This is a genomic window from Limosilactobacillus balticus (genome assembly GCF_014145615.1).
Classification (GTDB): Bacteria; Bacillota; Bacilli; order Lactobacillales; family Lactobacillaceae; genus Limosilactobacillus; species Limosilactobacillus balticus.
In genome coordinates this window covers 230,686-346,028 of the sequence record NZ_JACIVH010000042.1, presented here as the reverse complement: position 1 = coordinate 346,028, position 115,343 = coordinate 230,686, and the positions used below count along the sequence as shown (strand labels likewise).

General features: G+C 37.6%; 118 protein-coding genes, 1 riboswitch and 1 other annotated feature (2 of these 120 only partly in view). Of the genes, 52 read left to right on the top strand and 66 right to left on the bottom strand.

Features of this window, described 5'->3' with window-relative positions; genetic code table 11:
- From H5S10_RS02515 to H5S10_RS02480, 8 genes are all read right to left on the bottom strand, one after another.
- On the bottom strand, window positions 1-324 hold the 5' portion of the coding sequence (locus H5S10_RS02515; RefSeq protein ID WP_182588615.1) for a BMC domain-containing protein. Its footprint begins 252 nt before the window's first position; only the first 324 of its 576 coding nucleotides appear in the window; it begins with the start codon at window positions 322-324; its stop codon lies off the left edge, out of view.
- 7 nt (window positions 325-331) lie between these two features.
- Entirely contained in the window at window positions 332-715 is a 384-nt protein-coding gene (locus H5S10_RS02510) for a glycerol dehydratase reactivase beta/small subunit family protein (protein WP_182587127.1), read from the bottom strand.
- Window positions 678-2,528, bottom strand: a complete 1,851-nt coding sequence (locus H5S10_RS02505) for a diol dehydratase reactivase subunit alpha (RefSeq protein ID WP_182588614.1) — start codon at window positions 2,526-2,528, stop codon at window positions 678-680. The genes H5S10_RS02510 and H5S10_RS02505 overlap by 38 nt, the downstream gene beginning before the upstream one ends.
- A 30-nt stretch (window positions 2,529-2,558) precedes the next feature.
- Window positions 2,559-3,074 carry a diol dehydratase small subunit gene (locus tag H5S10_RS02500; protein WP_182587165.1) on the bottom strand — a complete coding sequence of 172 codons (516 nt, stop codon included), beginning with the start codon at window positions 3,072-3,074 and terminating at the stop codon, window positions 2,559-2,561.
- 12 nt (window positions 3,075-3,086) lie between these two features.
- On the bottom strand, window positions 3,087-3,797 hold the full coding sequence (locus H5S10_RS02495) for a propanediol/glycerol family dehydratase medium subunit (protein WP_003669197.1): 711 nt from the start codon (window positions 3,795-3,797) through the stop codon (window positions 3,087-3,089).
- Between the two features lie 17 nt (window positions 3,798-3,814).
- A complete protein-coding gene (locus H5S10_RS02490) occupies window positions 3,815-5,491 on the bottom strand; it encodes a propanediol/glycerol family dehydratase large subunit (protein ID WP_182587129.1) in 1,677 nt (558 codons plus the stop codon).
- 24 nt (window positions 5,492-5,515) lie between these two features.
- Window positions 5,516-6,232 (bottom strand): propanediol utilization microcompartment protein PduB, encoded by a 717-nt coding sequence (gene pduB, locus H5S10_RS02485; RefSeq protein ID WP_182588613.1) that lies wholly within the window; start codon window positions 6,230-6,232, stop codon window positions 5,516-5,518.
- 96 nt (window positions 6,233-6,328) lie between these two features.
- Window positions 6,329-6,610 (bottom strand): BMC domain-containing protein, encoded by a 282-nt coding sequence (locus tag H5S10_RS02480; RefSeq protein ID WP_003669201.1) that lies wholly within the window; start codon window positions 6,608-6,610, stop codon window positions 6,329-6,331.
- Between the two features lie 253 nt (window positions 6,611-6,863).
- Here H5S10_RS02480 and H5S10_RS02475 point away from each other — a divergent pair, with 253 nt between their 5' ends.
- Entirely contained in the window at window positions 6,864-7,943 is a 1,080-nt protein-coding gene (locus H5S10_RS02475) for a helix-turn-helix domain-containing protein (protein WP_182587131.1), read from the top strand.
- A gap of 174 nt (window positions 7,944-8,117) precedes the next feature.
- On the opposite strand, the gene eutJ is transcribed toward H5S10_RS02475, so the two are convergent.
- The 3 genes from eutJ to H5S10_RS02460 all read right to left on the bottom strand — a co-directional run bounded on the left by eutJ (window position 8,118) and on the right by H5S10_RS02460 (window position 10,825).
- The gene (eutJ, locus tag H5S10_RS02470) at window positions 8,118-8,951 is read right to left on the bottom strand and encodes an ethanolamine utilization protein EutJ (RefSeq protein WP_182588612.1); all 834 of its coding nucleotides are present in this window, start codon (window positions 8,949-8,951) and stop codon (window positions 8,118-8,120) included.
- An 84-nt stretch (window positions 8,952-9,035) separates the two neighbouring features.
- Window positions 9,036-9,743 carry an MIP/aquaporin family protein gene (locus H5S10_RS02465; protein WP_182587133.1) on the bottom strand — a complete coding sequence of 236 codons (708 nt, stop codon included), beginning with the start codon at window positions 9,741-9,743 and terminating at the stop codon, window positions 9,036-9,038.
- 173 nt (window positions 9,744-9,916) lie between these two features.
- Window positions 9,917-10,825: a hypothetical protein gene (locus tag H5S10_RS02460; protein WP_231795575.1), complete on the bottom strand. Its 909-nt coding sequence runs from the start codon at window positions 10,823-10,825 to the stop codon at window positions 9,917-9,919.
- Between the two features lie 94 nt (window positions 10,826-10,919).
- On the opposite strand from H5S10_RS02460, the gene H5S10_RS02455 reads away from it, so the two are divergent.
- Window positions 10,920-11,750: a sugar phosphate isomerase/epimerase family protein gene (locus H5S10_RS02455; RefSeq protein ID WP_182588611.1), complete on the top strand. Its 831-nt coding sequence runs from the start codon at window positions 10,920-10,922 to the stop codon at window positions 11,748-11,750.
- 12 nt (window positions 11,751-11,762) lie between these two features.
- Window positions 11,763-12,878, top strand: coding sequence for an AI-2E family transporter (locus H5S10_RS02450; protein ID WP_182588610.1), 1,116 nt, complete (start codon window positions 11,763-11,765; stop codon window positions 12,876-12,878).
- Between the two features lie 32 nt (window positions 12,879-12,910).
- Here H5S10_RS02450 and H5S10_RS02445 read toward each other — a convergent pair whose 3' ends face one another.
- The 5 genes from H5S10_RS02445 to H5S10_RS02425 all read right to left on the bottom strand — a co-directional run bounded on the left by H5S10_RS02445 (window position 12,911) and on the right by H5S10_RS02425 (window position 16,129).
- Window positions 12,911-13,636: a B3/B4 domain-containing protein gene (locus tag H5S10_RS02445; RefSeq protein WP_182587137.1), complete on the bottom strand. Its 726-nt coding sequence runs from the start codon at window positions 13,634-13,636 to the stop codon at window positions 12,911-12,913.
- 23 nt (window positions 13,637-13,659) lie between these two features.
- Window positions 13,660-14,112, bottom strand: coding sequence for a MarR family winged helix-turn-helix transcriptional regulator (locus H5S10_RS02440; protein ID WP_182587138.1), 453 nt, complete (start codon window positions 14,110-14,112; stop codon window positions 13,660-13,662).
- Between the two features lie 67 nt (window positions 14,113-14,179).
- Window positions 14,180-14,761, bottom strand: coding sequence for a DUF1836 domain-containing protein (locus H5S10_RS02435; protein ID WP_003669215.1), 582 nt, complete (start codon window positions 14,759-14,761; stop codon window positions 14,180-14,182).
- Entirely contained in the window at window positions 14,724-15,248 is a 525-nt protein-coding gene (locus H5S10_RS02430; protein ID WP_182588609.1) for an NAD(P)H-binding protein, read from the bottom strand. Before H5S10_RS02430 ends, H5S10_RS02435 begins: the two co-directional genes overlap by 38 nt.
- A gap of 17 nt (window positions 15,249-15,265) precedes the next feature.
- Window positions 15,266-16,129 (bottom strand): P-loop NTPase family protein, encoded by an 864-nt coding sequence (locus tag H5S10_RS02425; RefSeq protein ID WP_182588608.1) that lies wholly within the window; start codon window positions 16,127-16,129, stop codon window positions 15,266-15,268.
- Window positions 16,130-16,286: 157 nt separating this feature from the next.
- On the opposite strand from H5S10_RS02425, the gene H5S10_RS02420 reads away from it, so the two are divergent.
- Together H5S10_RS02420 and nrdI are read left to right on the top strand one after the other, a co-directional pair.
- The gene (locus H5S10_RS02420; protein ID WP_182588607.1) at window positions 16,287-17,630 is read left to right on the top strand and encodes a hemolysin family protein; all 1,344 of its coding nucleotides are present in this window, start codon (window positions 16,287-16,289) and stop codon (window positions 17,628-17,630) included.
- A 111-nt stretch (window positions 17,631-17,741) separates the two neighbouring features.
- A complete protein-coding gene (nrdI, locus tag H5S10_RS02415) occupies window positions 17,742-18,209 on the top strand; it encodes a class Ib ribonucleoside-diphosphate reductase assembly flavoprotein NrdI (protein WP_182587141.1) in 468 nt (155 codons plus the stop codon).
- Between the two features lie 48 nt (window positions 18,210-18,257).
- On the opposite strand, the gene H5S10_RS02410 is transcribed toward nrdI, so the two are convergent.
- Entirely contained in the window at window positions 18,258-18,683 is a 426-nt protein-coding gene (locus tag H5S10_RS02410) for a VOC family protein (RefSeq protein ID WP_182587142.1), read from the bottom strand.
- A gap of 166 nt (window positions 18,684-18,849) precedes the next feature.
- On the opposite strand from H5S10_RS02410, the gene H5S10_RS02405 reads away from it, so the two are divergent.
- The 5 genes from H5S10_RS02405 to H5S10_RS02385 all read left to right on the top strand — a co-directional run bounded on the left by H5S10_RS02405 (window position 18,850) and on the right by H5S10_RS02385 (window position 25,822).
- Window positions 18,850-20,028 carry a CynX/NimT family MFS transporter gene (locus H5S10_RS02405; RefSeq protein ID WP_182588606.1) on the top strand — a complete coding sequence of 393 codons (1,179 nt, stop codon included), beginning with the start codon at window positions 18,850-18,852 and terminating at the stop codon, window positions 20,026-20,028.
- Between the two features lie 288 nt (window positions 20,029-20,316).
- Window positions 20,317-21,798 carry a glucose-6-phosphate dehydrogenase gene (zwf, locus tag H5S10_RS02400; RefSeq protein WP_182588605.1) on the top strand — a complete coding sequence of 494 codons (1,482 nt, stop codon included), beginning with the start codon at window positions 20,317-20,319 and terminating at the stop codon, window positions 21,796-21,798.
- Window positions 21,799-21,941: 143 nt separating this feature from the next.
- Complete coding sequence (gndA, locus tag H5S10_RS02395) at window positions 21,942-23,378, top strand: NADP-dependent phosphogluconate dehydrogenase (protein WP_003675213.1); 1,437 nt, start codon at window positions 21,942-21,944, stop codon at window positions 23,376-23,378.
- A 108-nt stretch (window positions 23,379-23,486) separates the two neighbouring features.
- Complete coding sequence (locus tag H5S10_RS02390; protein ID WP_182587145.1) at window positions 23,487-23,750, top strand: hypothetical protein; 264 nt, start codon at window positions 23,487-23,489, stop codon at window positions 23,748-23,750.
- A gap of 125 nt (window positions 23,751-23,875) precedes the next feature.
- Complete coding sequence (locus H5S10_RS02385) at window positions 23,876-25,822, top strand: glycoside-pentoside-hexuronide (GPH):cation symporter (protein WP_182588604.1); 1,947 nt, start codon at window positions 23,876-23,878, stop codon at window positions 25,820-25,822.
- Window positions 25,823-25,876: 54 nt separating this feature from the next.
- Here the strand turns inward: H5S10_RS02385 and H5S10_RS02380 are convergent, their stop codons facing one another.
- Together H5S10_RS02380 and H5S10_RS02375 are read right to left on the bottom strand one after the other, a co-directional pair.
- A complete protein-coding gene (locus H5S10_RS02380; protein ID WP_231795577.1) occupies window positions 25,877-26,800 on the bottom strand; it encodes a low temperature requirement protein A in 924 nt (307 codons plus the stop codon).
- Window positions 26,801-27,050: 250 nt separating this feature from the next.
- Window positions 27,051-27,515, bottom strand: a complete 465-nt coding sequence (locus H5S10_RS02375) for a universal stress protein (RefSeq protein WP_182587148.1) — start codon at window positions 27,513-27,515, stop codon at window positions 27,051-27,053.
- A 213-nt stretch (window positions 27,516-27,728) separates the two neighbouring features.
- Between H5S10_RS02375 and H5S10_RS02370 the strand changes: the two genes are divergently transcribed.
- Window positions 27,729-28,199 (top strand): Lrp/AsnC family transcriptional regulator, encoded by a 471-nt coding sequence (locus H5S10_RS02370; protein ID WP_182587149.1) that lies wholly within the window; start codon window positions 27,729-27,731, stop codon window positions 28,197-28,199.
- Between the two features lie 47 nt (window positions 28,200-28,246).
- Here H5S10_RS02370 and H5S10_RS02365 read toward each other — a convergent pair whose 3' ends face one another.
- On the bottom strand, window positions 28,247-29,560 hold the full coding sequence (locus H5S10_RS02365; protein WP_182588603.1) for a cation:dicarboxylate symporter family transporter: 1,314 nt from the start codon (window positions 29,558-29,560) through the stop codon (window positions 28,247-28,249).
- Between the two features lie 249 nt (window positions 29,561-29,809).
- On the opposite strand from H5S10_RS02365, the gene H5S10_RS02360 reads away from it, so the two are divergent.
- Entirely contained in the window at window positions 29,810-30,421 is a 612-nt protein-coding gene (locus H5S10_RS02360) for a DedA family protein (protein WP_182588602.1), read from the top strand.
- 68 nt (window positions 30,422-30,489) lie between these two features.
- On the opposite strand, the gene H5S10_RS02355 is transcribed toward H5S10_RS02360, so the two are convergent.
- From H5S10_RS02355 to H5S10_RS02345, 3 genes are read right to left on the bottom strand one after another with little or no spacing between them, the layout of a single operon-like run.
- Window positions 30,490-31,482 carry a LacI family DNA-binding transcriptional regulator gene (locus H5S10_RS02355; RefSeq protein WP_182588601.1) on the bottom strand — a complete coding sequence of 331 codons (993 nt, stop codon included), beginning with the start codon at window positions 31,480-31,482 and terminating at the stop codon, window positions 30,490-30,492.
- A 37-nt stretch (window positions 31,483-31,519) separates the two neighbouring features.
- Window positions 31,520-32,971, bottom strand: a complete 1,452-nt coding sequence (locus tag H5S10_RS02350; protein ID WP_182588600.1) for a UDP-glucose--hexose-1-phosphate uridylyltransferase — start codon at window positions 32,969-32,971, stop codon at window positions 31,520-31,522.
- Window positions 32,972-32,997: 26 nt separating this feature from the next.
- Window positions 32,998-34,176 (bottom strand): galactokinase, encoded by a 1,179-nt coding sequence (locus H5S10_RS02345; RefSeq protein WP_182588599.1) that lies wholly within the window; start codon window positions 34,174-34,176, stop codon window positions 32,998-33,000.
- Window positions 34,177-34,370: 194 nt separating this feature from the next.
- Here H5S10_RS02345 and H5S10_RS02340 point away from each other — a divergent pair, with 194 nt between their 5' ends.
- Genes H5S10_RS02340 through H5S10_RS02325 form a run of 4 tightly spaced genes read left to right on the top strand, consistent with a single transcriptional unit; the run spans window position 34,371 to window position 36,931 of the window.
- Window positions 34,371-35,339 (top strand): SGNH/GDSL hydrolase family protein, encoded by a 969-nt coding sequence (locus H5S10_RS02340; RefSeq protein WP_182588598.1) that lies wholly within the window; start codon window positions 34,371-34,373, stop codon window positions 35,337-35,339.
- A 29-nt stretch (window positions 35,340-35,368) separates the two neighbouring features.
- Window positions 35,369-36,151, top strand: coding sequence for a tyrosine-protein phosphatase (locus tag H5S10_RS02335; RefSeq protein WP_182588597.1), 783 nt, complete (start codon window positions 35,369-35,371; stop codon window positions 36,149-36,151).
- A 35-nt stretch (window positions 36,152-36,186) separates the two neighbouring features.
- Window positions 36,187-36,693, top strand: a complete 507-nt coding sequence (locus tag H5S10_RS02330; protein WP_182588596.1) for a YbhB/YbcL family Raf kinase inhibitor-like protein — start codon at window positions 36,187-36,189, stop codon at window positions 36,691-36,693.
- A gap of 13 nt (window positions 36,694-36,706) precedes the next feature.
- A complete protein-coding gene (locus H5S10_RS02325; protein ID WP_182587158.1) occupies window positions 36,707-36,931 on the top strand; it encodes a hypothetical protein in 225 nt (74 codons plus the stop codon).
- A gap of 56 nt (window positions 36,932-36,987) precedes the next feature.
- Here the strand turns inward: H5S10_RS02325 and H5S10_RS02320 are convergent, their stop codons facing one another.
- Both H5S10_RS02320 and H5S10_RS02315 read right to left on the bottom strand, forming a co-directional pair.
- On the bottom strand, window positions 36,988-37,314 hold the full coding sequence (locus H5S10_RS02320; RefSeq protein WP_182588595.1) for a hypothetical protein: 327 nt from the start codon (window positions 37,312-37,314) through the stop codon (window positions 36,988-36,990).
- Window positions 37,315-37,337: 23 nt separating this feature from the next.
- Window positions 37,338-38,459, bottom strand: a complete 1,122-nt coding sequence (locus H5S10_RS02315) for a hypothetical protein (protein ID WP_182587160.1) — start codon at window positions 38,457-38,459, stop codon at window positions 37,338-37,340.
- A gap of 107 nt (window positions 38,460-38,566) precedes the next feature.
- On the opposite strand from H5S10_RS02315, the gene greA reads away from it, so the two are divergent.
- Together greA and pnuC are read left to right on the top strand one after the other, a co-directional pair.
- The gene (gene greA, locus H5S10_RS02310; protein WP_182587161.1) at window positions 38,567-39,064 is read left to right on the top strand and encodes a transcription elongation factor GreA; all 498 of its coding nucleotides are present in this window, start codon (window positions 38,567-38,569) and stop codon (window positions 39,062-39,064) included.
- A gap of 250 nt (window positions 39,065-39,314) precedes the next feature.
- Window positions 39,315-40,067, top strand: coding sequence for a nicotinamide riboside transporter PnuC (gene pnuC, locus H5S10_RS02305; RefSeq protein WP_182588594.1), 753 nt, complete (start codon window positions 39,315-39,317; stop codon window positions 40,065-40,067).
- Window positions 40,068-40,121: 54 nt separating this feature from the next.
- Here pnuC and H5S10_RS02300 read toward each other — a convergent pair whose 3' ends face one another.
- Window positions 40,122-40,964 (bottom strand): aldo/keto reductase, encoded by an 843-nt coding sequence (locus H5S10_RS02300; protein ID WP_182588593.1) that lies wholly within the window; start codon window positions 40,962-40,964, stop codon window positions 40,122-40,124.
- A 79-nt stretch (window positions 40,965-41,043) separates the two neighbouring features.
- On the opposite strand from H5S10_RS02300, the gene H5S10_RS02295 reads away from it, so the two are divergent.
- From H5S10_RS02295 to H5S10_RS02265, 7 genes are all read left to right on the top strand, one after another.
- Window positions 41,044-41,763 (top strand): response regulator transcription factor, encoded by a 720-nt coding sequence (locus tag H5S10_RS02295; RefSeq protein ID WP_182588638.1) that lies wholly within the window; start codon window positions 41,044-41,046, stop codon window positions 41,761-41,763.
- Entirely contained in the window at window positions 41,756-42,736 is a 981-nt protein-coding gene (locus tag H5S10_RS02290; RefSeq protein WP_182588592.1) for a sensor histidine kinase, read from the top strand. Before H5S10_RS02295 ends, H5S10_RS02290 begins: the two co-directional genes overlap by 8 nt.
- 112 nt (window positions 42,737-42,848) lie before the next feature.
- Window positions 42,849-43,604 carry an ABC transporter ATP-binding protein gene (locus H5S10_RS02285; protein ID WP_182588591.1) on the top strand — a complete coding sequence of 252 codons (756 nt, stop codon included), beginning with the start codon at window positions 42,849-42,851 and terminating at the stop codon, window positions 43,602-43,604.
- Window positions 43,604-45,532, top strand: coding sequence for an ABC transporter permease (locus H5S10_RS02280; RefSeq protein WP_182588590.1), 1,929 nt, complete (start codon window positions 43,604-43,606; stop codon window positions 45,530-45,532). Before H5S10_RS02285 ends, H5S10_RS02280 begins: the two co-directional genes overlap by 1 nt.
- 235 nt (window positions 45,533-45,767) lie before the next feature.
- Complete coding sequence (locus H5S10_RS02275; RefSeq protein WP_182588589.1) at window positions 45,768-46,595, top strand: homoserine O-acetyltransferase/O-succinyltransferase family protein; 828 nt, start codon at window positions 45,768-45,770, stop codon at window positions 46,593-46,595.
- Window positions 46,596-46,600: 5 nt separating this feature from the next.
- Window positions 46,601-47,524 (top strand): cysteine synthase A, encoded by a 924-nt coding sequence (gene cysK / locus H5S10_RS02270; protein ID WP_182588588.1) that lies wholly within the window; start codon window positions 46,601-46,603, stop codon window positions 47,522-47,524.
- A gap of 272 nt (window positions 47,525-47,796) precedes the next feature.
- Window positions 47,797-48,501: a MerR family transcriptional regulator gene (locus H5S10_RS02265; RefSeq protein ID WP_231795579.1), complete on the top strand. Its 705-nt coding sequence runs from the start codon at window positions 47,797-47,799 to the stop codon at window positions 48,499-48,501.
- A gap of 44 nt (window positions 48,502-48,545) precedes the next feature.
- Here the strand turns inward: H5S10_RS02265 and cls are convergent, their stop codons facing one another.
- From cls to H5S10_RS02220, 9 genes are all read right to left on the bottom strand, one after another.
- On the bottom strand, window positions 48,546-50,039 hold the full coding sequence (gene cls / locus H5S10_RS02260) for a cardiolipin synthase (RefSeq protein WP_182588587.1): 1,494 nt from the start codon (window positions 50,037-50,039) through the stop codon (window positions 48,546-48,548).
- Window positions 50,040-50,114: 75 nt separating this feature from the next.
- Window positions 50,115-51,275 (bottom strand): MFS transporter, encoded by a 1,161-nt coding sequence (locus tag H5S10_RS02255; protein WP_182588586.1) that lies wholly within the window; start codon window positions 51,273-51,275, stop codon window positions 50,115-50,117.
- Window positions 51,276-51,375: 100 nt separating this feature from the next.
- Window positions 51,376-51,879 (bottom strand): O-acetyl-ADP-ribose deacetylase, encoded by a 504-nt coding sequence (locus H5S10_RS02250; RefSeq protein ID WP_182588585.1) that lies wholly within the window; start codon window positions 51,877-51,879, stop codon window positions 51,376-51,378.
- Window positions 51,880-51,884: 5 nt separating this feature from the next.
- Complete coding sequence (locus H5S10_RS02245) at window positions 51,885-52,520, bottom strand: helix-turn-helix domain-containing protein (RefSeq protein WP_182588584.1); 636 nt, start codon at window positions 52,518-52,520, stop codon at window positions 51,885-51,887.
- A gap of 143 nt (window positions 52,521-52,663) precedes the next feature.
- The gene (locus tag H5S10_RS02240) at window positions 52,664-54,568 is read right to left on the bottom strand and encodes a M13 family metallopeptidase (RefSeq protein WP_182588583.1); all 1,905 of its coding nucleotides are present in this window, start codon (window positions 54,566-54,568) and stop codon (window positions 52,664-52,666) included.
- Window positions 54,569-54,641: 73 nt separating this feature from the next.
- The gene (locus H5S10_RS02235) at window positions 54,642-54,935 is read right to left on the bottom strand and encodes a hypothetical protein (RefSeq protein WP_182587177.1); all 294 of its coding nucleotides are present in this window, start codon (window positions 54,933-54,935) and stop codon (window positions 54,642-54,644) included.
- A 3-nt stretch (window positions 54,936-54,938) separates the two neighbouring features.
- Window positions 54,939-56,231: a vWA domain-containing protein gene (locus H5S10_RS02230; RefSeq protein WP_182588582.1), complete on the bottom strand. Its 1,293-nt coding sequence runs from the start codon at window positions 56,229-56,231 to the stop codon at window positions 54,939-54,941.
- Complete coding sequence (locus H5S10_RS02225) at window positions 56,228-57,373, bottom strand: ATP-binding protein (RefSeq protein ID WP_182588581.1); 1,146 nt, start codon at window positions 57,371-57,373, stop codon at window positions 56,228-56,230. The genes H5S10_RS02230 and H5S10_RS02225 overlap by 4 nt, the downstream gene beginning before the upstream one ends.
- Window positions 57,374-57,376: 3 nt before the next feature.
- A complete protein-coding gene (locus H5S10_RS02220; protein ID WP_029507864.1) occupies window positions 57,377-58,009 on the bottom strand; it encodes a DNA-3-methyladenine glycosylase in 633 nt (210 codons plus the stop codon).
- Between the two features lie 61 nt (window positions 58,010-58,070).
- Here H5S10_RS02220 and H5S10_RS02215 point away from each other — a divergent pair, with 61 nt between their 5' ends.
- Window positions 58,071-58,448: a DUF488 domain-containing protein gene (locus tag H5S10_RS02215; protein ID WP_182587181.1), complete on the top strand. Its 378-nt coding sequence runs from the start codon at window positions 58,071-58,073 to the stop codon at window positions 58,446-58,448.
- A 281-nt stretch (window positions 58,449-58,729) separates the two neighbouring features.
- On the opposite strand, the gene H5S10_RS02210 is transcribed toward H5S10_RS02215, so the two are convergent.
- The 5 genes from H5S10_RS02210 to H5S10_RS02190 form a co-directional block, all read right to left on the bottom strand.
- Window positions 58,730-58,903, bottom strand: coding sequence for a hypothetical protein (locus tag H5S10_RS02210; protein ID WP_003665006.1), 174 nt, complete (start codon window positions 58,901-58,903; stop codon window positions 58,730-58,732).
- A gap of 1 nt (window position 58,904) precedes the next feature.
- Window positions 58,905-59,588 (bottom strand): NAD(P)H-dependent oxidoreductase, encoded by a 684-nt coding sequence (locus tag H5S10_RS02205; RefSeq protein ID WP_182588580.1) that lies wholly within the window; start codon window positions 59,586-59,588, stop codon window positions 58,905-58,907.
- A 5-nt stretch (window positions 59,589-59,593) separates the two neighbouring features.
- A complete protein-coding gene (locus H5S10_RS02200; RefSeq protein WP_182587184.1) occupies window positions 59,594-59,914 on the bottom strand; it encodes a DUF7671 family protein in 321 nt (106 codons plus the stop codon).
- Window positions 59,915-59,944: 30 nt separating this feature from the next.
- Complete coding sequence (locus tag H5S10_RS02195; RefSeq protein ID WP_182588579.1) at window positions 59,945-60,904, bottom strand: Lreu_0056 family protein; 960 nt, start codon at window positions 60,902-60,904, stop codon at window positions 59,945-59,947.
- Between the two features lie 101 nt (window positions 60,905-61,005).
- Entirely contained in the window at window positions 61,006-61,977 is a 972-nt protein-coding gene (locus H5S10_RS02190; protein ID WP_182588578.1) for an Rpn family recombination-promoting nuclease/putative transposase, read from the bottom strand.
- Between the two features lie 227 nt (window positions 61,978-62,204).
- Here H5S10_RS02190 and H5S10_RS02185 point away from each other — a divergent pair, with 227 nt between their 5' ends.
- Window positions 62,205-62,489 carry a hypothetical protein gene (locus H5S10_RS02185; RefSeq protein WP_134906779.1) on the top strand — a complete coding sequence of 95 codons (285 nt, stop codon included), beginning with the start codon at window positions 62,205-62,207 and terminating at the stop codon, window positions 62,487-62,489.
- A gap of 239 nt (window positions 62,490-62,728) precedes the next feature.
- On the opposite strand, the gene H5S10_RS02180 is transcribed toward H5S10_RS02185, so the two are convergent.
- Together H5S10_RS02180 and H5S10_RS02175 are read right to left on the bottom strand one after the other, a co-directional pair.
- Window positions 62,729-62,881, bottom strand: coding sequence for a hypothetical protein (locus H5S10_RS02180; protein WP_182587187.1), 153 nt, complete (start codon window positions 62,879-62,881; stop codon window positions 62,729-62,731).
- A gap of 67 nt (window positions 62,882-62,948) precedes the next feature.
- Complete coding sequence (locus tag H5S10_RS02175) at window positions 62,949-64,028, bottom strand: DHHA1 domain-containing protein (protein WP_182588577.1); 1,080 nt, start codon at window positions 64,026-64,028, stop codon at window positions 62,949-62,951.
- A gap of 136 nt (window positions 64,029-64,164) precedes the next feature.
- On the opposite strand from H5S10_RS02175, the gene H5S10_RS02170 reads away from it, so the two are divergent.
- Together H5S10_RS02170 and brnQ are read left to right on the top strand one after the other, a co-directional pair.
- Window positions 64,165-65,400, top strand: coding sequence for a DUF2325 domain-containing protein (locus H5S10_RS02170; protein ID WP_182588576.1), 1,236 nt, complete (start codon window positions 64,165-64,167; stop codon window positions 65,398-65,400).
- 63 nt (window positions 65,401-65,463) lie between these two features.
- Window positions 65,464-65,703 (top strand) — a binding site (T-box leader).
- Between the two features lie 51 nt (window positions 65,704-65,754).
- Window positions 65,755-67,140, top strand: coding sequence for a branched-chain amino acid transport system II carrier protein (brnQ, locus tag H5S10_RS02165; RefSeq protein ID WP_066035860.1), 1,386 nt, complete (start codon window positions 65,755-65,757; stop codon window positions 67,138-67,140).
- 72 nt (window positions 67,141-67,212) lie between these two features.
- On the opposite strand, the gene H5S10_RS02160 is transcribed toward brnQ, so the two are convergent.
- The 3 genes from H5S10_RS02160 to H5S10_RS02150 form a co-directional block, all read right to left on the bottom strand.
- Window positions 67,213-67,806 carry a glycoside hydrolase family 73 protein gene (locus H5S10_RS02160; protein ID WP_066035859.1) on the bottom strand — a complete coding sequence of 198 codons (594 nt, stop codon included), beginning with the start codon at window positions 67,804-67,806 and terminating at the stop codon, window positions 67,213-67,215.
- A 76-nt stretch (window positions 67,807-67,882) separates the two neighbouring features.
- A complete protein-coding gene (locus H5S10_RS02155) occupies window positions 67,883-68,662 on the bottom strand; it encodes a putative ABC transporter permease (RefSeq protein ID WP_182588575.1) in 780 nt (259 codons plus the stop codon).
- A gap of 40 nt (window positions 68,663-68,702) precedes the next feature.
- On the bottom strand, window positions 68,703-70,244 hold the full coding sequence (locus tag H5S10_RS02150) for an ABC-F family ATP-binding cassette domain-containing protein (RefSeq protein WP_182588574.1): 1,542 nt from the start codon (window positions 70,242-70,244) through the stop codon (window positions 68,703-68,705).
- A gap of 999 nt (window positions 70,245-71,243) precedes the next feature.
- Here H5S10_RS02150 and H5S10_RS02145 point away from each other — a divergent pair.
- Entirely contained in the window at window positions 71,244-71,468 is a 225-nt protein-coding gene (locus H5S10_RS02145; RefSeq protein WP_019251947.1) for a helix-turn-helix transcriptional regulator, read from the top strand.
- Window positions 71,437-72,060 carry a DUF3278 domain-containing protein gene (locus H5S10_RS02140; protein ID WP_182588573.1) on the top strand — a complete coding sequence of 208 codons (624 nt, stop codon included), beginning with the start codon at window positions 71,437-71,439 and terminating at the stop codon, window positions 72,058-72,060. Before H5S10_RS02145 ends, H5S10_RS02140 begins: the two co-directional genes overlap by 32 nt.
- A gap of 277 nt (window positions 72,061-72,337) precedes the next feature.
- Here H5S10_RS02140 and H5S10_RS02135 read toward each other — a convergent pair whose 3' ends face one another.
- The 3 genes from H5S10_RS02135 to H5S10_RS02125 form a co-directional block, all read right to left on the bottom strand.
- Window positions 72,338-72,562 carry a patatin family protein gene (locus H5S10_RS02135; protein WP_182588572.1) on the bottom strand — a complete coding sequence of 75 codons (225 nt, stop codon included), beginning with the start codon at window positions 72,560-72,562 and terminating at the stop codon, window positions 72,338-72,340.
- 137 nt (window positions 72,563-72,699) lie between these two features.
- Window positions 72,700-73,155 carry a class Ib ribonucleoside-diphosphate reductase assembly flavoprotein NrdI gene (locus H5S10_RS02130; RefSeq protein ID WP_182587194.1) on the bottom strand — a complete coding sequence of 152 codons (456 nt, stop codon included), beginning with the start codon at window positions 73,153-73,155 and terminating at the stop codon, window positions 72,700-72,702.
- A 45-nt stretch (window positions 73,156-73,200) separates the two neighbouring features.
- Window positions 73,201-73,803, bottom strand: a complete 603-nt coding sequence (locus H5S10_RS02125; protein ID WP_182588571.1) for a sortase — start codon at window positions 73,801-73,803, stop codon at window positions 73,201-73,203.
- Between the two features lie 569 nt (window positions 73,804-74,372).
- Between H5S10_RS02125 and H5S10_RS02120 the strand changes: the two genes are divergently transcribed.
- The 8 genes from H5S10_RS02120 to H5S10_RS02085 all read left to right on the top strand — a co-directional run bounded on the left by H5S10_RS02120 (window position 74,373) and on the right by H5S10_RS02085 (window position 81,731).
- A complete protein-coding gene (locus tag H5S10_RS02120; RefSeq protein WP_182588570.1) occupies window positions 74,373-75,005 on the top strand; it encodes a TetR/AcrR family transcriptional regulator in 633 nt (210 codons plus the stop codon).
- 275 nt (window positions 75,006-75,280) lie between these two features.
- A complete protein-coding gene (locus H5S10_RS02115; RefSeq protein WP_182588569.1) occupies window positions 75,281-76,312 on the top strand; it encodes a C40 family peptidase in 1,032 nt (343 codons plus the stop codon).
- Between the two features lie 373 nt (window positions 76,313-76,685).
- Window positions 76,686-77,681 carry a tryptophan ABC transporter substrate-binding protein gene (gene trpX, locus H5S10_RS02110; RefSeq protein WP_182587198.1) on the top strand — a complete coding sequence of 332 codons (996 nt, stop codon included), beginning with the start codon at window positions 76,686-76,688 and terminating at the stop codon, window positions 77,679-77,681.
- Window positions 77,678-78,577, top strand: a complete 900-nt coding sequence (locus H5S10_RS02105) for an ABC transporter permease (protein WP_182588568.1) — start codon at window positions 77,678-77,680, stop codon at window positions 78,575-78,577. The genes trpX and H5S10_RS02105 overlap by 4 nt, the downstream gene beginning before the upstream one ends.
- Window positions 78,570-79,334, top strand: coding sequence for an ABC transporter ATP-binding protein (locus H5S10_RS02100; protein WP_003665035.1), 765 nt, complete (start codon window positions 78,570-78,572; stop codon window positions 79,332-79,334). The genes H5S10_RS02105 and H5S10_RS02100 overlap by 8 nt, the downstream gene beginning before the upstream one ends.
- A gap of 65 nt (window positions 79,335-79,399) precedes the next feature.
- Entirely contained in the window at window positions 79,400-79,963 is a 564-nt protein-coding gene (locus H5S10_RS02095) for a cadmium resistance transporter (protein ID WP_182587200.1), read from the top strand.
- 47 nt (window positions 79,964-80,010) lie between these two features.
- A complete protein-coding gene (locus tag H5S10_RS02090) occupies window positions 80,011-80,343 on the top strand; it encodes an ArsR/SmtB family transcription factor (RefSeq protein WP_003675296.1) in 333 nt (110 codons plus the stop codon).
- A 65-nt stretch (window positions 80,344-80,408) separates the two neighbouring features.
- Window positions 80,409-81,731: an MATE family efflux transporter gene (locus H5S10_RS02085; RefSeq protein ID WP_182588567.1), complete on the top strand. Its 1,323-nt coding sequence runs from the start codon at window positions 80,409-80,411 to the stop codon at window positions 81,729-81,731.
- Between the two features lie 70 nt (window positions 81,732-81,801).
- Here the strand turns inward: H5S10_RS02085 and trxA are convergent, their stop codons facing one another.
- Genes trxA through H5S10_RS02070 form a run of 3 tightly spaced genes read right to left on the bottom strand, consistent with a single transcriptional unit; the run spans window position 81,802 to window position 83,815 of the window.
- The gene (gene trxA / locus H5S10_RS02080; RefSeq protein WP_182588566.1) at window positions 81,802-82,119 is read right to left on the bottom strand and encodes a thioredoxin; all 318 of its coding nucleotides are present in this window, start codon (window positions 82,117-82,119) and stop codon (window positions 81,802-81,804) included.
- Window position 82,120: 1 nt separating this feature from the next.
- Complete coding sequence (locus H5S10_RS02075; protein WP_094508868.1) at window positions 82,121-82,876, bottom strand: TerC family protein; 756 nt, start codon at window positions 82,874-82,876, stop codon at window positions 82,121-82,123.
- Window positions 82,877-82,894: 18 nt separating this feature from the next.
- Complete coding sequence (locus tag H5S10_RS02070; RefSeq protein ID WP_182588565.1) at window positions 82,895-83,815, bottom strand: RluA family pseudouridine synthase; 921 nt, start codon at window positions 83,813-83,815, stop codon at window positions 82,895-82,897.
- Between the two features lie 146 nt (window positions 83,816-83,961).
- On the opposite strand from H5S10_RS02070, the gene H5S10_RS02065 reads away from it, so the two are divergent.
- On the top strand, window positions 83,962-84,879 hold the full coding sequence (locus H5S10_RS02065; RefSeq protein ID WP_003665048.1) for a magnesium transporter CorA family protein: 918 nt from the start codon (window positions 83,962-83,964) through the stop codon (window positions 84,877-84,879).
- 41 nt (window positions 84,880-84,920) lie between these two features.
- Here H5S10_RS02065 and H5S10_RS02060 read toward each other — a convergent pair whose 3' ends face one another.
- Window positions 84,921-86,354 carry a C69 family dipeptidase gene (locus tag H5S10_RS02060; protein ID WP_182588564.1) on the bottom strand — a complete coding sequence of 478 codons (1,434 nt, stop codon included), beginning with the start codon at window positions 86,352-86,354 and terminating at the stop codon, window positions 84,921-84,923.
- 164 nt (window positions 86,355-86,518) lie between these two features.
- Window positions 86,519-86,617: riboswitch (purine riboswitch) on the top strand.
- A 104-nt stretch (window positions 86,618-86,721) separates the two neighbouring features.
- On the opposite strand from H5S10_RS02060, the gene H5S10_RS02055 reads away from it, so the two are divergent.
- Together H5S10_RS02055 and nhaC are read left to right on the top strand one after the other, a co-directional pair.
- Window positions 86,722-88,050 (top strand): nucleobase:cation symporter-2 family protein, encoded by a 1,329-nt coding sequence (locus H5S10_RS02055; RefSeq protein ID WP_182587206.1) that lies wholly within the window; start codon window positions 86,722-86,724, stop codon window positions 88,048-88,050.
- A 311-nt stretch (window positions 88,051-88,361) separates the two neighbouring features.
- The gene (gene nhaC, locus H5S10_RS02050) at window positions 88,362-89,771 is read left to right on the top strand and encodes a Na+/H+ antiporter NhaC (RefSeq protein ID WP_182588563.1); all 1,410 of its coding nucleotides are present in this window, start codon (window positions 88,362-88,364) and stop codon (window positions 89,769-89,771) included.
- A gap of 42 nt (window positions 89,772-89,813) precedes the next feature.
- On the opposite strand, the gene H5S10_RS02045 is transcribed toward nhaC, so the two are convergent.
- Together H5S10_RS02045 and H5S10_RS02040 are read right to left on the bottom strand one after the other, a co-directional pair.
- Window positions 89,814-91,367, bottom strand: coding sequence for a YfcC family protein (locus H5S10_RS02045; RefSeq protein WP_182588562.1), 1,554 nt, complete (start codon window positions 91,365-91,367; stop codon window positions 89,814-89,816).
- 169 nt (window positions 91,368-91,536) lie between these two features.
- Window positions 91,537-92,190, bottom strand: coding sequence for a histidine phosphatase family protein (locus H5S10_RS02040; protein WP_182588561.1), 654 nt, complete (start codon window positions 92,188-92,190; stop codon window positions 91,537-91,539).
- A gap of 131 nt (window positions 92,191-92,321) precedes the next feature.
- Between H5S10_RS02040 and H5S10_RS02035 the strand changes: the two genes are divergently transcribed.
- From H5S10_RS02035 to H5S10_RS02025, 3 genes are all read left to right on the top strand, one after another.
- Window positions 92,322-92,585 (top strand): hypothetical protein, encoded by a 264-nt coding sequence (locus H5S10_RS02035; RefSeq protein ID WP_134907863.1) that lies wholly within the window; start codon window positions 92,322-92,324, stop codon window positions 92,583-92,585.
- A gap of 125 nt (window positions 92,586-92,710) precedes the next feature.
- The gene (locus H5S10_RS02030) at window positions 92,711-94,840 is read left to right on the top strand and encodes an LTA synthase family protein (RefSeq protein ID WP_182588560.1); all 2,130 of its coding nucleotides are present in this window, start codon (window positions 92,711-92,713) and stop codon (window positions 94,838-94,840) included.
- Between the two features lie 157 nt (window positions 94,841-94,997).
- Window positions 94,998-96,119, top strand: a complete 1,122-nt coding sequence (locus H5S10_RS02025; protein ID WP_182588559.1) for a glycerol dehydrogenase — start codon at window positions 94,998-95,000, stop codon at window positions 96,117-96,119.
- 42 nt (window positions 96,120-96,161) lie between these two features.
- Here H5S10_RS02025 and H5S10_RS02020 read toward each other — a convergent pair whose 3' ends face one another.
- Both H5S10_RS02020 and H5S10_RS02015 read right to left on the bottom strand, forming a co-directional pair.
- Window positions 96,162-97,016, bottom strand: a complete 855-nt coding sequence (locus H5S10_RS02020) for an alpha/beta hydrolase (protein WP_134907654.1) — start codon at window positions 97,014-97,016, stop codon at window positions 96,162-96,164.
- Between the two features lie 67 nt (window positions 97,017-97,083).
- Complete coding sequence (locus H5S10_RS02015) at window positions 97,084-98,295, bottom strand: D-alanyl-D-alanine carboxypeptidase family protein (RefSeq protein WP_182588558.1); 1,212 nt, start codon at window positions 98,293-98,295, stop codon at window positions 97,084-97,086.
- Window positions 98,296-98,365: 70 nt separating this feature from the next.
- Between H5S10_RS02015 and H5S10_RS02010 the strand changes: the two genes are divergently transcribed.
- Window positions 98,366-98,947: a hypothetical protein gene (locus H5S10_RS02010; RefSeq protein WP_182587213.1), complete on the top strand. Its 582-nt coding sequence runs from the start codon at window positions 98,366-98,368 to the stop codon at window positions 98,945-98,947.
- A gap of 198 nt (window positions 98,948-99,145) precedes the next feature.
- Here the strand turns inward: H5S10_RS02010 and H5S10_RS02005 are convergent, their stop codons facing one another.
- On the bottom strand, window positions 99,146-99,802 hold the full coding sequence (locus H5S10_RS02005; protein WP_182587214.1) for a L,D-transpeptidase: 657 nt from the start codon (window positions 99,800-99,802) through the stop codon (window positions 99,146-99,148).
- 520 nt (window positions 99,803-100,322) lie between these two features.
- On the opposite strand from H5S10_RS02005, the gene H5S10_RS02000 reads away from it, so the two are divergent.
- The 3 genes from H5S10_RS02000 to H5S10_RS01990 all read left to right on the top strand — a co-directional run bounded on the left by H5S10_RS02000 (window position 100,323) and on the right by H5S10_RS01990 (window position 103,144).
- The gene (locus tag H5S10_RS02000; protein WP_182588557.1) at window positions 100,323-101,708 is read left to right on the top strand and encodes a L,D-transpeptidase family protein; all 1,386 of its coding nucleotides are present in this window, start codon (window positions 100,323-100,325) and stop codon (window positions 101,706-101,708) included.
- A gap of 199 nt (window positions 101,709-101,907) precedes the next feature.
- Window positions 101,908-102,546, top strand: a complete 639-nt coding sequence (locus H5S10_RS01995; protein WP_182588556.1) for an NAD(P)H-hydrate epimerase — start codon at window positions 101,908-101,910, stop codon at window positions 102,544-102,546.
- Window positions 102,547-102,649: 103 nt separating this feature from the next.
- Window positions 102,650-103,144, top strand: a complete 495-nt coding sequence (locus tag H5S10_RS01990; RefSeq protein ID WP_182588555.1) for a helix-turn-helix domain-containing protein — start codon at window positions 102,650-102,652, stop codon at window positions 103,142-103,144.
- 121 nt (window positions 103,145-103,265) lie between these two features.
- On the opposite strand, the gene hisS is transcribed toward H5S10_RS01990, so the two are convergent.
- The 3 genes from hisS to H5S10_RS01975 form a co-directional block, all read right to left on the bottom strand.
- Window positions 103,266-104,543, bottom strand: coding sequence for a histidine--tRNA ligase (gene hisS, locus H5S10_RS01985; RefSeq protein ID WP_182587218.1), 1,278 nt, complete (start codon window positions 104,541-104,543; stop codon window positions 103,266-103,268).
- Window positions 104,544-104,877: 334 nt separating this feature from the next.
- Entirely contained in the window at window positions 104,878-106,065 is a 1,188-nt protein-coding gene (locus H5S10_RS01980; protein ID WP_182588554.1) for an MDR family MFS transporter, read from the bottom strand.
- Between the two features lies 1 nt (window position 106,066).
- A complete protein-coding gene (locus H5S10_RS01975; protein ID WP_182588553.1) occupies window positions 106,067-106,687 on the bottom strand; it encodes an LVIS_2131 family protein in 621 nt (206 codons plus the stop codon).
- Between the two features lie 225 nt (window positions 106,688-106,912).
- On the opposite strand from H5S10_RS01975, the gene H5S10_RS01970 reads away from it, so the two are divergent.
- Window positions 106,913-107,098 (top strand): LBP_cg2779 family protein, encoded by a 186-nt coding sequence (locus tag H5S10_RS01970; RefSeq protein WP_003675345.1) that lies wholly within the window; start codon window positions 106,913-106,915, stop codon window positions 107,096-107,098.
- A 131-nt stretch (window positions 107,099-107,229) separates the two neighbouring features.
- Here the strand turns inward: H5S10_RS01970 and H5S10_RS01965 are convergent, their stop codons facing one another.
- The gene (locus tag H5S10_RS01965; RefSeq protein ID WP_182587221.1) at window positions 107,230-108,174 is read right to left on the bottom strand and encodes a LacI family DNA-binding transcriptional regulator; all 945 of its coding nucleotides are present in this window, start codon (window positions 108,172-108,174) and stop codon (window positions 107,230-107,232) included.
- 427 nt (window positions 108,175-108,601) lie between these two features.
- Between H5S10_RS01965 and H5S10_RS01960 the strand changes: the two genes are divergently transcribed.
- Both H5S10_RS01960 and H5S10_RS01955 read left to right on the top strand, forming a co-directional pair.
- Window positions 108,602-110,302: a LysM peptidoglycan-binding domain-containing protein gene (locus H5S10_RS01960; protein ID WP_182588552.1), complete on the top strand. Its 1,701-nt coding sequence runs from the start codon at window positions 108,602-108,604 to the stop codon at window positions 110,300-110,302.
- A gap of 163 nt (window positions 110,303-110,465) precedes the next feature.
- Window positions 110,466-110,783, top strand: coding sequence for an ArsR/SmtB family transcription factor (locus H5S10_RS01955; protein WP_182587223.1), 318 nt, complete (start codon window positions 110,466-110,468; stop codon window positions 110,781-110,783).
- A gap of 102 nt (window positions 110,784-110,885) precedes the next feature.
- Here H5S10_RS01955 and H5S10_RS01950 read toward each other — a convergent pair whose 3' ends face one another.
- The 5 genes from H5S10_RS01950 to H5S10_RS01930 all read right to left on the bottom strand — a co-directional run.
- On the bottom strand, window positions 110,886-111,122 hold the full coding sequence (locus H5S10_RS01950; protein ID WP_003675355.1) for a hypothetical protein: 237 nt from the start codon (window positions 111,120-111,122) through the stop codon (window positions 110,886-110,888).
- A gap of 108 nt (window positions 111,123-111,230) precedes the next feature.
- Complete coding sequence (locus H5S10_RS01945; RefSeq protein ID WP_182588551.1) at window positions 111,231-113,213, bottom strand: ABC transporter ATP-binding protein/permease; 1,983 nt, start codon at window positions 113,211-113,213, stop codon at window positions 111,231-111,233.
- 99 nt (window positions 113,214-113,312) lie between these two features.
- Entirely contained in the window at window positions 113,313-113,999 is a 687-nt protein-coding gene (locus H5S10_RS01940; protein WP_182588550.1) for an ABC transporter ATP-binding protein, read from the bottom strand.
- Window positions 114,000-114,016: 17 nt separating this feature from the next.
- Window positions 114,017-115,075, bottom strand: a complete 1,059-nt coding sequence (locus H5S10_RS01935; protein WP_182588549.1) for an ABC transporter permease — start codon at window positions 115,073-115,075, stop codon at window positions 114,017-114,019.
- A 10-nt stretch (window positions 115,076-115,085) separates the two neighbouring features.
- Window positions 115,086-115,343, bottom strand: partial view of a TetR/AcrR family transcriptional regulator gene (locus H5S10_RS01930; RefSeq protein ID WP_182588548.1) — the 3' portion only. It continues 255 nt past the right edge of the window; 258 of the gene's 513 nt are visible here — the last part of the coding sequence; its start codon lies off the right edge, out of view; its stop codon occupies window positions 115,086-115,088.

The window sequence follows — 115,343 nt, the reverse complement described above, 5'->3', positions numbered from 1 at the left end:
AACCGTTTTCTTCTCAGTAAGATCATTATTTTGTTTCTTTTCTGGATTTGGTTGCAATAAATCCGTTTTACCCAAGAAGTTCAACCCTGTTGCTGGACGACCTATTACCGCTGATGTTACATATACATCAGGTAAATAGTTTTTTACAGCTTGAACTGCAACTGTTATTGCTGAAAGTTCACCAGAAACTTGTAAGGTGACCCATCCATTACCTTTTGTATTTTGAATACTACTAAGCTCAACATCTGCAGTCTTGAGCATCCGGTCAGCAGCAACAATAGCGCCAGATAATCCATTACATTCTACATAGCCTAAAGACTTCATAGTTAAATCACCTGTTTGCTATTTCCTTAAAAGGAATTCCTTTTACTAATCTCGCCGCATTTGCTCCTAAAATCCGTAATTGCTTTCTATCATCAACTGTCATGTCGAATAAAGGATGCTCTTCCTTCAAGTTCTTATAGTGAACGATAAAATGATCTCCTTCAAAAGCAATTCCGACAGATAGTCGTGACGCAAGAGCTGATTGATATGCTCTTTCAATAGCACCATCTATATTGATTTTGCGAACTGAGACTGGGATCTGTTCTTCTTCAATTCCATAGAAAAGTGGCTTAGCACTATCTGGAATCGTTGTTCCATTTTTTAGTCCGACGACAATCGAGGGACGTTGTGAATCATCGTTGTTCATAACGCTTCCTTCTTTCTTCGCCATATCTTAAAATTAATCCAGTTGCAACGGCATTTCGTGGCCCTTCAATTCCACGAACGTTTCCACGACCAGCAACTAAATTGAAGTGTGCTAATTCATCGGTAACAAGTTGTGGAATTTCAAAATCTAAGGCTGACCCACCGACAATTACAACAAACGGAATATCCCGAATATTTCCTGTTGGACTAACATACTTAAGTGCTCGTACTGCATTAGTAACGAAGACTCGTTTCTTTGCGTTCTGACGAACTAGCTTAATTTTTTCAATACTTGGATTTCCTGTTACTGGCTCATATCCATCTGGTTTAATTACTACAACTTTTGCAAATAACGAAGATGGTAATGGATCTTCAAAAAATTGAACAGAACCATCTTCATGCCGGATCTGGAAAAGATTTTCTACTTTGGCTAATGGATAACGTTTAATATCTTCTGCAAGGTGAATATCATTCAACCCCAGTTCAGAATTAATAATCATCGTTACCATATCACCAGCACCGGCTAAATGTATTGCAACAGTCTCATCTTCTTTATTAATAATGGAAGCATCTGTTGAACCCGCTCCTAGATCAAGAATTGCAATAGGTTTATCTGTTCCCGGTGTCGTAAGTGCTCCGCGAATAGCAGATTCAACTTCAGCACCACCAATTTCAACCTTAGTATTAAATTCTTTTTCAATAAGCTTGGCAATGACTTCCATTTGAAGATGATCTGACTTAACCATCGCTGCAATTCCAACTGCTGACTCGTTTGAAAATTCACCAGCTAGACCACCTCGGACCTCAACCGGTACTTGAGTATCAACCGCAAGTAAATCTTGAATCGCAATCTCGTTATTTTTCTTTCCCGTAAGGTCTGCCATTGTTTGACGAACATTTTCCAACATTCCTCCAACATTGGTTCCAGACTCACCAGTTATATTGTTAATATGGCGAAAACTAGAAACCTTTTTCATAATAGCGTCAGCACCTTCAGAAACTCCGACTTCTTCTTTTCCGGTATCGCCATTAATTATGATCTTACCTGCCGGAATTACACGCGCTTTAACATCCCCAGCTGGAGTTTTAATAACAACAGCTGATCGATTCCCAATAAGGGCCCGTGAAACCGGAACAATATTCTTAGTCTCTTCTGGAGTTAGTCCAAATAAGGTAGCGATGCCATATGGGTTTGAAAGTTGTGAAATTACTTGTCCAGGGCCAGCAACTTCTACAGCTGCCAGCATATTTAACGGAACTTTGTCAATCATAGCAACTTCATCGACAATCGGAATTTTATGATTTAACCGATTATCAACTAAAACACCATCATCGTTTCTTAGAATTGCTGCTGTTATTTTATAACCAGAGGCGACATAAGCATTGATAAGTTTAGCAACGTCTTCAAAATCAATATCCTTAGGAACTACAACAATATAGTTTTTGCTTTTATCAGTTTTCTTTAAGAGATCAAGCAAACGAACTGTTATCCCAGCCCCTGTTCCTATACCACCTGGTGTATCAGGATTATGCCCAATCATTGTTGATTCTGTTACAACGGTTTCTGTAATAGTTTCCATTGCAACATCACCAATTACTGGTGTGGCTTCATTGATTCGAATTAAATCAATATCATCGATTGTCAGATTAGACTTATTCAGAACTTGAGTAATTGAATCTCTAATTCCAACTAGATTCTGCTTAGTACCTTTAATCCCAGTAGTAGGAGCAATACCAGAGTTAATAAAGTGAACTTGTCCACTATCGCTTACATCTGCTAATGCAACTTCAGTGGAAGAATTCCCAATATCAACACCAATTACTTTTTCAGTTGCCATATATAAAACTCCCTACTCTGACTAAAAAGCTTAGTTATCGCCTTTTAGCTTCTTACGACTTTCATAATAATCTGCAGCTTCTTCAAACCATGCTGCGCAAACATTAGCGTCATACTTGTCCCGTAATTCCTTTGCAATATCCAATAATTCTTGCTTAGTTGAACGGAAAGGACGCAATGCATCATACATTTCAAGAACACGTTCGTCAGGTACTCGTGTTAATTCTGCAGCTCGTTGAAGATTCTTTTGAATAGCTGGACGGCCAGCATTAGCTGCAATTTCACCTTGAAGTTTTAAGGCTTCTGGTGTAATACGCAATTCTTTAGGATCAACCTGGTTATTTACAACTTTTTGTAAAGTAATTTCATTAAGATTGTGTCCTTTCGGTGTTTTTACTAAATCACGATGCTTTTGATAAAGCGGATAATCATCTGCTGTCATTTCTTTATCAGCACTTGTAGTAGAAGTACCTGTAGAACTATCAGAAGATGAACCATTTCCCATTTGAGCCATGATCTTTGCTACTAAATCATCAACTTCACTCATCATTATGCCTCCTTAGTCAAACGTAACTTTAATTTCTTCTTCAGGCTTCCCAACAACAACTTGGTGAGTTTCACGAATGTGCATAATTGCTGAAATAGCTTGATAGTGAATACGAGCAAGTTGATCGTTTTTAGCTGGAACTGGTTCTGGAGATTCACCTTTAGCATACATAGCAGCATTCTTACCAATTGCACGATAAGTTTCGGGAGTAAGCACTGGAGCTTGTGGGAATAATTCGAGGTTACCAAGAGGATCTTGATCCTTTTGGTGAATAACTGTCGTACCCTTTGATTGGATACCAATAGCAATTCCTGAACCAGAAAGGTGATCACCCTGGACAGCACAGAATGCTACATCTGAACTCCGGTACACTTTAACTACCCGAGCCTTAAGTCCTTCTTCTTCAATACCAGCAATAACTTGACGAAGCACTTCTTTATGAGGAATACCAGTCTCTGTCTTATCAAGAACTGTTGCGAATGCAGGTCCGACTGCAATTACAACTTCATCCTTAGAATATCCAGGCTTTGCTTCTCCAACTGGTTGGAACCAGTCAAGTTTCTTTTCTGGAACAGCTTTACTATTTGGCTGTTGAACCTCTTGAGTTGCTGTTGCAGTGCTGTCATTACTTTTATCAAAGTCAATCTTAGTATCGATTTGATTAGTTTCACTTAAAACTTCTTTAACGATTTTCCGTAATAAGTTTTCATCAATATCAGCCATAACAGATTACCCCCTCTCTACAGTTCCAAGTGTTCTGGATCAAGGGCGAATGGTAAGTCTTTAATCCGATCCCATTCTTCCTTGTCTTCATATAGACGATATCCAGTACCTGGTCCTTGGTAATCATTTCCGTCGTTAACAGCAGAAGTGATGTTCCAATCTTTATCAAAAATAGAAGATGTTTGAAGGTAATCACCAACAACTTTTTGTTTTTGAAGGTTCAAGATTGCTTCAGCAACATCCTTAAATCCATGGTTGTACAATGCCTTGATAATATCAATAGCAGTAATTCCACGATCCATCATATCTTGAGCAGCCTTCATATCTGCAACCATGTCACGCTTTGGCATGTCATCATGAGTGTTAGCATATGTTGCTGCTTCTACTTCTTCATCAGTAATCTTTGGTAATCCAAGATCTTCAAATACTGCTTGAAGGGCTTTAGCAGCCTTATTACGAGCCTTAATAATTGTTTCTTCTTGAACTGGATGAATACCATAGTATTGACCTAAGTCACGTTCCATAACATACATGTCGTCGTAGTCCATTGCATCAGTGTTTGAACCAGCGAATGTATTATCGTAGTTAGGAGTTGATGAGTAACCAGAGTTAATGTAATCAGTACCGGCAATAAATTGACCAATAAACCGTTCAGTCCGCCGCATATCTGAGTGTGAGTATGCTTGGTCACAACCAGAAGCACATTCAATATCACACATCATACATAATAGGTTTTCACCAAGAACTTCCCGGATACCGTTAGGAACAGCACCTGGAATTTCAATACAACTTACGGCACCATTTTGAAGCCCTTGAACACCTGAAGCCTTGGTAAGTAAAATACAACGTGCTTCAAGATATAACATTGACTTCCCTTCTGGGTAACCCATCAAAACTTCTGAACCGGCACCTGAAGTAAACCGCATCTTCAAACCACGTGATGCATAACATGATGCAAGGAATCCTTTAGACCATGGAGTATCGTCACCATCGGTAAATACACGGTCAGTACCGTAAACTGAAATGGTTTCGGCATATGCGGTAAAACCACGCATACCTAATTGCAATTCAGTAGCTTCTTCAACAGAGCATTGTGTCAATACACCAGGACGACCTGTCTGTGCCCCAATTAAAATTGAAATAGCATTAAATGGTGCATAACGTGCCACAGCTGTCGTGGTTTCTTGTTCTGGGAATCCACGAAGAGCAGCATCGGCAGCATCAGCAGCAATTTGAACTGGATTATCAACAGTGTTGGTAACGTGACATTGGTTATCAGGCTTACGGCGTGGACGCATCTTCTTGATAGCCATAATCATTTCACCAAAATCAAGTTTACTGATGATCTCTTCAGCCTTAGCAGGAGTCAAAGCTGATGTAATTTCAATAATTTCATCACGAGAAACATTAGGATCAACAAGCATCCGTGCAATCTTTGTAGAATCCATATTCATAACTTTTTCAACGTTATCAACATTGATTCCATACTTAGCAATGTACAAGTCAATCAAGTCAAAATCTTCGAGCTTTTTACCATCCATCTCTACGATCTTGCCATTTTCAACTTTTACACTAGGCTTAGGGTCATTTGGGCCCATCATTGCAACGAAACCTTCTTCTGGCCATTCTTTAACAAATGTATCTTGATGAATTGGCCGTTTTTCTAGTTCTTCAAATCGTTTTTGACGTTTCATAATAAAGTAGTCCTCCTTTTAGATCTACTTAATGTATGATGGGAAATCATTAACTGGTTCTTCACCAAACTGTGACAATAACTTTAATCCTACTTCACGTCCAGCCATAACAGCTTGACGAACAGCCCCTGAGTCACCGGTAATAGTTAGGCAACCTTCGTTAGAGAAACTTGTACCATGACTTGGTGAAGTAAAGTTAAGCGGTTCAACACCAGCAGTCTTTAAAGCCTTATCTCCCATTACAACGCCAATTCCGGAAGGACAACCACAAATCAAACCAAATGCTTTCCCTTCAACTGCACCTAATCCAAGATGTGCAGCACCTGCAGCACGAGCTGTAAATTGTAATTCAAGGTGACCTGTTTTGGCGTTATAAACATCACCAAATGTACGATGAAGATTATCAAGTGCAACCCGAATAGCTTGGCGGGCATCTGCCGGATCATCACCACCAATGATAATTAAACATCCATGGCCTCCTCCACCTTTAGTATCACGTGGCCATTCAACATCAATACATTCCATGTTAGTGGCCTTAATTCCTTCATCCATTGCCATAATTTGTGGGCCAGCACCAGTACGATCACTCAAAATACCTAAAGTCTTGTACTGTTTTGTAACATGTAATTTATCTAATAGCTGTTGGTCAACTCTCGGAATTACCATTCCAATTGTATCTCCAATTTCGCTAGCACCAACAAACTCTGGAACAGTACTAGTAGAATTCAGAAAATCATGCATTATTTTTCCTCCTGACTATAAAAGCTCTTAACAATAAAGCTCTTAATACAGATTCCTGTACCTAGCCGTCTGTATAAGGGCTTTAATTTTTATAAATTATTCTCCATGATGTGGTAAGAGCTTATCAACTTCAGATTGAGGACGAGGAATTACGTAACTCGAAACGACTTCTCCAATATTTTCGGCAGCTTGTACTCCGGCGTCAACAGAAGCCTTAACAGCTCCAACATCTCCACGAACCATTACTGTTACTAATCCATGACCAATCTTTTCTTGACCAATTAATTTAACATTAGCAGCTTTTACCATTGCGTCAGCAGCTTCGATTGAAGCTACAAGTCCTTCGGTTTCAATTAAACCAAGTGCTTCTTGTCCCATAAGAATGCCTCCTAAGTATAAAAACAAATAGCGATAATTAGAAATCGCTTACAATTCGGTACATGTTAATTTTATAACATGAGATTTATGATATATTATCTTAAAAATTGTATGATACTTAAAAAGAACAATAATTTATTATTATGTATCACAAAATTTACAAGAAAGCATTTTCATGTGTAAATGTATGCTAATATATAGAGGTAAACGGCATTAATCCTTAAAAAATGGTAAAAAAGTAGGCGAAATTCAAATGTACGAATATTCTTCAAAATTCTTAAATGACATTCAAAAGGTAACAAAAACATTTCAAGAAATAACTAATAATAATATAATTTTCACAAGCATTACTGGAGCAATTGTTGACTGCAATACCCTTCTTTTTGACCCAAATATTTCCCTTGAACATTTACGAAAACTTGATTTTAAAAATTACTTTGTTTTTCCATTAGTTATAAATTCATCTTTAAGTGGTTTCTTCGTTCTTGATGAATCACACATAGAATCTGATGCTATTGATTTATGTAGCAAATATATTGAAATTTCTTGCAAAAAGTTTATTGACAGTTCTAATGACCGCATAATTGTTCTTACTCCATTTGAGGCCCCTAAACTAAGTTCACTAATCAAAGTTCTTAATGGGATTCTGAATATTTCCGAAGATGATTCAATAACTAATATTGCTAATCCTCCTATTTTCAATAACAGAAATGATGGTGCTCTAAGTGATATTGAAAAAAATATAACCATGGCGCTTAAATACATTAATTCCAATTTAGAAAAATCGCTTACTTTAGAAAACGTTTCTCAGAGGATCTATCTCTCACCATCATACTTAAGTCGAATCTTTAAAAATTATTTTAATGACAATTTTATTAACTATATAAATCTCCAAAAAATTGCACTTGCTCAAGAAAAATTAATTTTTTCAAATACACCAATTAATAAATTGGCTCATCAAGTTGGTTTCTCGCAGACAAGTTACTTCACTAAAATTTTCAAGCAAAAAGTAGGAATGACACCATCAAAATATCGAAAATATAATTCCGCAATAAAAAAAATCTATACTATTCCGAGAGATTTACAATGGCGCTCAAATAAATCCGTTTACGAAATCTCAAAAGATTTTTTCAATAAAAACGATATTTCCTTTAAGGCCCGTGATTTGAATGGATATCCATATATCTATTCAATAAATGATCTGAATGATGTTAGTAATAAAGCAGGCTGGGTTTATACAGTAGATTGTTCTCAACCTATTATTCCAGCTAGTGAAATTAATGTATTTGATCGTTCAGTAATTCAATGGATTTATACTGAAAAAATTATTTAAAATTAAAGGGAGTAGGACTAAAAAACACGCAAGCAAGCTTTTTAGTCCCACTCCCTCAAGGATCTCTGGATTCTGAACGCTGATAAATCAACGCCCAGAATCCAGACGTCGACTGCGTTTTGGCAGTTTACACTTAAACAACAAAGGGGTTGGTTTCTCAGCCTCTTATTTATTTTAATTATCAAACATTGCAATCCCTAATGGCGTTACAAATTGAGGATAAAGTGGTTTATAAACTTTACGCTTTAAATCTTTACTAAAAGTTGTTGTGAATTCAGTAAAGTTAGTCGCACCTCCCACAACTATAACTGGATCAATAATTTCAGATCCCATATTCTGAACAATTGCTGCCATCTTCTCCACTACTGGTTTAATAACAGCGTATACTTCAGATTCTTTGTCCTTATTACGCTTTAATTTCTCCGCCTCATCATTTTTTATTTTATACCTTCCCCCAAGAACAAGCGTCATATGAAATCCACCGGTTGCCTCATCAACAACATGAATTAGCTTGCTATCCCTAAAAACACTTATACCGGTCGTTCCTCCTCCAATATCCACAACAGTTCCATTTGATAAGCTTAAGAACTTGGCAGCTGCTGTTGGTTCATCTTCAATACCGGTACAAATCAAACCAGTTTCTTCGATAACATTGGCAACTACTTTGGCACTCTTCTCTCCTGTCTTTGGCGGAATTGCACCACAAGCTGTTTTAAGTTCACGTCCTAATACTTTCTCAGTTTTTTCTTTTAAGTGTCTTAAAATATTAACTGACTCTATAAAATTAACTACAATACCATCTTGAACTGCATGATCATATTCATATGCCCCATATACAATTCTGTCTTTAGAATCAAGTACCGTTAAAACAATTGATGAAGTCCCTAAATCTACACCGACCTTTAGCTTTTCATCCACCGAAATTTTACGTAAAGGCTTATCGCCATTAACAATCTTGGCAAATTTTTTTAATTGTTCATTACTACTTTTTAAAAATGCTTTTCTCATTAATTTTCTCCTATGAGGTATTTCATATTTTATTTAAACTAAATAAGGAGGCTATATTAATTAGCCTCCTTTTTTCTAGGTTTACTAAACTAGTGCCGTTTGTAAAGCACACGCAAGAAGACCTCCAACAATTGGGCCACACATTGGAACCCATGCGTACCACCATTCTGAAACGCCCTTATTAGGAACTGGCAAAATAGTATATGCTAATCGAGGTGACCAATCACGGGCTGGATTTAAGGCGAAACCAGTGGTTGTCCCAAGACAAGTACCAACAACTGCAATAACCATCCCTACAATAAATGGCTTTAAACCTTGCGTAAAGTTTCCAAGATTTAAGAGTACAAAAATAAATGCAAAAGTTGCAATCACTTCTGAGAAGAAGTTAAAAATTGGACTATTTATCGCTGGGCGAGTAGCAAAAATACCAACATTATTTCCTTCTTCTTCATTTGGAGTAGCTTTAAATTGTGGATAGAATTGAATAATTACTAATACTGCACCAACAAATGCACCTAAAAATTGCCCTAGCAGGTAAGGAATAACATTACTCCATGGGAATAATCCGAATACTGCAAAGGGAATTGTTACAGCGGGATTTAAGTGCCCTAATGAGCCCAGAAATCCGGCAACATAAACTCCCATTGTAACTGCTAAGCCCCATGAAATACAGATAAACCACCAGCCACTTTGTTTTCCATATGTTTTATTCAAACTATTACCAGCACAACATCCTGCTCCTAATAGGATTAAAACCATGGTGCCAAAAAATTCGCCAATAAATCCATGCATGTCTAAACACCAACCTTTTTATATTATTTCCAAATTGTATGCGCTTTCTATACATATAATGCTAACACATTAATTATGTATTTTATTGTCTTTATTGTATTAACTGTTCAATAACGGCAATATTTTACAAATTAATACACAAAAAAATCATGTTCCTTACCAGAAATTATTAGCTATTCATTTAAAATGAAACTCAGTCCCAATAAAATAATCATCAGGAAAATTCCGCAATAAATATATCTTTGTGGATGTCCTTTTACATGTCCATACCGATAATCATTATTATACCGTTGCATCGCTCCTATTATTAATCCACTAATTCCATTTATTGTTGGACTAAGAGCAAAGGACGCCGACACTCTGCTCATTTCATTATTAATAAAGCTAAACATAATAAAAAGGACTCCACTCACCACTGTTAAAATTATCGTTGCAAGATTAATTCCAACTAGCAGTTCATAGATAATACTATTATTAGCTGGAACTTTAATAAGTATTCTAGGTACCTCTTGCCAACTTCTTAAAATAAAGAAAATAAGTAAAATGCAGTCAGCAATAATAAATGGCAAAGTCCAACTATTATGTAATTCTAAACTTGGCGGAGTTACAATTCCGGCAGTACATAAAACTACTATAGGCCAATACATCGAAGCAAATTTTTGACGTGATTGTGACCGTTCTAGGAGAGCAAAAAATTGTCCCAAAAGAGCTTGCAAGCAATTTAAAACAATAAATATCATGACCCATATATTTAAGTAGTTAGGAATTAAAACTACTTTGGGCTGTCCCCAAGCTAAGACAATTGAAATAATTAAAATAATAGCTAATAACAAAGCCCTTGGTGCATATGTGGAAAGATTTCGATATTTTTCTACTCGTTGATAAATTAGTATTAGGTTATAAATGTTCATCACTAAAATAACAGCTGAAACCAGTAAAACAGAGTCCTGCAACTGATTGGGGGATGGTGGTTGGCCACCTAAAATAATATATGCTGACATTGTACAAAGCCATCCCACTGTCCACATCAATGGAATAGTTGGTGTCAAGATTAATGGCTGACGTGGCAACCATTGTTCCATGTGAAACACCTCCTTAATATGGTATCTTACCATAAGAAATTGTTCAAAATCTGGTAAGATAAAGATAGTAGTTAGTTTTTAGGAGGTAAGGTATATGTTTTTACCACAATTAGGATTAAAGGGAAGCAGTCAACTAAACCAAATTGATGATCGCTTACAATATAATCCTGCTACTTATGAATTTTACACTGATGCTCATGACTTTACTGATGAGGGTTATCATCGTCTCTATGATGCAATTCAATACGTTAAAGACGCTGGTATTAAAAATATTATTCTACATCACCCAATGCAATTTCAAGATCATCATTCAGAAGTAGTAGCCCCGGAAAAACAATACCCCGACCTATATCGCTTCATCGAATTCACAACTGAAAAGCTACTTTATTTGGCCGATGACCTTGATGTGCAAGTTTTGGTTCATGGTGGTTATGCCGGTCCTGAATCACGTTACTTTGTTTCACTCTATCCTAGTGTAGAGGACGCCCGAAATGCTGTTTATCAGCGATTAGATCGTTTTGCAGATGCTGGCGGTGATCATATTATGTTTGAAAATTCAATTGCGCCAGTCTTTGCTTATGGCGATCCTCTTCAAGAAGATGAAATTCTTGCGCATAATTATCGACTTGCCTTTGATACATCCCATTGTTTTATTGAACTTCATGGAAACAACCAGAAATTAGCCGCATCCCTAGAACACTTAAAAGATCGGGTCGTTCACTATCACCTAGTTGATTCAATGGGTGAAACTCACGATAGCCTTACTCTCGGCACTGGCAAAATCGACTGGGCTAATGTTTTGCCTCACTTAAACTCAGTTGCTACTAGTATTTATGAAATTAACTTACATGATCAAAATAATTGTCGTGAACAAATCGACAGTCATAATTATTTAGTTAAACTTTATCAAAAGCTTAATATATAGAGGAGATTTATCGTGAAGCAATATATTAATCGCCGTCATATTTCTTTAGTACTAGCCTTATTTATCCTCTACTTGGCAATCACTTATTGGGAAATTGTCGCTAAATTTATCCAAACAATTTTTTCAGCAACTATGCCTCTTTTAATAGGTGGAATAGTCGCTTATATCGTTAACCTCTTATTAAGACAGTATGAACACCTCTACTTATATTTATTCAAGAAACCAAGTGCACAAAAGTTTAAGCGTCCAGTCGGAATAGTGCTGTCCTACTTAACAATCATCCTAATAATTGCCATCGTTTTTGCCCTGGTAATTCCTGAACTTATTACGTGTGTAAGATTGCTTATTGCTAATCATAGTCACATTATCAACCATTTTATCGATTACTTTGAACATAGTAGTGATTTTAAAGGCTTCATCAATAGTTTTGATGCTAGTAAAATCCAATGGGATAAAATTGGTAAATACCTTACGTCTGGCGTTGGCGGAACTTTCCGGACAGTCATTTCAACAGCCTCGTCTGTATTTTCTGCTGCCACAACTGCAATTATTGCTTTTTTCTTTTCAATCTACCTCTTGATCTATAAAGAAATGTTGCAACATCAATTTACTAAGTTACTTTCAACATACTTTAGCCGCTACCAGTCACAAATAATTAGAGTCCTGAAAGTTTTTGATGAAAGTTACAGTAACTATATCGTTGGTCAGTGTAAAGATGCTGCTATTCTTGGCATCTCGTGTTTTATCGGGATGACGATCTTACGAATGCCTTATGCTTCAATGATCGGCGTTGTAACTGCATTTGGTGCTTTAATTCCAATCATTGGCGCCATCCTTGGAGCTAGTGTCGGAGTAATTATCATTTTTGCCGTTTCTCCACTTCAAGCCGGTATTTTCTTAATCTTTATTATTCTCCTTCAACAATTAGATAACCGCATTACCTACCCCCTAGTTGTTGGAAGATCAATTGGACTCCCAAGTGTATGGGTATTTGCCGCGGTTATTATTGGCGGGGGAATTTCTGGAATTCTTGGAATGATGTTCACTGTTCCCTTATTTGCAGCCCTTTATAAATTATTAAGTACTGATGCAAAAAATAGAATAACAATTCAAAAAGAAAATGAGTGAAAAATGTCGACATTTTTCACTCATTTTCTTTTTTATAAATTATCTGGAACTTCGGCAATCGGTTGGTCCTTAGTTAGTTGATAAACTTGCGATGCATTTACACCAAAGTATTGGTTAATTAACTTACTCAATTCTTCCATCGCTTCATTAGCGCGTTCAATTTGTTCTGAATTAATTGCTTCCATAACTGCAACTACATTTTGGGAATCTTCTGTCAACATTGTTCGCTGAGCTTCACGCCAGTTGAGGCAACGACAAACAGCACCTTCATCGTCATAATAAATAACTTCGCCCTCCAACGCAGGCTCATCATCTTCAGCACCTACTGGACGAAATGCTTCGCCACCTTTTGCAACGCCAAGGTGAAGGTCACCAGCAATCTTATTCCGATCTTCAATTCCTACTGGAACACCATAGCTCAAGGAAATACTATTGTAGACATCCACAAGCGGTTCAATTGGTTCAAATTTCCGTCCTTGATTGGCACGTTTTAATAGCGCCTCAATTGATGAGCGTGCACCTTTCTTTTTCTTAAATTGTTGAAATGCTTGACGCCACTGGTCAACAACTGGATTTAAGCGAAATGTTTCATTAGTTAAAAATTTATCAGCCTCGCGAGTAGCTTTTGCTAATAGTTTCTTTCGTTCATCATAGTTATCATCAGCATTATGATTATTAATGCCATTTGCAAACAAAATATTTACTTGTGCATCTGGAAAAAGTTCCCAAAAACTTGGATCAATCGTCACTTGCTTCATAAAAATAATCTCCTCTTTATAAATTAATATTGACGCTTGCCCCCATGCTTGACAGTATCCCAATCACCATCAATATTTTGACGGATACGAACTAGATAATCATGAACCTGCTGAGCCTCTTTTTCCGAGAAGCCTTTCAATGCCTCACTATTTGAAAATTGGTTTTCACGAATAATAAAGGGATAAATCTCTTTTCCTTTTTGAGTAACATAAAGTCGCTTGATTTTCTTATTCGTTGGATCACTTTTTCTTTCAATAAAGCCATTTTTTTCAAGCTTTTTTACAGCACGGGCAATCGTTGTTCGGTCTACTTTTATCAAGTTTGATAATTGTTCTGAAATAATTCCTGGATGCTCATAAATACGAACAACATATAGGTATTGACCACGTGCTAAATCGATTTTCTTGAACTCAATATTGGCAATCGAATCGAGGGCTCGATCAATCATCCCTATTTCACGTAAAATATCAATCATTGATAAAAATTCTCCTCGTTTACAATATTAAAATCTTTTTGTTGTAATTGCAACAAAATAATTAAAACTAATTATTTTCCAACGGAGCAGGTTGAGCAACTTTTTGCATTGCAGTTAATAATTGAGCAGCATCCATTCGCGATAATACTGACTTCAATGCTAAAGTCATTAATCGATCATTTTGTGGATTAATCACATTAGTACTTGGAATTTCTTCTCCCGCTAAAAGTGCATTTAAGATTTCGACAAAGCGGTCATAAGCAGCTTGCGGGTAAGAATTCATAGTAACCTGAGCAATTCCTGCACGAATATCATCTAGTGAAAAATTTGATTTTAATAATCCAATCAGCAAAAGATCTACTAATTGGTTAACAGCATACTTTTTCTTGATTGGTGCTTGAATAACTTTCTTTTTCACATAATTATTTACCATTGATTTGGTGAGTGGCTCAATTCCCAAATGATTTAATTGTTCATTTACAATTGCCACCACTTGGTCCACATACAAACCTAGTGTAGGTAGTTCTTTCCATCGTGGAAACCGCACCCGTGCTAAATTATTTTGCCATCGTTGATATTCTTCTAATTTATCCATATCACAACCTGCTTTCTTATGGGGCAATTCCAATCGATTGATTCCGAAAATCATCGGTAGTAACTGCTTGTTCAATTATCTGTGCTACTTGTTCTAATCCAATCTCTTTACCTTCTAAAGCACTACCCTCACTAACAACCTTAAGAGAAGTTTCTTCATTAGTAATTGGCAAGGCTCTAATAATAGTATATGGCAACTCAAATTCATCAATCATTTTAACTGCATATTGATGAGCAAGAACAGCCTGAGTTGCCTGTCGTCCATACCATTCCTGTAATTGCTGATTGGTCGCATCATCTGCTGTTCCTGCAATCGAAAGCATTACTATTTTTGATGGTAAAAACAGTGAATGGTCAATCAATTCAGCTAACTCTTGGACTTCATCATCTACATACTCCGTAACAGTGGGAAGCCAACATAATATATCCCCACGCTGAATTTCAAATTTAAAACTAGTAAGCGCAACTGCTTCTGGAACCCTTTTGATAATCGTTGGTACTAAATCGTCATGCCGGTGACTAATAAAAACTATCCGACCCATAACAACCTCCAAATCTATTAGTAAGCCATCAATTCATCTTCAATCGTTGCATCTTCAATTCTGATATCAGTAATGGTGCTCTGCTCTAGTAATGGCAATAATGTTTGGATATTTCCAGTAAAGAGGAACCGGGTCTCATTACCTGCTTCTTCCAACATGTGTGCTCCTAACTTTACCGCATTATCAATTGACAATCCGGTACCCATTACTGTCACTGTGCAATCTACACCATCATTCATTGATAAATCTCGTGTAGAAGTCAAATGACTGCCATTAAAGTAGTAAAGAGTATGAGCAAACCTCATCAATGTCGAAATATTTTTACTTGTGAAAAGCACTAAGGCATCGACCTTTTGCGCATAGTCTTTAACAAGGTGACCAATCATTTGCCGGTTGTCTGCCTCCAAGCCATCAAAGGCATCGCTCAAAATTACGATTGAACATTGCCAAGTAAGAAGGAGCGCCATCCGTAATTCTAGTTGTTGAGCCTCACTTAATGCAGCAATCATCTGGTCTGGTTCAAATTTTAATGATTTAAGCATTTGAAGTGCTTGCTCTGGTTTTAAAGCATTTTTACGATGGCGTAATGCGTGGTCAACAGCTTTCTCCACTGTTTTTCCTTTTAAAACCACATCATCAATTCGGCCGATCTCATTTTTGCTTTGACGCTTATATTTTTTGAATGGAACCCCGTTAATTGTTACATCCCCATTTAAAATTTTTCCACGGACAGATAATAGATCTTCTAATGCAGTTGCTGCCCCTGTATCGTTACTGCAAATTCCGACTACTTGTGGTGACTTTAGTTCTAATGAAACGTTGTCTAATTGATCTCCTGATTTAGCATCATAGACTAAATCATTAATTGTAATACTACTCACTATATAACCTCTTTTCTTAAGCTATCTACCTTTACTAATCTTATCATTTTTTAGGTAATGAACGAAATAAACATGTCCTTCTTTTTAACATGCTTTAATTTATAACGCCTTATTTGAATGGTAAAATAATATACATAAATTGTACTTACCAATCGAAATGAGGAATGTTATTTTGAATGAGGGCCAACTATTCACAAACTTTATAATTATCATCATTACATTTATCTTTGCGGCATTCTTTGTGGCTGCCGAATTTGCGCTTGTGCAGGCACGGGTAACGGCCCTAGAAGAAATGCAAGCAAAGCGCGATAAACCATCTGCGAAAATAAACCGTGCAATCAAAATGGTCACCAATCTAACGGAATATCTTTCTACCACTCAAGTAGGGGTTTCAATTTGTGGAATTATCCTCGGTTGGGTCGGCGAAGGAACAATTGAAGAGCTCTTAACTGATGCTCTCTCGTTGCCAAGCTGGTCACTAAACAATAGTGGCATCCATGTTATAAGTGCCATTGTGGGAGTTCTTCTTCTAACATATTTTGAAGTGGTCTTAACCGAGATTGTACCAAAAAACATCAGTATTGATATCCCAATCAAGACTCTGATGTTTGTTACCACCCCACTGCACTATTTTCACATTACTTTTTATCCTTTCGTCTGGTTGCTTAATAGTTCTGCCAACGGAATTGTTAAAATGTTAGGTATGAAGCCAGCTGATGAGAGTCAAGACGTTCTTTCGCAAAGTGAGATCATTAGCCTATCTCGAAACGCTGTCAAAGGCGGTGAACTTGAACATAATGACTTATTATATATGGAGCGAGCCTTTGATTTTAATGATAAAGTTGCTAAGGATATTATGATTGATCGTACGCAATTAACTGTCATTGATATAAACAAAACTGTGAATGACGCGATTAAACTATATCTTAAAACAAAATACAGTCGCTTACCGGTAGTTGCTAATAATGATAAGGATAAAATTTTAGGTTATGTTTTTAACTATGACTTAATTCGACAAAAACAAATTAACGGAGAGGTATCCTTAGCAAAAGTACTCCGCCATATGCCTACTACTCCTGAAACCACCCCAATTACCGAAGTTCTTAAGTTAATGATTAGTACTCGGGTGCCGATGGTAGTCGTTGTTGATGAGTACGGGGGAACTAGCGGAATCATTACTGATAAAGACATTTATGAAGAACTCTTTGGAACGGTAAGAGACGAAATTGATAATGTTTCAGATAATATGATTTCTAAACTTGGTAAAAATCAATACCGAGTTGATGGAAAAACGACCATTTATGATTTTGAACGTTTCTTCCACGTTGATCTTAAAAATTCTGAAGATAGCGATGTGGTAACTTTATCAGGATACGTATTGGACAATTACCAGGATATTCATGAAGGGGAAACAATTAGGTTAGCTAACCTTGATTTAAAAATTCAGGATTACCGCCATTCATATATTGATAGCTTTATCGTTACTACTTTATCAAAGTAAAACTTTACATTTTGGCAACAATAAGAAAATTATCCTTTTATTTAGCGGTTAATTCTACTAAAATAATTTTGTGATATTAAAATAAATTTAAACTAGAAGGAAGAAATTCACATGGCACCAATGAATATTATTTATATCTCGCTTGAGGGAAATACCCGTTCCTTCTTAACGCGGATGCAGGGATATGCTAAACAACAGCACAGTATTAGCGAAGATCGTCCACTTATTGAATTAAAAGAAGTTAGCGATCAAACTCTTCCTGCCGATGAAACAGAACCCTTCTTTGCTTTCGTGCCCACATATTTAAATGGTGGTAACGGGATCGATTCTGGTTTTACTGAAATTATGACAAATGCATTAGGTGAATATATTGCCTACAACGATAATGCCAACCAATGCGTCGGCGTCGTAGGCAGTGGTAACAAGAATTTTAACGAACAATATTGCTTAACTGCTCGTAAATACTCGCGAGACTTTGACGCACCATTTCTCGCGGACTATGAATTACGGGGCACTTCACAAGATATTGAGCGTATTTATACTATCTTAACTAAACGGTGGAGCGAAATTAACGCCTAGTCTATAAAATAAAAGCGACTTGGAAATCCAAGTCGCTTTTATTTTATATCAGCCTTGTTTATTAGCACTTATCAGCCATGTTATCCCATACTTATCTACAACCTGCCCCATTACATTATTTAGTATCCAATCACCAAATGGTACCGTCACACGTTGATTTTCCGATTTTGCTAAACGATTAAACAAATCACGTGCTTTATCTTCCTCTTCTTCAAAATCAAGTAAAATTGAAATTAGAGTAGAAGTTTGGGGATTGCCCATTGTTGCATCTGCACAAATAATCTTTTGCCCAGCAATCATAAATTCGCCCCGCATTGTTGTTTGGCTCAATTGATCAACTGGTAATCCTAGACTTTCCGCCTGCTCTTTTGTCAGGGCCTCATGATATATGATTTGAGCGCCAAAGTCTTGCTCATAATAAGTCATCGCTTCCTTCGCATTCTCAAATGTTAGGTATGGGTATATAACCGTCATAGTGTTCCTCCAAAAATATTCATTGTTGATTATATATTTTGAATCGCTTTCCGTCAAACTAGTCTCTAATTGGATTAACTACTTCTAACCGTATATTAATCATAACTAAGGCCCCATTATGATATAATTGTCTAGTCTATTATCAAGCTAATCTTATGATGAAAGGATGAATTTTTTGGAAAAACTCAAAAAGCATAGTCCACTTCTGATCCTTGGATTATTTTTCCTTGGGATCTGTATGCGGATGCCGATTACAGCAATACCATCTGTCATTAAAGATATTGCACAAACTTTTAATGTCGAAACTACCAGCTTAGGAATTTTAACAACTATTCCCCTGCTTTGTTTTGGATTATTATCATCAGTAGTTTCAGCACTCGCTCAAAAAATTGGTAATGAACTAACGATTGAGTTAGCAATGATTTTAATGTTTATTGGTTCTTATTTACGAATTTTAAACTTCTCATCGTTAATGATCGGAACAATATTAGTCGGGGCTGCCATCACTTGCATTAACGTCTTATTACCTGCGATTATTTCTGATAAGCTACCAAATCAAATTGGAAGTGTAACCGGGATGTATAATGTCGCAATGACTTTGTTTGCTGCAATTGGCGCTTACGCAATTACCCCAATTACCCACGCTACTAGTTGGCAAACAGCTGTTATCATTATTAGCATTGTTGCTTTAATCGCAGCTATTATCTGGGTACCGAACTTACTCTATAATCAACGTGCTACTAACGAAAGCAGTTCTACTGATCGAGGAACTAACATGTGGAAAAACGCAAATGCATGGTGGTTACTCTTATTCTTTGGGGGACAATGTTTCGTATTCTATAGTATTGTTGCCTGGTTGCCTACAATTGCCATGGATGCCGGATTAAGCAGTGATAATGCGAGTCTAGTTGCTGGATTACTACAACTATTATCAATGCCATTTGCCTTTGCAATCCCCGTAATTGCCACTAAGATGAAGAATCGGCAACCAATTATGCTATTTGCGGGAACCATTTCTTTAATCGGAACTGGAATGATGTTCTTTCCGGTAAATTCCCTTGTTTACTATATATTTGTTGCCCTATTTCTTGGTGCTGGTACAACTACCACTTTTGTTCTTGCAATGACTTTATTCGGACTAAAGACCAAGAGTTCCGCTGATACACGAAATCTTTCAGGAATGGTTCAATCAGTTGGATACTTAATTTCTGCATTAGGGCCGATCATTGTCGGTAACCTTTATTCACAAACACATAACTGGTTCGCAAGTTTAGTCGTAATTGCTATTGCCGCTATCTTCTTTACAATCTGTGGTGTAATAGCAGAACGGAAACAGTTTGTGTAAGAGACGTTTTAAAGCTGAGGAATTTCTCAGCTTTTTTATTTAGTTTAACTTCATAAGTTTTAATTGTAATTAATTGCAAATTTCTTTTAAAAGTTTTTTGATCTAGACCATTAATTGACAAGCGCTTGCCAAAGACTAATAAATAAGCCATTTATCGTTAATGGTCCATTTCCGTTTTCTAAGATATCTTCTCAGAAAACGTTTCCTTTGATAGTGCAGATTATGCTTTAAGAGTATATAATTGTCACGGTATAAGAATTTTCTGAAATTTCAGAAGGAGTGAACATTTTGGCTACAGAAAATAAGGCTGTCATTACATTATTTGGTGCTACTGGTGACCTTGCAAAGCGTAAACTTTATACTGCTTTGTTCAAGTTATATCAAAAGGGTTACCTAGCTGACCATTTTGCATTACTAGGAACTTCTCGTCGTCCATTAACTGACGAAGAATTCCAACAAATCGTTCGTGAATCTATTAGCAACATTCCAGAGACTGAGGATGGCCAAGCAGAAGCATTCTCAAAACACTTTTTCTACAAGTCACATGATGTTACTAAGCCAGAACATTACGAAATCCTTAAGCAACGCCTTGCTGAATTGGATAAACAATTCGGCGCTGAAGGCAACCGTCTCTTCTACATGTCAATGGCACCACAATTCTTCGGGACTATTGCATTGAACTTGAAGAAGCAAGGATTATTAACTGACAATGGTTTTAACCGTCTTGTTATTGAAAAGCCATTTGGTCGTGATTTTGAATCTGCTAAGAAGCTTAACGATGAATTATCACAAACATTTAGTGAAAATCAAATTTTCCGGATTGACCACTACCTTGGTAAGGAAATGGTTCAAAACATTCAAGCATTACGTTTTGGTAACACCATGATTGAATCACTCTGGAATAACCGTTACATTGATAACATCCAAGTAACATTGAGTGAAAAACTTGGGGTTGAAGAACGTGCTGGTTACTATGACCAATCTGGTGCATTACGTGATATGGTACAAAACCACATCATGCAAATTGTTGCCCAATTAGCAATGGAACAACCAGTTGCATTTACTGATGCTGATGTTCGAGTTGAAAAGATTAAGGCTCTTCGTAGTCTTCGCCTCTACACACCATCAGAAGCAGCTGCTAACTTTGTCCGTGGACAATACGATGCTGGTGATGAAACTAACGCTTACCGTCATGAAGATGGTGTTGATCCAGAATCTGGTACTGAAACCTTTGTTGCTGCTAAGTTAATGTTTGATAACTATCGTTGGTCTGGTGTACCATTCTACGTTCGGACTGGTAAAAAGTTAGCAGACAAGTTTACTCGTATTGATGTTGTCTTTAAGAAGCCATTAATCGATATCTTTGCTAACCCACGTTCTGAAAGTGACCAATCTCTTAACTCAAACGTATTAACTATTTTTGTTGAACCTAACTCAGGTTTTGCAATCCAATTAAATGCTAAGCGTGCGGGTCAAGGCTTCACAACAGAGCCTGTTGATTTACGATTCTTACAAAGTGATTCTGATAAGAAGGAATCTCCAGAACCATATGAACGTCTTTTCCATGATGCACTTGAAGGCAACCATACAAACTTTGCCTCATGGGCTGAAATTGCTTATGCATGGAAGTTCGTTGACGTTATCCGTAAGCTTTGGGATATTGAAAAGCCTCAATTCCCTAACTACACTCCTAGTTCCATGGGTCCAGCTGCTTCTGACGAACTACTGGCTCGCGATGGACGTAAGTGGGTTTATCGTTTAAATCATTAGTTACTAAAAGTAATTTATAGCATTCGTGCTGTAAATTACTTTTTTATAATAAAAATTGATGTTTAGCGTTTGCACTATCTTTAATTTTTGTTATAATCGAGGTTGTGAATTATATTACATAAGTATTGAGGAGAGTGACTTTAATGTCTGATCAAAAAGCACAAATTGGTGTTGTTGGTTTAGCTGTTATGGGTAAGAACCTTGCACTAAATATCGAAAGTCGTGGCTTCACGGTTGGTGTATACAACCGTCACCGTAACCGTACTGACGATATGATGCGCGACCACAGCGATAAGAAGTTAGTACCTAGCTACACTGTTAAGGAATTCGTAGACTCATTAGAAAAGCCTCGTCGGATTCTTATGATGGTTAAAGCCGGTAAGCCAACTGATGCTCTTATCGACGAATTATTGCCATTACTTGACAAGGGTGATGTTTTAATCGATGGTGGTAACACTAACTTCCACGATACTATGGCTCGTAACGCTAAGTTAGACAAGTCTGGTATCAACTTCATCGGAATGGGTGTTTCCGGTGGTGAATTAGGTGCCCTCCACGGTCCATCACTTATGCCAGGTGGTCAAAAAGAAGCTTATGACTTAGTTGCTCCAATCCTTACTAAGATTGCTGCTAAGGCTGAAGAAGATGGCAAGCCATGTGTTGCTTACATTGGACCAAATGGTGCTGGTCACTATGTTAAAATGGTTCACAACGGTATCGAATACGGTGATGAAGAATTAATCGACGAAAGTTACAACATCATGCGTAATGTATTAAAGATGCCTGTTGATGACATTGCTAAGACTTTTGCTGAATGGAACAAGGGTGAATTAAGTAGTTACCTTGTTGACATTACTGCTGATATCCTTACTCGTAAGGATGACCTTGGTGACGACAAGAACAAGCCTATTGTTGACATGATCCTTGACCGTGGTGCTAACAAAGGTACTGGTAAGTGGAGTTCAATGACTGCTCTTGATGGTGGTGCTCCTCAATCAGTTATTACAGAAGCTGTTTATGCTCGTTACATTTCAATGATGAAGGACGAACGTGTACAAGCAAGCAAGGAATTGCCTGTTGAAACTGAAGCTATTTCAATCGACGACAAGAAGGAAATGATTGAAAAAGTACGTCAAGCTCTTTACTTCGGTAAGCTTATGAGTTATGCACAAGGTTTCGAACAAATGCGGATCGACTCCGAACGTTACGACTGGAACCTTAAGTATGGTGAATTAGCTCAAATCTGGCGTGCAGGATGCATTATTCGTGCACAATTCTTACAAAACATTACTGATGCCTTCACTAAGAACCCAGACTTGAAGAACTTACTTCTTGATGATTACTTCAAGGATATTGCTAAGAAATACCAAAAGGCAACTCGTGACGTTGTTGCTCTTGCTGTTAAGGCTGGTATTCCTGTTCCTTCACTTAGTGCTGCTATTAGTTACTACGACTCATACCGTTCAGAAGTGCTTCCTGCTAACTTGCTTCAAGCTCAACGTGACTACTTCGGTGCTCACACTTACGAACGTACTGACCGTCCTGGTAACTTCCACTACAGCTGGTACGAAGAACAATAATCAAATAAATTTTGATTTAACGACTGAGATCTGTTCTCGGTCGTTTTTATTTTAAATTTCTTAACAAGAACATAGAAACGTGGTTTGATTAGAATAGAGGTGAGTATCATGAATAAAACATTTATGAGCGGCTATTACCAAGGTGTCATCGAAGCAGCCCCTGCTACCCTTTCGGCTGCCAAAACAGAACAGTTAGCAATTACAATGACAATTCTCCATTTACGCCATGCCGGAATAAACATTACATCGATCCACGATTTTCTTATCAACGATCTTCATGCAAATGAACGCCTTGTAAATAAATATATTAATTTAAATGCAGATGACTTAGAAACTGCCCAAGCCCAAGTTATGGCAATCGCTTTCAATTAATAATTATTTTGATATTTCTTTCTTTTTCGTAAAACTTTACTAAAAGTGCATTGACTTTTTCCATGAAAACGCTTACTATTATTCGTGTAAGATATTATATGTTGTTGTAGAAAAGGGGAGTTAACATGGATGTAAAACTAGATAATGCTAAGAAAGAATCCCATGTTGTTCGTTCTCGCCTAGCTTATTCTCTAGGTGCGTTTGGGCATGATGCTTTCTTTGCATTACTTTCTACTTATTTTATGATGTATGTCACTGGTCACCTGTTTACTTCTAGTGATAAGTCCTTTGATAACCGGATGGTTGGATACGTTACTCTGATTATCATGATTTTGCGGATTGTTGAGTTATTAATTGACCCATTAATCGGTAATGCAATTGATCGGACTAATACCAAATGGGGTAAGTTTAAACCATGGGTTGTCGGTGGTGGTGTTATTTCTGCCATTCTCTTAGCAGCCCTATTTACGCCACTAGGTGGATTGAACACAAGTAATCCATTCCTTTACTTACTTGTATTTGCCATTATTTATATCGTTATGGATGTGTTCTATTCATTTAATGACGTTGGCTTTTGGTCAATGGTTCCTGCTATGTCATTCGATTCACACGAACGTGACAAGATAGCTACCTTCGCCCGGGTCGGCTCTACTATTGGTGGTCAAATCATTGGATTTGTTATTATGCCAATGGTTCTGTTCTTCTCAGTTAACCAAAACGGTGGTACTGGTGACGACCGTGGTTGGTTTATCTTTGCTGTAATTGTCGCTGCTATTTCAGCCATTACTGCCATTGGTGTGGGGATTTTTACTCACGAACAAAAGTCACTTCTTCGTGAAAACAAAGAACAAACTAAGCTTAAAGATATTCTTCATATCTTAACTAAAAATGATCAATTATTAGCTATTGCAATGTCTTACTTATTCTTTACTACTGGTCAAACGTTGTTAAATAGTTTTGAGCTTTACTACTTTACTTATATTTTAGGCAATGCCAAGGCCTTCTCAATTTTGGGAGGATTAAACACAATTGTCGGTGTTATTTCTGTCTTTGCTTTCCCACTATTTTCAGGTAAGATTGGGCGTCATAAGCTCTTCTATGGTGCTGCTTCAATTGAAGTTCTTGGTGCCTTAATCTTCGCCTTTGCTGGCAAGTCATTAGCTCTTGTTTTACTTGGTGCTGAATTATTCTTCATTCCACAACCTATCATTTTCTTAGTTGTTTTGATGACTATTACAGATTCAGTTGAATATGGTCAGTTAAAATTAGGACACCGTGATGAATCACTGACATTATCAGTTCGTCCATTATTGGATAAATTTGGTGGCGCGGTTGCTAACGGTGTTGTCGGTGCCGCTACTGTTGCTGCTGGAATGACTGGTGGTGCTACTGCCGCTACTATTACAGCTCATGGCGTTAGCGTATTTAAGGTTTACATGTTCTTAATTCCAATCGCCTTAATCCTTGTAGGTATTATCATCTTTGCTATTAAGGTTAAGTTGGATGAAAAATCACACGCCCAAATTGTTGCTAAACTTGAACAAACCTGGGGTAAGCAATTTAATGGTGATGACAGCGATTCAACTGAATCCACCCCTACTCCACAACCAGGTGTTACTGAAATCACTTCTCCCGTTGCTGGTACTTTCGTTAAGTTACAAGACGTTAATGATGAAAACTTTGCTTCTGGTAACATGGGTAAAGGATTTGCCATTAAACCATCTGATGGTAAAGTAATTGCTCCATTTAGCGGAACAGTACGAGCAACCTTCTCTACTCGGCACGCAATCGGCCTTGAATCAGACAATGGTATTATGTTACTGATCCACGTTGGTATTGATACCATTAAACTTCGGGGTACTGGATTCATTAGTTACTTTGATAAGGATCAACACTTTGACAAAGGTGACGAATTAATGGAATTCTGGGACCCAGCAATCAAGAAAGCGGGTCTTGATGATACTGTCATGGTAACAGTTACTAACAGTAAAGACTTCGATATTAAATTATTGAAGGATGCTGGTGAAAAGGTAACTACTACTGATATCGTCATGGAAGTTACTAAAAAGTAATTGAATATCTTCTCTATTAAAAAAAGGAACTGCTCTGATTTGAGCGGTTCCTTTTTAATCTACATATTTTATTCTGAATCTTGTTAATGTTACAGCATTAATCAACGTTACAGCGGTCATAATGATAACCACAAGCGTAAACGCTGAATAAAACCATGAAATTCCAAAGCCAACAATTGTTGAAACAATAAAAATACTTACAACAGTCTTATTCACTTTTACCTTATTGTAATAATTAGCAATCCCAAGACCAATATAAAACAAGGCAAAGCCAAAATACATACATGTTACTGCAAACCGCGGATCGGCCTCTGTATCATCAATAAACTTCATCGCCACAGTTACTAGACTGAGCCCAAATAAAATAAAGTAATGAAGATAGATCATTAAATTTCCAGTCTCATGACGTTGATGTTCGTTAATTAAATGGTCAAATTCAACAATGTAGGTAAAGAATAGCGCTGCAACTGTGGTAAAAATAAGAATAGACTGAACTGAGAAATTTGTGGCAGTAAAGTAATCAGCAATACCAACAATCGTCTCCCCAAACATCACGATAATTAATGCTGTAAGCCGTTCAAGCAGGTGCGAAAAGATGATGGGATGATGCTTTGTATATTTTCCGGTAAAGCCGGGCGCAATCCAACTGATAATAATACCGGCAAAAGCAATTGCCACTCCACCTTTACTTTGATAAAAAATCCCACCAATAAAAAGAGTAACAGACCTAAAAATCAAAATTCCAATAAATGCTCGTGTAATCTGTTTATCTATCTTCTTTTCTGTCTGAAAGTAAACTAAAACATATTGGATACATAACGTTAATGATAACAAGCCAGCAGCTACGAAAAAAATTGCTAAATGCCAATTGAATGTTGTTGAAAACGAATTTGACATATAGAGGAGAATTGCCATATCGACGAACGAAAAGACGATATTGGTTCCCGAAAGCTTCCCATACCGATTTGTAAAAACCATCTGCACCATCCAGGAATTAATAAATACAATCACAACAATTGCAAAGATTCCTAAAACCGGCAATCCAACAATCCCATGGTGCTTTCTGTCGCTTGGGAAACCATGTAAACGAACACTAAATCGTAAAATAATTCTACCAAGGAAACTCGCTTAGTAATTTCATCTGCCACGCTAACACATCCCTCATTTTTTATAAAAAAAGAGTTAATGGTAACATCTACCACTAACCCTCATTGCTAATATTCAATGACTATTTAACCTGATCTACATCAGTCCGGACAACCAGCACATCAACTGGCGCATTACGTTTTACATATGACGTAACTGAACCCATTACGGCTCGTTGCATCCGTGATAATCCACTAGCACCGATAATAATCATGTCATTGTGGTGATCACGAGGGAAGTCAAACGAAATAATTGTCTTTGGATTACCAAGACGGATGTGAATATCAAGATTATCAAAATCATCCTTATCCTTAGCAGTCTTCAATAATTCGTCAAGGTATTGCTTCGACTTATCAACTAATTGGTAAGCAATACTTCCATCTGACATACCAGCAAAGTTATAAGCCATTGCTCGGGTATCGATTACATTTAAAATATCTATATGAGCACCATTACGCTTTGCAATTGCGATCGCACGGTGTAATGCAAATTCTGATTCCTGAGAACCATCAACTGGAACTAGGATGTTTTGATATTCTTGATCCATAGGTTTGAACCTCCAAACAAACAAGTGATATATTTACTTAAATTATACCATTTTTTTGAAGAATAAAGCGAAGGAAACCAGAATAATACTGACTTCAGATAAAATTCAATTAATTCAAAATTTCCTAAAATTTATACTATACATTAATCTTTAATTAGAGTAATCTTAATGTATCCAATATACCTTTAATATTTGAAAGTGAGGCCGCATCTTATGGACAAGATCGATAGGAAGATTATTAACCTTCTTCAAAAAAACGCCCGTGCTTCTTTGAAAGAACTCTCTAAAGAATGTTTTATCTCATCACCAGCAATTGCGGCGCGAATCAATAAACTTGAACGAAATGGGATTATCACTGGCTATCATACAAGTGTTAACATGGAAAAAATTAACTTTCATGTTAAAGCTTTTATTCAGGTACAACTCGAGCCACGACAAAAGCAAGAATTTTATCCCTACATTCAACAAATTCCCAATGTGATTGAATGTAACTGTGTAACTGGTGATTATTCTGAAATTATGGAGGTTGTCTTCCCTTCTACCACAGATCTAGATGACTTCATTAATACTATTCAACAACGTTTTGGAAAAACAAGTACACAAATCGTATTTAGTACAAGCGTGGACCACCGGGGAGTTAAGTTAGCACCAGCAAAAGATACTGTTAATTCAGAACAAGTATAAATATAAAAGCGAAGGTGAGTATTTCCTCATCTTCGCTTTTATATTTATTATTCAGCTTCGACATCAGTTTCTGTTGATGTCTTTTCTTTTCCGTAATTATCTAAATATGCATTATATTTTTCACGGTCAAGTGCACCTTCAGATTCACCGATAACAAGTGTGGCAATTGAATTACCAACCACGTTTACGGCAGTTCGTCCCATATCAACAAAACGATCAATTCCGGCAATGAAAGTTAGACCAGCCATCGGCACACCAATCGTGGAGACACTAGCAAGCAATACAACAAAGGAGGCACCTGGAACCCCAGCCATCCCCTTACTAGTAATCATCAAAACTACTAACAACGTGATTTGATGAGAAATACTAAGGTGAAGACCATATGCTTGTGCTAAGAAGATCGCTGCTAATGATTGATAGATTGCAGATCCATCAAGGTTAAAAGTATAACCGGTTGGGATAACAAAAGCTGTAATCCCCTTGCTTACCCCCATCTCGTGTGTCTTTTTCATCAAGCGAGGTAACGTAACTTCTGAACTAGCTGTAGTAAATGCTAAGACAATCTCATCAAGGATAGCACGCATCGTCTTCCAATAACGCAAATGGAAAATATGAGCAGTAATCCCGAGGACAACAATAATAAAGATTAGCATTGTCACATACGCAATCAAAATAAACAATCCTAATGGTAGCAAAGCGCTAATACCCATTTCAGCGATTGTCATTCCAATTAAACCAAAGACCCCAATTGGTGCAAACTTCATGACCCAATTAGTAACTTTAAACATAACTTCTGAAACTGCATTTAATACGTCAATTAAAATTTTAGCCTTTTCACCCACAGCTGCAATTCCCAATCCAAAGAGAACCGAGAACAGGATAACAGGCATCATGTCACCATCAGACATGGATTTAAAAATATTCGTTGGAATAATCGACAAAATTAATGGCCAAAATCCGCTATTATGTTCTGCAGATTTTGCGGTGGACATATATTGCGAAATATCAGTTGCATGAAGTTTATGAATATCAATAAACGACCCTGGATGAGTAATGTTAGCCATTACGATCCCTAAAATCAACGCAATCGTGGTTAAAACTTCAAAATAAATTAATGTTTTTCCACCAATCCGTCCTAACTTTCTAATATCACCAATATTAGCAATTCCGACAGTCAAGCAAGAAACAACAATTGGCATTACGATCATTTGAATCAGCCGGATAAAGATTGTTCCTAAGCTCTGCATAACAGTGATGGCACCCTTATTTTGATAGAAAATTAATCCACAAATAATACCAAGGGCTAGCCCAATCATAATTTGCCAGCCCATACTAAGGCGTCCGAAACGATATCGCTTCACTTTATATCAATCTCCCTTATGTAGTCTTATTATACTTTAGCACATTTTCAGTAAGATTTTAGCAAATTTTAAGATTTTATTTAATTAAATCCGAACACTTTTTGCGCTCTCCATGTATTTTATTCACTTCAGTATAATAATTCTAATTTATAATTCGTAATTTTCACTAAAGAAAAATAAGACTGCTATTAAGTATTTCTCTAATATGATAGAGTGTTTAGAGAATATTTAATTGAACAGGAGTAATTTATGAACGCTTGGATAACGGAATTTATTAACCAGTTTGGTTATTTCGCGATTGCCTTATTAATTGCCCTTGAAAATGTCTTCCCACCGCTACCATCCGAAATTATCCTTACAATGAGCGGGTTCATGACGACCACCACCTCTTTATCAATTATTGGGGTAATTATCGCCGCGACAATTGGCTCGCTTATTGGGGCGCTTATTCTATATGTTCTCGGCCGCCAGTTAACTGTTAACCGCCTTGAACGTCTTCTCGGACATCGCTTATTTAAGCTTTTAGGCTTTCACCAAGATGATGCTAAAAAAGCAGTCGATTGGTTTAATAAACATGGGGCAGGCGGTATTCTTTATGGCCGATGCATTCCCGTTATTCGCAGTTTAATCTCTATTCCTGCAGGGATCGCTCAAACTTCATTAGGAAGGTTCTGCCTTCTCACTACTATCGGAAGCGCAATCTGGAATACACTACTTGTCGTTCTTGGCGCTTGGGTCGGCCAATCATGGCATAAGATTGTCATTATCTTCAACGATTACACGACTGTTGCTATTATCATCATGGCGATCGTTTGCTTATACTTTGCTTATCGGTGGTATCAAAAAAGAATTAAAAAATAAAATGATTCAGTTTCTATTAGTAAAAGCACTAGTGCCATTACTATCAAAACTGAATCATTTTTCATATGCTATCGGGTTGTTTGCCGTTTGATCAAGTGGGTTCCAACAACTGTCTTACATGGATCATTATTCGGATTCTGCAAACGTTTAATCATCATATCAACAGCGGCATGGGCCATTTCATCAGTGGCAACATGAACTGCTGACATACTTGGATAAACGTACTTAACAATTGCTGTATCGTTAAAACTAATCAGCGCAATTCGATTTGGAACGTTGATTTTGGCTTCTTGAATCGCTTTAAGTGCGCCAACCGCCATCGGATCATTGGCAACAAAGATTCCATGCGGCATATGGTCACCAAGCGTCGCAATTGCCTTTTTCATCGCATTATATCCTGACATCGAGGTGTAGTTGCCAGCAAATATAAATTCTGGATGATAAAGATTTTGTTGACGCAGGTTACTTTCAAAATAGAATCGCCGTAAATCAGGAACAATTTGTTGGTCCGTTGTCTTTTCCGTTCCTGCTAGCATGCCAATATCGTTAATCCCTTCACTAACAAATTCCGAAATAACTGACCGCACTGCATTTTCAAAATCCGGTACTAAGCAATCGTAACCAGCAGCCAAACTATCGTAATCAACAAACACAATATTAGAAGTTACTAACCGCAATGCTTGAACTTGCGAATCACTAAATTTTCCAATCGCGATGATGCCCGTAACATCGCGAGGAATCTCTTCCATATTGTTTTGGTAAATGGGAACCGTCTGTAGTCCCTGTTGTTGAGCCGCTCGTTCGATCTCCATTCGAATTGCCATGTAATACAAATCATCCAATTCCTGCGTTAGAGAATACCATTGAACAACAGCTACTCGTTGTATTTGGTTATTGCGTGCTCGCTTATGCTTAGTATAGTTAAACTCTTCGGCAGTGGCTAACACTCGCTGACGTGTCTTTTCATTTACAGAAAGCGTCACATCATTATTTAAAATTCGCGATACAGTCGCAATAGAGACCCCTGCTTTATCCGCGATATCATGCAATGTTACTGCCATACTGCTTCAGCGCCCCTTTCTTTATTTTAGGTTAAAACTATTTTAAGGCATCAACGAATCGTTGCCAACCTTCATTTCCAGCTGCGTCATCCTTAAAAATGCCCGCATTTTCTAGAACATTGGCAAAGACATTAGCAAGTTCTTGTTCCATAACCTCATTAACGTTATCCTCGGTGATATCAATTTTTGATTGAACTTCTTTTGCCCATGGAAGATGATTATCTGCAATCTTATTTTCAGCACCAAGCCAAAACTTCTTAACTTCATTTAATTCGTCTTTAAGCCGAGCTGGTAAGATTGCCCGTCCCATTACTTCAATCAAACCAATATTTTCCTTTTTAATGTGCCATAGTTTTTCATGTGGATGGAAAATTCCGAGTGGATATTCATCATTAGTATTATTATCCCGCAATACTAAATCAAGAACAAACTTATCGCCTTCCCGATGCATGATTGGGGTAACAGTATGATGACGAGTTTGCCCATCAAATGCCTTAATGTCAAGACTCTCATCACTGTATTGATCCCACACTTTAATAATGTGCGTACCAAGATCAATTAATTGCTCAGTATCTGTACTAGTTAAGCGAATATCACTCATCGGCCAGTTAACAATTCCTGCATCAACAGCTGGATATTCTGCAAAGTGCAATTCTTTCTTAATGGAGGCCGTCATCATTGGGAAAATATGCTTACCACCTTGGTAGTGTTCATGAGCAAGCATTGAACCACCAACAATTGGTAAATCAGCGTTACTTCCAACAAAATAGGTTGGGAATTGCTTTTCAATTTCAACTAGGTTAATTAAAGTTTGCCGATTAATCTCCATTGGCTCATGCTTACTGTCGAGGAAGATACAGTGTTCATGGAAGTAAGCGTATGGCGAATACTGGAAGCCCCATTGTTGTCCGCCAACTGTAATTCGAATAATACGGTGGTTGCTTCGTGCTGCTTGTCCAAGACGTCCCTTGTAACCCTCATTTTCCATGCAAAGAGCACACTGAGGATACTTCTTAGCGGTATCATGAGCAGCCGCTGCAATTGCTTTGGGATCCTTTTCCGGCTTTGAAAGATTGATAGTAATTTCAAGATTGCCGTACTTAGTTGGTTTATCAAAGACAACATTCTTCTTGATAGCTGCTACTTTAACATAGTCGTTGCTAGTACATAGGTGATAGAACCAATCAGTTGCAGTGGCTGGAGATTGTTGATACTTTTCCCAGAACTTATGATTAACTACTGATGGCGTTGGAGTCAGCAAATCATAAAGCTGATCGTTTAAGATTTCTTTAGCAGTTTGACCATCATCAATTTTGCCGCGTTTAACTGCTAAATCAACAAGTTGACTAACAACAGATTCATCATCTTTAGCTTCAACATCTTCATCACCAACAAAGCCCCGAATCTTGTTCAAGACATAGATCCGGTCGAGTGGTTCATAAGTTCCACTAGCAATTACTTGGTCAGCAAACTTTTCCATTAACTTCATTTTCTCATTCCCCCACTAAAATACTATTAAAGCTTATGTGGTCCATCAACAACTTCAGCATCATAGAAACTGGCATCGTAACCAATCTTGTCACGATAAATCTTGCCAACGTTCTTCTTAAAATTGTCTGCTTCTGACTTCTTAACAATGGCAATCGCACTGCCGGCAAATCCACCGCCGACCATTCGGGCACCAAGGCAGCCCGGCTGATCCCAAGCATTTTCTGCTAAGGTGTCAAGTTCTTTACCAGTCACTTCATAATCGTATTTAAGTGATACATGAGACGCATTGATTAGGCGACCTAACTCTTCAAGATCACCCTTTTCCATTGCATCAATGGCTTTCTTCGTCCGTTCATTTTCACTAACTGCATGACGGGCACGACGAATCAGCGTATCATCATCAATTAAGTAAGTGTATTGATCAAATGTATCGGAGTCTAATTCGCCAAGTTTGTTAATATCAAGTTTCTTGTTAAGGCGCTTAACTGCTTCTTCACATTCTTGAACCCGTTCGTTGTATTTCGAACCAGCTAAGGAGTGGTTCTTATTAGTACTCATGATAACAATTTCATAGTCACCAAGTTCAAGTGGCAGGTACTTATATTCAAGCGTGTTGCAGTCAAGATAAATTGCGTTATTTTCTTTACCCATTCCAACAGCAAATTGATCCATGATTCCAGAATTAAGACCAACAAAGTCATTTTCCGTCTTTTGGCCAAGTTTAACTAATTCAATTTCATCGATATCAAGATTAAATTCATCTTTCAAGATATTTCCCATCAACATTTCAATTGATGCTGATGACGATAAGCCTGAACCATAAGGAAGAAAACCGTGGATGTATAAGTTAAATCCGTGATCAATCTTGAAGCCCCGTTGCTTTAGATAAACCAACATCCCTTTAAAGTAGTTAACCCACTTTTCATCTTTAGCACTTTGCGGTTCTGTATCATTAATGTCAAAAGTAATAACCTTACTGTCTTCTTCCTTAGCCGAATTAGCTGAGTAAATGGCGACTGTTGTATCTTCACGCGGACCATATACCCCATAGGTTCCAATACTGATCGCACATGGAAAAACATGACCGCCATTATAATCAGTATGTTCCCCGATTACATTAATCCGGCCTGGTGAGAAGAATACATCCTTACCTGGTTCCTTAAATACATCTTGGTATTCAGCTAAAAATTGTTGCTTATCCATCAGCATAACCTCCATACATCAAACAAACATTGGTAAACTTTTACTAAATACAATTTACTACTTTTTAACCACCTCGTCAATAAGCGCTTACAAATAATTCAGCTCAACAAAGAAAACGATTACACCACAGTAAGTTTGATAAACATAATACATTCTTTAATGCTAAACTAGTCTTAAATAATTGGAGGATTCAAATGAAGAAATATCTACCAACTGATCTAATTAAGTTTGCTTCACGTACTGGACGCTGGACTATTAAAAAGCTTGATAATAGTCCTACTTTATACACTACTAACCTTGGCAGCTACCTCCGTTTTAAGGTTTCAGACGCTAAAAAGTGTCAAATTACTGTTTTGCCAAATCAAAATTTCCTATCTCCTAGCCAAGTATTTGCTTTTCGAATTGATGAAGGAAAGTGGCAACGGACACAAGCTAGCTTAGGAAAAATCGATATTCCACTTGATTCGACATTACATGCCATCGAAATAATGGCAGCCGGTAATACTGACATTGACGAAGTGTGGCAAGGTAATGAAGGCTTTGCAATTAAAAATATTTATCTCGATAGGGGCGAAATTACAGCAGCCTCTCAGCGTCCTTTGATCAACTTTATTGGTGATTCAATTACGGCTGGTTGTTGGGTAGTTGGGAACCATCCTGCCGCTGACTACCGACCAGAAACTAACTATGCGGGAATTTGTGCAGATCTGCTTAACGTCGATAGTGTTCGAATAGCCTACTCTGCTGGGGGAGTGCTAAGACCTGCTACTGGCGGGGTCCCAACTGCCGATGTCTTTTTAGGAAAAATTGACGATCAAACATTATGGACGCCTAATCACCCTGATCTCAACGTGATTAATTTAGGCGTTAATGACCGTCGTTTCCCCCTAGCTCAATTTATTGCTGCTTTCGACCTTTTTATCCAGCAAGTTAAGCTAACTTTTCCTCATGCTCCCTTAGCAATCATAATTCCTTTTAGTCAGACCTTTGCTTCTGCGATCCGCACAATTGCCACTAAACATGACTGTTCGATAATTGAAACTAAAACTTGGCACCATAGCTTTACTGATGGGCTCCATCCTGACCAAGCGGGCGCTATTACTGAAGGAAAAATGCTTGCACAAGCTTTACAACCGCTTTTACCTCAATTCAGTGTACAATAGTAGTAAGAGTTAATACGAGGAGGATTCTCATGGCTAACCAACGCTTACTTCCAATAAAGAATGGGTACAACTTTCGTGATCTTGGAGGCTATCCCACAGCAGATGGCCATCAAATAAAATGGCATCGTCTTATTCGTACTGGTTCACTTGCTCGTTTAGATCAAAATGATCTCACTGTTTTAGATAATATTCCTATTTCGCTCGATATTGACCTCCGTGCTCCCGACGAAGTAAAAAAAGATCCTGATCGAGTACCTTCCCAAGCAAAATATTATCATTTGCCAGTTTTTGAAGCCGACGAAACAGACGCCTCGCATAGTGATGAAGAAATCGCTGCGCAGATGCAACAACCAGGAAATGGCTATCACCATATGATTGATGTTTATCACCGAATGACCACGACCCCTTCAGCTAAGCAAGCTTATCAGAAATTATTTAATCTCTTATTGAATAATGAACATGGTGCCTTACTATTTCATTGTACTGCTGGTAAAGATCGCACAGGGATGGCTGCTTATCTTATTCTTAGTGCCCTCGGCGTTGAGCAAAAGATTATTATGGAAGATTACCTGTTAACGAATACTGTTACACAAGATTTTCGTAATCACTGGCTGCAAGACATGCGCAATCACGGCGCTAGCGAGGAACTAGTGACGAATCGGGCTGCCCTTGCCTCGGTGGCTCCCGATTATCTTAATACAGCAATCAAAAATATTATCCAGACTTATGGAAACGTTAATCAGTATCTCAACAACTATCTTGATATTACGCCTGCCGAAATAAAAGATTTACGAAAATTGTATTTAGATTAGGCTCGGTTATAATTGTCTTATAAGGAGGATTTTTTATGCAAATCTCAGTACCATTAGTTAACGGAATGTTAGCGGATGAATATGGTAAATATGCGCCAGCAACTGATATGCTAGCTGACCATCCAATCAAATCATTCCCAATTAAAATTACCGGCGCACCAGCAAATACAAAAACATTTGCAATCGTCTTTATTGATTATGACTCAACACCTGTCTGTGGTTTTACTTGGATCCATTGGTTAGCCGCTAACATCCCAGCAATGTTAACAGATATTCCAGCAAATGCTAGTCGAGAATTAGCAGATAAATTTGTGCAAGGGAATAATAGCAATGCCGGCTCATTGGTTAACGGAAATCCATTGATAACTAGTGGTTATGTTGGGCCACAGCCTCCCGATAAAACCCATGATTATACTTTAATGGCGTTTGCGTTAGATGATACTTTACCCTTAAAAAATAAATACTGGCTTAATGACTTTATTCACGCGGCCAAGGGTCATATTCTAGCAAAAGCACAAATTGATTTACCAAGCCGTGCATGAGGAGGAACTTATAATGGAAACAAGAATTTTCTTTAATCCAGGCGATTCAGTCGCTAATATTCATGACTATAATGAAGCTGTTCGGAAGGGACAAATTTTTAAACAAGTACGTCACAATGATGAACTTGTCATCGCTAAAGATCCTAACGATAAAGAATACGCAATTTTTTACGCTAAGGATGCATTACCAGCTGAACACGAAAAGTCAAAGCCCTACGAAATTAAAAATCGACTTTAAAATAGAAAATGACTCGCGGAAATTTCCACGGGTCATTTTCTATTTCGATAAAAATCTTAACGACCACCAACAATTTTGGCTGTCGCATTTTCAAGTCGTTCAATTAATGAATCAGCATCATTCTTAAAGTCATCAATAAATGAACTTGATTGTGGTTGGATGCGTCCTACTTCATCACCCATAATATCCGTAATTACTAGGTCATCCCCATCCCACTTAACATCATCATAATGACCTTCAAGAGCTTCATCAAAAAATGCTTGGAGAATATCCCGAACAGCATTTTGAATAACAGCCTTTTCGTCAACTTGCTCACCGCGTACCTGATGTTGAGCCAGCTGCATTGCTACTTCTTCCATGTTTTCTGGAATTTCAACGCTCATTATGGATTCCTCCTCTTAACAAATTAATGGCGACGTAATTTCCGCCGAGCCTTTTTACTAAACTTGATTCCTTGAAGGGACTTCTTTTTCCGCTTTAATTGTGAATCAACTTGGTTATCATTACTCTTAGCTACTTGTTGCTTTTGTTTCATTTCGCGTTGACGCTTGAGCAGGCGCTTACGTTCATATTCACCCCACGGATTCAATAGACCACGCATAAAGTCAGCAACTTCCTGCTTATGATCGTCCATCCACGCTTCTGCTACATCTGCATCATCAGTATCGATACCATTACTATTGATAAATGATAAAACTAATTGGGTTTCCCGCTCATCACGATTTAATGAGGCAAGCATGTCTTCTGATGGTTGCATATTAGCAATTGCCTTTAAGCCCAACTTGTATTGATCCATGTTAATGTAGTCATTTTGCTTCAAGTATTCGAACAAGGCCTGCGCGCTCGGTACGATGTTATGAATTTGCTTTATTGAAATATGTGGATCTAATGGCATCATCATGCCTAATACACGTTGCAAGTTGCTGAAAGTCCATTGTCCTGGATATTCATTACATTCTTGAACCATTAATTCCAAGAACTCTTGCACAACATAGTTCAATTCAACATCATCTAATTCAAGATTATTGAATTGAGAAGCTGACTTAATAGCTTGTTGGACGTTCGCTAATAAGTCCTTGAACTTCTCCGGTGTCCACGTAATTTCTTTTTTAGCAGGACTAGCTTGAACCGGGGTTGCTTCTGTTTCGTCATTCTCCGCATCCCCATGTAATTGTGCCCATGTCTTATGTGCTTTCCGACACTCGTTCATCTTTGTCCGTTGTTCTTCCATTGCTTTTACAACTTCCGCAAGATTTTCAACTTTCAAAAATTCTTGATAAGCTCGCAAAACTGGAACAACCGCAATTCCAAATTGATTAGTTAGTGCTGGATCAGCGATAAATTCCCCGACCATGACCGCTTTTACTGCTTCTGGTGTCCAAGTAGTATCGGTCAAATGCTGATCATTTGCCATCTGGTTATTAAAACGCGTCAAAATATCCTGTGCATGTTTTTGCTGATTAGCAGATAACTGATGATAGTTGGACGAAGTAAGAAACTGGTCAATATGTTGTTCTTGTTCGTTCATTATCTATATATCCTCCGTCTCCAAATTGAATTTTCCTTTCTATCATATCATAATTATATCTAGTAAATATAATAAGATTGCTAATATCCAAGGAGAAAACTATACCAATGCAACGAAAAAAGATTCAAGAAGCAATGAAAAATGTCTATTTTCAAAAAATGACTGCAACTGGCTATCACGAAATTGAGGAACAAATTGCGAAATTACAACAACAAAGGCCTGCAAAAATTGAACAATTAAAAGCAGCCCGTGCACTTGGTGACTTATCAGAAAATACCGAATATAGTACTGCTAAGCGTGAGTTACGCCACCTTGAAAGCAGACTTCGGTATCTCAATAAACAACTTCAATATGCTGAAATTGTGACCCCCAAGAATGATCACACTATTGATTTAGGGACAACCGTGACAATTGAATTTGAGGATGACCATGAACAAGAAACTTATCATATTGTGGGAAAGCAAGAAGCTGATCTTGCTAAACAAAAAGTCTCTTTTGATTCGCCCCTCGGTCAAGCCCTTCTTCACCAAACCGCTGGAACAACCGTGACTGTTGAAGCTCCGCAATCTTCATATAAAGTTAAAATTGTTAAAGTTGAATTATAGTGTTGATAAGTCATTCGATGCTCCGTAATCGGCTAAAGGAAATTTTTAAATTTATTATTTTCAACGATAGGGTTAATTTCTCGGCCTTTAATTAATTTAAGCAACCGATTAAATAAACTTTAGGGTATTGCATCCCTGATTTTGACCCGGTATACTATTAAACGTTGCTTTTTCGCATCCACAATATCTTGTGTTACCGGCCGGCAGTAACCACGATATTGCACAACATATAGTAGAGGGAGTTATATTAATGATTAGCGATTATTTTAAATTTCTTGCCCACCAATTAAAGGGCTGGCCACAACAAAATTATTACCTATTCTTTTTCAGTCTTGGCTGCCAGGTAATGACTTTAGTTAGTGCTCCAATAACGTGGGTAACTGTCATTACATTTATCGGAACCACGCTTGGAGTACTTTGCGTTTTGGCAATTAATGCTGCAAAGTCGGTAAATGGTTTCCTAGGTATTCTATCAGCATTATGTTTCATTATCGCTGGTTTTAGCGCTAAAAATTATTTAAGTATTGCCGAACAAATCGCCTATGTTATTACCCTCGATTTACCAGTATTACTTTCTGCAAACTGGAATGTTAACATGGCATCAAAGATCCGTAAATTCAATGCTCGTTCATGGACGGTTGCTATTATCGCGACAATTATCGTTTATTTTGTTTCTGGATATTTAATCGGGCACCTTACCGACGATCCCCGGCCATGGATTGATGCAATCAGCTTTTCCATTAGTCTTTCCGCTGGTGTTATTTGCTTCTTGCGTTTTAACAATCAATATTTCTGGTGGCTTGCATCTGGTCTTGCACAACTAGTACTTTGGTTTGTTTCTTACCAGCAAGGATCTGCTACTTTAGCAATGGCTGTTAATAGCTCAATTTACCTTATTAATGATGTTCTCGCCTTTACCATTTCACCATGGTACAACGAACGTGAACGTCAACGACTCAGTAAAGAAGAAGCAGCCTATGCCAAAGAAATGGGCTTAGAATAAATGTAAAAACAGCAAAGAGATTGAAGTGTTTTCAGTCAATTTGCTGTTTTTTGTTTAATATTGTTTATTGTATTCATAAACTAGTTCTGGTTCACGACCAGTACGATGATAAGCATTTAATGCATCTATCTGGGCCATTTCTTGGGTACTAAGTTCAAAATTGTAAATATCAGCATTTTGGGTAATTCGTTCTTCATGAACTGACTTAGGAATAAAGGAAACACCATTCTGGAGATGCCACCGCAATATAATTTGCGCAGTGGATTTATGATGAGCAGCAGCAATATCTTTCAATACTGGTTCATTGAGAACTGCTCCCCGCCCTAGTGGACTCCAAGCTTGCGTTACTATTTGATGTTGATGATTAAATTTTAATAATGGTTTTTGCGTTAATAACGGATGCAACTCAATTTGATCAACAACCGGCATTTCATTTGCTTGAGTTGCTAAATATTGGAGATGGATCATTTGATAGTTACTTACACCAATTGATTTAGTAAGACCTTCTTTTTTCATTTCTTCAAAGGCTCGCCAGGTATCAAAAAATGATCGTTCAACTGGCCAGTGAACAAGCAGCAAATCAACATAATCCATTTGTAATTTACGTAAAGATTCTTTGACAGATTCAATAGCTTTGTCGTAACCTTGATTTTCTTCCGCCACTTTAGTTGTCACAAAAAGATTATCGCGCGGAATGTCTAATTGCTTAAAAGCCGTCCCAACTTCTTGCTCATTTCCGTATAACTGAGCCGTATCAAAAAGGCGGTACCCATCTTCATATGCCTTTTTGACTGCTTGATTCATTGTCTCTTGTCCATCTACCTTATAAAGGCCAAAACCTTCCTGAGGCATTTTATTTCCATCGGCAAGAGTTAATAGGTTATCCTTAATATCCATTAAAAATCACTTCCTCTACTTATCTTTAATCAGCAATTTAGGATTGTCAATATTGAAATTTTCTTTTCTAAACAAACTAATGTATGATGAGCTTATACCTATTTACGAGGAAATAATTATGGCTAAAATATTCATCGTTGAAGATAATTCTGATATTATCCATTCTACAACTCAAGAATTAAATAAATGGCAACATGACGTTATCACAGTTAAGGACTGGCAGAACGTTGCAAATGAAATTATTACTGCAAAACCAGATCTGGTCTTATTTGATATTACCCTCCCGACGTTCGATGGTTTTTATTGGATTCAAGAGGTTCGTAAACAGAGTCAAGTACCAATTATTGTTATTTCTGCGGCGGAAATTGATACCAATGTCATGCATGCAGTGGCCGCTGGTGCAGATGATTATATTATGAAGCCATTTACAATGACGGTGCTTTTAGCTAAAATTCAAGCTTTGTTACGGCGAAATAAGCAAACGGCTGATGCAGAAGAAATAATGTGGGATCATAATTTATTCAATCCCCTTACTAATATTCTTACAAACGAAAACGGTACTGCCCAGCTCACTCCTACTGAAGGTGCTATGCTACAAGTTTTACTCAGTCATCGTAATAAGACCGTTTCTAAGGAGCAATTACTTCAATGGTTATGGCAAGGTGGCAAATATCTTAATGAGAACACCCTTAATGTTAATATTAGTCGGTTAAGAACTAAACTAAGCACAATTGGTTTACGACAATGTATTCACACAGAACGTGGTCTCGGCTATCGATTGGTGGAAAACAATGAATAAACATTATTTCAAATTATTTTGGCGCTCAATCCTTCTTCCTACTATTGGCTATCTTTTTCTCTTAAGTCTGATTGGCCTTTTAGTAATTTTATATAATCTCCCAACTGTTTTTTGGGGCGATGTGATTCGCTTTTCTCTTCCCTTTTTTATAGTGTGGCTTATCGGCAGTGGTGCAATTAAATATTATCGATTGCGCCATTTAAATATTTCTCAGCTTGATAAATTTACTCCTACCAATATGGCTGAGGGAAAACTTGTTGAATTATTACAAGACGAACAAGCAAAAAGCATTGACACAATCCGGCAATTACAAGCAACCCAACACGAACAGCTTGACCACCTTGAATTATTTACTCATGAAATTAAAAACTATTTGACAAGTCTTAATGCCGCGGCAGAAAATTCGCCAGCTGTCGCAAGCACAGAAGTGAAAAAGAATATCCACCAAGCTAACTATTATCTCAACTTATTGTTAAATGACGAACGACTAGCAATTAATAATCATGATTACGATTTTCAATGGATTGATATTGCCAACTTAATTAATAATATTTTGCAACAAAATTCGGCCATCTTCATTCATAAACAGTTGATTCCAGAATTAACGGGCTTAGACGGAATTAAAGTTCTCACCGATCGTAAATGGTTGCGGTTCTGCATTGAACAACTACTTTCAAACGCAATTAAATACTCTGCTCCTAATAGTACAATTAATATTTCCTGGGAAATGAATTCTTTGCGGATCGCTGACCATGGGTGTGGTATCTCAATGAATGATCTTCCGCGAATTTTTGAAAATGGCTTTACTGGTAAAAATGGGCACCAAACAACTGCTGCTACCGGGATGGGATTATACCTTGTTAAAAAAGTTACTGAGCACTTAAATTTCAAGGTTAGCATCTCATCAGTTCAATCTCAGGGAACAACAGCGATTCTATCTTTCCTACCAGATAATATCAGATCATCAAACTAATTCTTACAAAACTGTAAGGTTCTGTACACTTCCGTAAGTAGGAAGATGCACAGAACCTTTTTATAATTAAGACATAATCAAAATTAGTTCTCTACCAGAAAGGAAAATTACTATGACATTATTAAACCTTCAACACGTTCAACGCGTCTATAATCCTAACTCCGCTAATCCAGTAATGGCCTTAAAAGATATTACATTTAAAGTTGAAGAGGGAGAGTATGTTGCAATTATGGGAGAATCTGGTGCTGGTAAAAGTACCTTATTAAATATAATTGCAACTTTAGAACAGGCAACCAACGGACAGGCAATCCTTAATGGTCAAGATCTCCGTCAACTTTCCAAAGACAATGCAGCACGTTATCGACGGGAACACCTCGGCTTTGTTTTCCAGCATTTCAACTTACTTGATAGTCTCTCAAATCGTGACAACATCTACTTACCACTTGTTCTAGCAAAAACTCCAGTTGCAACAATGGAAGAACGGATCAAGCCCTTAATTGATCGCTTACGTATTAATAAAAGTATTGATCGTTTTCCAAACGAAATTTCTGGAGGCCAGCAACAAAGAATTGCCATTGCACGGGCGTTAATTACCCATCCTGACCTCCTTCTCGCTGACGAACCTACTGGAGCTTTAGATTCGAACACCAGTAACGAAATTCTTGAACTCTTTGATGAAGTTAATGCTAACGGCCAAACAATTATTATGGTTACGCATAGTGCCGCGGCTGCTAGTCATGCTAAACGTACACTCTTCATTAAGGATGGACGAATCTACCATGAACTCTATCGTGGTGATCTTTCACTTAAAGACTACCAACAACAAATTAGTCAGACAATGATGACCTTAACGAATGGCGGTGAATAATGATGCTCTTTTTCAAACTGATTAATTCTAGTTTTAAGCGTAATCTTAAAGTTTACATCCCTTACCTCATATCAATGACAATGCTAGTCGCTATTAACTATATTTTTAAGGCAGTTGAAATTAATCGCAGTCTTAAAGATTTGCCGAGCGCGGCTGTTACTAAGGCATTAATGCAGACAGGATCAACTTTTATTATCCTTGTAACACTTGCGTTTATGATTTACGTCAATCGTTTCTTATGGCAACAGCGTCAACAAGAAATGGGCCTTTATAGTATGCTGGGGATGACGAGACGTAACTTACAAGTGTTAACCGTCATTGAAAAGTGCTATCTTTTAGTAATTAGCCTTTTCCTTGGGATTTTATTTGGGGTTATTTTTGATCGACTCGCTTTTCTTGGTTTTGCTCATCTCTTGCAAATCGAGCATTTATCTCAACCTTGGATTGAAAGAGGCGCTGTGATAAATACAATCGTCATCATTGGTGGCTTTTTCTTAATTTTAATGATCATTGATCTGATCAAACTATTCCGGCTAAATCCAAATGAATTATGGCATCCCCAACAAACCAAAATCGCGCATCATGGTAAGCTCTTTACTTTTGCCGGACTTTTGGGTGTTGCAGTTCTTGCCTACGCCTATTATCTTACAATTACGGTTAAGCCGCGAATATCCGCTTTAACAACATTCATGACTGCCGTCTTTTTAGTTGTGATTGGAACATACCTCATTTTTATTGCTGGTAGCATCATTGTCCTCAAACTCCTACAAAAAAACAAAGGGTATTACTATCGCCCTCGCCACTTTATTGCGGTTTCTGGCATGCTGCAACGGATGGAACAAAATGGTGCTAGTCTTGCAACGATCTGTTTACTATGCAGTTCTGTCCTTGTAATTTTATTTACATCCTTAACTATGTATGCCGGCATTAATGATACGGTTAATTCTTTTGCCCCATGCGACCTTACAATTATCACCTCACAGAAACTCACTGCCCAACAAGAATCGACCATCAATTCTGTTGCCAAAAAACACCATGCTCACCTTAATAAGCCCGTTAGTTTTACAACGAGCGCTCCGCAATATGGCTACTGGGAAAATAATCGTTTCATCAACCAGGGCAATTTAGAGAAGATGACTAATCAAACTACCAATACAGTCATTACCATGTCAACTGCAACTTATAATCGGATTGCAGATAAACATATTAAATTAGCAGCAAATAAGGCCTTGATTTATTCCCCTGCTAAAGAGCATCATGGTGCTTTACAGATTGGTTCACAAAAATATCAAGCTACTCCGATCCATAACTTTAACTACTACTTCAATCCAAGTCACGCTATCTACTCACCAATCTTTATAATCACAAATAAACTTCCGGCCAACACTGCCACAATTAACTTTACAGGAATTAATTATCACTTAAATGGCAGTAAGAAAGCCCATCTTAATTTTGAAAATGATCTTCAATCCCAGCTCCACTTGCCAAACCAAGCATATTCTTCCCGGACAAACCTTCGCAGTCAATTGACCAGTCTCTATGGCGGAATCGTCTTTTTAGGAATTCTTATTAGCTTTGCCCTGGGAATCACGACAACTGTTGTAATTTACTTTAAACAAATTACTGAAGGTTATGAAGATCAATATCGCTTTAAAACTATGCAACAAGTTGGTTTAAGCGAGAAAGAAACAACCAAGAGTATTCATGGTCAAGTACTGATGGTCTTTATGTTGCCAGTGGTTGGTGCAATAATTAATCTTTGCTTTGCGATTCCGGCAATTCGCCAAATTCTAATTCAATTTAATTTTTATAATGTTCGATTAATGGCGATAATCGCCGTATCAATCACTCTTGTCCTCTTATGCCTTTACTTTGCTATTTACGGATTTACCACCAGAATGTACCGTAAAATCGTTGAGCAAGGTTAAGTACTATAAATTGACATTTCTTATTTTAACGGTTACACTTTAATTACTATAAATAAGTACGGCCGATAAAATGAGGAGATGTCGTTCATGATTCTTATTAACACCATCATAGAAAAACTTACAAGCTGTTGCTAAAACTCACGACAGATTAAACTGCCCTATTTAGGCGTGATTAATCTACGTTATTGTTTAGTGACAGCTTTTAGTTTGGTTCAAATTATATTGAGGTGATTTCATGACGGCAACTCCATTAAGAATAGGAATCCTTAACTTAATGCATGACAAAGTAGATACTCAACTGCGGTTCACAAAAGTACTTTCTGAGGGGCCCTACAATGTAGATGTACAATACTTTTATCCCAAAATGCATTATATGTCTCGCCCTGTCCCTAACCTTGTTCAAGAGATTTCCCAGCCTTTAGATTTAAAACAAGTTGCCACAATGGATGCTTTTATTATCACCGGTGCACCAATCGAACAACTTACATTTAAAGAAATTACGTATCTTGATGAGATTCATCAACTAATTGACGTATTAGTTGCGAATAACATTCCGCAACTTTACGTGTGCTGGGGAGCGATGGCAGCTGCTAACTACCTTTATGGTATCCCCAAATTTCAATTACCTGAAAAAATTTTCGGCGTCTTCCACAATTATTTGCGCTCGCAAGACCCCCTGTTAAAAGGATTACCCGATGGCTTTCTTGCTCCCCATGCTCGTTATGCCGAACTTGATATTGACAAGATTATAAAAGATCCACGATTAGTTATTAATGCTGTGACCAAAAATAATCTCTTATTCTCTTTCCGTGCTCGAGAAAAGAACCAATACTTCCTTTTCTCCCATCTTGAATACGGAAAGGACGCCCTTTTAAAAGAATACTTACGAGAACGGAATGCTAATCCCGGCGTTGAGTACATCAAGCCACAAAACTACTTTCGCGATCCGCTTCATATGAAAGATCCCGAATTTAACTGGGCAATTACCCAACGAGTTTTCTTTGATAATTGGCTTCATTCAGTTGCGGACCACATAGCCACACAACATTTTGTAAAGGAGTAATCAATATGACAGAAATCACAAATTCAATCGTAAATTTAATCGGTAACACTCCGATTGTTAAGTTAAATCGCGTTGTTCCTGAAGATGCAGCAGACGTTTATGTAAAACTTGAATTCTTTAATCCTGGTGGGTCAATTAAGGATCGAATTGCCCTTGCCATGATTGAAGAAGCGGAAAAAGCTGGTAAATTACAAGCAGGTGGCACCATTGTCGAACCAACCTCTGGAAACACTGGTGTTGGGTTAGCAATGGTTGCCGCTGCCAAGGGATACCATCTTGTCATCACCATGCCAGAAACAATGAGTGTTGAACGCCGGAAACTCATGCAAGGTTATGGGGCCGAACTTATTCTTACTCCTGGTGCCGATGGAATGAAGGGTGCAATTGCAAAAGCAGAAGAACTAGTTAAGGAAAAAGGTTACTTCATGCCAATGCAATTTGATAATCCAGCAAATCCAGCAATTCACGAAAGAACTACGGGAAAAGAAATCCTAGAAGCATTTGGTGATGATATTCCTGACGCATTTGTTGCTGGTGTTGGTACTGGAGGAACACTTACTGGGGTCGGTCATGCATTGAAAAAAGCTGATCCTAATGTTCAAGTTTATGCTCTTGAACCAGTAGAATCTCCAGTATTAAAAGAAGGAAAGGGTGGCAAGCACAAGATTCAAGGTATCAGTGCTGGCTTTGTCCCCAAAGTTCTAGATACTAATGTTTACGATGAAATCCTTGAAGTTAAGAGCGATGACGCAATTACAATGGCACGCGAAGTCGGTCATCAAGAAGGAATTCTTGTCGGTATCTCGGCTGGCGCTAATATCAAAGGTGCGATTGAAGTTGCCAAAAAGCTTGGTAAGGGTAAGCAAGTTATTACTGTTGCTCCCGATGGCGGTGACCGTTACCTTTCAACAGAATTATTTGATTACTAAAAATTAAAAAGAGACTGGAATAATCCAACCTCTTTACTATTTTACTATTTCAAAGTATAACCTGCCAAAACGCAGTAGCTGGCTGTATTCTGAACGTTGATAAATCAACGCGTCCAGAATACCCCAATAGGCTAGTTTCGCGTCGTAGCCATCCTTGCGGGGGTGGGACTAAAAACTCGCAAGTGAGTTTAGTCCTACTCCTCTTCCTTTTTTCTATTGACCACGACCTTACGTCATTAGCTACACTTAATAGTATGAAAGGAGTGGTCAATATGTATACGACTGGTCAATTAGCAAAAAAATGTAATATTTCAATCAGAACAATCCAATACTATGATCGCCGTGGGTTACTTCATGCTAAACGGACTGAAAACGGATTGCGCCATTATAATGATCATGACCTTAAACAACTTCAAGAAATTCTAATTTACAAACAACTAGGATTCAGCTTAAAAGATATTCAACAGATTATTAATGACCCTGACAATAATACCCTAAAAAGCCTAATTGTTAACCAACAAAGAAAACTCAAGCAGGAAATTAAAGACGCTTCAGAACAATTAGCTAGTCTATCTCAACTAGAAAATTTTTTAAATAAACAGTATGATTTCCCAGAAAATATCAGTCAAAGCATTTTTGACAAGATCAAAAAAGTAAAGAAGTTAAAACAGTTCCGAATCAAATTATTACTTATTGGCAGCATTATCGACTTCATTCTTTGGGGTAGCATTCTTGGCTTTCTTTTTTATCAAAAAAATTTGCTATGGTTATTATTAGGAATTCTTTGTACAGTTGTTTTAACCTGGTATATTACCATAAATTATTATCATCATACTTGCTATATTTGTCCTCATTGTTATCATCAGTTTAGGGTGTCGCTTAAAAAGTGGCTCTTTGCACGTCATACTCCTAATACAAGATACCTTAAATGTAATAAGTGCTCTCACAAAAATTATTGTATTGAAGAGTATTATTAACAAAAAATGACTAAGGCTGCACAATTGCTGAGCCTTAGTCATTTTTATAATATTGGTGAAAGCAACCGTGAGAAGTATTGCTTGAATTTCCGCCACTTTGATTGATTAGCAAAATACTCAGGAGTAAGTAACGTACTCTTTTTCATGTCATTTTCAAAGTCTTGCTTTAACTGTGCTGTTAATTTTTCATTATAAGCAAATGCATTGACTTCAAAATTAAGTCTAAAGCTGCGGTAATCCATATTTGCTGAACCAACAGAAGCAATATTGCTCCCACTAACCATCGTCTTTGAATGGATAAAGCCATTATTGTACTTGTAAACTTTTACCCCATTATTAACTAGGTATTTAGCATAATATTCCGTTGCCCGATAAACAAACGGGTGATCAGGCATACATGGGATCATAATTCGGACGTCAATCCCACTTCTTGCGGCAATTACTAATGCTTCCAGTACTGAATCTTCTGGAATAAGGTATGGCGATTGAATATAGACATATTTTCGGGCCGAACTAATAATTGATTCATATCCCCGTCTAATTGAATAATTTTCATTATCCGGACCAGAAGATACAATTTGCATTGGAACCTCATCTGGGTCGCCATCTGGTGCAACTAGTTCAAAATTCTTAAACTCGCTTTCAAGATCAATTTTCTTTTTATGAGTTTTTCGACAAGTTGTATTCCAGTCCATCGCAAAACGAACTGTCATCATCATCGTTGCTTGCCCCACGACACGGAGATGGGTATCACGCCAATAACCAAACTTAGGATCTTCACCAAGATATTGATCACCGATATTGAAGCCACCAATGTACCCAATCTTGCCATCAATAATAGCTAGTTTACGGTGAAGATGATAGTTTAAACGTGGTGTTTGAAAATGAGCTTTGGCAGCTGCAATAAATGCTTGAGCTTCTCCGCCCAGCTCTTCTAAATGCTTAAAAAATTTGAAAGTAGTTCCATGAGACCCACTTAAATCATAGAGAACACGGACTTTTACTCCCCTAGCTGCCGCATCTTCTAAGGCTGCCAACACTCGCTTCCCTAGATTATCAGCATAAAAGGAATAGTATTCAATATATACATGATCAGTTGCATGATTTATATCATCAATTAACTTATCAAACTTCTTTTTCCCATCAATAAATACGTGAACTTTATTATTAAAGGTTACTACTGAATCATTCAAACTCAGAAAAAGGTTAACCAACTGGCGATCGCGCGACAACCGGCTCCCTTTGGGCATTAATTCATGTTCTTCACTTAGTTTTCGTTGCTTTTCAAGATATTTGATTCGTAATTGTTTTTGCTCATCTTGAATACTAAATATCTCATCATGGGATAATTGTCGTCCCACAAAGAGATATAGGATAAATCCAACTACTGGCAAAATAGTTAATACTAATAACCATGCCCAAGTTGAAGCAATATCCCGACGACTGCGGAAAACTGTCCATACTGCAAAAGCAATGTTAATTAACCATAGGACTTCAATAATTCGGCGAACCACATCCCATGTCCAAACAATATCCATAATTTAATAATCTCCCTAGTAGTATTACTGATTTATTATAGCCATTATTTGCTTACTTTTCAGCATGTTCAGCGATTATTTCCGATAAAAACGACGAAGAGCAAAAGATAAGCCGATCGCTAAAATACCATAAATGGCCCCTACATAACCAAGAATCGTTAAATTAGCAAAGTTAACAGTAGTCGAAGCCGTAAAAGATCCAAGTGAAATCCCGACATTAGCGAAAATCGAAATTAACGATGTTGCTAAAGCTAATGACTGCGGATATTCTTTTTCTGCTACACTAATAAATACCAATTGGATAGTTGTCCCATATATAATTACAACGACGCAAAGGGCTGCTAGAACAAGCATTCCTGTAATCTTATTTCCTAATGCAATCCCAAGAACAAGACTTAAGATTGTCATGATAATAAAGACAAGCGGCAGTTTCTGAACTCCATTGTGGCTCGCAACTATCCCAGCAATTTCATTACCAATAATACTCATTACCCCTAAAAGAAGCAGTAACCAATTTAAACTCGTTAAATTAAAGCCCATCACAGTAGTAATTAACGGCCGGACATAAGTATAGAAAGTATACTGAAGACTTAAGACAGCTACTGTGATTCCAATCCCTAATAAAACACGGTGGTCTTTTAATAATGCTAACTGCTCTAAAATACTTCCTTTAACTTGAGGGGTATCACGAGGAGTAAGCCACGCTAATAAAGCAAAGACAATTAATGTTAACCCCGAAATAATCCAAAAACTATCATGCCAAGAAAGTAATGTTGCAATGGTTGTACCAAGAGGAACCCCAATGACCGACGCAATACTAAAACCTGCGCCGACCCATGCTAGAACCATTGGCCGCTTGTCCATTGGCGTAATTATACTAACTAACAAGTTAATTAGTGAAATAATGGTTCCAGCGACGGCAGCAGTAATAATTCGTGCAAACAGGAGCCAGCCAATTGTTGGTGCCATTGCAGTTAGAGTATTACCAATAAAAAAGATAGTCATTAATAGCATAAGAAGCTTATATCGATTCCAATTGCTAGTTAAGGTGGTAATGATTGGCGTGCTAATCGCATAGACTCCTGCAAAGGCTGTCACCAAAAAACCAACTGTTGAAAGTGGGACATGGTAACTCCGAGCAATGTCTGATAAGACACCCACAACCATAAATTCATTACATCCCAGCATAAATGCAACAAGAATAAAAGTGAACGATCGTAATGTTGTGTGCTTCATAATAAACCTCCTTTTAAAACAAAAAAATTTTCCGGAAAAGTCAATCCAGAAAATTATAAACGTTTAACAATTAATTTCCAATAGTTTTGAACTATTTAGCTTAATAAATTTGTGATTGATATGCGGCAAAAGTTTTATCATCAAAGCAAACCATCGTTACTTGATCAACATAATTGGCAGTCGGAAGAAAATTTTTAATCGTCTTAATCGCAATTTTCGCTGCCCTTTCAAGCGGGAAAGCATATACCCCGGTACTGATAGAAGGAAAAGCAATTGTCCGACATAAATATCTATCAGCCAACAGCAAACTATTGTGATAAGAATTAGCTAACAATTGATCTTCGCCATTATCACCACCATGCCAAATTGGTCCAGGCGTGTGAATAATAAACTTAGCTGGTAAGTTAAAACCGCCAGTTATTCTTGCCTCTCCTGTTGGACATCCATGAAATTTTTCACAGGCCCCATATAAAGCTGGACCAGCCGCTCGATGAATCGCACCATCGACACCACCGCCACCCATTAAAGTTGTATTAGCAGCATTAACAATTGCATCAACTTTTATTTTGGTAATATCTCCTTTGATTACGTTAATTACTGACAATAAAATCAACCCTTTCGTTTTTTAAACTGTGGATATAGCCAAATTAACGCTACAAATGCAATACTTTTAATTGCAGTCACAAAGCCAATCCCAAAATCACGTCCGTTATTATAGCTATCAGAAATATTGAAACGGTAATCACTTATTTTCATTAATAAGACAGTGATAATAATGAGCGTTATTATCACCCCAACTTTCTCTTGTCCTTTAAACTTCTTCCAATCACATTTTGATATCAAATAGTAAACATTTAATAATGCTATTCCAAACATAACACCTAAAACAACTCGCCAGATTGAACTAAGAGAAGTAGTTTTTACTAAGCCAATTGTCTGAAGTAAGAAATAAATACATGAAAGAAAATTAATAATATATGAAATAGTAAAAGTATTATCTTTCTTAGCATTCATTGTATGCTCTTCTTTATAGTTATTTATCATCTCATGATCCTCCCGTAATAAATCATCCAAACTAACATGGTAGAGATCACTTATTTGAACCAACATAAAAATATCAGGATAGCTTCGACCATTTTCCCAACTAGAAATTGTTTTACGTGAGATCAACAATCGTTCTGCTACATCCTGCTGAGTCCATCCTTTTTGACGACGATATAATTTCATTTTATCGGCAAATTTCAATAAGTTCTCCTACCTTCAATTAAATTTATTTCCCAGGAAATTAACTATGCTTAAACTTTACCGAAGAAGGCGAAGTTTGTCACGCTAAGAATCATAGCAAACAAAAAGGCTGGAGAAAATTCCAACCTTCTGCGAATATTAATTTACCAAATATGAACCCGATCTTCTGGTGCCCGGTACATTTTATCTCCAGGCTTAATATCAAATGCCGTATAGAAATCATCGAGATTTTCTGCTTGAATATTAGCCCGCAGTTTTTGTGGGGCATGAACATCAATTGAAAGCAGTAATTGCATGTACTGTTCCGTTGCCTTCATTCGCCAAATAGTTGCCCAGTTAATAAAGAATTCTTGGACATTGAAGTCAGCTTCAGTTTTCGCTGCTTCAAGTGCGCAACTGAGGCCTCCTGCATCGGCAATATTTTCAGAAACCGTAAGCTTCCCATTTACCTTTTGACCAGCAAATGGAATCCCATCAAATTCATCAATCATCTTTTGGGCAAGTTGTTTAAAGTGGGCAGAATCTTCATCTGTCCACCAATTATTAAGATTTCCAAACTCATCAAATAATGACCCGTTGTTATCAAAGGCGTGGGAAATTTCATGGGCAATTACTGCACCAATTCCACCATAATTTTGACTGCTGCTTTGCTTCAACGAGTAGAAAGGTGCTTGTAGGATGGCAGCTGGAAATACAATAATATTCTTAAATGGATGGTAATAAGCATTAACTGTAGCCGCACTCATTTCCCACCGTATCCGATCAACAGGTTTATTCCAACGACTGAATAACTCTTTATTAGCTGTCACTGTTAATTGATTCAAGTTTGCAATCAATGATTCTTCTTCATCAACCTTAAATTGATCATAGAGAGCAGGGATCTTGTCTGGGTACCCGACTTGAATTCCTAGTTTATCAAGCTTAAGAATAGCCTTATCACGGGTATCCTTGCTAAGCCATTGATTATTAGTCAAGCGGCCCTTATAAACTTTAATCATTTGCTCAACCATATGGTGAACATCTGCCTTAGCTTGCGGGCCAAAATACTTCTTTCCATAATAATCCCCAGCTACTTGACTAAACATGTCACGTGCAAGATAGAACGCAAATTTACGTTGGCTAACTGGTTTCTTGCTTCCAGAAAGTGCTCGACCATAACGTCCATTGATTTCACGCATTTCATCATCAAGGTAACTAGCATTTTCGCGAATAACACGAATTAATGCCCAGTTTTTAAAGAGCTCAAAGTTATCTTGTAAGATCTTGTTCAAGGCCTTAAAGTAGTCCGGTTCTGTCACAATTACTTTTGCCGGTTCTTCCCCAACTAACTGCTTAATTATTGCTGCAATATCAAGTTGGTCAGTCGCACTAGCTAGTTCGGCAACCGTTTGTGGATTATACATCTTACTGTAATCAGCCGCTTCTTCAGCACTCTTTACATTTGGCGCAAGAAGGGCATCGAATTTGATTGCATCATCAATAATTTTTCTTGTTTCTTCTTTGCTATAACCCAACTTATCCATCAAGGCTTCAACCATTGAAGACCATAGTTGGAGTAATTGATCGTGCTGTGCCTGCTTTTCAGCTTCATAGTAGCTCTTATCAGGCAAAATAAGGGATGGAGATGAGGCAAATAAGGCATAAACAGTTGCATTCTTCATGTCAGCGTCAATATCAAAACTAATCGGTGAAGGCATTCCCGCTAAAATCCAGTTTTTCCACTGAGATTGGTAATCTTCATACGAATTAAGATTCTCCACACTTGCCAACATTCGTTTAAGCGGTTGTGGGCCAACTTTCTTACGCCAATCAAACTTTTTAGCAAGGCGATATAGCTTAATCATCTCATTAAAACGAGAATCATCAGACTTTTCCTTGCCCTCTGCATAGGCATCAAAATCATCCATCAGTTGCTTGTCAATCTCATCAACGAGGTCATTGAACCCCCCGGTAGCTGGTTTATCATCAGGAATCTTCGCCGTCTTTAGCCATTCCCCGTTAACTGCTTCGTATAAGTCGTCTTTAATTAGTTCGTTATTCACTGCCATGTGCAGGACCTCCTTAAAAGGTTACATTAATTACTATTATACTATGCTTACTAGAAGTTCATGTAAATTTGCTTCAATCTAAAAAAGGACTTAATAAAGTTTTCCGTGCACTTTCTGAAAACCAGGAGTCGTGTTGCATCAGTAATTGATTTACTCCTTGGTAATTACTTAAGTCAACCTTACCCTTGATTAAGCCAGCAATTTGGAGTTGCCGAGCAAATTGAACATCTGCCGACTGGAGAACGTTTCGAAAAATCGGCTGTTCATCAGGATCCCACCGTTTATTAAGAAGACCGATTGCTCGCTCATATTCCTTGCTATGGGTAAGTACTTTTTGCATGGCCTGTGGATTTAAAATTGTCGTCATCAATTATCCCCTCATTTCTAATACTCTTCCCGGTGGCTCTTTAACTGATAATTGATTAGCCTTTGTCATCATTAGCCAATAAACATTTTGATAATGATAATTATTGATTCTTTCCTCTCCCCACCCATCAGTAATAATAATAATTATGCGATTACGTTTAGTTAGGTGGTGCTGATGGAGATAATTAAAAATACACTGAAAACTTGTACCCCCGCCACCAGTTCGTCTAAAATCAAGTTTTTTACCATCATGTAGTTTTTGTTTGGCAGTCACCTGGGCATCAAACGAGTAAACGCTAGCTGTCAGTTTCGTTTTCTTAAGCATCTTTTCAAGCGTCGTTAGTGTTTGACTGATTTCTTGGTCGGTAACTGATCCAGAATTATCAACAAAAATGTCAACAGCCGGATCCAATCTCGTAACTTTGCCAGGCAAATCCATTCTTAGTGGCTGTCGACGATTAAAGCGAGCATGTGACTCAACTTGTCCTCGTGCAAGTAATCCAAACTGCCGCCTAAGAATCTGCCGCCAATCAACTATTCTGGTTTGGCAAGCTTTTTGCAGCTGTGATTTTATGTTGCCCGGTAATAACCCACGATCTCGTTGCGGGGTTTGCTTCCAGGAACTAGTCAAAAGCCGCTTAATATTCGCTAATCGCACGACCTGATTGCTGACCTGCCGACTTGCCTTAGCTTCCTGCCAGCCGTTATGAGTATCGGCTGTTTTAACCTTATCTGCCGTTGCATTTTCTTTTTGCTTACCACCATTTAATTTTAGGCCCGGTTGATGTAATTTTTCTTGTTGTTCAGCGGGTAGCTGTTCTAATATATTGAGATAATCCTGTGAATCTAATTTTGGCATTAGCCTTTGACGAAGAATTTTCTCCAATTGGCTAAGGGTTACTGTTCCCTGGGGCGCCGCAGTTAAATACTGGTTTACCGCTACATCGGTCGCAATCTGAACTAAATCTGGATGAGGATAAGAAGCATAACGTAATGGATGCATCCAGATAAGGTGAAGGGCTTCATGTTCTAATAAACTTTGCAGCTCATCATTACGAACATGTGCTAATTTTTCTGGATTGATAACCAGGACAAGACGATTGTCATCCCATCTCAATCCCATCATTGCGGGTAACTGTAAATCATTTTCTCGTGGAAGCTGTAACAACACCTCTCCGAAAAGTCGCTGTTTTTGAAGGATGCTAATAATTGTATCCCTAATCCGTTGCGCAGACGTTACATGGCTATTCCTTCCATCATTTTGGCGTAGTCGTGCTAGAAAGTCACCTAAACTCATTGATTATCACCACGCGTCGCAACCTCCGCAAAATATTGATAAAGTTGTGCTACTGAGCCTTGAGGATGTTTGATGGCTTGCTCATACATTGCTTGCAAGAGGTCGATGAAATCTTCACCAACTGTTTGAACAATCGCATACTGACCATCCTCACTAACTAATTGAAGATACTTAATAAATAAAGCTGCCTCTTCTTCAGATGCCAACTTAGGACTGAGCCATGACCGTAATACTTGAATTTTGGTTGCTTCATCAGCATTTTCAAACTGCTTCTTGCCATCTTTAGCGTCTTTCAAAATCGCTACGGTAAGCTCTTGCCCCTGTGCAAGGACAAACTGAGCAAAAGCCACCCCTACTTCGTCACCTAGGTCACCGCTAAATATATCAGCGGCGAGTTCTTTTTGTATTTTCTGATCTAACGCCTGTAATTGATCAAGATTGCGGGAAACTCTTTCCCAAGCACGCGGCGTGGGGGCCAAATCTTCATTATTTGGATCAATAACTAATAATTGTTCAGGGTATTGTGTAAGATAGGCGGAAACAAGGTCATTAATTCCAGCGGTCTTGGCCCATTTTAACCATTCAGCCGTCGAACTCGTCATTACTAAACGAACTGTTCGGTCTTTAATCGCAGCATCCCCAGTCGCAACACCATATTCACGATCAGTAAAGCCTGTCATCGTAGAATCAGGATTCTCCGCAATAATGATCCGCACTGTGGAAGGTAACCGCAAAGAATTAATCTTTCGTTGAAGGACCAGATTCATTAATTCACTTTGAACAGCTTGTGTTCCGCGATTAAATTCATCTAAAAACCAAATAATTGACTGATTAGGATGGACCTCGGCATACTTAATAATGCTAATTAAAGTTTCAGAGTAGCCGAATTGTACATTTGCAAGGCGGCCATAATTTTTCGTCTCAACAAAGGATTCACTAGTCAATGGAGGAACTGGAATTGCAAGGTCTCCTTTTTCACTTAAACTGACAACCGTAGTGAATAATTCCGCATTCAGATTAGCAGCAATTTCACGAACTAAAGCAGATTTACCGATCCCCGCATCCCCGACAATATTCGGAACATTACCCGCATCGAGAACAACAGGAACTGCCGTTAATAGTTGTTGATAAGTTAGTGCCATTATTTACCCCTTCCAGCCATGACATTCCAGATCCATGTCTTGTTTTTTCACATTTGATACATAGGGATTGCCTTTTACATAAAAGCGGCGTGGACTTAGCCCGTCCTTTCCCTTTAAATTAACTCCAATCCGCGCAGAAATAGCGATTTCTCCAGGAATTTTATAATTATGTAAATCAACCGTTAGTGGACTTGTTTCCATTGGCTGCCCGTCTAAATCCCGTGAATGAATTCCAAGCGCCTGCACCAATTTGCCAGGACCATTAGTAATATTTACCCCTGACATGTGCCGATTTTCGATCATTTTATCGATATTTAGTGCTGGTTCTATTCCGCGGAGCAAAATTCCTTGAGGCTCTTCTGCATCCTGAACCACAATATCAAAACAATAATGTCCACGGATTTGGTACAGGTAAATATTTCCAGGCATCCCATATAAAGATTCCGAATAGCCAGTGCGTCGGCCATTAAAGGCATGTGATGCAGAATCTTTTTCCCCTAAATATGCTTCTGTTTCAACAATATAACCACCAATGATCCCATTTTCAGTTTGGTATTTTACTAGCTTTCCTAAAAGATCCTTCGCAATTTCGACTGTAGGCCGTCCAGTAAAAAATTGTTGATATTTTGTTAGCATATTTATTTTCCTCCTAAAAAGAACTATCCTAAACATAACACTAATTAAAGGAGAGGGCATAATGGAACTAAAAATTGAACGAATCTATACTAAACCTGTAGATTTAGATGGTTATCGTATCCTCGTTGACCGCATTTGGCCACGTGGGATTTCAAAAGAAAATGCACATCTTGATAAGTGGCTCAAAGAAGTTGGACCCAGTACCGAGCTTCGGAAATGGTTTAGTCATGACATCGCTCGCTATCCAGAATTTAAAGAGCGTTATCTAGCAGAATTAAGCACCAATCCTGTTTACTATAATTCATTAAAGGCAATTGTCCAAAGTCAGTTGCCAAGTCAGAACGTCATTCTCCTTTACGGGGCAAAAGATGAAAAACACAATCAAGCAGTTATTCTTGCTGACAAACTCCGAAACGATTTACGACTCACTATAAAATAATAGAAATCAATAATTTTGTATTTTTTAGGAATAATTTGTTTTATAATAATATATGAGGATTTTATTCATAATTCTCTAGTACCCATCGTTTCACTAACTTAGTTATAAGGTATCAATATTCCCAAAGTCCTTATAAGTTTTTTTGGTGACTTATTCTAAATCGTGCAATTAGAATTACGGGTATTTATAACCCCCTAGTTTCATTTTGAAACAATTATCTGATAAGGTGGAAGTCTATTGTTGAAGTGGTAGGTAGACTTCTGCTTTATATTTTAAATTAATTATTTATCAGCCCAACTACGACCATCGAGCTCACCGGCGGCATTAATTAGACGTTGTGCTTGTTTAAGCATTAACTGATCTAATGCCCGGTAAAAAGCCTGATCTTCATATGTTGGGCTATTTTTCATTAATCTTGTTAATTCTTCGTGTGCCCATCGTTGATTCTCATCCATTTTAGTCATCCTCTTTTTCCCGTAGCCAGCCGATAGAAGTGTGCAAATCATCTAGCTCTTCTTGTTGGTCTTGTAAAAGTGATAATAATTGTTCTAATTTAGCTTGTTGAAGAGGATCTACCTCTCGAGCGATTTTGGTGTTAAGGCGATCAATAAACCATTGTGTCTGATCACTAAAATGCAAGAAATTATCTAAGGTCAAGTATTGTTGATATTGAATAAATAATAACTGGCGCTCTTCTTCACTCTGTTGGGCGAATTGATAGATCGGCAATGGTGGTAAATACTTCATCCCCATTGCGTGTGCTAAAGCCTGATATGGTCGTAAAATTTCAGCAATTGTATACTCTTGACTGGCGCCTGGTTGAAAAGCAGAGGCGGGATGAGCAACTGTTGTGACAATCCCCAATTCGCGGCCCTTTAGCAAATAACTACTTGTAAGTTGTGAATTCCATACCTCATCAAGCCATTGCTTTAAGATCGCTGGCGCACTATACCAATACAGCGGAAATTGAAAAATAATTCGAGTTGCCGATTTAAGCAACTCCTGCTCTTGAGAAATATTAAAAGAAGCTTTTAATTCATGCCACATAACGTTATTTTCATCATCAGCGGCTGCCTTTAAAAACGATTCAGTCGATGAATTTGCAAGTTGAGGGTGCGCCACTATCACCAGTGTTTTCATCAATTTCACTCCTTTAATTCTGCAAGACCTTGTTTCAGTACATCTTCTGTAACATCGACAGTTAAAAATCGTTGTAGAGGCGTTTCACTATGACGATCCTTAAAAGCCATTGGTTCTGCTTTTAAAATTACAACGGTCAAGTTATTTTCCGTCATCATTAATTGGCCTGGATGCTTAAATTTCCCCTTAGTATGTTTCCCGGTCCGCCAAGTATGTAATTTAGCTTCACCATTTTGGTCGAACTTTAACTGATACTTGCCACTAGCATCTGTTTCGACGGGAATCCCAGTAAACTTTTGAACATCATACTTATCTTTTTTACCCATAATATATCCTTCTTAATAATTAATCTAATTTTACGGTTCCGCTTTTAATTGGTCGGCATAGGTATTAACTTCATCCTGTTGGTCTTCACTTGTGTAGTAATTATTTATCAAATTCGTAACAGTGGTATGGGTAGTAGTCATTGATACTCCTGCCACGCTTTGATTTTCAGTCGGTTCAATCATTTTAATTGTGACATCATTTCCTTTACGTTTAAACCAAATATAACTAGTCGAATCACCCTTTGTTGTTACATATTGATAATCCGCAACTTCACCATAACCATAATGTGTCCCGTAATACATTTCACCATTTTGAACCCTATTCTTAAACCAATCAGAGTTCTTTAACAATGCAACTAATGTTCCTAGTTGCTGGGTAGTTAATCCATCCTTAGCCGTAAGTGTAACTTTACCACGCATATCAACAATTTGGGTCTTTTTTGCTACTTTCAAAACACGATTAACTTCCCCATGCGTTTTGGCATACGTCACCATTTCAGCGAGTGTTACGCCTATTTTGCGAATACCATTACTACTGTTCGCATAGTAAACCTTATTTCCGACAATTGTATAATAGGTTGAATTTAAGTGATCGCCATCTTCATCGCTTTCGAAAGTTAACTTAATAGTATATAAAACTTTGGCACCCTTAGGATAAGTCTTAGCAGAAGGTCCCTCTCCCCAAGGCACTGCTTCCTTATCATAAATCTTAACCGTTGCTCCCTGATCATTATTTTCCATATCAGCAGAATAATCGTAATCATTTGCACCTGGCATATGGGCATCACGATAATACAATACAAGAGCAGCAGTTTGTTCAGGTGTTAATCGTTCAGCATTTAGTCCTGTATCGTCCCTTGTTTGTTGTGTACTCGATAAAGAACTAGTCATACTACTAGCTGATCTATTAATACTTGAGGATGTTCTCCCACAAGCTACCCCGACCAGCATTGTCAATGAAAGCATCAAAATTAGTGCTATTTTTCTCATAAAGATCCTCCCCACAGATCTTATATTTAAAGCTTTATTATACCTTAATCTTTAGGAGTTACCTAAAAAGCCTCCATAATTAATTTGGAGACTTCCTCATTTTATTCGGCAAAATAATCCTTAATTTCTTTGTCTGACAAGTCAAACTTTTCTTTCATCTCTTTCTTGATTGTTGTTTCATCAATATTCAGCGCTCTCATTGCCACAATCGATGTTTTAATTATCATCTGCTGATTTTCGTGCAATTTTTGTTCTTTTTTCTGAATTAGCTGTTCTTTTTCTTTGAGTCGATCCTGGCCTTCTTTAATTTCACGTTTACTTTTCTGAAGCTCACGTTTCCCTTCTAATATCTCCCGTTTGCCATCCTGTATCCTACGTTCACCCTCACGAATCTTTTTCTCGCGCATTTCTTGATCCATTTCATATACTGAACGTCGCATGTATTCCGACCTCCATTTCCGATTCCGCTTTACAACTGCTATTCTCTCCTTTAATTTTACGACAAGCGGATCAGTCGCCTCAACTTTTCGCTGAGCAATCACATCTAAAAGCGCTTGCATCTTGGGATCAACATCGTGACGCATGGAAGGGACGTTAAATAAGATATCGGTTTGTCCATCTTCTATAATTTGTTCGGGAATTTCATCGATATGCTTGTGTAATATATAGCGTTGCTGGCCAAGCTGGAATGGGTCAAAATTGCAGAAGAAAATCACATAGGAATCATCAGCTTGTTCATATGGCTGCCCTTTATCGTAGGCTTCCATTGAGCTAGCCGTTTGATAATAACGAATTCGTTTAGCGATATTGTGGTGGTCAGCTACTTGCATCTCAATATCATAATGGTTACCTTGTTCGTCGGTCGTATAGATGTCAAAACGCACTGCCTTAACATCAGGAGCGACAGCAAACTCTTGCTGGTTATTAGGTAACTTAATCTTTTTAATATGCAAGTCGGGTAAGATCCGCCGTAAAACTTCTAAACAAATATCATAGTCAAGCATCACTTTATTGAAGATATAATCATCGGCTAAGCCCGCCATCTCCCACTTTTTGCGCAAGAATTCATTCATCTTTATAATCCCCCTGTTAAATAGTTCTATAAAGATATATACGTAAAAGACAAGAATCTGCACTTTTTTACTCAATATTTCTTCAATGTGCCATAATTACATATTAATAGCGCTTTATCTTTTGGCTATCGATAAGATCCGACTATAATAGATAGTGAAAAGTAAATCTTCTTTATTAGGTATTATCTATGGTATGTGTAGATAGGATGTTGAAAGGAAGTAATACTATGTTCGACGTTATCTTTTGGATTCTTGCAATCTGGTTTGTAGTAAACGTTGTATGGATGTGGTTTGCCCTTAACAATCAAATTCTACAAAAGACATTCGCATGGATTAATGTATGTGCTATCGTAATTGGTTTTTGGGTATACTACGGCATGACACACGACGGCAACGCACTTAATGGCTGGTTCCTTACAATGAACTGGGTAAACATTGCAATTGCTGCTATCCAATTCTACTTTGGTTATCGTGAAAACAGCGTTACCCACAACGGTCACACAACCGCATGATTGGTTTACTTTTCAATTACAGAGCTATGGCTTAGGGTCATGGTTCTTTTTTAGTTTAAAAATCGAGTATATATTTTCTGGTATGGATGGAGATTCCATGCCAGATTTTTTTATACAAAAAGAGGACATTTGCTGTCCCCTCGTTATACAATCAATTCACCACAAAAATCATGAAAGAAGGTTTAAACAAATACCCCATAATGATTTTATCTTAAATACTCTTGGAATTAAAAATAAAATTATTTCTGTCGAAGAAGCTGAACAGTATGACTATCTAAACATTCATCAAGCGTTACGTCCTCGACAGTACCAATCTTTTGGAGTTCATCAACGAAAAACGTCGCGGTAATTTTACGACAAACTCTCTTAACAGTTAGGTTTCCATAGTTCAAATAATCGATTGTCTTTTCTCCCCCCCACTTACATGAAACTCCTTAACAGCCGCAAATCGTAGTCACCCTACTTCTTCCCAAACAAAGCTGCCATCTTTGCGGCTACTTCGGGATCAAGATTATCGGCAAGCGTACTTTCATTTGATTTTTGTTCATTTTGCTGATTAGTGATCGTCTGCTTAAGATCATCAATGACTGCTTGTTCACCAACTTCGATCAGATTAACCGTCAACCGGCCACCTGCAGCATCAGCATGGCCACCACCGTTAAAGTATTTTTCGGCAAATTTAGCCACATCTAACTTTCCGTTGCTTCGAAGTGACACGCTTACCGGACTGACTACCAAGGCCGCCTCGACTTCTGGATGTTGCACTAATAATTCGTGAGCAATTTCAGACTTATAGTCACTTGCATATACGACCCCAAATTTATGATCATCGATATCTGTAATCAAAACATCTTTCAAATGGCTCTTAAGGTACTTTGCCCGCCGTTCGTTTAGGGTCCGAATCAACAGCCGATTTTCTTCCTGATATTGTTGCCAACTGGTATTAAAAACATTTTGAACAAACTCTTCCGAATCTTGGAGAGGATAAAACCAAAAGAGCTGGTCAAAATTATCAGCATCAACTCGTTCCTGTTCATCCATTTCAGGATCATTTTGCCAATCCCACGTATCGTAAGCACGAATTAGTTCAACTAGATAAGCAAGGTCTTTTTGCCGTTGCTCATCAACCTTTGCAAAAGATGGCTGTTGTTTTAGCCAATCCCATACCAAACTTGTGGCACTTGGATTAACCGCTGGATTAGCAGGTACGATACTATTGGCCACATACTTTTGGCGTAGTTCAGCTTCACTTTCATGATGATCAAAGACAAGCCAATGATTAGCGAACCGTTCATTCAATAACTTAAATGAATAATCGCTATCCGGCGTCATATCCATAATATAAACATCTGTAAAGCGCCCTACTTCCGCTGTTTGCATCCATCGACTTAATTCTTCATCGATTCGTCCAGCGCCACAGTTTGTCATATCAAATTCTGTGTCTTCAAACATTACTGATTGGAGTGCTTTTAATAATAATGGAGCCCCGAATCCATCTAAATCATTGTGGGAAAATAACTTTATTAACCGTTGTGCCATTTTTCGATCCTCGCAATTCTGATTTTGTTTCTTATTATACCGTAGAAAATCGGCTAAACCACACTTAATTACTGACATCACGCTAACGAACTGCTATCATTGAAATTAGTAACTTATTTTAAGAAAGGAAAATAATATGGAAGTTTATGATTATCGTCAAGAATTGATTGACCTCTTAAATAACACCGCTGATGATCCACAAAGCTTACTGCAAACACAGCGGAGTCTTACCACCATTCTCAATATTTTAAATCATTATCAAGACAGCAAACCCGTTAAACAAAATGCACCACGGTTTGTTCAGCGCAAAATTCAATCGTCAAACGAGTTGCCTCCGCAAGCACGGAAAACACTAAAGTCGCTGCTTACTGGACCTGCTAATGATGAAGAAAAGTTAACATCAGTAGTAAACCCCGTTGTATCTTCTTCAATTGAAGCACCAAAAGAAATTACTGAGGAAGAACGATTAGCAGCTGACAATCGCTACTTAGTACACCGAAAATTAAGTGGTGCCGAGATTAACCACCGTTATTATCCGGAAGCAATTCTTCATGCATTACCATTTCCTGTTGAAGATGGGGATATTGCCCAGTTAGACTATGAACAAAAGGTCCGTGCCCTTCCAGTTATTCGCCGGATCACTGGTGACCACCTTAGCGATTACACCCCTGAAAAAGTCAATGTGATTGAATACGGTGAATTAAAACGCGTGCCCGGTTCTGATGTACTTCAACTTAGTAAAACAATTAAGGGTAATTCAATCGTTGACGAAGCACCAGAAAATACCATCGTAATTGATCCCTTTAAGTACCCTGGTCGTGATATTAAACCGGGGATGGTTATTGATTTTGCCTACTATGACCGCGGAAACGGCCTAGCTGATGCCAAAGATGGCTCAATTCGCTGGATTCATGAAAAACAAGATTATGATACAACCAAGCAACCAGCTAAACCAAAAGTTGTTAAAAAACCTACTAATCCTCGTCATGATTATGAGAAAAAACTGGACTATGACCTTCATCAACGAAAAGTGCTTGTTATTACTGGAATTCGTAGCAAGGTGAAGGGCCTTAAACCAGTCGTTGATAAGCACCACGGTTTGTTCCGCGGATTAGATGCATCTGCAGAAGAAAAAGTTTCTAGCAGCAAACTAAAACGTGAAATTCGAGATGCGGACTTTGTGATTGTCTGCATCGATGCAATTCACCATCGAATTAGTCAACTCGCCAACCATCACGCTAAACGTTATGAGAAGCCACTCGCTATTGCAAATGTTACCTCTAATACTGCTGTTGAGCGAGCTATTGCACGGGCATTAAATGGTGATCCCGCATATGCTGAAAGTAGCGAAGATTTGAAAAATTATAAATAAATTTTAATTTACTGTTGACTTTGATGAGAAATCGGTTAATATTAATGACAACAATTTAATTATTCGATCGCAATGAGAAAGAAGAGTATGTTAGACGATAGCTTCAGCGAGTCTCGTTTGGTGTGAGGAGACAGTTTTAACTCTAATTGAAAATCACTTTCGAGTCTACAGCTTAAATACCAGTAAGCTGTAGTGGTTACACCCATTATCGTGTCAGCGTATCGCCATGATGGCCGTACGTGTGAGGTATTGCTAGCAATAGCAGTACAATGATAGGGTGGTACCACGCTCAGCGTCCCTTAGCCAAATTGGCTAAGGGACTTTTTTGTTGGGATCAGATTAGGAGGAGAAAACATGCAAGATTTAACATCGCGCAAGTTAACATTCAAAAACTATTTAGTTGTTGCATCATTGCTTTTCGGTTTATTCTTTGGGGCCGGAAACTTGATTTTCCCGTTACACCTTGGTCAATTGGCTGGTAGTCATTGGGGACCAGCTGCAGTTGGCTTTCTGATTACTGGAGTTCTTTTACCACTTCTATCAGTTCTCGCCGTTGCTGTTACGCGTGCAGAAGGAGTCTTTGATATCGGTCGTCCGCTTGGCGTTGGTTTTGCCTTAGTATTCATGGTTCTTATCCACGCTACGATCGGTCCATTATTCGGTACTCCACGAACTGCCACTGTCTCATTCACAGTTGGTCTTGCCCCATTCGTCGATAAACAATATCAATCTCTTGCCTTGCTATTATTCTCAGCATTATTCTTCGGGGCGGCCTTCCTCTTCTCATACCGGGAAAATGATATCCTAGCTAACATCGGAAAAGTATTAAATCCCGTCTTCTTAGCCCTTTTATTCCTTGTCTTTGTCGTTGGTTTCGCTCGTCCGCTTGGTAATCCTGCTACCGCACCGACAACTAGTGCTTATGTTCACGGTGCGCTCACTAACGGGTTCCTTGAAGGATATAACACGATGGATGCGCTGGCTGGTCTTGCCTTTGGAGTAACGGTAGTAACTGCCGTTCGTTCGATGGGTCAACGGTCAGCAAAAGATGTATCCAAAGTCGTTGCAAAAGCTGGTGTCCTCTCGATGGGTGCCGTTGCTTTTATCTATTTATTATTGATCCTTCTTGGCGCAATGTCTCTTGGTCGTTTCAAAGTTTCTCCAGATGGTGGAGTTGCCTTTAACCAATTAGTTAATGCTTATGCCGGTGCATTCGGCCAAGTTGTATTAGCATTCTTATTAACTGTCACTTGTTTAACGACGGCTGTTGGTTTAGTTGCTGCTTTTGCTCAAGACTTCCATAAGCACTTTCCAAAGGTTAGCTACCATGCATGGCTTGCACTTAGTTGTCTTGCCTCTTTCCTTACTGCTAATTTTGGCTTAGATCAAATCATCGCTTGGTCAACACCAATGTTAATGTTCCTTTACCCATTATCAATGGTGCTTATCCTTTTATCTGTGACATCACCACTCTTTAACCGTGATGGCGTTGTCTACTTCTTTGTGGTCCTCTTTACCGTTGTACCAGCTCTCGGTGATATGGTCGTTGCTTTCCCAGCAGTTGTTAGTCAAAGTTCATTTGGGTTGTCTGTTGCTGCATTACGAAACAACTTACCACTTGCAAGTATGGGATTATCCTGGCTTGTTCCAGCACTTGTCGGCTTAGTCCTTGGTCTCTTAGTTCACTGGTACCGTCATCAACGGGTTGCTTCCACCAGTATGCAAAGCGAAGTACATTAATAAGTGTTTTATAGGTTAAAAAAGCGTGAGAAATAGCTCATTACAAGAGTCGTTTCTCACGCTTTTAAATTATTATTTAACATTATCGTATTGGGCAAGATTAAACTTCTTAATCGCATAGATCAGCTTGCTGGCATAATCTGGATCGGTTGCGTAACCATTCCGCTGTAATTCGTAAGCTGCCTGTTGATAAGTTTTTGCTGTTTGTACTCCATGGAAACGTGCATGATTATCAGCAGTTCCATTTACAATGAGCAATGTGTGCGCATTAATTGAATCAGCCCAGCTATTGTAAACCGTAAAGTATTGTTTTACTTGAACGTTTTTACCACGAATATTTTCGGTAGTATACATTTGAACCTTTTCGTCGTCACTATTAGCTTTAATTCCAAATAAGTTATTGTATTTATTTGCTAACCGGCTCCGACCCCAATTAGATTCAAGTCCTGCTTGCGCAATCGTAATGCTAGCCGGAATATGATATTTCTTCTGTTCACGTTGGGCAGCCGGTGCAATCTGACGAACAAATTCATTGACGGTTATATCTGTCGGGTGGGTCTCACGTTGAATTTGGGGAGATTCGTGGATAATAATCGCCACAATCCCAAATAAAACAATCAAAAACGCAAGCACACTTCCACAAATGATTTTTGTTTCTTTTTTCATGATGTGTCTTTCCTTTTTATGAATTTGACGCTATTATAACCACTTCACCATGAGAAAGCGAGAATTTACAATAATCCTATTTACTTTTAAGATCATTTTTATAGTTATTAAAGTATTTACTATCAGTCATCTTCAATTTAGGGAAGCTCTTGATTAGTCGACGATGGTTCCAGCTTAGTTGCTTGCCAGCGCCCTCTTTGTTTAGATATTGAGCAAAATGCCGTTGCCAATCTTGAAGATGATCTTTAATTGCCAATTTATCCTTAGGAGCTGCTTTTTCAAGTCGATTCAGCAATTTCTTTCTGTACGCGGCTGCTCGTTCATCCCATTGCTGAGTTGTAATATGGAATTTTTCCACACTAATAACGCTGAGGATAGTGTCAGTTCCCATCACGAGGACGATAATTAGGGCAAGCATCCCGTGAGTCCATGATTCTTCCCAGTTAATAATCCGCTGAATAAATGGCTGAACAAACTTAACCAGCAAGACAACGCCAATCCCCCAGAAAAATGATATTTGAGGAGCAACTCGTCCCTGAATATTTCCTTTCAGGTGTGAATAATCCCATAGTTTCATATGGAACAATTTCTCCAAGAACCAGCTAGCAACGTATTCAAAAATCGAAGCAACAATGAATCCGACTATAAATAGTAAAAAAATATTATCTTGAAACGGAAAGGTCGTAATCAAGATTGTCGTAACCGCAAATCCATATACTGGACAATAAGGGCCAAATAAGAAGCCACGATAGGCAAAATGATGGTCCTTAATTGAGCAATAACATGTTTCCCATAGCCAGCCAATAAATGAATAGGTAAAAAATAAGACAATGATTTCAGAAAGTGAATAGGGCACTCGTTTCCACTCCTTTTTGAATTCATTGTCTCATATATTTCTATTTCAAGCTAAGTTTTTCAACGTTAAGGATCTTATCAAGCCATCCTTCAAAGAATCCTTGTTCATGACTAACTAAAATTAAATTTCCTGGGAAATCTTGCAGTGCTTTCTTCAAACCTTCCTTAGTTTCATCATCCAGGTGGTTCGTCGGTTCGTCCATAATAAGAAAATTGCATGGAGTTAATTCGAGGATTGCCAACTTAACTTTTGTTTGTTCGCCCCCTGATAAAAGATTCATTTTCTTCATCGTGTTGGCGGCGTTGATTCCAGCCCGCGCAAGTTTTGTCCGAATCGTCCGTGGTTGCATCGTTGGAAACATATTTTGAATTGTTTGCAGTGGCGTAAGGGTCGGGTCATTCCACTCCAGATCCTGGTCAAAGTAATTTATCCGGGCTGATGGGGAGAAGGTGGCTGTCCCGCCCAGCGCTGGAATTTTCTTTAAAATTGATTTAATCAAAGTCGACTTACCAACCCCGTTAAATCCAGTGAACAATAACTTTTCACCCATTGTCATTGAAAAAGTTACCGGTGCCAGTAATGGTCGATTATAGCCAACTGACAATTTTTCTACCCGCAGTGCATTCGCTGATCCAGTATTTTCATATGGGAAATGGAAAGTTGCTTTCAGATTATCTTCAGGTGGATCAATTTTCTTCATTCGCGCAAGCATCTTTTCCCGCGATTTAGCCATAGTCGATTTTGAACCAGCTTTGTTTTTCCGAATAAACCGTTGTGCCTTTTCAATAACTACTTGTTGCTTCTCATATTCCCGTTCTTGAGCTTCCTTTCGCTCTTCCTTTTGGCGCATTGCTTGTTGGAAACTTCCTCGGTACTTAGTGATTTTACCAAATGATACATCACAAATTGTATTCGTGACCTGTTCAAGAAAGTCATAGTCATGCGAGATGATCATTGCAGCTCCATCAAAATCATTAAGATAGTCGATTAACCATTCAATATGAGCCGTATCAAGGTAGTTTGTCGGTTCGTCTAGTAAAATAACATCTGGATTTTCAAGCAACATCTTAGCGAGAATAATCTTTGACCGTTGTCCCCCACTCATTTCAGAGACAACATGATCCTTACCAATGTCTGTCAATCCTAGCCCATTCATCACCCGTTCGACTTCCGTTTCAATTTCATAGAAGTTATTAGCGTCGAGTTTTTCTTGAATACGGCCTGCTTTGGTGAGAAGCTCATCATCCATCTTCTCTGCATAATCCGCATAAAGCTTATTCATCTGGTCATTAAGCTGATAAAGTTCCGTGAAAGCAGTATGGAGGAAATCAATCAAGGTCATCCCCGCTGGAATATCAACGTACTGGTCTAAGTATCCAATCTTGACTCCTTTTTGCCATTTAATAGTGCCATCGACCGGGAGGGTTTTCCCGATCAAGATCTTAATCAAGGTACTCTTCCCAGCACCATTTTGCCCGACAATCCCCATATGTTCATGCTTTTCTAGTTGAAAGCTGGCATCTTCATAGAGCTTTTTATCAGCATAGCTCATTGTCAGTCCTTCAACATCTAATACTGCCATTATATTCTCTCCTCTTTTTCTTACTTATTACGAGCTAAAACTGCTATCCATACTATCATATTTTAGGCACGAGCTTCAATTTATTGGAAATAGTCCTACTTTAATGAAGCAAGGATCCACCATATCATTCCTAAAACAACTATAATAATCCACCACTTTTTTGCAAGAAAGTCCCATACTGATGAATAATGGTTATTCTCTTTCTTTTTCATCCTTTTCACCTTCCAACTAATTTTCTAAAGGCAACAAATTATTTCAGGTATTACAGATAAAATATAATATGACAGCTAAATGAAAACTTTATTTTAAATAGTTCTTATATATTAAGTATAAGTTATCTAATAAAATTCTTCAGTAATTTGAATTATTGATATAACAAGCATACAACAAATCTTTGCTAGTTTTAGCTTGATAAATTTCATATACTTATCCAAAAACAAAGGTGAAGGTACTTTCAAAATGTTACTATCCCAACTCCATGATATGATTAAGCATAATTAATGAACATGGTTTATACTCTCAAGATTACACTTCTAAATCGAACGGTTCCAAAACCTCCAAGATTAAAAATTCAAAGAACTTATCTGACTTTCAAAGGGGGAAAAGACCAGGCATACGAAGATTATCAAGTTAGCAAAAAATTTAGATTTTACCCCAAATTACCATTTGTACTTTTAAACTTAATTTCCGGAAATAGAATGCAAGAAATCATAAGTTTTATAAATGGCTATAATCACGCGAAACATAGACTTAAAAATAAATAATCCCAAATTCAAGAATTATTTTTAGATTAATTTATATATTAAGGAAATACTATATGAATATAGATTCCTTCAGCTAACTTGCTAATGGATTAATCATATTTATTGGACATGGAAGTAACAATGTGCTTCTATGTCTATTTATTTTTTGTCACATATAATTGACACCAAATTCAAGTAATGATAAAATTCCTAGCACAGATGTCATATATATGTGTCATAAGGAGGGACCAAATATTTGAACCGTGTTAAACAATTTCGAAAAGATCAAGGATTATCCCAGTTAAAGCTAGCTCAAAAAATTGGAGTAGCTCGTCAAACTATCAACTTAATTGAAAATAATAAGTATAATCCCTCGTTAGAACTTTGTATTAATTTAGCTAAAGCATTAAATACTGATCTTAATTCACTATTTTGGGAGGAACGCAAGAATGAAAGAAACAATCAGCACCAAAATCATTAAATGGTTTTACGGTATTCATGGACCATTAGATGAATATCGCCGCAATGAACTCAATCGAATCGGTAATAATATTGCCATCCTTTTATTAACAGTAAATGTATTATTAAGTTTTATTGCTAGCCTTTTAATGCTTAGTACTAATAATTCTGAACTTACTCTTGATATCGTAGTAAGCGTCCTACTATTAACTTTTTTCGTTTCTTTAGGCTATATTCTATATGAAACTAAACGACATCATTTAACAGAAATTGATGTTGAAGCCAAACAGGAGGGCAAGATTAAACAAAAATTTATTAAAAGAGCAATTGGCTTAGGAATTTACTTTGCAATTGTAATGTATGGATTAACAATCCTTATCGATTGGCTACCTAATAAAGGAGCCTTAATTCCATTACTTACAGAACCTTCTACAATTAGTAGTGCTATTGTCAGTGGCCTTATCTACGGACTATTAATGGGTACTTGGGAAATACATCAAATTAAAAGCGATCCTAATGATAAAAAGGTAACTCAAAATCGCTTACATCAAAAGTATTGGTTAATTTTATTTATTATTATCATTATTACTAGTCTTCTATTAATACATAAGTAATTATATTTACAAAAAAAGGAAGGTGCCATTACGAAACTCAATAATAAACTTATAAGAAAATGTCCCAAAATTGAACACGTCGCTTTCAATGACAAAACTCAACGGGCAGTAGTTCGTGCGTATGCTGAAGAAAAAAATTATTCCAGACACTGCAAAAACTTTTGTTAATACTGATGACGCAATGAGGGAGCTTTTCAATGACAAATAATAATTGAAAAGTTAGTTTTGATCGTCAATTTCAACTTGATATTGATTTTGACTAACACATTTATCGATTTTATTTTAGTTGTTTTCTCAATTTTAAATACTTATCAATTGCGCGCCCCAATTCAAACACAGAGCCTATAAACAAAAAATTAACAATTGCGCTTAACCAGCTCCACGGAATCATATGTCTTAAACAAAATCCAGCACTTGTTAGTATTATCAAAAATGAATAAATACAAAAATCGCTTCTAAGCTCTTTCATTTCTTTTTGAATCTCATCATTAGATTTCGTCATAATAGTTCCCTTTCTCTGAAAGAATAATTGTATCTAGTCATAATACCATATGCCAATGTAGATACCTTAACAATATCTCCTTAATTTATAAGGAAGAAAAAAGCACTTCATGATGCAGCTTTCATGAAGTGCTTTTTCTAACCATAAACTTTTTGAATCACTTGAAGCTTAATTAATGCATAAATTCGTTCAACATCACTTTCTGTTCCACGGGATTCAAAAGCTGTTAAAAATGGTATTTTATAATGATTTGCATAGGCTCGGGCAGTAATAGCATACATTCCACTTGATGCATCACCAGCTCCAATAAAACCTAAACATTTTTCATAATTATTATGTGTTTTTAAGTGATGATGCATGGGTGTCGTCAAAATTTCTATCCAATGTTGAGCAAAAGTAACAGTGTACGTAGGCAAGATCACAAAAAAGTTACTTCTTAATTCAATTGGTGAAGTATCTTTGCGAATTTCTGAAAGAGAAATTAGCGGACTATCTTCATTAATACAGTGTTGCTGTAATGCGTATTGTTGGAGACGTTCCACAAATCTCCTAACATTGCCTGAAATAGACATGTAAATAACATGCACATACATTGTGCTCACTCCTTTATTTTCTCTAAATAACCCCTAAATCTAAAATCAAACATTATGAAGTCGATATTTCTTTTCGACTTCTTTTTTTACTTTTGAGTGAAGATGTTTTATTGAATATTCATTTTTAAACTCACATTTAACTAGCAATCTTTTCTTATTGTTATCAGTGCATGTTAATAAGATAAGATGATTAGGAGCGTTCTTAAATACTATATCTACTTGCGACGGCATAATTACTTTAGTTGCGGTTATTGTATATTCCTTAACACTTTTGCCATTAGTAACTAAAACAGTCCTACCTATTAATCTATGAGAAGTAAGTGGCGTAAATAGGGCAGTACTAGAGTATCCAATATTATGAGCGCCAATAATAAATTCATTACTTTCTTCAAAAGAATGCGGTACTAACATGCCAGCGCCTAAAGTATAGACATCATCAGCTGTATAAGCTGCTAGTGGTACATCCATTTGAAGAGACGGGATTATTACTGCACCCATATAAGTAGCAGTTGAATGTCGATATTGGCTAATAACATTAAAAAGGTTTAGATATTTAACATTGGGCCAACTATTCCGATCATCCGCCATCCGCATCTCTGCTGCTTGAAGTTGCGGATGATAATTATTAACTAGAACTGTTTCGCACATCACTTCCAATCTCGCGTAATTGAATTGAAGAACACCTAGTAAAAATAACGCAATTATAAATAAAGATTTCGAAGTTTTGGGAAGATTATGCATTAGCGGTATAGATGATGTCTTTTATCATTGATTAACTGAACTATCTCTGATACAGAAACAATCAGCAAACCATACCCCAGATTGCGTAACTTGTGCTCACTTCGAGTACTATTACTACTTGGGAGAATTTTGGTATTGTTTTTCGAATTATTATTAGGGGGTCGAAAAGTAATGCTACTGTAATTAATCGTCCATATAATCATGATAAATAAGACTTCAATTATCCTGATAAGATATCGTTTTTTCATGCTACCCCTCTTTCTCACAAAGTATTACTTCAATCCGCTCGTATTGTAGCAATTAAATTTTGTCGAGTTAATAGATTTCGAGGATTATGTCCCATGAGTAAAAAAGTAACCTCAATAATATAAGTTGTATACAGTTGGTGTATTTTCTATATTAAGTTGTCACATATCTTTTATACTATGGAAAGAGCTGTTTGCCTAAGATAATTAATTAAGGAGTTGAAGATTGGAATGGATATAAGGAAAATCACTACACAAAGTAGGATAAAAGAGGGATTCATAATAACTTTATCGACAAAACGGTTATCTGAAAGTACAACAACTGATATTGTTAATGCAGCAGAGATTAGTAAGAAGACTTTTTATAATTACTATCAAAACAAGCATGAATTGCTACGAGAAATTGAAAATGAATTACTAGCTGGTCTAAAACAAGCATTAAGCCAAGACCGGAAGAAATTAAGTGATTTGGAGCATCTTCCAGAAGGTGATGAGATTAGGAACCTAGCTAATACGGCATTCGACAAAACAATCGCTTATTGCAATGAGCATAAAGTTTATTTGTCACGGCTCCTTTCTGACAATGGCGATATTCGCTTTTTACAAATGATTGTTAAACTAGCAAACGATGAATTTGACGCACGAGTACCTTATTTATTTGGAAATATCAAGGTAGCTAGCCGTTCAATTATGCCTTTTACATTTATCAAAACGATTTACGTAAACACAATCATTAACTTGCTTATGCTATGGGAGTCTGACCCTGATTCATTGAGTACAAATGATATTAAAGATATTGCTGGCTTGCTTCAAACAAAATCACCAGTTGATTTAATTGATATGTATAAAAAATATTTCGGCTAATGAAACAAGATCATCAACGTACAAATTGATGATCTTTTGCTATACGCCGCAGTCACAGCGCTTTGTCGCGTATGGAAAATTCTTATTCCAATAATTTCCTCTTCAAATTATTACAAAAATTTAACAATTATGTAACAACTGCCACCCTTAAGATATTTTTCATATCTTCTTCACAATATCATCATATAGTAAAAGAGTGCACAAATTAGTTGCATGCATAAAATAAAAAACAAACAATAATTCAGGAGTGAATAATTATCGCTAAGAAAAAAACAATGTCAAAAGTCCTTGCTGCTGCCTTAGGTGCTGCTGGTGCATTAGCTGTTGCTAACACTGCAAGTGCTGACACACAAGTTCAAGTACAATCAGGAGATACAGTTTGGGGATTTGCTCAACAATACGCTACTACTGTTGATTCAATTTCTACTGCTAACCAATTAGCTGACCCTAACGTAATTTACGTTGGTCAACAATTAGTTATCCCATCTTCTGCTATCAGTACTGCTTCTACTGCCGCAACCGTTGCTGCACCTACTGCAACTGATAACACTACTGCTAGTCAAGCAGCCGTTGAAACTACTGAAACAACAGCTGCATCAACTACTCCAGCTGTTTCTACTACAAACGCAAGCAATGTAGCCGACCAAGCACAACCAACAACAGTCGTATCTGCTACTTCTGATAACAACACTACTGCTACTCAAGTTAGTGCTGCATCCCAAGCTTCAGCTCAAGTAAGTGCTGCTTCTGCTACTATTAACGTTGCTCAAACTAGTGCTACAACCACTAACACCAACGTTACTACTTTAGCGGCAACTACTAACACTGCTGCGCCAACACAAACTACATACGCTGCTACTGAAGCAGTTGCTACTCCCCAAAGTAACACTACTGTTCAAAGTACTGCAGCTGTGACTGCTACTCCAGCAACTTCAACTGCTGCCGGCCAAGGTAATGGTTCCACTGCTAATGCGGTTGCCGTTGCTCAAGCACAAATTGGTACTCCATACGTTTGGGGTGGTAACCAACCAGGCGGATTTGACTGCTCAGGATTAGTTCAATATGCATACGGTCTTGGTTCAAACTACCGGACTACTTACCAACAAACTAACCTTGGTACCCACCAATACGATATCCAAAACGCTCAAAGTGGTGACCTTTACTTCTGGGGTCCAGACAGTGCTCCTTACCACGTTGCAATCGCTACTGGTAATGGTGGTTACATCCAAGCTCCTACACCAGGTCAAAACGTCCAAACTGGTAACATCAACTACTACACTCCTAGTTTCTACATCAGCATGAACTAAGATACGAGTAGTATAATTATTGAGTAAGATAGAGGATTTTCTTCTACCTTACTCTTTTTTCTTAGCAAATTCTAATAATTATATTGACAGTTTTATAATCATTAGTTATACTTAACAACAATTAATTATGTAGGGAGTAAGTATAATGAACGTATATCAAACTATCAACGTTAATACTCGTTGGCAAAGCCGGTAATTCAGGTTGTTTCGTCATGGATGCGACCTGAAGAACAGATTGCATCTGTGCCGGCTGAGTTTGATGTTCATTTCAGTCCGCATGGATCCACATGCGAACTTTTATTTTGCCTTTCAAAAAGCGAGGGTCCGTCATGTGGGCTCTCGTTTTTTATTATTTTGTGAGGTGAGATTTGAGATGAAAAGAATGTATAGTTTAATTGCAATTATTATCGCTTTCCTTTGTTTCGCATTCTTTAGGGAAAACAATGAGTTTGTAAGTAAACAACGAATTCCAAAAGTTGGGGTATTAACTTTAATGCACCACCCAGCGTTGGATGAAATTTATAAAGGATACGTTGATGAATTAGCCAAGGAAGGTTATCACAACGGTAAAAACATCAAGATCGAGTATCAAAACGCGAATGGCGACCAAAGTAATCTTAAAACAATGGCTTCTAAACTCGTTAACGATAACTCAACTGTTCTTTTTGGCATCACAACCCCTGCTGCTCAAGCATTAGCTAATTCTACTACTAAAACACCAATTGTCCTTGGTGCTGTTACCGATCCAAAAGCAGCTGGACTAGTGAAAAATAATCAGCATCCTGGTGGCAATATTACTGGAGTATCTGACCAAGCACCAATTCGCGAACAACTCAATTTGATCAAGCAATTCATGCCGCGAATGAAAACACTGGGAGTAATCTACACTTCAAGTGATGCTTCAGCAGTAGCCGGTTACCACCAAATCAAACGTGAATGTCGTAAGATGAATATTAATTTGAAGGCCTATTCAATTGCTAACAGTAACGATCTAAATCAGGTTTCCGAGCAAATGCTTAGCCAAGTCGACGCAGTAATTGTACCAACAGATAATACAATCGCTGGAGCAATGCAAACCTTAGTTAAGAATGCCGACGCCGCTAATAAGCCAGTCTTTCCGGCAACTGACACAATGGTTAAGCAAGGTGGCGTTGCAACTTACAGTGTTAATCAACGTGCTTTAGGTGTCCAAGGTGCAAAGATGACGGTCGCAATCCTCAAGGGTAAGTCAAAGCCAGCTGATACCCCGATTGAGTACATGAAGCATGGGACTCCTGTTCTCAACATTAAGCAGGCTCGAAAACTTAATTTACAAATTCCCACACAATTTGAAAAGGATGCAGAAACGAAAGGAGAGGTTTACAAATGAATCTAATTGTATCGTCAATCGGTCAAGGACTATTATGGGCTTTACTTGGTCTCGGTCTTTACCTAACCTTTAGAATTCTTGACTTTGCTGACATGACTGTTGAAGGAACTTTCCCTCTTGGTGCTGCCAGTGCTGTTGCTGCAATCACACATGGTATCAATCCTTTTCTGGCAACTTTAATTGCGATTGGTGCTGGAATGCTCGCTGGTTTGATCACTGGATTGCTCTACACTAAAGGAAAAATCCCAAGTTTGTTAGCCGGAATTCTAACTATGACCGCCGCCTACTCCGTTAACCTCCGCATTATGGGTAAATCAAACGTTTCATTGCTTGGCCAAAAGACCCTCTTTAGTGGTGAATTCATGCGAAGTTTACCCCAATACTTTGATAGTGTCTTCTTGGGAGTAGTTACGATTGCAATTATTACTGTAATCCTGATCTTTTTCCTTTCAACTGACTATGGACAGGCTTTTATCGCAACTGGTGATAATCCGACCATGGCAAAATCATTCGGTATTCACACTGACATAATGGTAATTATCGGCTTAATGGTGTCAAACGGAATCGTTGGCCTTTGCGGTGCTTTGATTGCTCAAAATAATGGGTATGCTGATATTAATATGGGAATTGGAACGATTGTTATCGCCCTTGCCTCAATCATTATTGGTGAAGTAGCCTTTGGTGAATTAACGCTTAACCAGCGACTTGTCGCCGTTACTCTTGGTAGTATCATTTACCGAATTATCTTACTTGCTGTGCTACAACTTGGTTTCTCCGCCAACGACCTCAACCTTATCTCCTCAATTGTCCTTGCAATCTGCATGATGTTGCCACAACTTGAAGAACGCATTCACCTTAAAAAGCCAATTTTGAAAGGAGTCCGGCCTCATGAATAAACCTATTTTAGAATTACAAGGCGTCAAAACCATTGTTAATAAGGGTACATCGAGTGAAACAACTATTCTTAAAGGCTTAAACCTTAAAATTAATGAGGGAGACTTCATTACGATCGTTGGAACGAATGGTGCTGGTAAATCAACCCTTTTTAATGTCATAGGTGGAAACCTACACGCTGACGAAGGAAAAATTTTGCATAATGGACAAGACATTACCAATACGACAGAAGAACAGCGCACGGCTTTCCTATCCCGTGTTTTTCAGGATCCAAAATTGGGGACGGCTGCACGAATGACAGTTGCCGAAAACATGCTGTTAGCAACTAAACGTGGTGAGCGTCGCCATCTTATTCCCCGGAAGTTAAAAAGTAACATGGACCGTTTCACCAAGCTAGCTGCAACAATGAATAACGGCCTCGAGAATCGCATGAATACAGCTACCGGCGCCCTTTCTGGGGGACAACGGCAAGCATTAAGCTTTTTAATGGCAACAATTAAAAGACCTGACGTTATTTTGCTGGATGAACATACTGCTGCTCTTGATCCACACACAAGTCTAAATCTATTACACGCTACTAATGAACGGATCACCAAAGATCACTTAACTGCCCTAATGATTACTCATAACCTTGAAGATGCCTTAGAGTATGGGAATCGTCTAATCGTGCTTAAAGACGGTGAAATCAAAGCAGATTTTAATGCAGAGCAACGAAAATCTCTTACTCCTGAGAAACTTTATACTTATTTTGAAGGATAGTTTGCCTATATACTATTTTCGGTATATATTTAATATATCGAATTTGATATATAGGAGATTTAATTATGAATTGGTGGATTATTTTTATCACATTTCTTGCCGTAAACCTCGATTTCTTTTTCATCTTAATCTTTTTACTCGAAAGGTATAACCTTCGTGATGTAATTATTGGCTATCTTGGTGCCCTTCTTGTTCTAGTTACCATCAGCTTTTTACTAGGAAAAACTCTCGCTATTTTCCTCCCTGAATGGATTTTAGGAATACTGGGGATCCTGCCTATTTACATGGCTCTCCATGACAACGATGAAGACCCAACTCATACCGAAAAGCACGGCCCAATTATTACCACCTTAATAACCTATTTAGCAGTTTGCGCTGGTTGCAACCTCTCAATTTTCTTACCAATTTTAACGAATCTTACCTTCCAACAATTTACTCTGGCACTTCTTTTTATCGCAGTCCTTTCAATTGCGATCGTAATTCTCATTAAGGGAATTGGTAATATTCCACTAATTAAACAAGCAATGCAGCGTTATAGCGAAACCTTAATGAAGGCTATTTATATCGGTGTTGGTTGTTATGTTTTTTGGGACAGTGGATTAATTACCCACCTTATTCACCTTCTTTAGTTTGGTATAATAATTACTAAATCGATTAAAAGGAGGAGCAGCAACCATTGTCTTCCACACAAGCCTTTATTGATGAAGCTGCTAAAATCTATAAAGTCCTAAGCAATAGTACGCGTTTAAACATCTTGTATTATCTTCGGCACTATGACGGTGAGGCTGATGTTAAAACAATCGTTAATGATCTTCATCTTGCGCAACCGATCGTCTCAAAACAGCTTGGTATTTTATATCGTTACCAGTTAGTCAGTCGCCATAAAGAAGGGACACGCGTTTACTATGCTTTAGATGATCCTCACGTTATTGAAATGATTGATGACATGCTAAAACACGTTAAACACGAAATAAAGGGCGAACCTCATCCCCGGAATTTATATAAATAAAGAGTGAATGGAAAATAATCGTTATAAAAATTTTTCCACTTACTCTTTTTTAAAGGAGATTTAAAATGGACGAGTTATTTGAACATTCTTCAATTAAGCGGGCATACTTTACATTAGCCTTACCTGTTGTGTTAAGCATGGCTGTAACCTTGATTTATAACATGGTTGATACTTTCTTCGTAGCCAAAACTGGGAATCCCAATTTAGTTGCCGGTGTTTCTCAGGGAGCACCAATTTTTACGTTAATGATTGCTCTTGGGGATATTTTTGGCCTTGGCGGAAGCTCAGTTATTTCCCGCTTATTTGGCGAACATCGTGATAAATTAGCGCGCTTTGTCAGCGGTTATTGCTTTTATGCACCAATCATTTGTGGGATCATCGTTACTGCAATAATGATTATCTTTCAAACACCAATTTTACATTTATTAGGTGCCTCGCCAGCTACTTGGCAATATGCACGAGAATATTACTTGGTGATCGCTTGGGGCGCAGTTTTCATTATCTTTGGTCTTTCACCAACTAATATTTTACGAACAGAAGGTCTAGCTGTTCAGTCGATGATTGCTAGCATGGTAGGAACCGGAATTAATATCGTTTTAAATCCGATCTTTATTTTTACATGTGGGCTTGGTGCGGCTGGATCAGCACTGGCTACTGTAACAAGTACCGTTATTGGTGATATTTTAATGATTTATTATTTGCGAACAAAGAGTAAAAAGCTAACAACTTCAATTCACGAAACGAAAATCAGTTGGAAGCTTCAATTCGAAATTTACGCTATCGGAATTCCAGCCTCGGTTACTAACATTATGGCAACGTTTGCTGTCGCTTTAACTAATCGTTACTTGATTGTTCATGGCGCAGATAGTGTAGCTGCCATGGGAATTGCGATGAAAGCAAATATGATCATCAATATGGTGATGGTTGGGTTTGCATTTGGCGCGCAACCCTTGATCGGCTACGTATACGGCGCTAAAGATGAGCAACGGTTTAATAAAGTTGTCAAATTTGATATTCAAGTAGTTGCTAGTCTTGCCTTGATTCTCACTATCATTCTTTTCATTTTTGCTCCCCAGGTTATTCGCATTTTCATGAACGATCCTCAAATAATAAAAGAAGGTGCTTTGATGCTTCGCTGGCTGTCAGTTTCGACTACTCTTGCTGGTATCATTCTTGTTTTTACAACCATGTTCCAATCGATGGGAAAAGCAACGCCTGCATTTTGGTTATCATTCTGTCGTCAGGGATTGATTTTCGGGGTAGTGATTAGTATTTCCGCAAAATTATTTGGTTATACTGGAATCATTGCTGCTCAAGCTGTTTCTGATTGTTTAACCTTTATCCTAGCACTTCTTTTCTTCTACTTCTATCGCCCACATTTTAAATAAAATATATTTCGCCAGATAAAAAGGCTTCTACCGTTCGAATTTTTCAAACGTTTAGAAGCCTTTTAGTAATTTATTCAGTTATTTTTCGTTCAAAGTAATGAGCTAGTTTAGCTTCTGGATAATATCCAGTTACTTTTTCTTTCGCCTGTCCATCCTTAAAAAGAACCAGACTTGGCACACTCATCACTTTATACCGTTGTGCGATTTCCTGATTTCCATCAACATTCATCCGCACAAACTTAATTTTATCACCGTATTGTTTTTCTAGCTTCTTCATAGCTGGTTCCATCATTTTACATGGACCACACCATGGTGCCCAAAAGTCAACAATCGTTATTGAGCCTTGAATATCATTATCAAATGTCTCAGCTGTCGCATCAATTGCCATTTTATTCTACCTTCTTTTTCTGTGATTTACGTATAAAGTGAATAATAATCGTTACCGCAAAAACAAGCAAGATAAAACTACCGAAAATCCCTGATGGAATCTCGATATCAATTGCAGGAATCGTTAAGAAGAGCTTAATAGCAATCACAAAGATTAAAATATATGCCATCGGTTCTAACTCAGGAACTTTGCGCATCAGTTTCATAATAACTTCAGCAATCCCTCGCATACATGCAATCCCAATCAAGCCACCGATTAAAACAATAACTGGATTATTTGAGACGGCTAACGATGCCAAAACAGAATCAATGGAGAAAATAATATCCATAAATTCAATCTGTAAAACAACTGTCCAAAAAAGCTTACGTCCAGTTAAACGTGTTTTACCTTCACGAGTCTTTCGCATTGCTCGTTTACCAAAGAATTTATTATGAAAGTAACGATAGACAAGGTAAATTAAGTAAGCCGCTCCAATAACCTTGATTTCCCAAAAGTTAATTAGATAAACACCAATCCCGATAATTAAGAAGCGAAAAATGTAAGAACCCCATATCCCGTAGAAAAGTGATTCTTCTTGTTCCTTTAATGTCGGTAATACTCGTGTCTGAGCCGCTAACACAACAGCATTATCAACTGACAGTAAACATTCAATCATAACCAACGAAAAAATGATTAACCAATCCTGTCCTGATGTAACGACTGTTGCCCAGTTATGTGGATCAAAAAATGGTCCATACAACTTCTCTAAAAGTGACAATTAATGTCCTCCCTTAATTTAAATTTGCTTTTTAGCTAAGTTATATTTTACCAAATAATTTTTAAAATACGATGGTAATGGCGCGCTAATATTTAAAGATTTCATTACGAAAGGTAATATGAGTTTTTGCGACACACCATGAAGCAGCATCCCTTCTGTTGACGAAGGATTATAAAGCGGATCACCAACAATCGGATGGCCACTATGCGCCAAATGAACCCTAAGTTGGTGCGTACGGCCAGTTGCTAAGCGAAGTTTCACTAAGGAACGTTCATGATTACTTGCCAATGTTTCATAATATGTCAAGGCTGGCTGCGCGTTTTGCCCGTTCACTTGATGAAGATGGGGATTTACTGGATTACGCCCAATTGCCCAATCGAGCTTTCCACTTTTGGCCATTTTCCCTTCCACTACCGCCAAATATTGTCGGTGAATTTGCCCCCCGCTAATTAATCGATTGAGGATTGGGACCACAATTGGATTTTTAGCAACAACTACTGCTCCACTTGTTTGTAAATCTATCCGATGAACCATATAAGCATTATTTTCACTATTCACTAAATAACCCGCCACATCATTCATTAATGTTCCTGTTTCGCCATGATAATTAGGGTGTGTTTTTTGTCCCCGCGGTTTATTTACTACTAACAAATCACGATTCTCATAGAGAACTTCCAAATGTGGCTGCGAAGACGGAATATAATCATTTGCGGCGGGGGTACGAATTTCATCACCACAAAATAATAATTGAATATTATCATTGTTCTCCACAATCTCATTCATGGATCGATAGTTGCCATTAACAAGCACTGTCCGCCTAATCCGCAAATAGTGAATTAGCCGATTAGGAAGCAGCCATTGATCATGAAGTAACTTGCGTAATGGTTTCGCCACCTGGTTATCAGCTAACTTTTCATGAATCTGCCACCGATAATTCATTTTACTCACCTCTCTTTAGCCTAAATTCTGATAAGATTATTTTACTGTATTTCCCAGGAAATATTTAGAATATTTTTAAGCCGGTTTACTTTTATCCAATAATAGCGTTGAATAGAGTATGAGTAAATTAAAGGGGATGGGTACTGATGTTAACAACAGAACAAATTAATGATCATAGTAAATGGATAAGTATATTCGAACCTCTCCCCCATGAACGTTTAGATTTAATTGAAAAATATGAGGTTACTCAAGAATTACTTGATTACGCAATTGACCCCTACGAAAAAGCCCGGGTTGAAATTGACCCAGATGCAGGAGTCACATTATTAATTTTCGATGTCTATGTGCCAACTCATGCTGTGACAGCTCCACAGACTGCACCAATTGGCATCATGCTAACCGCTAATAATATTATTACTTTTACAAATGCAAAAACGAACTTTGTAAATGGAATCATTGCCAATCAGCTACAGTTATTAAAGAAGCATGGTGAAAATGACGACAAATTAAACTTAGTCTTCCCAGTTCTTTATCGACTTTCAACTGACTATTTTGGCCCCCTTCGTCGTGCAGACCAGCAGCGACAAGAAATTCAACAAAATCTTCAACGGCGAACGGGACGCCAAGCGATTACCCAATTTATGGAGATTGAAACTGGGTTAGTTTACATTCTTACCTCGCTCAAGGGGAATGTATCTCTACTTGAAGAATTTAAACGCCGCTTTGGCAATCACATTACTACTAAACAATATAATGATCTCGATGATGTAATTGTCGAAGCCCAGCAAGGTCTAGAGATGGCACAGATGACTTCAGATGTTTCTGCCCGTGTCTCAAATGCCTATAGTAAGGTTCTTGACAGTGACCTAAATCAAACGATGAAATATCTAACCATTTATTCAATTGTTCTCTCAATTCCAACAATTGTATCTGGTTTTTATGGTGAAAACGTCAAATTACCCCTTGCGAACGGAACCTATTCATGGGTTTTTACAATCTTCATTACTATTGTCTTAATGTTGGCATGTGTCATCTTTCTTATTAATCGTCATTGGTGGAAATAAAAATCGGAAGCTGAGAACTTTTTTCTCAAGCTTCCGATTTTTTATAAGTTATCGCCCCGTTCAAATTGGAACTTAGAATTTAACAACGCTTCATGCAAAAGCTGGTTAATCAATTTATGGGTTTCATTCAGAATATGATTAGCGGTTTTCATATTTTGTTCAGTTAGGTAGTTAATTAAATTAGCTGAATTTTGAATCTGGGCTGTTCTTGTAATTGTATCTACTCGTCCTACGCCATAGCTTTGACACCGATCACGGAAATCATTTACTTCATTGATAAATTCATGATATCGTGGTTCTACAATAACTTCTAACAGTTTATTTAGCCAATAAGCACTCTTATCCGGCTGGGCATCATCAGTTGCATACTTATATTTTGCCGGAGTATCACTAATATTTGTAAAGAACGGAACGTAAGGACTATAGCAATAAAAGCCAAAATTAATCCATTGAATAGCAGCATATTGCGCTGGTACATCATTTCGAATTTGCAAAATACATGAGCTTTGATTTCGATCAAGAGCAATTGAACGGAATTTTCGCTGTTCCTCCGGTGTTCCAGATGCATAAGTTCCCATTGGGTCATAAGGGGTACCATTATAATGCGATGAGAGGAAGTCCTCTACATCCTCAACCGCAATTTTCTTTTCTGCATGTTGAATAAATGGAATGTTTTGGCTCGTTGGCTCCTGTTTTAATGATGGAGTAAAGAGTTTTTGACCATACCAAGAACGAGGGGTGTTGTAGTAGGCATCTGCCTCATCCTGTGTGCCAAAAATATTCCGGAAATTAAACGTTTGTGGATCAGGATTTAAATGATATTTTTCAACAAAATCTTTAATTTGCGGCGCATACATGAAGCTATCGTGATCGTTAAAGTCGACCTCTTCGATACACATAATGTTCGGTGCAATTGCATAAGCATCATCAGGAATCCGCTGGGCAACCCATTGATGACCTCCACCGGTCTCAAAGTACCAAACTTCATCCTTATCGCTAAAGGCAATCCCATTGCTTTCACCAGTACCGTACTTTTCAATTAATGATCCAAGCCGTTGAACACCTTCACGGGCAGACTTAATAAATGGTAGGACAAGATAAACCATTGAATCTTCATTAATTCCGTTTTCTACTAACGGATCATGACCAAGAACCCGAGCATTTGTCATCTCGGTTTCTGTCGCACTCATTGCAACGTTATATTCATTAATGCCTTGTTCATCCCAACGTCCTTCATCAGGCACGCCATTGGGAGTTGCCGTATAACGGCATCCTTGTCCCTTCATCTCAACAGTTAACCCATTATATTTTGAAACATAATGTTCACCGGTGTAATCCTTGGCAGGAAATACTTTGAAAGTCTTGGGATTGACTCCATCTTCAGCATCCTCATCACGTGCAATAATTGTTGAACCATCAATCGTAGCATTCTTTCCAACAAGCATTGCCGTACAACTACTCATTAGCTTTTGCATACTATACGCTTCCTTCCACAGTAGTTACTGTACTTTCTAATAATACCACTATCTGGAATTAACTAGATCATAAGAAAAAAACTGAACGTTAGTCACACAAATTAATCTAAAATATCATTAATACCGAACAAGGCATTGAAAATATTCGGTATTAGTGCTAGGATAACTACATCAAATAAATAGCCTATATAATACCGAAATATGGTCGGTTAGTCTCTACCTAAAGCCGTAAACTTTAGACTATAAGCACTTCTTAAAAACTGACACTGTCCGTTTTTAACTTAAAGCTTTTAAAAATCGGTAGAGAGGCTGAATTTTTCAGTCTCTTATTTTTATTTAGGCGTGTTAATTTTTGGGGAGGTATATTTTGAAAGAACCTGTTTCATCTATTCAAGCACCTAGTCGTCACACTAAAATCGATTTCACTCGTCAATGGCAAAATTTTGTCCTTGGTTTCCAGCACTTACTTGCAATGTATTCTGGAGACGTTCTTGTTCCGTTATTAATTGGACATTACTTACACTTCTCCACATTTCAAATGACTTACCTGGTCTCGATCGATATTTTCATGTGTGGTGTTGCAACACTCTTACAATTAAAGCGAACACCATTAACTGGAATCGGCTTGCCAGTTGTCCTCGGTTGTGCAGTTCAAGCTGTTACCCCTCTCGAAACAATTGGTGGAAAACTAGGAATCACTTATATGTATGGGGCCATTATTGCAGCCGGGATCTTTGTTTTCCTAATTGCTGGCTTTTTTGCCCGCTTAAAAAAGTTTTTTCCGCCGGTCGTTACTGGATCTTTAATAACTATTATTGGATTTACCCTTGTTCCAGTAGGTTTCCAAGACTTAGGAGGAGGTACACCAACTGCTGCTTCATTTGGTGATCCCGCTAACCTCCTTATCGGCTTTCTAACAATTGCTATCATTCTATTATTCAATGCCTTTGCTCGTGGCTTTATGAAATCAATCGCCATTTTATTAGGAATTTTAATTTCTTCTTTCATTGCAGGCGCATTAGGCTTTGTCTCTCTTAAACCGGTTAGTGAAGCTGCTTGGTTCCACGCTCCACAATTATTCTTCTTTGGCGTTCCACGTTTTGATATGAGTGCCATGATCACAATGATTCTTGTTTCGCTCACGACAATGATCGAGTCAACCGGAGTGTTCTTTGCCCTTAGTGACATTACTGGCCGGCAATTAACAACTAACGACTTAGAACGTGGATACCGTGCTGAAGGGATTGCTGCAATTTTAGGCGGACTTTTTAATACCTTCCCTTATTCTACTTTCTCTGAAAATGTGGGTGTTCTTAAAATGTCCGGAGTAAAAAGTCGCCAACCCGTTTACTATGCCGCCTTTTTACTCTTATTACTTGGTCTTTTACCTAAAGTCGGCGCCCTCGCAACGGTTATTCCAGAACCTGTCCTTGGGGGTGCAATGATTGTGATGTTTGGAATGGTCGGTGTTCAAGGAGTTCAAATTCTCCATAAAGTTGATTTCTCTAACAATGCCAACCTTCTTACTGCATCTGTATCAATTGGACTAGGATTAGGGATTACCATGTATCCGCAACTGTTCCAGCATATGCCAACTGAATTTCAAATCATCCTGGGTAACGGAATTGTCGTCACCAGTCTTTCAGCCGTTCTTCTTAATCTGTTATTTAATCACCGGTGGGCTAATAATAATTAATTCTCATTCTTTTTTAATTTAGTTGTTGACATTCAAATCTCAGCACGATATTATAATTTCAACAATTATCGTTTCAGTAGAACCTTCGTTGGGCGTAAGAGAGCCGGTGGTTAGGTGCGAACCGGTCAGGCGGAGTGTTTCGAATTATCACGAGATCTGAATTGTCCGGCCATATTCAGTGCCGTTACCACCTGATATGAGTGCGCATAAAATCAAGATGCGTAGGTGGGTGGTACCGCGATTAAAATAATCGTCCCGTTGATACTTTTATCAACGGGACTTTTTTATTTCTTTTCTAAGGAGGAACAACGATGAAGAGTATTCGTTTCAAAGAGGCTGCAATCCTCTTACTTATTATGCTAATAATTTTAGGAACTGCCGTGATTAAGTTTGGTTTGTCACCACAGATCCCTGTCCTTTTTGTCATCGCTTTACTTATTTTTTGGGTTAGGTTTCGTGGTGCTAGTTGGGATGAGATTCATAAGGGGATTCAAGAAGGAATTGGGACCGCAATCATCCCCATCTTTATCTTTATCCTTATTGGTGCGTTAATTGCCGTTTGGATTCAAGCTGGAGTTATTCCTACAATTATGATTGTGGGATTTAAACTAATTAGCAGTCAATTTTTTGTTCCATCAACATTCATTGTCTGTTCTTTAGTCGGTCTCTCCATCGGTAGTGGTTTTACAACTATTTCGACAATCGGAATTGCCTTATTTGGAATGGGGGTTGCGCTTAATGCTAATCCTGCGCTAGTAGCGGGTGCGATTATTTCGGGAGCCGTTTTTGGTGATAAAATGTCGCCACTCTCTGATTCAACTAATCTTGCCTCTGCAATCGCAGGTAGTGACCTTTTCGCCCATATCAAGAATATGATGTGGTCAACGATTCCTTCTTTTATCGTTTCGCTAATTCTATTCTGGTTCTTTGGTAATTCCGGTTCCCATATGAGTGCTGGCAAGATCGCCCACACAATGGCTATCCTTAATCAACAATTTATAATTTCATGGTGGGCCCTATTACCAATCGCCTTAATGTTTATCTGTGCATGGCGCCACATTCCTGCTATTCCAACCTTATTTATCAATATCATCGTTACAGTAGTCATGATCTTCTTCCAAAAGCCAGGAACCTCTCTTCAATCCCTCGCCAAATTAGTTAGTGATGGTTTCGTTTCTCACACTAGCGATGCAACTGTTAATACGCTGCTTACCCGTGGCGGGATCAGTAGTATGATGGGAACAGTTTCCTTGATCATTGTTACCCTTTCGCTTGGGGGAATTTTGATGAAGTTTAACATTGTTCAGTCAGCAATGAAGCCGCTTGTTGACCACCTTCATAAGCCTGGCAGCCTTATTACTGTTACAATTCTTTCGGGTATTGGAATCAATCTTTTTGTTGGGGAGCAATACCTATCCGTTATTCTTCCCGGTAAGGCATTTAAGGGTGCGTTTGATAAAATGGGTCTTTCACCATTAGCTCTTAGTCGTGTCCTTGAAGATGGCGGAAGTGTTATTAACTACTTAATCCCATGGGGTGTTGCTGGATCATTCGCCGCCTCAACCCTTGGTGTACCAGTCCTTCACTTCCTACCATTTGCTTTCTTTAGTCTGTTTTCACCAGTTTTCTCAATTTTAAGTGGAGTTACTGGAATTGGTTTGAAGTGGCAAAAAGGAAAGCAACGCAATACTACGAATGAAAAGCAAATAAAGGAAGCTTAAAAAAGTCTGGGTTTGAGAATTTCTCTTACCCAGACTTTTTTATTATCCTGCAATTAATACTTCTGTTACCAATAACCCACCACCAAAGATTAATACAAAGACAACTACCGGCCACACAAAACGCAACCAATGTGAATATCGCATATTGAGCATTTGCAAAGTTGCCATAACTAATCCAGTCGGTGCTAAGAATAACATTGCATATTGACCAAATTGATATGCAGTAACAACTGTATACCGTGGAATATGAACCGTATCAGCTAGCGGCGCTAAAATTGGCATTGCTAGCACTGCTAAACCAGATGATGATGGAACAATAAAACCTAAGACAAAGAATACCAGCATCATCACAATAATGAAAAACGATCCGTTCATATGTGCAACCATTTTTGAAGAAGCATAGAGAATTGTATCAGAAATATAGCCATCATTAAGCACTTTATTAATTCCTCGTGCCAAACCAATAATTAATGATACACCGACTAAACTAGCTGCTCCATCAGAAAAAGCTGTTGTGGTCTTATATTCTCCCAAACCATCTTGGTGCCCAAAACAAGTTAAAAACATAATAATAATAGCAATTGTTAAGAAAGCAGATGCCATGTTAGGGAAGGCCCATCCTTTGGCCATTACTCCCCAAATCATAATTGGGAAGGCGCAAGCAAATAAAATTAAAATAATTTTCTTTTTTAATGTAAACCGCTGATCTTTTTCTTCGCTAGTAGCCATTCCCCACATTTGATCAAATTTATCCCGATCATCATACGAATAGGAAAACTGTGGGTTCTGTTGTACTTTGCGTGCATACCAATGCAGATAAAATAATAAACAAGTAACTGCAATTACCAAGCCAAAAATTCGTCCTGCCATTCCTTGCGTAAAAGTTGTCCCAGCAGCATTTGACGCAATAACAACTGAAAACGGATTGATGACTGAAAAGGTTGTTCCGAGCGAACTTGCCAAGAAAATGGCCCCAACACAAACAATTGAATCATACCCCATCGCAATAAAAACCGGGGCTAAGATTGGGTAGAAGGCAACCGCTTCTTCTTCAATCCCACATAGCGTTCCACCAAGTGCCAGTAAAACTGTCACGAGGAACACCAAAATAAATTCTTTCCCCTTAGTCTTGGTAGATAATGCTGCTAGTCCAGATTCAAAAGCTCCACTTGCTTTAACAACACCAATCAAACCACCTAAAACTAAGATAAAAATCATAATATCAACTGATTCAATTGTACCATCAACCATACTAGAGAAAATATCGCTGATCGAAGCAGGATGCTGTTCAAGCCGTTTATAAGTTCCTGGTACTGAAATTGGCTTATTAATTGCTCCTGATTTAAACTGGTCGACATCAATTTGAATGTGCAATTTATCTAATGTTGCCTGTGTCGCAGGATAACTAATTTTTTCTCCAGTTGGTTGCGTTACTTGGAGATGATTATTAACATATGCTAGCTTAGAATAACTTCCCGCTGGAACAATCCAAGTAAGCATTACTGCGATCACTGTCAGAAAGAATAAAATTGTAAATGCACCTGGCATTTTTAATTTAAACCGATGCTTTTTCCCTGCTGTTGCTTCTCCCATCATCCTCACTCCTTAAGTCTTCTTTCTCCCTCCTCCTCAATTTTAGCAAGCGTTTTCAACAAACTTCATAATAAGTCAGATTAATTCAACAAATGCATATTTATTATTTAAAAAGCAGGTTAAACCCATTAGATTTACCTACTTTTTAACATTTTCACTTTTATTACTTAGGCTACTTATTATATTCAATAATTTCCATATCATTATCAGTCAGCGTTGCGCGCGTCAGACTTCCATTTGCCGGGCGCTCTGTCACGTCATACTTTCCATGACCAAAACGTTCGACTAAGCTTAAAACAGTATTTCCATGACTTACCCATAAAACATTGGCGTCGTCGGGTAAATCAGCGTTACGAATTAATTCAATCCCTTTGTCCATTCGTTGCCAGTACTCTTCATTATTTTCGGCATCATGAAATGGATCAGCATCCTTTAACCAGTCTTTGGCTTGACCGATGGAATATGCTGTCACAATTTCCCGGAAGTTCTTAAAGCCATGAGGAGCACCCGCGTTGTACCAGGCAAGATCCATATTCGTTCCTTCATATGATCCATAAAACTCTTCTCGAAAATAAGGAGCGGTGACTGGATGAGCAACAGAATTAGCGTTATTAAGGTTTAAAATTACTTGTGCTGTTTCCATGGCTCGGGAAAGGTCACTACAAAAGGCCCCATCAAAGTGAATGTTTTGCAATTTCTCGCCAGCTACCTTTGCATCTTCTTTGCCTTTCATAGTTAGTGGGGAGTTACTCCACCCTTGCAATTTATTGTAAATATTAAAAAAAGTCTGTCCATGGCGAACAAGATAAATATTCAATTTAGTCATAACAATCCCTCCATAATCTTATTGTACCGCTTACAAACTCTTAAAACTATTTAAGGATTAACTTTGAGCTTTAAACACAGATTCTTCATATCCTCCACGTAGACTAAAAAATATAGAAGGAAGGAATTATTATGAAACTTAAAGATACTAGTCAACCAAATATTGTCGCTGCTAAGATTATTAATGTCACTCCGAAAAATGTTACCGTAATTACTGAAGAAGGCCACTTACTCAAGATTCCATTAACTAAACAATATCGGGAAGATAAAACCTTACGGGCATCATTGGTTGATATCTTGAAAGCAGGAATATGGATTCCAGTAAATAAAAAACTTAAAAAGTTATTTAGTTATGACTGGCTTTCTGTTCCTGCCTTGGTCCCAGCAAAGAATTAAGTTTCTTCAATGATTTCCATAAAAAGGATGTTTTGTAGTAATCTATGATAAAATAATTCTTGATTTGTCGAAATTGTACTTCGATAATATAGAACAAACCATATTGATTGCGAGGAACATTCCTAATGAAAAAATTAAGCAAATTTGTGGATACTAGGATTGGTTTTTTCACCCTCCTAGTTATCCTTTTTTGGTTAAAGACCCTGTTTGCTTACTTTACTGACTTTAAGCTTGGTGTTACGGGAATTTTTCAATACCTTATTTTAATTTTTAACCCGTTAGCGACCACTTTTTTTATTTATAGTTTAGCATTCTACTTTAAACGTTCGCGGTTCTTCTACCCAGTTATTATGGGGTTAGACATTGCAAACACATTATTACTCTATTTAAACGTCATCTATTATCGTGAATTTACCGATTTTATGACAATTGCTACGATGACTGGTTATTCAAAAGTTAATCAAGGTTTAAGTGGTAGTTCACTTGCCCTCACTAACTTTCATGACATCTTTTACTGGTTAGATATCGTCGTAATTCTTATTTTAATGCTCTGTAAAGTCATCAAATTTGATCCACGAGCAATTGGAACACGATTAGCATTCGCATTTAGTTCCGTTGGTCTTGTCTTATTTGGGGTTAATTTGTCTTTTGCGGAAATGAGCCGCCCTCAATTGCTTGGACGGACATTTGATCGTTCTTACATTGTAAAATATCTTGGTATTGATACTTTTACTGGTTATGATTTAGTAAAATCGCAACATATCAATAATATGCGACAAAGTGCTACTAAACCTGAACTGCTAAAAGTTAAAAAATTCACCGATAAGCACTACGCTCCGGCTAATCCCCAAATGTATGGAATTGCCAAGGGTCGTAACGTGATTATCATCCACCTTGAAAGTTTCCAACAATTTTTGATTAATAAGAAGATCAACGGTCAAGAAGTTACCCCATTCCTTAACTCGCTTTATAACGGCAAAGATACCTACTCGTTTGATAATTTCTTCCATCAAGTCGGTCAAGGTAAAACTAGTGATGCAGAAAACCTCTTAGAGACTAGTACATTTGGCTTGCCACAAGGATCTTTATTTGCCACGTTGGGAAGTGATAATACCTTCCAAGGCGCTCCAGCTATTCTTAATCAACGCGCCGGTTATACGAGCGCAGTCTTCCATGGAAATGTTGCTAGTTTCTGGAACCGCAATAATGTATACAAAAATTTAGGTTATCAATATTTCTTTGATGCTAGTTATTATGATACTTCTGGAGATAAGGCTACCGGATATGGCCTTAAAGATAAGTTATTATTCAAAAACTCGATCAAGTATCTCCAAAGTTTACAGCAGCCATTCTATGCTAAATATATCACTGTTACTAACCACTTCCCTTACACGCTTGATGACGAAGATAAGGATCCTAACTTCCAAACAACTAATACTGGGGATAGTAACGTTGATAATTACTTTGTAACAGCCCATTATCTTGATCAATCAATCCAAGAATTCTTTAATTATCTCCAAAAGACTGGACTTGATAAGAAATCAATTATTATGATTTATGGTGATCATTATGGGATTTCAAACAGCGAGAATACTTCCTTAGCAAGTGTTCTTGGAAAGAGTGCAGATGATTGGACAGACTTTGATAATGCTCAACTTCAACGTGTACCACTAATGTTTGTCATCCCTGGTACGGGTCACGGAAAGGTTTACCATACCTATGGTGGAGAAGTGGATGTTCTTCCAACCCTCCTTCACTTGTTAGGAATTAGCAGTAAACGCTACATTCAGTTTGGAACTGATCTCTTCTCTAGCAAGCATAATCAAGTAGTTGCCTTCCGTAATCGAGATTTTGTTACCCCAACTTATACTAGTGTGGGCGGAACAATTTACAATAATAAGACTGGTAAAGAAGCTAAACTTACCAAGAAGCAACAAGAGAAGTTAAAGAAAGATCAAGAGTTTGTAAATGAGGAATTGACTCTTTCTGATTCGTTAAACGAAAAGAATCTCTTGCGGTTCTACCATCCAAAAGGGTTTAAAAACGTTAACCCAGCTGATTACAATTATTCAAATGGTCTAAAACGAGCACAGCGAATCGAAAAGAAGAAGGGAATTAAATCAACGAGTATTTACTCAGAAAACGGTGACCGTTCAACTGTCGATGACTACAGCACTGACGCCCCTGAACAAAACCACTCTTCAACTGACTCTAATCGGATTAAGATTACTAATCCAGATGCGAATAATAAGTAGCACGGGTACAACATAGCATAATAGAGCCTAGCAAAACATTTTGTTTTGTCTAGGCTCTGTTTTTTAAGTTTAAGCTAATTTCAATCAACTAAACTTTTCCTCCAGTAGCAAAAGTGATATTGTTAACTTATACACAAAGAATAATGGAGGGATTTTTATGGTTGAAGAATTTGGCTCACCATCGTCGTATATTCAAGGTAAAGGTGTCCTTTTTGAAAGTGATAAGTATCTTAAAAACTTTGGCACAAAGCCGTTACTATTGGCTGGCGAAACAGTCTATAAAATTGTAGGTAAGCGGTTTGAACAATATCTTCAAGAAAGCGGTTATGATGTTACCCGTGTTCAATTTAATGGTGAATCATCCACTAACGAAGTAAATCGAGTCACAGAAATTGGTAAAGAAAATAATGTCACTGTCGTTTATGGTCTTGGTGGTGGTAAAACAGTTGATACTGCCAAAGCGATTGCCGATAACCTTAACTTACCAGTTGTAATTATGCCAACATTGGCTTCAAACGATGCACCTTGTTCTCGTCTTTCAGTAATCTACACTGATGACGGTGGCTTCGATCATTATCGTTTCTACAACCAAAACCCTAATCTGGTTTTAGTTGATACTCAAGTTATCGCTAATGGTCCCGTTCGGATGCTTATTTCTGGAATTGCTGATGCTTTAGCTACCAATGTTGAGGCACAAGCAGTTGCTCAAGCTCATAGTGATACAATGCTTGGTGCAAAACAAACCCTTGTTGGAAATGCAATCGCCCAGAAATGTGAAGAGACATTATTTAATTACTCGCACCTAGCTGTAGCAGATGCGGGAGCACATGTCGTTACGCCAGCATTTTCTAATATTGTTGAGGCTAATACCCTGATGAGTGGTCTTGGTTTTGAAAGTGGCGGTTTATCCGGTGCTCATGCTATTCATGATGGCTTAACAATTTTAGAAGAAACACATGATTTAACACACGGTGAGAAAGTTGCATACGGAACACTTACCCAATTAATGCTCGAAGGTGCTGATAAAGAACGTTATAACAAATACTTCCAATTTATTCTTTCTTTAGGCCTCCCAACCACTCTTGCTGATCTACATTTAGAAAATGTTACTGATGAAGAATTGCTCAGTGCTGGAAAAGCCGCCTGTTCAGAACAAGATACCATGGATCGTTTGCCATTTAAGGTAACTCCAGATGACGTTGCGCAAGCATTACGAGCAGTTGATGCATATACTAAACAATATTTAAATAGTCACCATTGTCATCATAGCCAGATGTAATAAAAAATCAGACGCAGAATTTTTCTACGTCTGATTTTTTTGTTATTTACCCCATAAGAAATTAATTAATGCCTTATCAACTTGAGCATTATTATGAAGTTTCGAATGTTGAGCATCTTTTCCTGTTATTTTTAGGACACGGTACGACTTTGCCCGAGCAGCTACTAGGTACTTGAGTGATAATGACGATGCATTATCAACAGTTCCATCTGTATGATTACCAATATCACCGATAATATTAAGAACTGCTACTTGACCTTTAGGATAGGTTTGCCGTACTTCTGTCATTTGACGATATGTAGCGTTCATTTCATTTGGCTTGCCGTCTTTATTTAATTTCATTCCAACTGGTTGCTGGATAGCAGCAGGTACTTGTTTAAAATTTAATCCAGCAAAATGACCTGCAATATCAACCTGTTTTTGCAATTGAGGCATATTCTGATTCTTACCGTTTTGCAACATATAGTAAATAATCGAAATATTTCCCAGGGAATGACCAACCATATTAATCTTAGTTATGCGATAGCGTTTCTGTAATGCCTTTACAACATTTGTCGCATATTCGCCATGCTTATTAAAATTCAACTGTCTATTGTTATCATAATTTACCTCAACAATTGGATTGATAGCCCCTTTATGCATTGAACCATGAAGGGTAACTTTCCCGTTATTAGCAACGTCAGCTCGCAGAACTGTACTCGTTACCCCGGCTTTTTTAGCCGCATTTACCATGTGTTCTTCTGCATGATAACTACTGCCTCCACCATGGAAAAATAGCGTTGGCGTTGTTGATTGCACATATTTGCTATGTTTTTGCTGACGCCAAACTGCACCACCAACTATTGCCAGAATAACAATTACTATCACTACACCAATCCCAATATGGCTTTTTTTCATAATTTCACCCGCTTTTTTGTTTACTTAGATTATAAGCCTAAGAACAATAATGCAGCCAAAACTTATTTTAATGCAGGAGACGTTGCCAAAAGTTGCCGCGTCGAACATCATTAGCACTATATAGGGAATAAGTTAGAGGCTCACCATTAAGCGTTTCCAGCTGATCACTAGTTATTCTTAAACTGCCCACACGTTCACCTTTCCAAATAGGTGCTTCTAGTTTTTTCTTTTTATATTGTGTTCCAAGTGTATAGTTAGTTTTTGTATCGTACGGACTCCAAATGGTTACATGTTGTGGCGTGAGTTTCATTGTTTTTTCAACACTATTAGCTACTTTACGCGTTGTTACTGATGATGGAACTTTTATTTTTTGTAAATGATCCTCTGTCTTAAGGATCTTATATAAATTCTGAGTAGCCTTAAATCGATTATCTTTATTGCTCCCTTTTGAATGTAAGATAACAGTAATAATGCGATGCCCCTGATACTTACCTGTACTTGCAAAACAAGCTCCTGCACTGTCAGAAGTTCCCGTCTTCAGTCCATCAATCGTTACTCCTTTTACAGCGTACTGCTCTCCCGGTAACATCTTATTAAGATTTTTTTCAGTCTTAACTTGATCTTTCGCTATTTGAAATTTTACTTCTTTTTGTGCTGTAATTTGCAAAAGTTCAGGATAATGTGTCACAAAGTATTGCGATAAAATGGCAACATCACGTGCACTCATTGTATTAGCAGCATTATTAGGAAGGTCAGCTAACTTAAAACTTTTCATATCTCCATTATCTAATCCAACTGAATTAACAATGTTGGTCTTAGTCATTCCAATTTTTTTGGCTTTTTGCATCATTTTAAGATTAAATTCATCGGTTCCATCCCCGGTAGCGGTCGCAAGTGCCACGGTAGCTCCATCAGCTGACTTTACAAGGGCTGCATTGATTAATGTCCGAACTGAATAAGATTGACCAGATTTTAGGCCGATTGAAGAATAAGCAGCATCATTAGAAATAGCCGCAATTTCAGGAGTTATTTTTACTTGAGTATCCCACGAAAGCTGCTTCTGTTGGATTTCATCTTCTATTACCAAAATAGTTAATAATTTTGTAATTGAGGCCACTGGCAGAGCCTTATCTACATTTTGCTTATAGATAATTTGCCCTGTTGAAGCATCAGCCATGATCGCTGCAGAAGCATCAATTCGACTATTTGCTAATACTGATTGACTCCCCCCCATTAGCATCATGAATAGAGATAAAATAAAAACTGTCAATTTTTTCATAAAATCTATTCTCCTATTTTCTCCAAGTACGGTAAGATAAACTTAATAATAAATAATAAAGGAATTCATTATGAATAAAGAACTTAAATCTCTGCTTTTCATCTCAACTGGCCTATTCCTTATTTTTGTTCTAATTTTTAACCTTTACACATATAATGCTACTAGATTTATTCCTCAAGCTAGCAAAACAAGTCAAATTCTTAACCAAAATCGCCTTCGTGCCCCTAATATTCACCGATCCTCTGAAAATTGGGCATATCCCAAGCTTGATAATGCTCCCATTGAATTGATCGCCATCAAACAAGCAAAAAGAATTCTAGTTATCAACTCAAATAAGCGACAAGTTATTTACATTATCCATGCACAGATTAATTTACCAGCGCAAAAAAAGGCTTTTCGCCTACTTCACGCTCGGGGACAGCAAATTTATCATATTAATGGTTCCCAACAAGCCATCGCTAAGAATTGGTTAGGAATTACTAATGGGAACTACATCGAAACTCCTGTCACAGATATGAATAATCATCAGGTCTCACGCAATTTACGAAAAGTACCCAAAATTGAAAACACAATTCAAGTATCAACCCCCGATGCTAAATGGCTTCAAACTTTGCCTGAAAACACACCTTTAATAGTTAAGGAGGACTATTAAAATGATTTCACGATTAAAATATGGACGTTTCTTTAATCACTTATTTGGAAGTAATCTTATTTCACTAATAATAATTATCTTTTATAATCTTCTTACATACTTCATCCCATTAATCAAAATTTCAATCACGCAAATAATTTTTTTCTTTCTAATAATCGATCTGCTCTTGATCATCTTTAAAATTTTAGCGCTACAAAATTAGCCGACAACCTCAATCTTAGTACCGACTGGCAAATTCTTTTCCATCCATTGAGCGTCTGGTACTGAAAGTCGAATACACCCGTGTGATCCTTGTGTCTTTCCAAGTTTAGCTGCTTCTTGTTCATTATATTTTCCGTCCGCTTTAGTCGGAACACTATGGAATAAGTATTCTCCATGATTTTTCCAGGAAACATAGTAATTAGCTCCTTCTTTTAATGATTGATTAAAGAAGCTATCTCCTCGCTCTTGTTGAGCATAAAATGTTCCTGTCGGAGTCACACTTTTCATCTTACCTGTTTTAGGATCCTTTTTGTAAATTCCGCCTGTGCTATACATTGTATAAATGATTTTTGAACCATCATACAAATATGTCCGATTATTTTTTAAGTCAACTTTAATCCAAAAATCCTTCACTTTACTTAGATCTGGGTATGGAATTGTTTCTGAAGACTTATGCCAATCAATGGGGGTTCGCATATGACTTTCACTACTGTTGACATTCTTTTCTTGTGTTGGTTTTTCTTTTACTTGCGATTCAACTACTGCTTTTTTGGGATGTGCATTTGAAGCAGCATGTAATTCTGGACCAACTGCAATTATTGCTACTAATAAGCAAAATATTCCATAAATCCAATGCTTTACTCGTAAGTTCAAATTAATTTCTCCTTTACAGATAATTCAAAACATCACTATTATAATTATAGGGAATTTTTTATTCAATATACTTTAAAAAAGGTGTACAAAATGCGAGATAATCTTAAAGTTTCATACTTAACTGCTATCTTTTTCTTTATTGTTGCTATCATTTATGCAAATCTTGCGTAAACAATCGTGAGGATTATATTATGACATCATTTTTTTCATTCATATCAAATATTTGGTCGTATACCATCAATCATAAATGGTCAAAGGATATTTTACGTGCCAACCTCCTTTTTATTCTTTTAGTTATTATTTATGATCTTTTTCACTTTTCATTAAAAATAATTAATTGGCGGATCTTCTTCAAAGTATTTCTACTATTAAATATTTGTTTGTTTTTTAAGTTTCTTTTAGATGGTATTGATCGCTATTTAAGAACCCGGTAACTTTACAAAAAATTCTTTATTGAGTTATCAATTTTCCGTGCTAAGATAGGAACGTAATTATTTATTTTCGATTTGAGGAAGGTACAATGCATTCAAACATTAAATACTGGATAGCAGGAATAGGAGCATTATTAATTATAATGATTGCGGGGATGACTGTTCACCAGAAAAATCATTTCAACAAAAACGTAACCATCAATAATATTGCCGTTGGGGGACTAACAGCCAAGCAAGCTTTTGATAAGGTAAAGGGGACCTCAGGAGCAACCAAAGTATATGTTGACAATAAGCTAGTTTACCAAACTAAATCAATGAAGGCTAACTTTAACAATAATGATGAACAAAAATTTAATCAAGCACTGAAAAAGCAGTTTACATTTTTCCCATCACGTAAAGCAACAAATTTATCAATAAAGCCGGATAACTTTGATCAAGATTCGCTTAATATTGCTAAAAACAAATTAACTAACAAGGTACAGCAACTCAACACAGGCCGTAAAGCTCCCGTTGATGCCTATGCTGTCTACCAAAATGAGAAAGTTACTGTAGTTCCAGCGGTTAAGGGTAATAAATATGATTTACAAAATGCTGTTAATCAACTAAATAATCAAGCCGGAAGTACTAAAATTAACATTACCTTACATAAGGAGCAGCCGATTGCTGCAAATAGCAAAACCGTCAAGAACGAGGAGAAACAATTAAATAAGTTAAAAGGGAAGAAAGTTACTTACCTTGTTCAAAGCGAAAAGTATGACCTTACTACCAGTCAAATTATTACCCGGGCAACTTATCAAAATGGCAAGTATCATTTCGACACTGCAGCCTTAAACAAACAAGTAAAGGAAATCAATGAAAAACATGCAACACTTGATAAACCATTTAAATTTAGGACTCATTCTGGAGCAGAAATTACCACTACAGCTAATGGGTCCTATGGTTGGAAAATTAGCGAGAAAAAAGCTGGCAATTCGTTAACTAAAGCAATTATCGATGGTCGTCAAGAAGTTGATGGGAAGCACGATATTGAAGGTAAAGGCTATAACACTGCTGGGCTCGGCTACAATGTTACATCCAATAATGGTATTGGAGATACTTATGCTGAGGTTTCATTAGCTGACCAACGAGCTTATTTCTACAAAGATGGTAAATGTGTCCTTGAAACGGATATCGTTAGTGGGACTAATAACGAAGGCAACAAAACGCCCAAGGGAGTCTGGTATATCATGTACCAACAAAGTCCTTCCGTTCTCCGTGGACAAAACGATGATGGATCAAGTTATGCAAGTAAAGTTAATTATTGGTCGCCGTTTACTTTAACGGGATGTGGCTTCCACGATGCAAGTTGGCGTCACAATTGGTCCAAGACTGCTTACCTAAGCGATGGTTCGCATGGCTGTATTAATATGCAACCAAGCGTGGCTGGACAAGCCTTCCATGATTTAACGCAAAATGAACCAGTTATTATTTATTAATACTCTAAGGAGGTTGGGAACCACCCCATCCTCTTTATTATTTTAAAAGAACGCCTAACCGGACTGTGGTGAAAAACTTGCAAGCTAGCTTATTTTTATTCTCTTAATTAATATATACGTAAAAAATTTCCCTTTGCACCTCATAATTCTAAAATAGTGGTACAGTAAAAATGTATCTTAATCTTAGGAGGCTTAGATTATGACTGATAAAATTGTTACTGCAGAAGAAATGCGACATTACGATTCTTACACCATTAATACAATCGGTATCCCTTCCCTTGTATTAATGGAACGAGCCACATTAGCCGTTCGCGATGAAATTTTACATGCTTTTCCAATCGCGCTAAAAGATGTAGTAGTAGTTGCTGGTAGTGGAAATAATGGCGGAGATGGAATAGCTATTGCACGTTTGCTTCATATTGCCGGTGTCCATGTAACAATTCTCAATGTAGGTAATCCTAAACATGCATCTGCTGAACACCAAATACAAGAAAAGATCGCGCACTATTATCAAATTCCTGAAACTTCTGATCTCGCTGTCCTTAATAAGGCAACATTAATTGTCGATGCCATGTTTGGAATCGGAATCGATCGCGCGGTAAAAGGAGCTTATGCCGACGCGATTAATGCGATCAATAACACTGATGCGGTTGTCGTTGCAGTAGATATGCCATCAGGAGTTAATACTGATACTGGAGAAGTAATGGGAACTGCTGTCAAAGCTACTACAACTGTAACTTTTGCCTATAATAAGGTCGGCTTAACCAAAAATGGTGGAAAAGATTATGCAGGAAATGTTGTCGTTGCTAATGATATGGGAACTTATGCAGTAGACTGATTGGAATATTATTTACCAAGCCGTTTTACTATTAATCGCCGAATATTAATATTATTATAATCAGTGATGAACGTTTTAGTGAACTAATTTGGAGGTAAATAATATGTCAGAGTTAACAACCAAATTATTTATAGATGTAAAGAACTTTGAAAAATACCAATCAATGTTAAAGTGCCAAGTACACATTGAAGAAGAACGCCATGGTGATTATTGCTTACCTGGTTTTCCTGATCGTCATAATTTTCACCGCCTTCTCCGGATTCTACGTAAACATAATGACGGTTTAACTAGCAAACAACTAATTTACGACTTCGATTACCGGCCAAGTGACCTCGAAGATGCTACTAAGGCATTAGTAACAAACAATTTGGCAACTACCACCCCAATTAATGAGGAAGACTATAAAATTCGGCTTAACACTGAAGGTATCGAAGTTGCTGATAATTTGCTAAAGCGTCGTGACAAGATTGCTGAAGCTGCTTACCACACATTGAGTGAAAATGAACAACGAGAATTAGACCGGCTCGTAAACAAGCTAACAGAGGATTATGCGAACCGCGATGTAAATTACAACGCCCTTGGCAATATTTGCCATTAAAACGAGATTCGACCAAAAAAGCAGCGACTAAGAGAATTTTGCTATAATCTCTTAGTCGCTGCTTTTTTTAGCGGGGTCAAGCCTTCTCAAAAAGGAACTTTCCCGCTTGCGTTTAATTTAGTTATTTCAAATATTCTACCGGATTTGCTACAAAATCGCTAACTTTAATAGTTGTTGCATCCTTAGTAGCCGCATTTTTTAATTGGAAAGTTCCTTCTTCGACTTCACGAGCGCCAAAAACTGCAAAGTACTTCGCATTACGACGGAAAGCTTCTTTGATCTGCTTACCAACTTTTACTCCGCTGTAATCTTTATCAGCCACGATTCCTTGCTGGCGAACCTTACTGAGGACTTCAAATGCCATTTCATCCCCCTGCTGATCAGCACTAGCAAAGAAGACATCTAATTGATCTTGAGGAGCAAATGCAGGATTTTCTTCTTGGAGTAAGAGCATTAACCGTTCAACACCCATTCCGAAGCCAATTCCACCTTCTTCAGGGCCACCAAGCTGGCTAATTAAACCATTATAACGGCCTCCTGCACAAACAGTCGTGTACCCGCCACCAAATACTGGTGAGTCTGACATAATTTCAAAAATAGTATGGTTATAGTAATCGAGTCCCCGCACCATATTGGTATCAATTTCAAAATCAATTCCTAATTTCTTTAATAAGGCCTGCACTTCGTCAAAGTAAGCTTGTGACTCTTCATCAAGGTAATCAAGGATTGATGGAGCTTCTGCAACAATCTTCTTATCACCTTCATCTTTACTATCAAGTACACGCAATGGATTCTTATATAAACGTTCTTGAGAGTCTTTACTCAATTCATCATAATGAGGCTTTAAATAGTTAATTAATGCTTCCCGGTAATCTTCACGAACCTTCTTATCCCCTAGAGTATTAATAACTAATTTAACATTTGGCACCCCAAATTTCTTAAAGAGAGCCATTGCCATTGAAATAACTTCCACATCAATTTGTGGTGACTCATTGTTTAATGCTTCAACCCCAATTTGGTGGAATTCACGTTGTCGTCCTGATTGTGGCCGTTCATACCGAAACATTGGCCCCATGTAATAAACTTTATAAGGTTTAGGATATTCTGGACCATAGAGCTTGTTTTCTACGTAAGCCCGTACTACTCCAGCTGTCCCCTCTGGACGCAATGCAATATGACGATCACCTTTATCATGAAAATCGTACATTTCTTTTTCAACAATATCTGAGGTATCACCCACATTCCGTGAAAAAACATGGTAATCTTCAAACATCGGTGTTCGAATTCCACGGTATCCAAACTGGTTAAAAACTTCGCGCGCATTTTGTTCTACTTTTTCCCAAATGCTTGTAGTTCCTGGTAAGATATCTGCAGTTCCCTTTGGCTTTTGATAATCCATTAACTGTGTTTCCCCTTTCGTTACGTATAAAAACAAAAGCCCTCTAAGACCTTAACAGCCTTAGAGGGCGATATCTATCACTGTTCCACCTCTATTTACAGTAACCTCACAGTCACTGCCTCATGGAGTTGCGTTAACTCCTGACGATAACGGAATCACCGGAACAGACTACTAAAATTCATCCTTTCAGCTAGTAGAGGTGGATCATGTCTGCTCCCAGCTCTCAACTCAACTGGATCTCTGTCAATTACACAGGCACTTTGTTTCTACGTCAATGCTTTTATAATACATTAGTGATTTTACCATAGCTTACAGATTTTGGGTATCATTTATCTCAATTAAGTCGCTGCTGAATTCGGTGTAAATACCATAAATAAACACAGATAATAAGCAATGTACCAGTTATTAAGCAAAATACTGAAATAAATAAGAATTGGTAACTTCCTTTTTCAATGACAAATCCACCGTATAGTGGACCAATCGCGCGGCCAACCGACATCATAATATTAAGTAATCCTTGGTAATGCCCAGCTTCGTCAACATTAGTCAATTGCGCAATCCAAGCAGGTAAGCCAGCAAAACTAGTCATTTCACCAATAGTTAAGATTACAAAGTCAATAACAAAAGCTGTCAGAGTCCGAGCAAAAATTAATAAGAGGAAGGATAAGGCAAAAATAAAGATTCCCACAATAATTTGCGTTGATAAACGAACATAGGGACTTAATTTATTAACGAGTGGTTGTCCGATAATAATTAACATCCCATTTAATGTCCATAACATACTATAGGCATAGAATGGAATCCCCATATTTGTCATATGGACTGCCATTACACTTTCCCATAAGGAATAACTTAAATGAACCGTAATATAATTTATGAGGATAAACCAAACCAAGATGATCCATCGCGAATGTAATTGGCGAGAAACATGATGGCGTTCCTGTATCCCTGAATTATCTTTAATTGCATCTACGGCCACATTAAATGTTAAAACTACTACTAGCATTAACAAGGCATAAAAGATTGTTGCTACAGTAAAAACTACCACTACACTAATCGGCAAAAGAACGCCAACTAACAACGTTCCAATCACAACCCCAATATTAAAGGCCATATAAATATAATTAAAAACATAACGGGAAGAATGATCACTAACCAACGTCCCATAAGAATTAACAATGGTAGCATTGATTCCATCACCAAAACTATTAACCGTAATTAGGACAGCATACCAGGGCCAACCATGAATAAAGATCAACAAGAATATTGCTAGCGTAGATAGGCTACCTCCTAAAATGGCTGTTTGATATTGCTTCCAATGGTCAAATAACCATCCTCCTAAATAATTCCCCATCATCATCGCAATCGACATTATTAACATTACAAAACCAGCAGTTGTCAAAGTTTGTCCAAGATAATTATGAAGGTACATTGTTGTAAGCGGCCATAAAAAAGCTGCCCCAGTGTTGTTCAACAGACTTGCTAGGGCAACCCATTTTAATTTGACTGTTTGCTGTTCCATTTTAACGTTCAGATACCATATCAGAGGAAGGTACACGTAAGAGTGTATAAGTTACAGCACTATGATTTGCTTTTAAACCTAAACCATTAATAGCAGTATTTTTGTACTTTACATCCATTACCGCTGCAAAAGCATGTCCTGTCTTGGCATCCTCTTTTTCCAATTGCTTTTTATCCCATGGTAAAGCACTCGCATCTAAGGTAACTATCCGTGATCCATCAGCAACTGATCCGTATCGCGAATTTGTTGTGTATTTATCATTTCCAGCCCAGTACGTATATGACACAATTGGGTGTTTCCCACTTTTACTCCGGGTCGCTAAAACATAATAGAAATCATCGGACTTATTCCCCATTTGAAGTGGACGGTAAGTGATCGAAGTCTGTGTTTGTTGATGATTATTAATATCAACTGGGCGGAAAAATGTGAGATATGACATCCCCCCGAGCCAACATAACGAGACAAGTAATAAGATCACATAGCGAATCACTAAATTTAGTTTAAATACTTTTTTTGTCTTAGCAATCAGCATTAATTGCTTAACACGGATATAATGGATTACATAACAAAAAAAGGCAATTGCGCATATCCACGATAACCATCCTAGCCAATTCCAACTCATAATTTTCAATACTCCATTCTCTAATATTATTTACTATGATTATCACACAAATTGATTCGCTTGTCGTTAAATCTTAATAACAAACGAATAAATTTAATAAAATAACTACAAGGATAAGTTCAAACTGTGCTAAACTAATTTTTGGTAACAAACTGTGTCTTGATTTAGAATAAGAGATAAGGTTAGTATTATTTAATAATATACCTACTAAGGAGGAATGTTTTCATGGACAATTTGAGTGAACTTGCTCAAGAATTGATTAACTTTGAGCGTGAAAATGACTTAAATGATAATGAAGTTGCTTTCGGCAGTCATTTATCTGTTGAACGAATTCACGAAATTAAATCATCTAATACCCCAGTGACTTCAGAAGAAGCCGAATTGCTTCAACGGTTCATGCAAAGTAAGTAACATTACCATTCGTGCCATTGTGGCAAAATCAAAACTGAATACCTTCTAAAGCAGAACTAATAATATTTCTCTGCTCTAATCTAAAAAGGACCTGGAAGAAAATATCACTTTCTTCTAGGTCCTTTTTAGATTTATTTTGGCTGATAAAATTCAACTGGGACAAGTTTGGTTTCTATCTTTTCATGAGGTGTTTCTATTCGCTTCATTAAAGTATCAATTAATTCCTGTACCAATGCTGGAATTGGTTGAATTACCGTTGGGAGGTAAGGCGCCACTTTCCGAATTAATTGTGAACCATCATAACCGGTAATAAAAAAGTCTTTATTTATTTGCTTTCCTGCCTGGTAATAAAGATTACTAATCGTTAATGCTTGAACATCATTAGAAGCCAGCACGCCATCATAATCACCAGGGAAAGTCGCCTCAATATCTAAATGCTGGATAGCTAACGGGTCAAAATCTCGTTTCTGTTTATTCAAAAAATCAAGTGCCCCTTGAATTCGATTAATGGTAGGTGAAACAGAAGTATCTTCATCCACAATTACTGCTAAGTGCTTTACATCATGTTCTACTAAATACTTCGCTGCTAGTTCGCCCCCATGGTAACTATCAGCGGCAACAATTGGAATATTATCAGCAAGATACCTATCAAAAGAAACAATAGGCGCAGTAAGTTGATGGTATTCCTCTATTCCTAGATTATGAGAACCCGAAATAATCCCATCCACTTGATTTGCCATCAACATATTTAAGTATTCATGCTCTATTTCCGGATTTTGGGCCGAAGATGCAATGATTGTTTTATAACCCTTCTTAAATAATTCGTGTTCAAGTTCATTTGCTAATTCAGCAAAAAAGGGATTAATTAAATTAGGAAAAATCAAGCCAACAAACTTAGATGGCTTCCCCTGCATCGCCCGTGCTAAAGCATTTGGTTGGTAATTTAACTCCCGCATTGCCGCATGGACCTTGTCAATTGTTTTTTGACTTAAAGAGCCATAATTATTGATTACTCTTGAAACAGTAGTTACTGAAACCCCCGCTAATTGAGCAACATCTTTTAACTTAGCAACCATTCTAAAACTCCTTGATTAATTTCGTTTAAGCTATTCCATTATTATAGCTCACCATATTTGAACAATCGACGGTTACTTTTAAATATAATTTAAATTGCTATTTTTATAAAAATAGGTTTGTTTACATATGTTTAACTTATCATTTATCTAAAAATATTTTTCATTTGATAAAACATGTTTTGTGAAGATGATAATTATTGATTTTATGATCTTTTCTCTCTGGTTTTAAAGGATTTTACTAGCTTTTTTACATTCAAATTAAATTGACGCTAAAGAGAATTAATGCTAGTTTATAGGTAGTTGAATCTTTAGAACTTCTTAAACTTTTTGACCTTTTTGATATTATTTTAATTTATGAAATGATTAATAAGCCACTTTTAGGAGTAATGTTTAGGAATTTCAAATATAAATTAAGGAGTCACTGCCAATGAATCGTCAATCTAATAATGATCCATCAACCCATTTTAAGATGTATAAAAGCGGAAAAAAATGGGTCTTCGCTGGATTAACTGCTGTTACCTTATTAACTGCTACCGGTGCAGTTGCTCATGCTGACAATGCTTCAGTTTCTTCTGAAGAACCTGCTGCTACTACTGCTAATACACAAAATAATACAAATAGTGCTGCTAATTCTTCTGCCGTTGCTCAAAATACGTCAAATAGCGCGTCAGCAGAAAGTACTGTTGCTTCTAATGCCAATCAAGCTGTTACTAGCCAAACTGCCGCAGATTCTGCTTCAGCTCAGTCTGCTGAAACTAAACAAGCTGCTCCAGCTGCTCCAAAGGCTGATAGTGCTGCTACACCGCAAGAAAATTCAACAACCGATTTGAGTACCCTCCATTTCAGTAACAATGCTTCACAACAAGCTTTCATTCAAAGTGTTGTTCCTGGTGCAATCCAAGGATGGAATGAATACAAGGTTCTCCCTTCAATTACAGTTGCCCAGGCTATCGTTGAAAGTGGTTGGGGACGCTCAGCCTTATCAACTCAGGCCCATAATTTATTTGGAATTAAGGGTTCCTATAATGGAAATTCAGTTGTAATGCGTACACGGGAAGTTTATGGCGGTCGGAGTGTTTACGTTAACGCTAACTTCCGGGCCTATGCTAACAACTCTGAATCAGTTACTGATCATGGTCGCTTTCTTAACGTAAATAGTCGTTACAGTAACTTGCTGGGTGATACTAACTATGTATCTGTTGCAAATAAGCTTCGGCAAGATGGCTATGCTACTGATCCAAGCTATGCTAATACCTTAATTCGTTTTGTTCAAACGTATAACTTAAACCAGTTAGATGCCGTTGCACTTTCTGGGAAAGTCGTTACGAATAAACAAACCGAGAGTGCCCAAACTCCAGAAACCAATGTAACTGTTTCAAATACTGGATACTACACTGTTAAAGGCGGAGACACGTTATCCCGAATCGCAGGACAATTCAATACAACTGTAAATAACCTTGCCTCCTTAAATGATATCCATAATGTCAACCGTATTTATGTCGGGCAACGACTTTTGGTTCGTCAACCTACTACTGAGCAACAACAGACACAGACTAAGCAACCTGAAACTAATACTACGACTAATAGTAATACCTACACCGTTAAAAGCGGGGACACTCTTTCAGGAATTGCTGGTAAGTTTAACACTACTTATACTCAATTAGCTCAGCTCAATCATATCAGTAACCCTAATGTGATTCGTGTAGGTCAAGTATTAACGCTTCATCAAACTGCGGCGCAAAATACTACAACTAGCCAACAAGAAAGCAAGCAAAATAAACAGGTTACTACTGTTGCTAATGGCACATACACCGTTAAAAGTGGTGATACCCTTTCACAAATTGCCGCGCATTTCAATACCACAACATCTGCATTAGCTTCAACTAACCACATTAGTAATCCTAATTTAATTGAGATTGGTCAACAATTACGGATTAACAATAGTGCTAGCGCTCAAAAAGCTACCTCACACTACTCTACTACTAACAATAGAAGTTACGTGGTTCAAAGTGGCGATTCATTATCAAAGATTGCCGCTTACCATGGATTAAACTGGCGCTCAATTGCAGCTAAGAATAATATTCAAAGCCCATACACAATCTTTGTGGGACAACGTTTGTCATTGTAATTAATAAATTTTAAATAGTTACATATTATAAAGTAAGAAGTATAAGAAAATCTTTGCTTCTTGCTTTTTTGTTTTAAAAAAATTCTTTTCTGTTCTAGAATAAAGGTAGGCAGTTTATTATTAATATTCACTAAATCACTATTAGGGAGTTTATAGAAAGTAAGTGATATTTATTGTGGTAGACCGTTGGACAACAGATATTCCAAATGTTAACAAAATCAGTCAATTATTTAAATTACTAGGAAATCCTAAAAGATTACAATTATTATATTTGCTGATTCAACATTCAATGAGTGTTTCAGAAATTAGTACGAAGTTGAACTGGGAACAATCGGGGGTTTCTCACCAACTGCAACTATTGAGAAAATATAATTTAGTTCAACAACGGCGAGAAGGGAAAACCGTTATCTATCATTTAGAGGATCCGCAGGTAATGACCTTAATCGCCGATGTATTAAGTCATGCAGAAAAAATCATTTAATTTAGTGAATATTCTTTGGGATCCCCCCATTGAAATAAAAGAAAGGCGTTTAGAACTCATCCTAAGTCAAACTTAGCTGATGACTTCTAAACGTCTTTTCGCTTAGTTAACAAATTTAATTTCTAATCGTTCATTTTCTAAAACTCCTTTTACAATCAATGTCTTACCATCATAGAATTGATGTTTATCTAACCAGAAACCAAGATGCGCATGGCTATAAAACTTAAAATTATACCGTACTGCATTATTCATTTTACTAACTCGCAATACTCCTTGTGAGCCATCTGAACAAGTAATATTTTGTGATTGATTATTATCATGAACATAAATTGTTGTCATTCTTCTCACCTCCGTTTTTATTATATCCCATTTTCGGACTACCTAAAACATTTTTCAATAAAACAAAAAAACAACAACTTCAGCTATAGGAGAGTTGTTGCTTTTTAACTAATCTGCAGCTAATGCATCAATTGGATTAAGGTTTGCCGCCCGGCGTGCAGGAAGTAATGCGGCAATAAACGAAATTACAATCGCAATTACAATTGCAAAGATTACATTTCCAACAGTAATTTGCACAATATTATATTTAATCAAGCCATACAGGGCGTGGTTAATAATAACCGTTACAACTGCAACAATTAGCAGTGCGAGGATTGCTGAAAACAGTCCAATAAAGACAGATTCAGACGTAAATAATCGGCGAATATCTTTTTTTCGTTCACCTAGAGCTCGTAAAATACCGATTTCTTTTGTCCGTTCCGAAACTGACATATACATTGTCACAATGATCATTAATGCGGATACAAGTAATGAAATTCCAGCAATTGACGCAAGAACCGTGGAAGCAAGACTAACATAAGTATTAACAGTTTTAAGAATCGACCCGACTGTAATCGCTCCTAATACCCGTTTGTTATTACTATCACGGAGATTATCAATCTTATTCGCTACCCCTTGTACACTGTCAAGATTTGTTACATTAACGGTTGCAAAGTTAGCAGCAGTAGAGGCATTTGCTTTTTGAAGCAACGCACGCATAGTGGAGTAAGTAATTGAAGTCCCGGCACTCGCGCCTTCTGTAATGCCTGCTACCTTGAAGTTTCCAGAAACGGGAACTGGATTATTATTGGCGTCTATCCATGTAAATGAGAGACGGATAGTTTTACCAACCATTTGCTTATAATTTTTGGCACTTGATAATTGGATTGCTTGTTGCTTTGTAAGAACGATTTCACCATTCTTGGGTTTGTGCCCCTGCTTGATTGAATTACTAGTAATCGCCTTACTCCAAGTACTTAGTGAAGTTCCACTCTGTTTCTTTCCATTATAATCAAGCTGAAAGGCACTCACCATAATTCCCGGTTGAACAGATGACACATTATCAAGCTTTCGTAACCGGTCAATATTATGATCACTAATTGTCATCGATTGAGGATTGGCCGCCATTGTTTGTCCTAACGATGATTGGATTTGTTCCTGAGTCATCTTCTTACCAGTTGTATTTTTAAATACGGTAATTGCCTGCGGGTTAGCAAGAGAGTTAATCTGATTTTGAATGTAGCCATTTATCCCATTACCTAAACCACTAAATAAGAGTATCGCAAAGATACCAATTGCAGTTCCAAGCATAATTAACGAATTGCGCCAAAAGTTATAGGTCAAATGTTTAAAGGCCGTTCGGTAGCTCGCCATCGCTGGTAGAACTCGTGGAGTAATCTCTGTGGGGTCTTCTGGAATCGGATAAGCAGGACGTAATCTTTCATCGCCGTCAATTTTTCCATCAGCTAAATGAACAATTCGTGTCCCATTATCCGCTACTTCCTGAGAGTGAGTAACGGCGATCACTAGTTTCCCATCGCGAGCAATCTCGTCTAATAATGCTAATACTTCTTTTGTATTCTGCGCATCTAAGGCCCCTGTTGGTTCATCAGCAATAATAATTTGCGGGTCACTTGCTAATGCCCGAGCAATCGCTACCCGTTGCTTTTGGCCTCCAGACAAATGGTTTGGATGCTTTTTTACTTGTTCACTTAAACCAACCTTATCTAAGAGTTCCAGTGCACGCTTTCGACGTTCTTCCTTAGTCAAGGTTGTCATATCTAACGCAACCAAAACATTATCCAGTACCGTCAAGTGAGAGATTAAGTTATAGGACTGATAGATATAACCCACCGTCGCACGCCGATAGCTATCTAGTTGCTTTTCCTTTTTATGGTCAAGGAGTTTACCATTTACAAGGACTTCACCTTCAAAGTTACGATCAAGTCCCCCAATGATATTCATTAAAGTGGACTTCCCACCACCTGATTCACCAAGGATGGACACAAATTCTCCCCGATCAAACTGTAAGTTAATCCCTTTAAGAACTGGGAATTCCTCTTTGTCAAGATAATACGATTTATATATGTTTTTTAATTCTAAAAAAGCCATTGCATCCTCCCCCTTTACTATTTATTTAGTCCGTTTATTATAGCAAGGTTTGTGATGAAAAAGCCTTTTACTCATAATTCTTTAACATTATTTATATTATTATTCTGAGGAATTTTCACTTAATGTCAGCTTTCCATCAGCTAACTCGTAAACATTATCTGCATATTCACGTAAACGTAAATCATGGGTTACAGCAATCACCGCTTTGTTTCTCTTTTTAGCTAGGTCATGAAATAATTGCCCAACTATCTTTACTAAATTACTATCTAAGGCCGCTGTTGGCTCGTCTGCAAGAATTATCTCAGGATCAGTATAAAGGGCACGCGCAATCGCTACCCGCTGGTTTTGACCTCCTGACAACTCAGAAGGATATTGTTTGAGCAGCTTTTTTATCGCAAGTTTTTCCAATAATTCATTAAAGGCTTCCGATGAAACGTTCCCCCCCTTCTTTATGCGATCAACAAGTTTAAATTGATCCGCCACATTTAGATAGGGTAATAGGTTATAGGACTGAAGGATAAAGCCAATTTTCTGCAAGCGCAGTTCATCACGCTTTTTAGAAGACAGCTTTTCAATATCAATTCCGTCAATTAACACTTTTCCTGAGGTAGGTGTTTGTAAGCCGCCCGCAATTGTTAAAAAAGTACTCTTTCCTGATCCAGAAGGCCCTAAAATCAAATTTAATTCTCCCGCTTTAGCAGAAAAATTAACATCCTTGAGAACATGAACACGACTAATTCCTTCGCCGTAATATTTGTTAACATCTACTAATTTTAATTTTGACATAACTTTTGCCTCCCATCTTAATTCAAGGCCTGTACGGGGTCAATTTTAATAATCATTCGCACTGGTAGTAGTGAACCAATCATCCCAAGAACTATTAATCCTACTGCCATTAAACTAATTAGTGGCCAATTCATAATAACTGGTACCGACATCGGAATTGCTACACTCGTAAGAAGGGTTAAAAGGATCCCACCTATTACACCACTAATCATCAGGAAAATTGATTGAGTAACTGTCGCAATAATTAAGTGACGCACTGGAATTCCCTGGGCACGCATAACTGCATAATGACTTATTTTTTGCATAGTAAGAATATATAAGAAGACAGCAATTACAATTAATGAAATTACCATTAAAAAGCCAATCATAAAAGTAAACGTATTATTTTGCGCTGAATATCCGGGCAACTTATTAATATATTCCTTAGCAGTGTAGTGTTGAAGATCAGGGTAAGTACTTTTACTAAGCTGATGATCAGAAAAGAGTCCACTAGCAACGGCCGAACTATTTAATCCTCTCAAATCTCGCCAAACTGGCAAACTCCCATATACGACGGGAGCAACACTAAATTTAGCATCATCAACAAAGCCAACAATCTTATATTTTTCATTTTGAGAGTTGATTGTTACTCGATCTCCTAAATGATATCCCTTTTTGCTTAAACTTTTATCAACAACAATCTCGTTATTTCCCTTAGCTTGACGGCCATTTGTAATTTTGATCTTTTCCCGGGAAATAAATTGGTCAGGATCTAAACCGATAAATTGGGCACTTTCTTTACTTGCTCCTTTTTCTTTAAGAACTATTGGCGCCTGCCCAACAAGCGCAACATTCTTTTGGTCCTTACCTGATAGTTGGTCGCGAGTAATGATCGATTGTCCTAGATTATCATTGCTGTTCTTGTTTAGAAAAACAGTTTCTGTACCCCACTCTTTAATAGCAGCATCGTTTTCATTTTGGAGTCCCAACATCATCCCCATTAGGAAAAACATTAAGTAACTAATCAAAACAATCATGGCAACAATTAATCCATAACGCAGCTTTTCATGTTTCATTTCTTTTAGTGCTAAAAACATATTCTACCTCCTACTGCAATAGTGCAGTTAATACCTTGGATAGCCGTGCAATTGCTTCACCTTGTTTATTGGGCTGAAGAAGGCAATCCTTAATTGTTTCATGACTCAAAACCATTACACTCCATTCGTTAGCACTGTGAATCTTAATTTGCGGCTGCGTACTATCACGTAATAACCCTTCATTTGTTTGAAAGTGCAACCGCATAAAGTCCCGGTACTTACTTCCATTGATCTCATCTACAAAAGCTTTGATCTGATTAACATAATC

What these genes read in the sequence shown, in the direction of transcription:
- H5S10_RS02510 (WP_182587127.1), bottom strand. Translation starts at nt 715, where the DNA reads ATGGCGAAGAAAGAAGGAAGCGTTATGAACAACGATGATTCACAACGT.
- H5S10_RS02505 (WP_182588614.1), bottom strand. Translation starts at nt 2,528, where the DNA reads ATGGCAACTGAAAAAGTAATTGGTGTTGATATTGGGAATTCTTCCACT.
- H5S10_RS02500 (WP_182587165.1), bottom strand. Translation starts at nt 3,074, where the DNA reads ATGAGTGAAGTTGATGATTTAGTAGCAAAGATCATGGCTCAAATGGGA.
- H5S10_RS02495 (WP_003669197.1), bottom strand. Translation starts at nt 3,797, where the DNA reads ATGGCTGATATTGATGAAAACTTATTACGGAAAATCGTTAAAGAAGTT.
- H5S10_RS02490 (WP_182587129.1), bottom strand. Translation starts at nt 5,491, where the DNA reads ATGAAACGTCAAAAACGATTTGAAGAACTAGAAAAACGGCCAATTCAT.
- pduB (WP_182588613.1), bottom strand. Translation starts at nt 6,232, where the DNA reads ATGCATGATTTTCTGAATTCTACTAGTACTGTTCCAGAGTTTGTTGGT.
- H5S10_RS02480 (WP_003669201.1), bottom strand. Translation starts at nt 6,610, where the DNA reads ATGGGACAAGAAGCACTTGGTTTAATTGAAACCGAAGGACTTGTAGCT.
- H5S10_RS02475 (WP_182587131.1), top strand. Translation starts at nt 6,864, where the DNA reads ATGTACGAATATTCTTCAAAATTCTTAAATGACATTCAAAAGGTAACA.
- eutJ (WP_182588612.1), bottom strand. Translation starts at nt 8,951, where the DNA reads ATGAGAAAAGCATTTTTAAAAAGTAGTAATGAACAATTAAAAAAATTT.
- H5S10_RS02465 (WP_182587133.1), bottom strand. Translation starts at nt 9,743, where the DNA reads ATGCATGGATTTATTGGCGAATTTTTTGGCACCATGGTTTTAATCCTA.
- H5S10_RS02460 (WP_231795575.1), bottom strand. Translation starts at nt 10,825, where the DNA reads ATGGAACAATGGTTGCCACGTCAGCCATTAATCTTGACACCAACTATT.
- H5S10_RS02455 (WP_182588611.1), top strand. Translation starts at nt 10,920, where the DNA reads ATGTTTTTACCACAATTAGGATTAAAGGGAAGCAGTCAACTAAACCAA.
- H5S10_RS02445 (WP_182587137.1), bottom strand. Translation starts at nt 13,636, where the DNA reads ATGAAGCAAGTGACGATTGATCCAAGTTTTTGGGAACTTTTTCCAGAT.
- H5S10_RS02440 (WP_182587138.1), bottom strand. Translation starts at nt 14,112, where the DNA reads ATGATTGATATTTTACGTGAAATAGGGATGATTGATCGAGCCCTCGAT.
- H5S10_RS02435 (WP_003669215.1), bottom strand. Translation starts at nt 14,761, where the DNA reads ATGATTTTCGGAATCAATCGATTGGAATTGCCCCATAAGAAAGCAGGT.
- H5S10_RS02430 (WP_182588609.1), bottom strand. Translation starts at nt 15,248, where the DNA reads ATGGGTCGGATAGTTTTTATTAGTCACCGGCATGACGATTTAGTACCA.
- H5S10_RS02420 (WP_182588607.1), top strand. Translation starts at nt 16,287, where the DNA reads ATGAGGAATGTTATTTTGAATGAGGGCCAACTATTCACAAACTTTATA.
- nrdI (WP_182587141.1), top strand. Translation starts at nt 17,742, where the DNA reads ATGGCACCAATGAATATTATTTATATCTCGCTTGAGGGAAATACCCGT.
- H5S10_RS02410 (WP_182587142.1), bottom strand. Translation starts at nt 18,683, where the DNA reads ATGACGGTTATATACCCATACCTAACATTTGAGAATGCGAAGGAAGCG.
- H5S10_RS02405 (WP_182588606.1), top strand. Translation starts at nt 18,850, where the DNA reads ATGAATTTTTTGGAAAAACTCAAAAAGCATAGTCCACTTCTGATCCTT.
- gndA (WP_003675213.1), top strand. Translation starts at nt 21,942, where the DNA reads ATGTCTGATCAAAAAGCACAAATTGGTGTTGTTGGTTTAGCTGTTATG.
- H5S10_RS02390 (WP_182587145.1), top strand. Translation starts at nt 23,487, where the DNA reads ATGAATAAAACATTTATGAGCGGCTATTACCAAGGTGTCATCGAAGCA.
- H5S10_RS02385 (WP_182588604.1), top strand. Translation starts at nt 23,876, where the DNA reads ATGGATGTAAAACTAGATAATGCTAAGAAAGAATCCCATGTTGTTCGT.
- H5S10_RS02380 (WP_231795577.1), bottom strand. Translation starts at nt 26,800, where the DNA reads ATGGTTTTTACAAATCGGTATGGGAAGCTTTCGGGAACCAATATCGTC.
- H5S10_RS02375 (WP_182587148.1), bottom strand. Translation starts at nt 27,515, where the DNA reads ATGGATCAAGAATATCAAAACATCCTAGTTCCAGTTGATGGTTCTCAG.
- H5S10_RS02370 (WP_182587149.1), top strand. Translation starts at nt 27,729, where the DNA reads ATGGACAAGATCGATAGGAAGATTATTAACCTTCTTCAAAAAAACGCC.
- H5S10_RS02360 (WP_182588602.1), top strand. Translation starts at nt 29,810, where the DNA reads ATGAACGCTTGGATAACGGAATTTATTAACCAGTTTGGTTATTTCGCG.
- H5S10_RS02355 (WP_182588601.1), bottom strand. Translation starts at nt 31,482, where the DNA reads ATGGCAGTAACATTGCATGATATCGCGGATAAAGCAGGGGTCTCTATT.
- H5S10_RS02350 (WP_182588600.1), bottom strand. Translation starts at nt 32,971, where the DNA reads ATGAAGTTAATGGAAAAGTTTGCTGACCAAGTAATTGCTAGTGGAACT.
- H5S10_RS02345 (WP_182588599.1), bottom strand. Translation starts at nt 34,176, where the DNA reads ATGGATAAGCAACAATTTTTAGCTGAATACCAAGATGTATTTAAGGAA.
- H5S10_RS02340 (WP_182588598.1), top strand. Translation starts at nt 34,371, where the DNA reads ATGAAGAAATATCTACCAACTGATCTAATTAAGTTTGCTTCACGTACT.
- H5S10_RS02335 (WP_182588597.1), top strand. Translation starts at nt 35,369, where the DNA reads ATGGCTAACCAACGCTTACTTCCAATAAAGAATGGGTACAACTTTCGT.
- H5S10_RS02330 (WP_182588596.1), top strand. Translation starts at nt 36,187, where the DNA reads ATGCAAATCTCAGTACCATTAGTTAACGGAATGTTAGCGGATGAATAT.
- H5S10_RS02325 (WP_182587158.1), top strand. Translation starts at nt 36,707, where the DNA reads ATGGAAACAAGAATTTTCTTTAATCCAGGCGATTCAGTCGCTAATATT.
- H5S10_RS02320 (WP_182588595.1), bottom strand. Translation starts at nt 37,314, where the DNA reads ATGAGCGTTGAAATTCCAGAAAACATGGAAGAAGTAGCAATGCAGCTG.
- H5S10_RS02315 (WP_182587160.1), bottom strand. Translation starts at nt 38,459, where the DNA reads ATGAACGAACAAGAACAACATATTGACCAGTTTCTTACTTCGTCCAAC.
- greA (WP_182587161.1), top strand. Translation starts at nt 38,567, where the DNA reads ATGCAACGAAAAAAGATTCAAGAAGCAATGAAAAATGTCTATTTTCAA.
- pnuC (WP_182588594.1), top strand. Translation starts at nt 39,315, where the DNA reads ATGATTAGCGATTATTTTAAATTTCTTGCCCACCAATTAAAGGGCTGG.
- H5S10_RS02300 (WP_182588593.1), bottom strand. Translation starts at nt 40,964, where the DNA reads ATGGATATTAAGGATAACCTATTAACTCTTGCCGATGGAAATAAAATG.
- H5S10_RS02295 (WP_182588638.1), top strand. Translation starts at nt 41,044, where the DNA reads ATGTATGATGAGCTTATACCTATTTACGAGGAAATAATTATGGCTAAA.
- H5S10_RS02290 (WP_182588592.1), top strand. Translation starts at nt 41,756, where the DNA reads ATGAATAAACATTATTTCAAATTATTTTGGCGCTCAATCCTTCTTCCT.
- H5S10_RS02285 (WP_182588591.1), top strand. Translation starts at nt 42,849, where the DNA reads ATGACATTATTAAACCTTCAACACGTTCAACGCGTCTATAATCCTAAC.
- H5S10_RS02280 (WP_182588590.1), top strand. Translation starts at nt 43,604, where the DNA reads ATGATGCTCTTTTTCAAACTGATTAATTCTAGTTTTAAGCGTAATCTT.
- H5S10_RS02275 (WP_182588589.1), top strand. Translation starts at nt 45,768, where the DNA reads ATGACGGCAACTCCATTAAGAATAGGAATCCTTAACTTAATGCATGAC.
- cysK (WP_182588588.1), top strand. Translation starts at nt 46,601, where the DNA reads ATGACAGAAATCACAAATTCAATCGTAAATTTAATCGGTAACACTCCG.
- H5S10_RS02265 (WP_231795579.1), top strand. Translation starts at nt 47,797, where the DNA reads ATGTATACGACTGGTCAATTAGCAAAAAAATGTAATATTTCAATCAGA.
- cls (WP_182588587.1), bottom strand. Translation starts at nt 50,039, where the DNA reads ATGGATATTGTTTGGACATGGGATGTGGTTCGCCGAATTATTGAAGTC.
- H5S10_RS02255 (WP_182588586.1), bottom strand. Translation starts at nt 51,275, where the DNA reads ATGAAGCACACAACATTACGATCGTTCACTTTTATTCTTGTTGCATTT.
- H5S10_RS02240 (WP_182588583.1), bottom strand. Translation starts at nt 54,568, where the DNA reads ATGGCAGTGAATAACGAACTAATTAAAGACGACTTATACGAAGCAGTT.
- H5S10_RS02235 (WP_182587177.1), bottom strand. Translation starts at nt 54,935, where the DNA reads ATGACGACAATTTTAAATCCACAGGCCATGCAAAAAGTACTTACCCAT.
- H5S10_RS02230 (WP_182588582.1), bottom strand. Translation starts at nt 56,231, where the DNA reads ATGAGTTTAGGTGACTTTCTAGCACGACTACGCCAAAATGATGGAAGG.
- H5S10_RS02225 (WP_182588581.1), bottom strand. Translation starts at nt 57,373, where the DNA reads ATGGCACTAACTTATCAACAACTATTAACGGCAGTTCCTGTTGTTCTC.
- H5S10_RS02220 (WP_029507864.1), bottom strand. Translation starts at nt 58,009, where the DNA reads ATGCTAACAAAATATCAACAATTTTTTACTGGACGGCCTACAGTCGAA.
- H5S10_RS02215 (WP_182587181.1), top strand. Translation starts at nt 58,071, where the DNA reads ATGGAACTAAAAATTGAACGAATCTATACTAAACCTGTAGATTTAGAT.
- H5S10_RS02210 (WP_003665006.1), bottom strand. Translation starts at nt 58,903, where the DNA reads ATGGATGAGAATCAACGATGGGCACACGAAGAATTAACAAGATTAATG.
- H5S10_RS02205 (WP_182588580.1), bottom strand. Translation starts at nt 59,588, where the DNA reads ATGAAAACACTGGTGATAGTGGCGCACCCTCAACTTGCAAATTCATCG.
- H5S10_RS02200 (WP_182587184.1), bottom strand. Translation starts at nt 59,914, where the DNA reads ATGGGTAAAAAAGATAAGTATGATGTTCAAAAGTTTACTGGGATTCCC.
- H5S10_RS02195 (WP_182588579.1), bottom strand. Translation starts at nt 60,904, where the DNA reads ATGAGAAAAATAGCACTAATTTTGATGCTTTCATTGACAATGCTGGTC.
- H5S10_RS02190 (WP_182588578.1), bottom strand. Translation starts at nt 61,977, where the DNA reads ATGAATGAATTCTTGCGCAAAAAGTGGGAGATGGCGGGCTTAGCCGAT.
- H5S10_RS02185 (WP_134906779.1), top strand. Translation starts at nt 62,205, where the DNA reads ATGTTCGACGTTATCTTTTGGATTCTTGCAATCTGGTTTGTAGTAAAC.
- H5S10_RS02175 (WP_182588577.1), bottom strand. Translation starts at nt 64,028, where the DNA reads ATGGCACAACGGTTAATAAAGTTATTTTCCCACAATGATTTAGATGGA.
- H5S10_RS02170 (WP_182588576.1), top strand. Translation starts at nt 64,165, where the DNA reads ATGGAAGTTTATGATTATCGTCAAGAATTGATTGACCTCTTAAATAAC.
- brnQ (WP_066035860.1), top strand. Translation starts at nt 65,755, where the DNA reads ATGCAAGATTTAACATCGCGCAAGTTAACATTCAAAAACTATTTAGTT.
- H5S10_RS02160 (WP_066035859.1), bottom strand. Translation starts at nt 67,806, where the DNA reads ATGAAAAAAGAAACAAAAATCATTTGTGGAAGTGTGCTTGCGTTTTTG.
- H5S10_RS02150 (WP_182588574.1), bottom strand. Translation starts at nt 70,244, where the DNA reads ATGGCAGTATTAGATGTTGAAGGACTGACAATGAGCTATGCTGATAAA.
- H5S10_RS02140 (WP_182588573.1), top strand. Translation starts at nt 71,437, where the DNA reads ATGAAAGAAACAATCAGCACCAAAATCATTAAATGGTTTTACGGTATT.
- H5S10_RS02135 (WP_182588572.1), bottom strand. Translation starts at nt 72,562, where the DNA reads ATGACGAAATCTAATGATGAGATTCAAAAAGAAATGAAAGAGCTTAGA.
- H5S10_RS02130 (WP_182587194.1), bottom strand. Translation starts at nt 73,155, where the DNA reads ATGTATGTGCATGTTATTTACATGTCTATTTCAGGCAATGTTAGGAGA.
- H5S10_RS02125 (WP_182588571.1), bottom strand. Translation starts at nt 73,803, where the DNA reads ATGTGCGAAACAGTTCTAGTTAATAATTATCATCCGCAACTTCAAGCA.
- H5S10_RS02120 (WP_182588570.1), top strand. Translation starts at nt 74,373, where the DNA reads ATGGATATAAGGAAAATCACTACACAAAGTAGGATAAAAGAGGGATTC.
- H5S10_RS02115 (WP_182588569.1), top strand. Translation starts at nt 75,281, where the DNA reads ATGTCAAAAGTCCTTGCTGCTGCCTTAGGTGCTGCTGGTGCATTAGCT.
- trpX (WP_182587198.1), top strand. Translation starts at nt 76,686, where the DNA reads ATGAAAAGAATGTATAGTTTAATTGCAATTATTATCGCTTTCCTTTGT.
- H5S10_RS02105 (WP_182588568.1), top strand. Translation starts at nt 77,678, where the DNA reads ATGAATCTAATTGTATCGTCAATCGGTCAAGGACTATTATGGGCTTTA.
- H5S10_RS02100 (WP_003665035.1), top strand. Translation starts at nt 78,570, where the DNA reads ATGAATAAACCTATTTTAGAATTACAAGGCGTCAAAACCATTGTTAAT.
- H5S10_RS02095 (WP_182587200.1), top strand. Translation starts at nt 79,400, where the DNA reads ATGAATTGGTGGATTATTTTTATCACATTTCTTGCCGTAAACCTCGAT.
- H5S10_RS02085 (WP_182588567.1), top strand. Translation starts at nt 80,409, where the DNA reads ATGGACGAGTTATTTGAACATTCTTCAATTAAGCGGGCATACTTTACA.
- trxA (WP_182588566.1), bottom strand. Translation starts at nt 82,119, where the DNA reads ATGGCAATTGATGCGACAGCTGAGACATTTGATAATGATATTCAAGGC.
- H5S10_RS02070 (WP_182588565.1), bottom strand. Translation starts at nt 83,815, where the DNA reads ATGAATTATCGGTGGCAGATTCATGAAAAGTTAGCTGATAACCAGGTG.
- H5S10_RS02065 (WP_003665048.1), top strand. Translation starts at nt 83,962, where the DNA reads ATGTTAACAACAGAACAAATTAATGATCATAGTAAATGGATAAGTATA.
- H5S10_RS02060 (WP_182588564.1), bottom strand. Translation starts at nt 86,354, where the DNA reads ATGCAAAAGCTAATGAGTAGTTGTACGGCAATGCTTGTTGGAAAGAAT.
- nhaC (WP_182588563.1), top strand. Translation starts at nt 88,362, where the DNA reads ATGAAGAGTATTCGTTTCAAAGAGGCTGCAATCCTCTTACTTATTATG.
- H5S10_RS02045 (WP_182588562.1), bottom strand. Translation starts at nt 91,367, where the DNA reads ATGATGGGAGAAGCAACAGCAGGGAAAAAGCATCGGTTTAAATTAAAA.
- H5S10_RS02040 (WP_182588561.1), bottom strand. Translation starts at nt 92,190, where the DNA reads ATGACTAAATTGAATATTTATCTTGTTCGCCATGGACAGACTTTTTTT.
- H5S10_RS02035 (WP_134907863.1), top strand. Translation starts at nt 92,322, where the DNA reads ATGAAACTTAAAGATACTAGTCAACCAAATATTGTCGCTGCTAAGATT.
- H5S10_RS02030 (WP_182588560.1), top strand. Translation starts at nt 92,711, where the DNA reads ATGAAAAAATTAAGCAAATTTGTGGATACTAGGATTGGTTTTTTCACC.
- H5S10_RS02025 (WP_182588559.1), top strand. Translation starts at nt 94,998, where the DNA reads ATGGTTGAAGAATTTGGCTCACCATCGTCGTATATTCAAGGTAAAGGT.
- H5S10_RS02020 (WP_134907654.1), bottom strand. Translation starts at nt 97,016, where the DNA reads ATGAAAAAAAGCCATATTGGGATTGGTGTAGTGATAGTAATTGTTATT.
- H5S10_RS02015 (WP_182588558.1), bottom strand. Translation starts at nt 98,295, where the DNA reads ATGAAAAAATTGACAGTTTTTATTTTATCTCTATTCATGATGCTAATG.
- H5S10_RS02010 (WP_182587213.1), top strand. Translation starts at nt 98,366, where the DNA reads ATGAATAAAGAACTTAAATCTCTGCTTTTCATCTCAACTGGCCTATTC.
- H5S10_RS02000 (WP_182588557.1), top strand. Translation starts at nt 100,323, where the DNA reads ATGCATTCAAACATTAAATACTGGATAGCAGGAATAGGAGCATTATTA.
- H5S10_RS01995 (WP_182588556.1), top strand. Translation starts at nt 101,908, where the DNA reads ATGACTGATAAAATTGTTACTGCAGAAGAAATGCGACATTACGATTCT.
- H5S10_RS01990 (WP_182588555.1), top strand. Translation starts at nt 102,650, where the DNA reads ATGTCAGAGTTAACAACCAAATTATTTATAGATGTAAAGAACTTTGAA.
- hisS (WP_182587218.1), bottom strand. Translation starts at nt 104,543, where the DNA reads ATGGATTATCAAAAGCCAAAGGGAACTGCAGATATCTTACCAGGAACT.
- H5S10_RS01980 (WP_182588554.1), bottom strand. Translation starts at nt 106,065, where the DNA reads ATGGAACAGCAAACAGTCAAATTAAAATGGGTTGCCCTAGCAAGTCTG.
- H5S10_RS01975 (WP_182588553.1), bottom strand. Translation starts at nt 106,687, where the DNA reads ATGAGTTGGAATTGGCTAGGATGGTTATCGTGGATATGCGCAATTGCC.
- H5S10_RS01970 (WP_003675345.1), top strand. Translation starts at nt 106,913, where the DNA reads ATGGACAATTTGAGTGAACTTGCTCAAGAATTGATTAACTTTGAGCGT.
- H5S10_RS01965 (WP_182587221.1), bottom strand. Translation starts at nt 108,174, where the DNA reads ATGGTTGCTAAGTTAAAAGATGTTGCTCAATTAGCGGGGGTTTCAGTA.
- H5S10_RS01960 (WP_182588552.1), top strand. Translation starts at nt 108,602, where the DNA reads ATGAATCGTCAATCTAATAATGATCCATCAACCCATTTTAAGATGTAT.
- H5S10_RS01950 (WP_003675355.1), bottom strand. Translation starts at nt 111,122, where the DNA reads ATGACAACAATTTATGTTCATGATAATAATCAATCACAAAATATTACT.
- H5S10_RS01945 (WP_182588551.1), bottom strand. Translation starts at nt 113,213, where the DNA reads ATGGCTTTTTTAGAATTAAAAAACATATATAAATCGTATTATCTTGAC.
- H5S10_RS01940 (WP_182588550.1), bottom strand. Translation starts at nt 113,999, where the DNA reads ATGTCAAAATTAAAATTAGTAGATGTTAACAAATATTACGGCGAAGGA.
- H5S10_RS01935 (WP_182588549.1), bottom strand. Translation starts at nt 115,075, where the DNA reads ATGTTTTTAGCACTAAAAGAAATGAAACATGAAAAGCTGCGTTATGGA.